A 115,343-nucleotide genomic window follows, 5' to 3' on the forward strand; every position below is an offset into this window, starting at 1 on the left:
GACGGGCAGCTTCTCGATGCCGCCCTTTCCGGTGGTGGTGCTGTACAGCGGGGACCACGCGGTGCCGTTGTTCGACACCTCGATGCGGTAGCCGGTGCCGTACGCCGCCTCCCAGTTGAGCTCGACACCGCTGATCGTTCCTACGCCGCCGAGGTCCACCTGAAGCCACTGGTTGTCGGTGGCCAGGCTGGACCAGCGCGTGTTGGTCCGGCCGTCGAGCGCGGCGGCCGGCGCGTTGCCGCCCTCGTAGGAGGAGGCCGACACCTGCTTGTAGGCGGAGATCACCGTGCCGGAGAAGTCGCCGCCGCCGGGGTTGCCGGTGCCGCCCGTGCTGCCGCCGTCACCTCCGCTGCTGCCGGTGGTGTAGATCCCGAACTCCCAGAGGGAGTAGCCGTATCCGGTGGCGCGGGCGGTGCCGTTCATCCGGACGTAGCGGCCGGTGCCGCCCACGGTGAGGGTCTGGGTGCCGCCGGTGCCGGTCGTGGTGGCGTATGCCTGCGTCCAGTCGGTGCCGTTGCCGGACACCTGGATCTGGAACGCGGTGGCGTAGGCGGCCTCCCAGGTCAGTACGACCTTGCAGACTGTCGCCGAGGCCCCGAGGTCGACCTGCAGCCACTGCGGATCGGTGGCGGCGCTCGACCAGCGGGTGCCCGCGTTGCCGTCGACGGCGGCCGAGGCGGGGGTGCCGGCGTTCTCGGTGGAGGAGGCGGTGGCGGTCTTGCCCACCGCGGCGTTGGCGGTGCCGCAGGTGCCGGGATCGCTGCTGGACCCGGTGGACCCGTAGACCTGGAACTCCCAGAGGGAGTAGCCGTATTGGGTGCCGCGGGCGGTGCCGTACATCCGGACATAGCGCCCGGAACCGTTTACGGCGACCGTCTGCTTGCCGCCGGTGCCGGTCGTGGTGGAGTAGACGTCGGTCCACGCGGTGGCGTTGTCGGAGACCTGGATCTTGAACGCCTTGCCGTACGCCGCCTCCCAGTTGAGGGTGACGGAGCTGACGGTCGAGCTCGCGCCGAGGTCGACCGTCAGCCACTGCGGGTCGGCCGCGGCGCTCGACCAGCGGGTACCGGCGTCACCGTCGACGGCGGCCGAGGCGGGGGTGCCGGCGTTCTCGGTGGAGGAGGCGGTGACGGCCTTGCCCTGCGAGAGCAGGGAGTCGGCCGCGTGCGCGGCGCCGATCGAGGTGCCGACGGCGCCGCCGGTGGCAAGCGCCATCGCTACCGCCACGGCGACCAGGGGTCTGCGCCGTCTGACGGATCGCAGAAAGAGGGACAGGCGGCTCATGTGCATCTCCAGGGGTGGGGGGTGTGATGCCGGAGAGCGCTCTCCGCGGATTTTGTGGCAACGACTGAAGCACTGTCAACCCGTCGGCGGGGGTGGGCAGTTGCTGCCGATGCGGCGGCGGGTCCGGCTGATCTTCGGTGCCGCCCGGCCGGCGTGGCGATCCGCGGTCCCGCAGTGGTGTATAGGCCGCTCGCGGGCTGCCCGCGGAGCCGCCGATGGCTCTCGTTCCTTGACGGAGGGACGGCGGAACTGCCTATTCCGGCTTCACGTCTTGGAGACAATGGGGTCAAATCCACCCGGTGGGTGCCGTGCCGTAGGCGGCGCCGTTCGGCGGGGCGAAAATCGTCCCTGCCCCCGCCCACCGAGAGGTTAACTCCACCATATCGTGCGCGAATTGTGATCTGACGCAAAGGTGCAGCTCATGCCCGGTTTCCGGGTTCGCCGGCCGGCGCCGGGGTCGAACAACACCCCATAGCGGCGCAATCGGCGCGTGAGTTGATTTCAGCCACTCCTGCCAGCGTTATCAATTCGTGTTCCATGCCAATCACACAACCTTGCGATCTCTTTCGGTGTTTACTTCTTGACGTACGGGGCCTCAGCCGAGTTGACTCACCTCCACCTCGGCCGTGGTGTGGGGCGGCCCTGTCAGGGAGGCACCTCGTAATGAACGCATTGACGCGTCGAATCGTCGTCGGCACCGCCGTCGTTTCGATCTCGTTCACCATGGCCGCGTGTGGCAAGGCCGGTGACGACAAGAAGAACGACGGCGGCGGCAGCAAGGACAAGTCCATCGGACTGCTGCTGCCCGACAGCGTGACGCCGCGGTATGAGAAGTTCGACCGGCCGCTGATCGAGAAGAAGATCAAGGAGCTGTGCCCGGACTGCTCGGTCCAGTACGCCAACGCCGCCGGTGACGCCGCCAAGCAGGCGCAGCAGGTGGCAACCATGATCACCAAGGGTGTCAAGGTCCTCATCCTCGACCCGCAGGACGCGGTCGGCATCCAGTCCTCCGTGCAGGCCGCGGTGGACAAGGGCATCAAGGTCGTCGCCTACGACCGCCTCGCCCAGGGCCCGGTCTCGGCCTACGTCTCGTACGACAACGAGAAGGTCGGCGAACTCCAGGGCGAGTCGCTGCTCAAGGCCCTCGGCCCGAAGGCCACCCCCACCGCGAAGATCGTGATGATCGACGGCGACCCGGCCGACCCGAACGCCGCCGCCTTCAAGGCCGGTGCCCACAAGGCGCTGGACACCAAGGTGAAGGTGGCCTACGAGCAGACCGGTCTGTGGAAGGCCGATGTCGCCGCGCAGAAGATGTCCGCGGCCATCACCCAGCTCGGCAAGAAGAACATCGTGGGCGTCTACTCGGCCAACGACACCATGGCCGGCGGTATCGCCACCTCGATGAAGGGCAACGGGATCAACCTCCCGCTGACCGGTCAGGACGCGGCGCTCGACGGTGTGCAGCGGATCATCGCGGGCACCCAGACCAGCACCATCTACAAGCCCGGTGGCCCGGAGACCGCGCCCGCCGCGGAGATCGCGGTGGACCTGCTGAACGGCAAGGACTTCAAGTCGCTGGCCACCGCGAGCTCCAAGAGCGGTTCCGGCGAGAACGTGCCGTCGGTGCTGCTGGCGCCGATCTCGGTGACGATCGACAACCTCAAGGACACGGTGCTGAAGGACCAGGCGTACACGGTGGCGCAGGTCTGCACCTCCGAGTTCGCCGATGCCTGCAAGGCCGCCGGCATCCAGTAGCCCCGCCGGGGTGACACCCCGCTGACGGGCCGCACTTCAGGCGGCCGGCGTCCCCGACCGGGGCGCCGGCCGCCTTCGCCGTTCCAGGGGAGGGCGGCGGGCACGCCTGACGGCAGGACGGCCTGACGGGAGGGCGGCCCTACGGGAGGGCGGGCACGTCGAGCTCGCCCTTGCGGAGCCGGTAGACCTGGAGGCGGAGGTCGTAATACTTCTCCGTTTCGCCGACCCATTCCATTCCGACCCGCCTTGCCGTGGCAATACCGCGCTTATTGCCCGGCCGGACGACGGCGAACACCTCGTCCACACCGGACTCGAAGGCGTAATGCGCGATGGCGTGCCCCGCCTCGGCGGCCAGGCCCTGCCCCCATACCGGCCGGGCCAGCTGCCAGCCGACCTCCAGATCGACCCCGTACGGCGGCAGCGGCAGCAGCGCCACCCCGCCGATCAGCTCACCGGTCTCGCGCAGCTCGACCGCCCAGCGGCCGGCCGGCTTCTCCAGCGAGTCGCCGTTCGCCCGCCAGCAGCTCAGCAGCTCGCGCATGGCCGGGCCGTCCGGCGCGGTGGTCATCGCCGGGGCCAGCCACCGGGTCACCTCGTCGGCCCCGTAGACGGCGAGCGCCGCGTCGGCGTCCTCGACCCGCCAGCGGCGCAGGACGAGGCGCGGAGTGAGGATCCGGTCCTCTTCGAGGATCACCCGGTGCTCGCTTTCGGACATAAGCCGTACCACCTGGATTCTGAGGGAATTTTGCCGGGCCCCGCGGCCTTGACTGCCACAGGGAATCCTAATTCACCACCGCACTCCGGCCGCGGCGGTGGACACACCGGAACCGTGGACCACCAGGCAGGTGGCCCACCGCGCAGGGAGGACTGAGATGGCGGAGCAGACACAGAAGGCCGTCCTGGCGGGCGGATGCTTCTGGGGCATGCAGGACCTGATCCGGCGGCAGCCGGGCGTGACCGCCACCCGGGTCGGCTACTCGGGCGGCGACGTGCCCAACGCCACGTACCGCAACCACGGCACGCACGCCGAGTCGATCGAGATCCTCTTCGACCCGGCCGTGACCGACTTCCGGACGATCCTGGAGTTCTTCTTCCAGATCCACGACCCGAGCACCGAGAACCGGCAGGGCAACGACATCGGCCTCAGCTACCGGTCGGCGATCTTCTACGTCGACGACGAGCAGAAGCGGATCGCCGAGGACACCATCGCCGACGTGGACGCGTCCGGGCTGTGGCCGGGCAAGGTCGTCACCGAGGTGGTGCCGGCCGGACCGTTCTGGGAGGCCGAGCCCGAGCACCAGGACTACCTGGAGCGGTACCCCGACGGCTACACCTGCCACTTCCCGCGGGCCGGCTGGCGGCTGCCGGCCCGCGAGGCGAAGTGACCGCGAGGAGACCGGGGTCGGCCTGACCGTACGCGGCGAACGCGGCACCGGGGCGTTCGCCGCCGCCCGGCGGCCGATCCAGTAGGGTCGCGGAATCGACGTGATCATCGCGCGGAGACGCGCGGAGAGGTCAGGAGAACGGATTGCCGTCCGCATCCCTTCCCGCGCCGCGGCCGGAACCCGATCCGGAGCCGCAGCAGGTGCTCAGCCCGCTGACCAGCGCCTCGATCTTCCTGGTCGTCACCATCGACGCCGGGGGCGAGGAGCGCGCCCGCGACCTGCTGGCCGACCTCGGCGGGCTGCAGCGCGCGATCGGCTTCGGCTCGCCCGAGGCCACCCTCAGCTGCGTCGCCGGGATCGGCTCCGACGCCTGGGACCGGCTCTTCGACTTCCCCCGGCCCGCCGGGCTGCACCCCTTCCAGGCTCTGGAAGGCGCCAGGCACCGGGCGGTGGCCACCCCCGGCGACCTGCTGTTCCACCTGCGGGCCCGGCGCTTCGACCTGTGCTTCGAGCTGGCCGGCGAGATCATGGCGCGGCTGCGCGGCGCGGTCACCCTGCAGGATGAGACGCAGGGCTTCAAGTACCACGACATGCGCGATCTGATGGGCTTCGTGGACGGCACCGAGAACCCGGTCGGCGCGGCGGCCGCGGCCGCCGTCCTGGTCGGCGAGGAGGACCCGGAGCACACCGGCGGCAGCTACGTGGTGGTGCAGAAGTACCTGCACGACCTCGACACCTGGAACGCGCTGCCGGTCGAGGCCCAGGAGCGGATCATCGGCCGCACCAAGGCGACCAACATCGAGCTCGACGAGGACGCCTCGCACGTCGCGCTCAACACCGTGACCGGGCCCGACGGCGAGGAGCAGGACATCCTGCGGGACAACATGCCGTTCGGCAGCCCCGGCCGCGGCGAGTTCGGCACCTACTTCATCGGCTACGCCCGCACCCCCGACGTCACCGAGCAGATGCTGCGCAACATGTTCCTCGGCACCCCGGACGCGGGCCACGACCGCATCCTGGACTTCTCCACCGCCGTCACCGGCACGCTGTTCTTCACCCCTTCCGCGGACTTCCTCGACGACCTGCCCCCGCTGCCCGGCACCGCCGCCCGCGCCGCCGAGCCCGCCGTCCCCGCGCCGGCCCGGCCGGCCGGCGGCGACCCGGGCGACGGCGCCGCGGGCCCCGGTGACCCGGGCTCCGGCGATCTGGGCATCGGCAACCTGAACAGGAGCACGACCCCGTGAACAACCTGCACCGTGAACTGGCTCCCGTCTCCGCCGCCGCATGGGCCGACCTGGAGGCCGAGGCCCGGCGTACGTTCAAGCGCCATGTCGCGGCCCGCCGCATCGTGGACGTACCGGAGGCGGCCGGCTCCGAGCTCGCCGCCGTCGCCACCGGGCACCTGGACGGACTGGCCGCGCCGGCCGACGGCGTGCTGGCCCGCAGCCGTCGCTCGCAGCCGGTGGTGGAGCTGCGGGTGCCCTTCACCGTGGACCGCGGCCAGGTGGACGACGTCGAGCGGGGCGCGAAGGACGCGGACTGGCAGCCGGTGAAGGACGCCGCCAGGCGGCTGGCCTTCGCCGAGGACCGGGCCGTCTTCGAGGGCTACCCGGCCGCCGGGATCACCGGCATCCGGGCCGCCTCGTCCAACCCCGAGCTGACGCTGCCGGCGGACGCCCGGGCGTACCCCGACGTGGTCAGCCAGGCCATCACCGCGCTGCGGCTGGCCGGTGTGGACGGCGCGTACAGCCTGGCGCTGAGTGCCGACGCGTACACCGCGGTCAGCGAGACCTCCGACCACGGCTATCCCATCCACGAGCACCTGGCCAGGCTGCTGGACGGCGAGATCATCTGGGCGCCGGCGATCGACGGCGCCTTCCTGCTGTCGTCCCGCGGCGGCGACTTCGAGCTCCGGCTCGGCCAGGACGTCTCGATCGGCTACCTCGGGCACGACGCCACCAGCGTCGAGCTGTACTTCCAGGAGACCCTCACCTTCCTGGTGCACACCTCCGAGGCGATCGTCGCCCTCAAGCCGGCCACCCCCTGATCCCTCCGCGCCCCGGTCTCCGTCCCGGCCGCCCACCGGCAATCCCCGGTGGGCGGCCGGACGCTTTTCCACGGCCCGGATCTCACGTTTCGGCCGCCGGTTGCGTTTACCAGGTGTGAGCAAGCCACCGTTCGAACAGATCGTGACCGAGCACGGGCCGCTGGTGCTGCGGGTGGTGCGGGCCGTCCTCGGGCCGCACGACGCGGAGGACGCCTGGTCCGAGACCTTCCTCGCGGCGCTCCGGGCCTATCCGGAGCTGCCGGACGACAGCAACGTCGAAGCCTGGCTGGTGACCGTCGCGCACCGCAAGGCGATCGATGTCACCCGGGGCAACACGCGCCGCCCGGCGCCGGCCGGCGAGCTGCCGGAACGGGCCGGGCGGACCGGCCGTCCCGAGGACTGGGACCCCGACCTGTGGCGGGCGCTGCGGGCGCTGCCGGAGCGGCAGCGGCACGCCGTGGCCTACCACTACCTGGCGGGCCTGCCCTACGCGGAGATCGCCGCACTCACCGGCGGCAGCACCGACGCGGCCCGCCGGGCCGCCGCCGACGGCATGAGGACGCTGCGCCGCACCTACCCCGCGGACCCCGCGGACCCCGAGGGCCGAACGCACCAGGAGCGCCGCCTCGGCCGGACGACCGCGCCGGCGACCGACACGACAGGAGTACCCACGCCATGACTTCCCGCACCGGATCCGGCGCCGCCGAGCTCTTCGCGGGCCTGCCGGAGAACGACCCCGAGACCATCGCCCGGCTGCGCGAGCGGCTGGCCGCCGACGCCGGCGCCGAGGGCATCCTCGACGTCGCCTACCGCACCCTGGACACCCCGGCGGGCTCGCTGCTGCTGGCCGGCACCGAAGCGGGCCTGGTGCGGATCGCCTTCGCGGTCCAGGACCACCAGGCGGTGCTGCGGCAGCTGTCGGACAAGGTCAGCCCGCGCGTCCTGCACGCCCCCGGCCGGCTGGACGACGCGGCCCGGCAGATCGACGAGTACTTCGCCCGCCGCCGCAGGCGGTTCGAACTGCCGCTCGACTGGCGGCTGTCCAAGGGATTCCGCCGTGACGTGCTGGCCCACCTGCCGGAGATCGGCTACGGCCGCACCGAGAGCTACACCCAGGTGGCCACCGCCTCCGGCAGCCCGCGCGCGGTCCGCGCGGTCGGCACGGCCTGCGCCACCAACCCGCTGCCGCTCGTGGTGCCCTGCCACCGGGTGGTGCGCTCCGACGGCTCGCCCGGCCAGTACGCGGGCGGCGCGGACGCCAAACTCCTGCTGCTCGACCTGGAGTCCGCCGCCTGAGCCGCCAACTGCCCCGACCCGGCAGGGAGTCCGCCGCATACGTGCCGAGCCGCACGGATGCGGCGGACCCGGTTGGCGACAACCCTTGTTGTCAAGGTGTGCTGGAGCATAGGGTTGGGGCACCGGGCGACTGCCCGCACGGCCGGCGGCCGGTGAGGAGCAGCATGACGAGCGCCCATCCCGTAGCAAGCCCCACCTACACGGTGCTGCTCGTCGAGGACGACGACGCCGATGTGGTGCTGATCACCGAGGCGCTGCTCGAACGGGGCGGTGCCCGCGACGTCCGGCAGGTGGCCGACGGTGTGGCCGCGCTCGAAGTGCTGCACGACCCGGGCCTGACCCGTCCCGACCTGATCGTCCTCGACCTCAACATGCCCCGGATGAACGGCCTCGAGCTGCTCACCCACCTCAAGGCGGACCCCGAACTGGCCGTGATCCCGGTGGTGGTGCTGAGCACCTCGGCCGCCCCCGAGGATGTCACCGGCGCCTACCGCCGGCACGCCAACGCCTATGTCACCAAGCCGGTCGGCCTGGACGACTTCATCCGCGCGGTGCGGAGCATCGACGTCTTCTTCCTCGACCTCGCCACCAAGGCCAACCCGTGACCGGCCCGGCCGGCGGCCGCTGAGGCCGCCGTCCTTGCGTCTCCCGTGGGGGGAGAGGCGAGAGTAGGGCCATGAGCGGCGACACGTCCTACACGATCGGCGAGCTGGCCCGGCGGACCGGGCTGACGGTCAAGACCGTCCGGTTCTACTCCGACCGCGGGATCGTGCCGCCCGCCGGCCGCAGCCCGGCCGGCCACCGCCGCTACGACACCGATGCCGTCGCCCGCCTCGACCTGGTCCGCACCCTGCGCGACCTGGGCCTTGACCTGGCCACCGTCGCCGAGGTGCTGGACCGGCGGGTCTCGCTGCCCGAGGCCGCCGCCGCGCACGCCGAGGCGCTGGAGGTGCGGATCCGCACGCTCCGGCTGCGGCAGGCGGTGCTGGCCGCCGTGGCCCGGCGCGGTTCGACCCTTGAGGAGACCGAACTGATGCACAGACTCGCCGCCCTGTCGGAAGCCGAGCGCCGCAGGCTGACCGCCGACTTCCTGGCCGCCGCCTTCGGCGGCCTGGCCGACGACCCCCGGTTCGCCGCTGCGGTCCGCTCGCTGACCCCGGAACTGCCGGAGGACCCGGAGCCCCGCCAGGTCGAGGCATGGGTGGAGCTGGCCGAGCTCGCCCAGGACCCCGGATTCCGCGCCGCGATGCGCAGGACCACGGAGGACTTCGCCGCCGACCTGCCGGCGGCCGGTCCCGGCCGCCCCGCCGGCGTACCGCGCCGCGGCCCGGTGGCGACCGTACGCGACCTGGCCGCCCCGGCGCTGGCGGCGGGGGTGGACCCCGGGTCGGCCGAGGCGGGCGAGATGGTCGCCGCGGTGGCCGGCCGCTACGCCCGCGACATCGGCACCCCGGACGGCGCCGCCCTGCGCGGGCGGCTGCTTCACCGGCTCGAATCCGCCGAGGAGCCGCGCCGCGATCGCTACCTCCAGCTGCTGGCGGTGGTCAACGGCTGGACACCGCCACCCGCCCAGTCCGCGCCCCTGGCCTGGTTCATCCAGGCCCTGCGCGCCCGCCGTTAGGCCGCGCCCGGCAGACCCATGTGTCCGCACCGGGTCGCCGGCGCGGCTCAGCCGGAGACCCGCACCGGGTTCTTGCCGCAGCCGTACCGGGGACCCTGCGCCGCGGCGTACCCGGCAAGGACGCGGGCCGCGTCGAAGCCGCCGATGTCGTCCCGGTCGCGGGCCACGAAGGTCACATACTGCTTGCCGCACTCCAGGTCGGCCGTCGCCAGGTTGGTGCCGGCGTATCCGGTCCGGCGCGGGACGAGCAGCCTTCCGGGCCCGTAGGTCTCCGCCACGCCGTCGAAGCTGCGCGACAGGCCGAGGTCTCCCGACAGGGTGACCAGATCGAGATCGCCGACGTCACTGATCAGCGTGCACACGCTCACCGAGCGGCCGGTCGCCCGGTACTCGCCGCGCAGGTCCACCTTCGCGGGCAGCGCCGAGGCGGGCAGGCCGCAGGCGTCACGGGCCGAGGTCTCGAAGGCGGCATGCTCGGCGGCCGGCAGCGTCGGCGCGGGCAGCGTGCCCGCGCAGTGGCGCGACGAGGCGGCACGGTTGGCCAGCCGGACCGCCGCCTTCGCCATCTTCAGCGCGCCGTCGCCGTTCGCCCCGTCGTCGTCCACCGGCAGGATCGAGGCCCTGGGCCGGTACGACAACCGCACGACGTAGGGCGCGCTGTCGTCGTAGCGATCCGTCGCGAAGCACGCGCGCGGCAGCTCCACCCAGGCGTCCCGGTCGTCGGCCATGCCGGTCAGCCCGGGGCCGAGCGGATACAGGCCGCCGGTCAGGCCGTCCTGCGACCAGCCGCCGTCGGCGCTGTTCCGGTCGAGCACGTCGAGGTCGGCGTAGAAGACGTCCGAGGTGTCGTCGACCTTGCGGTCCCGCTCGACCCCCACCATGATCCGGCACTCGGGAGTGGTGTCCCCGTACGGCCTGACGTCCTGGGTGGACGTGGCCCGGTGCGGGAAGAGGGACGACAGGTTCACGCCCCAGCACGAGGGCGCCGCCGAGGTGAAGGGCAGCCGCCCCCTCGCCCAGGTCGCCCCGCCGCCGAACGCCACCGCCAGCGCGACGACGGCCGCCACGGCCCACACCGTCCACGGGCGCCGCGCCGGTATGGAACCCGGGTCGCCATCGGCCTCAGTGCCGGCGGGGGGTTCGCCCTCGGCGTCGGCCTGAGCCTGGGGTTCGCCCTCCGCGTCCGCCCGTGCCTCGGCCTCAGTGCCGGCGGGGAGTTCGCCCTCGGCGGTGGCCGCAGCCCGGGGCCCGCCCTCGGCGTCGGCCTGGACGTCGGCCCCGGGTTCGCCCGCACCGCCGGCCCGCGCATCCGCCCCGGAACCGGCCTGCGTGTCATCGCTCATCCGGGCATCCTCGCAGACCGCCCGCCGCGCCCCGGCGCCCGGCTCCCGCAGCCGGCGAACCGTCAACCCGTAGGCCCGTCAAGCGTGTTGGGGCAGCCCGCGCAGCCGCGCCCTCACGCCTCCGCCGCGTCCCGGAACACCAGCCGGAACGGCACCTCCGACTTGGCCGACACCTCCTGCCGCGGTGTGCCCTTCACCAGCACCGGGGCCAGCGCCCGCCACACCGCCTCGACCCGCTCGGCCCGGTAGTCCTCGTAGTTCTCGGTGGCCAGCAGCCAGGTGCCGCCGCCGCGCAGCGGCTCGACCTGTGCGAAGGCGTTGGTCGCCCGCAGCGCGGCGGCGCCGCCCAGCCGCTCGGTCAGCTCCGCGGGGCAGATGGTCAGCCAGTCGTAGCCGCGCAGCACATCGCGTGACGCGCTGATCGCCTCGCTGGCGATCGTCCACGGCGGCCCGGCCAGCGTCTCGAGCGCGGTGGTGTCCTCGTCGCCGTACGCGTACGAGATCTGGCCGAACGACGGGTCGACGCCCGCCGCGAAGCCGTGCATGAAGCGCAGCCACCGGGTCCTGGACGCGGGGTCGAAGAGCACCGCCTCCGGGCCCTCGATCCAGGCCCGTGCCCAGCTGGGGGAGTCCGGCAGCATCTCCGCCTCGGCGCGGATCAGCAGCTCGTCGGGATAGCCCTCGGAATCCAGCGCGTACATCGCCATGGCCAGACCCTCGGCGCCGTCGTACACGCTCTTGGCGACCCATCCCGCCGACATCGCGTCGAGCACCCGCGCGGTGCGCCGCTCCCGCGCCCCGCCGATCCGGCGCACCCGGGACACGAAGCCCCACTCGGCGAAGGCGGGGCCGCATGGCGCCCCGCTGGTGAGCGGTCCCCGCGGCAGCCGGGAGTCGGCGATCACCCTGGCCAGCGGGTCGGGGGCCAGCGTGTCGGCCGCCCCCATGACCCAGTCCTCCGCCAGCCGGCCGAACTCCTGCGTTGACGCGATGCGAAAGTCCACCTCGCACCGAATGAAATGCTCCACGTCCTTCATTCCCCAGCTTTGTTCACGCCCTCGACAACTTTCGGGCGCCCGCACGAACGCCTCCAGCCGTGTCCCGGTGGGCTACGACAACGTTGTCATCCCCTGTCGTGGACCAGCCTGGTTGGTTCCGGCGTGACGTGTCAATACCGTTGCCGCCGCGCGTCCGCCCGGGTGTCGTCGCGCCTCCGCTCGGGGGAGCGGTCCGCGGGCACGGCGGCGGGCCGGCTCCCGGGGGCGGTGGCGCCCCGGGAGCCGGCCCGCGGGTGTGCGGTCGGCGGGTGTGCCGACCGTGCAGGTGCGGTCGGCCGGTGTGCGGTCAGCGGCCGCCCTGGATGCGGCGGCTGCGCTGGTCGACGCCGGGGACGCCGTACGGGTAGTCCGCCGCGCCCGGATCGCTGGCCTTGTCGAGCCTGGCCAGGTCGTCCGCGGACAGCTCCACGTCCAGCGCGCCCAGGTTGTCGTCCAGTTGGGCGACGGTACGCGCGCCCAGGATCACCGAGGTGACCATCGGCCGGCCGAGCAGCCAGGCCAGCGCGACCTGGGCCATCGAGGCGCCGTGCTCGTCGGCGACCGCCCGGACCTCGTCCACCACCGCCCAGGTGCGCTCCACGCGGCTGCGCCGGTCGTACGCCTCGACGCCGCGGTCGGGGTTCTCGCCGAGCCGGGTGGCGCCGGTGGGCCGCTCGTCACGGCGGTACTTGCCGGTCAGCCAGCCGCCGGCCAGCGGGCTCCACGGCAGCAGGCCGAGGCCCTCGGAGGCGCAGGCCTGGGTGATCTCCCACTCGATCTCCCTGGCCAGCAGGCTGTACTGGGGCTGGAGCGTCACCGGCCGGCTCAGGCCGCGGAAGTCGGCGATGTCCACCGCCTTCTGCAGCTGCCAGCCGGTGAAGTTGGACAGCCCCACGTAGTGGATCCGGCCCTGCCGGACGGCGTCGTCCAGGAAGCGCAGGGTCTCCTCGACCGGGGTCAGCGGGTCCCAGGAGTGCACCTGGTAGAGGTCGACGGAGTCGACGCCGAGCCGCCGCAGCGAGGCGTTCAGCGCGCGGTCCAGGTGCCGCCGGGACAGGCCGACGTCGTTGGGCCCGTCGCCGGTCGGGAAGCGGCCCTTGGTCGCGATGGTGACGCGGTCGCGCACCGAGGCCGGCCGGGCCGCCAGCCAGCGGCCGACGATCTCCTCGGAGACACCGGCGCTGTAGACGTCGGCGGTGTCGATGAACGTACCGCCGGCCTCCACGAAGCGGTCCAACTGGGCGTGCGAGCACGCCTCCTCGGACTCCGCGCCGAACGTCATGGTGCCGAGCGAGAGGGCCGAGACGCTGGCGCCGCTGCGGCCGAGGTTGCGATGCTCCACGGTGAGTGCTCCTTGAATGGCGCAGAGGGGGACGACAGGGTGACGCGGAGATCTCCGCGTGGTGCGGCCGGGCCCGGCAGCCGGTTTCCATGCTGTCCCCGAACCGGTGGGCGCGTCCAATAGAAGAAAGAGAACGGATTCATCGACTACCGTTCTCAATCATGGAACTGCGCCAGCTTGAGTTCTTCGTGGCGGTCGCCGAGGAGCGGCACTTCACCAGGGCCGCCCAGCGGATGCTGGTCTCCCAGTCCGGACTGTCGGCCTCGGTGCGGGCGCTGGAACGGGAGTTGGGCTCGCCGCTGTTCGTCCGCACCACCCGCAGTGTCGAACTCACCGGCGCCGGCGCGGCGTTCCTGGCCGAGGCGACCCGCACCCTGGCCGGCGCCCGGGCCGCCAGGGAGGCCGTCGCGGCGGTCCAGGGCCTGCTGCGCGGCAGCCTGTCGGTGGGCGTCGAGCAGTGCGTCACCGTCGATGTCGGCGCGCTGCTCGCCCGGCTGCGCGCCCAGCACTGCAACGTGGAGGTGCGGCTGCGGCAGGCGGGCTCCGCCGCACTGGTCGAGGACGTGGCGGGCGGCCGGCTCGACCTGGCGTTCGTGACGCTGCCCGGGCCGCCGCCCGAAGGGGTCAGGCTGCTGCCGCTGACCTGCGAGCCGATGGTCCTGCTGTGCGGGCCCGGGCACCGGCTGGCCGGCGCCGCCGGGGTGGAGTGGGCGCAGCTGGCGGACGAGACCTTCGTGGACTTCCACCCGGACTGGGGCTCGCGCCGGCTGGCCGACCGGGCGTTCGCCGCCGGGCACACCCCGCGCCGGGTGGCCCTTGAGGTGAACGACGTGCACACGCTGATCGACCTGGTGCGGCACGGGCTCGGGATCGCGGTGGTGCCGCGGCCGATCGCCCGCAAGGAGCAGGCGGCGGAGCTGTGCACGGTGCCGCTGACCGGGCCGCCCGAGGAGAGCTGGGAGGTCTCGGTGGCGCTGCCCGACGGTGACCGCCCGAGCCCGGCCGCCCGCGAACTGCTCTCCTATCTGGACCGCTGACAAGGCATACGATCTTCCCCATGGCCCGTTCCACCCCGATACCGCCGCCCGCCGCCCCGCTCACCGACGGCGTGGTGGTGCTGCGGATGCGGCGCGCGTCCGACCTGGACGCCATCGCGGCGGCCAGCCACGACCCGGAGGCCCTGCGCTGGCTGGACGACGAGCCGATGGACGCGGCGGCCCGGGCGACCAGCATCGCCCGCGCCGAGGAGGGCTGGCGGACCGGGGAGGCGGCCCGGCTGGTGATCGCGGACGCGGCAACGGACCTGCCGGTCGGGATCGTCAGCCTCCAGTTCCGCGCCGAGGACACCGCGACGATCGCCTACAGCGTCTTCCCGGCCGGCCGCGGCCACGGCCATGCGCCGCGCGCGGTACGGCTGCTCACCGGCTGGGCCTTCGGCGACCTGGGGCTGGCCCGGCTGGTGATCGAGGCCGACGAGGGGAACGCGGCCTCGATCAGGGTCGCGGAGAAGTGCGGCTTCCAGCGGGTCGGCAGCCGCACCTCGCCGGACGCCGAGGGGGAACGGCGCACCACCGTGGTCTTCGCCCGGCTGGGGGCGTGAACCCCTCCCTGGCCTGATCCGCCCGGGGCCTGACACCGACCCGGTGCGGGCGGCGCACCTGGTCGGCCATCCCGTTATCACCGTAATACCGGACGAACATGGCGATACGCTCCCGTCTGTGATGATCCCTCACCGGCGCCGCCGCTCCCGCACGCCCGGCAGCAGGCGCAGCACCCTCTCCCAGTGGTCGCCGCTGCTGCTGACCGCCGCGCTCTGCGTGCTCGCGGTCTTCACCCCGGAGGAGTTCGCGGTCAGCCGGCTGCTGCCCGCCGCGCCCGCGCTCGCCGCGTCGATGTGGTCGGTCGGCGCGATCGTGCTGCTCGGCGTGGGGACGATGGCGGCCGTGCTGATCGTCCAGTTCGTCTTCGACGAGCCGGCCACCGCCTTCACCGCGGGCGCGCTGGCCGCCGTCACGGCAGCCGCCGCCTACGCCGCCCACGTACGGCTGCAGCGCGAGCACACCCTGTCCCAGGTCCGCTCGGTCGCCGAGGCCGCGCAGGCCGTGGTGCTGCGGCCGGTGCCGCACCGGCTCGGCGGGGTCGGCATCGAGACCCTCTACCTGGCCGCGGCGGAGGAGGCCAGGATCGGCGGGGACTTCTTCGAGGCGGTGGACACCCCGCACGGGGTGCGGGTGCTGATCGGCGACGTCCGCGGCAAGGGCCTGTCGGCGGTCGGCGTGGCCAGCGCCATCACCAACGGATTCCGCGAGGCGGCCTACGACGAGCCGGAACTGACCCGGCTCGCCGGCCGCCTGGACACCAGCATCAGCCGCTACAGCGACCACCTCACCGCGCCCGACGCGGGCGAGGGCTTCGCCACCGCGATCCTCGTCGAGGTCAGACCGGGCCGGCGGGAGGCCGCCATCGTCAACTGCGGCCATCCGCCGCCGCTGCTCCTCGGCTCCGACGCGCGCGGGCGGGCGGACGGCACCGGCTCGGTGCTCCGGGTGCTCGACCCGTCGGCGGCCTCACCGCCCCTGAACATGGCCCGGCTGATCGGCGGCGACTACACGGTGGACACCGTCGCCCTCGCCCCCGGCGACCGGCTGCTGCTCTACACCGACGGCGTCAGCGAGACCCGCGACCGCGCCGGCCGGTTCTTCCCGCTGCCCGAGTGGGCCGCCCAGCAGTCCGCCGTCCCGGCCCCGAACCTGCTCGCGCTGCTCCACCAGCAGCTCGTCCGCTACAGCGCGGGCGCGCTCGACGACGACATCGCCGCCCTCGTCGTGCACTGCGACGCCGCCGCCGACCCGTCCCACCGAACCCCCGCCGGCGCCACCGAGGCACCCTGACCGCTTACTCCTGGTCCTCGGGTGAGGTCTCCTGCGTGGCGGGTTCGAGCAGGCCGACCAGGGCCGGGTGGTCGAAGTAGCGGGCCCAGCCGAGGGGGGTGGACGTGTACTGCTTGTCGCGGAGGTTCGGGTCGGCGCCCAGGTCGAGCAGGGTACGTGCCAGGGGCAGGTCGCCGTTCGCGGCGGCCGCGTGCAGGGCGGTGGTCCAGGGCATGTTGCTCAGGATGTCGCTGCGGCCGAGGGCGTTGACGTCGAAACCGGCGGCGATCAGCAGCTCGACCGCGCCGGGAGCGCCCTGCGCCGCGGCCCAGGTGACCAGACCGGGCCGCTTCTGCCGGACCCTCGCGACGACCTCGGCCGGCGTGCCCCGCACGGCAGGGGCGTCGCCCGCCAGGACGGCGGCGATGAAGGTGTCGGCGGCGTCGAGCCGGGGCGGCCGGGCGCCCAACGCCAGGAGTCGGTCGGCGAGTTCGCGGTTCCCGTTGAGCTGGGCCAGCTCGACGGGAGTGTGCCGGCGAGGGCTGCGGTGCTCGGTGAACCGGGTCGTGATGTCGACCCCGTGCTCGGCGAGCAGGACCACCCGCTCGCGCTGGTCGTGGGTGATCGCCCAGGCCAGCAGGCTGCGCAGCATCACGGCCGGGGATTCGAGGGACTCCCCGAGCAGCCGGTGCCACGGGCCGTTCGTGTCGCGGCCCAGACCGTACTCGAAGAGCAGCACCAGGTGGTCGTCCTCGGCGGCGAACATCCGGTTGTAGAGGGCCTGCCCGTCATTGGGGTCGGCGCCCGCGTCGAGCAGCAGCCGGGCGAACGGGATCGCGTGCGGGTGCCACGGCCGGCCCTGCTCGCCGTGGCCGAGCACTCCGGTCAGCACCGTGAACGGGGTCGGCAGCGCGTGCCAGAAGCGGCCGTCGTTCGGGTCTGCTCCGGCGTCGAGGAGCAAGCGGGCCGTCTCCAGGGTCGCGGCCTTCTCTATGCCGGGATCGTGCCGGGCGTAGGCCTGGTAGAGCAGCGGCGACCAGCCGTGCGGCCCGCCCGTCCCGGCCGCGGCGGCCGGCCGGACGGCAAGATGCCGGCGCACCGCGGGGACGTCCGCGCACGCCGCCGCCACCAGCAGGTTCTCGGACGGAAGGTGGGGTCGCGCGGCCAGCAGCCGCGTCGCCGCCACCCGGTCAGCGGCCTCGTCCTCGGTGGAGGCCAGGCAGGCCAGCCGCAGGAAGCGGTCCGCCGCAGGTTCGTCCGCCGGAGCGGGCCTGCCGGGGTTCCAGCTGCCCGCGGTCACGATCTGCACGTAGCGGCGCAGCCGCGCCCAACTGGCGAAGCCGTGCTCGCGGGCCACCACCAGCTGGGCCGCGGTCAGCCGGAATGCCTCCCACGCCGGCGCCTTCGGGTGCAGGAGGACCACCCGGGCCCGCGCCGCCGGGTCGCCGGCGCGCACCGCGCGCTGCAACTCGCGGGCCTGGTTGCGGAGCTGGTCGAGGTCGGGGTTCTGGGGAAGCGAGGCGGTCGCCATCGCCACTCCTTTCGCGTTGCCGGCCGGTCCGCGACGCCGGTCGAAAGGAGGGCAGGGCACCTGTCGTACTGCCGCACCGCACTGGGTGGGCTCAGCCCTTTCCGCGGACCCGGCGGCGTCCCATGCGCCGATCATATGGTAGCCGCGAGCCGCCGAGCCGGGCGGACGGCAGGGCGGACGGACGGCAGCCCGGAGACGGCAGCGGGGGCGCCCCGTTCCCAGGACGCCCCCACCGCGGGGCCGGTCAGCCGGCCTCGGTCAACTGCCGGCCTCGGTCAACCGCTCACTGGTCGTCCGGGCACAGGTGCAGTGCCAGGACGTTGTCGCCGGTCACGGAGACATGGACGCGGCCGATGGTGCCGGTGTCGCCGTTGTTGGCGAGGCGGAAGTCGGTACCCGCGTTCTCACCGTTGTGGAAGGCCGCGTCGTCCAGGGTGAACGTCGCCGTCTTCCAGGTGTCGGTACCGGTCTTGGCCACCGTCGCCGACTGCTGGTAGGCGCCGTTGGTGGAGTCGTACTGCATGCCCCAGGTGCCGGTGCCGTGGTCGTAGTAGTCGATGGTCACGGTCGCCGTGTAGTGGCCGCCGGGCACGATGGTGTTGTCCACGTCGAAGTACTCGAACGGCGAACCGTCCGTCGTGGAGCGCCCGGAGCGCCCGCCGAGTGTCACCACCACGGTGTGGCCGTCGCCGTTGTCCCGCAGCCGCATCCCGCACTCGGTGTCGGTCGCGCCCAGCGTGTCGCAGGCGGTGGCGGCGCCGTCGGCGGCCGGTACGGTCGCCACCAGCGCGCCACCCGGCAGCCGCGTGCCGTCGGAGGCGGTGAAGGAGACCTTCACCGGGTGGTAGCCGGACGGCGTGCCGTCCGCGACCTTGATGGTGACCGGCGCCGTGGCGGTGGCCTTGTGCGACAGGTCGAGCGTGCCGGACGACGGGGTGACCGTCACCCCGGCCACGTCGGAGCTCGCCGTCCAGCGCACCTTGCCGGCGTGTCCGGCCAGCACGGAGGCGCCGACGGTGCCCGGCAGGCTGCTGCCGCCCGGCAGCACCTGGGTGCCGGTCGGGGTCAGGTAGCCGACAGCGGACAGCTCGCCGGAGCGGTACGACGGCGGCGCCGCCTTGGAGCTGGTGGCCCAGTGCGTGTCGGGCCGGGTGGACAGGCTGACGTCCAGGTCCCCGCCACGGGTGGCGAAGGAGGCCGGCAGCGCGGTCGACTCGAACGAGCGGCCGTCCAGCCGCATCCCGGTGACGTACGGCGCGTCGTCCGCGGCCTTCGGGGCGTCGATGCTGATCGTCCGGCCGGTGCCCAGGCTGATCTGGGCGCGCTTGAACAGCGGGCTGTTCAGCGCCAGCGTCGGGGTGCCGGGGGTGGCCGGCATCATGCCGAGCGCCGCCCACACGTACTCCGACGACAGCGCGCCGTTGTCGTCGTTGCCGGGCAGCCCGTCCGGCGTGGTGGTGAACAGCTCGGTCTCGAAGCGGCGGGTGACCTCCTGTGTCTTCCACGGCTGGCCCACGTAGTCGTACGCCCACGGCGCGGTGGTGTCGATCTCGTTGCCGGCCCAGTCGTACGGGGCGTTGCCGCCCGCGTTGAGCTGGCTGAAGAAGTCGTCGAGCCGCGGTACGGCCTTGTCCTTGCCGCCCATCGCGGCGATCAGGCCGGCCATGTCCTGCTGCACCGACCAGTTGTACTGCGCCGCGTTGCCCTCGTCGTAGCCGTCCTGGCCGAACGCGCCGGCCGGCGGGGTCTGGAAGCCGGGCCCGGCCGGGAAGGAGCCGTTGTCGTCACGCGGGCGCAGGTAGCCGGTGGCGGGGTCGTAGATGTTCTGCCAGTTGTTGCCGCGCTTGGCGTACTCGGCCTGCGTCTTGCGGTCGCCGACCGACGCGGCCAGCTGGCTGATCGCGAAGTCGTCGGTGGACCACTCCAGCGTCTCCGAGGCACCCTGCAGGCCGTGGTCGCCCTGCGAGGTCGCGTTGTTGGGCGCGTAGCCCAGCTTCACGTAGTCCTCGATGCCCGGCCGCTCCACCCAGCCCCAGCCGACCTTCTGCGACTGGGTCGCCGCCTTCTTCATGATCGGCAGCGCGGAGCGCACGTCCACGCCCTTGGCGCCGAAGGCCACGTACTGGGCGAAGAGCGGCACGCCGTTGTCGCCGTTCATCACGTTGCCCGTCATGTTCTGTGACGGCCACTTCGGCCACCAGCCGCCCTGCTGCTGTGCGTCGCGCAGCAGCGAGTTGGCCATGTCGCCGGCCTTGTCGGGGAAGACCATGGTCTGCAGCGGCGCCAGCGACCGGTAGATGTCCCAGTCCGAGAACGTCGCGTACTGGGTGTGCCCGCGGGGCACCTGGTGGATCGCGTTGTCGAAGCCGATGTAGCGGCCGTCCACGTCGTTGAAGACGCTCGGCGACTGGAACGAGCGGTACAGCGAGGTGAAGTACGTGGTCAGCTCGTCCTTCGAGCCGCCGCCGACGTTCACCTTGCGCAGCACGTCACGCCAGTCGCCGCGGGTGGCGGCCTGCACCTTGCCGACGTTCCAGCCGGGGATCTCGGCGGCCATGTTCTTCGCCGCGCCGGCCGTGCTCACGTAGCTCATGCCGACCTTGGCCGTCACCGCGGTGTCGGAGCCGGTGTCGAAGGTCAGGTAGGCGCCGGAGCCCGAGCCGCTCGCGCTGGACGAGCCGGGGGTCACCTTGCCGCCGGCCCAGGTGCCGTGCGCGGTGAACGGCCGGTTGAAGGTGATGTCGAAGTACATCGTGTACTTGCTGTTGTTGCACAGCCCGTGCGGCGTGGTGGTGCCGGACAGCTCGTGGTCGTTGACCACGTTCACGTCCGCCGACAGGTCGCCGCCCAGGCTGGTGCCGGACTTCACCAGCACCTGCGCCTGGCTGCCCGCCGGGTACGTGAAGGAGGCGATGCCGGTCCTGGTGGTGGCGCCGAGGTCGGCCTGCACCCCGGAGTCGGTCAGCTTCACGTCGTAGGAGCCGGGCGCGGCCTGCTCGTCGTCGTGGCTGAAGTGCTCGGTGCGCGCCGCGGGGTTGTCACCGACCGCGCCGGTGACCGGCAGGATCGGGATGTCGCCGAACGAGGAGCAGCCACCGGAGAAGTGGTCCAGGCTGAAGCCCTTGATGGCGTCGTCGGCGTAGTCGTATCCGGTGGGTCCTGAGGTGGTGTCCGGGCTGAACTGCATCATGCCGAACGGGGCGGTCACGCCGGGGAAGGTGTTCTCCCAGTCCACCCCCTTCTTCGTACCGATCATCGGGTTGACGTAGCCGGTCGGGTCGGACACCAGCGAGGTGCCGCCCGAATGCCCCGAGTGGGCCGGCACGGCGGCGACGGCCGACGGCACGGCCGTCACGCCCGCCGCCAGTGCCACCGCCACGATCCCGAATCTGCTCCATCTGCCACGTAGTCGATGCACCAAGGCCTCCACTGTCGCCGCTGCGTGACGTGCACCCCGCACCGTACGCGCAACGTAAAATAAGTCGCTTGACATCGTTGTCATCTGCGCGACGGCAGTCTGGTCCGGCGCTGCGTAGTCGTCAAGAGCGGTTTCCGCGAACAGGGCTCGCGGGCGGATCCGGCACCTCGCGGGCGGCCCGGGCACCCGGGCTCGGGCCGCCGGCGGGCCGAGCCCGGGCTGTCGCCGGGCCGGGGTCAGGCCGTCGCCGGGAACATCCCGGTGCTGCCGTCGTCGGCCGGGCGGACCGCGAGGATCTGGTCCACGCCCATCCGCCGCTCCGCGAAGGCCAGCGCGCTGCCGACGGTGTACAGCCGCCACACCCGGGCGGTCTCCTCGCCGACCAGCGCGGTGAACTCGTCCCAGCGGTCCTCCAGGGTCTGCCGCCAGCCGTCGATCGTCCGCACGTAGTGCTCCCGCATCGCCCGCACCGACTGCACCTCAAGACCGGCCGACTCCAGCAGGCCGACGGTCTCGCCGACCGGCCGCATGTGCATGTCGGCGGCGATGTACGTCTCGATGAAGGCGCCGCCGCCCGGCGCGTTCGTCCCCCTGGACATCTGCTGCACCAGGACCCGGCCGCGCGGTCGCAGCCGCTCGTACAGCATCGCCGCGAACGCCGGGTACTCGGCCGCGCCGACGTGCTCGCCCATCTCGACGCTGGCCACCGCGTCGTAGTCGCCGCCGCTGATGTCCCGGTAGTCAGCGCAGCGCACCTGCACCAGGTCCGACAGCCCGCGGGCCCGTACCTGCGCGCGGACGTGATCGGCCTGCTCGGCGGCCAGCGTGACGGCGGTGACCCGGGCGCCGTGCTCGCCCGCCGCGTACAGGGTGAGCGAACCCCAGCCGCAGCCGATGTCCAGCAGGTGCGAGCCCGGGCCGAGCCCGAGGCCGGAGCAGATCAGCTCCAGCTTGTCGCGCTGCGCGTCAGCGGGTCCGTAGCCGGGATCGTCGCTGGTCCAGTAGCCGCAGGAGTAGGCCATCGTCTCGTCGAGCAACGCCGAGTAGAAGTCGTTCGACAGGTCGTAGTGATGGCTGATCGCGGCCTTGTCCCTGGCCCGGCTGTGCAGCCCGCCGCGCAGCCGGGCGGGCCTGCCCGGCGCGGGAGGACGCGGCCCCACCGCGCCCAGCCGCACCGCGGTGCCGGCCGCGCGCACCCGGTCGGCGACCGAGAACCGCCCCGGCCGCACCCCCTGTCCGCGGGCCGCGCCCCACACGGTCCGCAGACCCTCCGCGAGATCGCCCTCGATGTCGATCTCACCGGCGATGTACGCCTGGGCGAGCCCCAACTCGCCCGGCTCCCACAGCAGTCGGCGCAGCGCCCGGCGCCCCCGCACCACGACGGCGGGGCCGCCGGCGGGCCCCAGTTCGCTGCCGTCCCACAGCCGCACCCGCAGTGGCAGCTCTCCGCCGAGAGCCCGGTCCAGATGCGGGCGCAGCCGATCGGCCGCGCCGCGTGACACAACGGAAGACACGTGCGTTCCCCTTCTGACGTCCCACCCCTCATTCGGAGCGGACCGCCCACCGGATTGCCCGGCGAAGGGGTTGCGGGTGCTGGGCGCGGAGCGCGTCCCAGGGATCAGCGGGTGGCGCCGTCCTCACGGCCGCGGACCGGCGGCCTCCGGCTCGGCGGGCGCGGGCCGCCCGGGGTCGGTGGCCGGCGCGGCGGCGTGGAACGGGTCGACGGCCGGAGTCGGGGCGTGGCCGCCCGACAGTGCCTCGTCGGGCTCCGGGTCGGAGAAGAGCGATGCGGTCATGAGAATCCCCCTGAAGTGATGATGCCCGGCCGCTGCCCCGTGCTGATCAGGGGGCGGCCCACCGACGACGGTACGCCAGTGCGGCCCAGGACGGGGGAGGCCCGCCCGTCGATCGACGAGGGCGGGCCGTCCGCGTTCGGCTCAGGGCCCTACTCGGCGACCACACCGCTCTCGGCGATGGCGATCTCGCCCTTGGTCGCGCCGCTGCCGCTGCCCAGCGCCTCGATCTTGGAGACCAGCTCCTGACCGGAGACGACCTCGCCGAAGACGACGTGCTTGCCGTCCAGCCAGCTGGTCGCGGCGACCGTGATGAAGAACTGCGAACCGTTGGTGTTCTTGCCCGCGTTCGCCATCGACAGCAGGAACGGCTTGTCGTGCTTGATCGTGAAGTTCTCGTCGGCGAACTTCTCACCGAAGATGCTCTTGCCGCCGGTGCCGTCACCGCGGGTGAAGTCGCCGCCCTGCAGCATGAACTGCGGGATGACCCGGTGGAACTTCGACCCCGCGTAGCCGAAGCCGTGCTGGCCGGTGGCCAGTTCACGGAAGTTCTGCGCCGTCTTGGGGACCACGTCGTCGTAGAGCTTGAAGACGATCTGGCCCTCGTCCTGGCCGTTGATGGTGATACGGAAGAACACGTTAGAGCTTGAAGTCATGGGCCATATCGTGCCACGTCCGGGCGCCCGCCCCCCAGGCGGCACCCGGATCGCGCCCCCGGCAGGTCGCCGCGCCGCAGGTCAGGTACCGGTGGCGGTCGGACGGCCGCGGCGCAGCGCGGCGCGCCGCGGCGACCGGTTCAGCCGGCGCTGGAGGGTGGCCGCCGCCCTGGCCGGCTCCACGACCGGCGCCTGGAGCCGGCGGGCCACATCGAGGTGGTCGGCGGTCCAGATCATCCTGATCGCCGCCGCCGTGCCGCGGCCGTCCACGTCGGTCAGGTCCCGGCGCACGGCGTCGGTCAGCCGGCCGTCGGCGCCATCGTCGTGGTGCAGCCGGCCGGGCACCTCGCCGTCGCCGCCCAGCGCCCGCGCGGTGTCCTCGTACCAGGCGCACACCCGCTCGGCGGCTCCCAGCACCTCCGCCCTGGCCGCCGTACGGTCGCCCGACGGCGTGTCGCCGGCCTGGTCCCACAGGTCGAGCACGGCGTCGGCGGTCAGCCGCAGGACGGCCACCGCGCTGATCAGCGCCGCCACGTCCGCCAGCGGCACCCGCTTGGTGCCCCGCTCGGCCAGGAACTCGCGGAAGGCGTCGTCCAGCCGCCGGGCCGCGGCGGCGGCCTCCCGGCGCTCGTCCAGCGGGGTGCGGCCGGCCGGCAGCTGCGCGTCGCAGCGCGACACCGCGTAGCCGACCGCGCCGCTCAGGTAGCGCGCGCTGTGCGCGAAGGCGTCGGAGAAGGCCAGTCCGAGCGCGGCACCTGCGCCGCGCGGCCAGAACAGTGCCCCCACCCCGGCGCTGACCGCCACGCCGATCGCCACGTCCTCGATCCTGACCAGGCCGATCGACCAGCCGGCCGGCTGGATGATGTTGAAGAGGATCAGTAGCGCCGCGGTGAAGCCCGCCTGGCCCGCCGCGAAGGAGAAGGCGGACGGTGCCAGGCCGGTGAACAGGATGGCCGGCGGCAGCAGGAACCACAGCACCGTGGTGTGGTCGCCCACGCCGTAGATCACCGCGCCGCCGATCGCGATGCCGACCACCGTCCCGAGCACCGCGCGCAGCGCGTTCTGGCCGGTCAGCAGCGCGCTGGAGCGCAGCACCGCCATCGTGCCGAACACCACCCAGAACGAGTGCTGCACACCGGTCAGTTCGGCGACCAGCACGGCGAGACCGAGCCCGACCGCGCCGCGGACGCTGTTGTGCAGCCACACCGAGTGCCGCTCGACGTGCGCGCCGGCCCGTTCCTGGACCGAGGACAGCGAGGACGACAGCGAGGACGACAGGGACGAGGCCAGCGAAGGCGCGGGCACGGACGTCAGCGGCGTCGGGACACCGCGCGGCGGCCGGCCGAGCAGCCGCTCCCACCAGCGGCGGTTGCGGGCCGCGACCCCGAGCTGCACGTTCGCCGCGATGGCCGAGATCGCGAAGCTCAACTCCATGGCGCGGAAGCCCGGTTCGAGCGACCCGACGAAGCCTTCGAGCGCCGCCCGCGGCGACGCCGCCTGCGCGGCGGCCGACTTCGGGGAGCGCCCGCCGGCCGTCGGGTCGGGGCTCGGCAGCGCGGTGGTGACCGCGTTCTCCATGGCGGCCCTGGCCTCCCGCAGCCGTTCCAGGCCGCTGCGCAGACCGCCGGGGTCGTCCGGGCCGCCGGGGCCGTCAGGGCCCGCCGCGCTGCCGTCCGCGCCCTGTTCGAGCAGGTCGGCGCTGCGCTCCAGCAGATCGGCCGCCGCGAGCTTGACCTCGCACACCACGGCGTCCGACGGCCCGGGGGAGGCGTCCAGCGGCATCCGGACCAGGATCTGCTCCAGCCACACCACCTCGTCGACCAGCCGGACCAGGGCGCGGGCCGCGGTGGAGAGGCCGGTGGGGCGGTACGGGGTGCCGAAGAAGGACGTGCGAAGTCCGGCCACCGCCGTCGCCGCCTCGGCCGCCACCTCGTCCCGCGCCTTGAGCCGGCCGGACTCGAAGTCGATCACGATGCAGTCGACCTCGGCGCGCAGCCGCCTGGCCAGCAGCGCGCAGGCCCGGGCGGTCGCGATCCGCAGCGGCTCGCGGGTCGGGGCCGGCCAGAGCACGCCGACGGCGATCACCGAGGCCGCCCCGGCCATCAGGTAGCCGGCCAGCCGGTCGGGGATCGAGGAGACCGGACCGGGCAGCGTCACCGGCACGATGAAGCCGGCCAGCAGCGCCGCCGAGGAGCCGGCCAGCGTCGAGCTGACCACCCCCGAGAACAGCACCCCGAACGACACGACCACCACCGCCAGCGTCGCCGACCACACATGCTGCGAGGCCAGCGTCCCGACGCACACCAGCACCCCCGCGGTGACCACCAACGCCGTCTGCGCGGTGATCCGTTCGCGGATCGGGCCGCCGAAGTCCACGAAGAGCAGCAGGGTGATCGAGCCGAAGGTCGCGAAGACCGCGGTCGTGGAGTTGCCGATCACCTCGAAGGACAGGGCGAACAGTCCGGGAGCGATGATCGCGGCGCGGCAGGCCCGGCGCAGCGCGCCCAGGCCGGGGTCGCGGGAGAGCAGCCACTGCGGGAGGGCCACGCGGAGTCCCTTCGGCGGTCGGGGTCCGTCGGACCCGCGGGTCGGACGGTGGGTGGGTCGGTCGAACCGTAGGACGTCCGGGGTCGGCCGGTCTACGGTCGGCCATCCGCGGCAGACGGGTGGTCCGCGGGTGGTGCGGTGCCGGCGGCCGGGGGTGGCGCGGTACCGGGCAGCGACAGCATGCCATCCGGCGGCCCGTTCGAGGCCCGTTCGCGGCCCGCCACCGGGCCGGTGTCAGTGCCTGGTGGAAGGCTTGGCGGCATGACCGCTCCCGCTCCCAACCGTGTGACGCCGATGGGTGACATCGTCGCGATCCCGCTGCGCGGCGCCTACACCGGCAACCGCGGCATCCTGCACTCCGGCCGGCGGATCGTCCGCTTCCACGCGAGCGACCTGTGGATCACCTGCGAGCTGCGCTTCCGCGGCCGGTGGCGCGAGCAGTGGCGGCCCGGCCACTACACGCACCTGTACTTCCACGACGAGGCGGTCTCCTTCGCGGCCGGCCACCGCCCCTGCGCGGAGTGCCGCCGCGCCGACTACCGCGCCTACCGGGCGGCCTGGTCGGCCGCGCTCGGCGGGCCCGAGCCGTCGGCCCGCGAGATGAACCGCCGGCTGCACGCGGAGCGGCTGGTACGGGGCACGCACCGCAGGCGGCTGCACCAACTGCCCTGGACCGGGCTGCCGGACGGCGCCTTCGTACGCTACGAGGACGGCGCCGCCCTGGTGCTTGCCGACGAGCTGGTCGCGTGGACGACGGAGGGCTACGGCGCCCGGCTGCGCCGGCCGGTCGGGGGAGCGGCCGAGGTGGTCACCCCGCCGGCGACGCTGGCGGCGCTCGCCGCCGGATACCCGGTGCGCATCGACCCGTCGGCCCGGCGCCGGTAAATCCGGGCCGCCGGATCGGCCCCGGGTGTAACGTGCCCGTCGCCGCCGAGTGATCGACTCGCAGAGGAGAAGGGGGTGTTGTCGATGGCTGCCCACCGCACTTCCCGCATGCGCGCATGCGGGGAACGAGCCGTCCACGCCACCCCGCCCACCGGTTGATCCGACACCGCACGCGCCGGTGGGCTCTCTCCTCAGGAGACCACCGTGCACTCGTATGTGCGCTTCACCGCGGCCGGAAGTCCGACCGCGCAGTCCTTGAAGAAACTCCGGCCCTATCTGCGGCCGCGCCGCCGGCAGCTGCTGGCCGTGTCCGCGCTGGCCGCCCTCGCCTCCCTGCTGGCACTCGCGATGCCCCAGGTCCTGAAGTGGATCGTGGACGGGCCGGTGGCGGCGCGCGACCCGCGTGGCGTCGCCCTCGGGGGCCTGGCACTGCTGCTGCTGGGCGCCGCCGAGGCGTCGGTCTTCGGCATCCGGCGCCGGCTGGCGGCCGCCCCGCTGGCCGGTATCGAGGCGGAGATGCGGGCCGACCTCCACCGGCACGTACAGCGGCTGCCGGTCGCCGCCCACGACGGCTGGACCAGCGGACAGCTGCTGTCCCGGGGCACCTCCGACCCGCAGGCCGTCCGCGCGTTCGTCGCCGGACCGCTGACGTTCCTGCCGGTGCACGCCGCCACCCTCGCGGTCGGAGCCGCGATCCTGCTCACCCAGCAGTGGCTGCTCGCCCTCATCGCGCTGGCACCCGTCCCGCTGCTGATCGCCGAGTCCTACCGGTTCGAGGCCGGCTACGCGAAGGCCACCCGCCGGGCCCAGGACCTGTCGGGCGATCTGACGACGGCGGTCCTGGAGTCGGTGGCGGGCATCCGCGTGACGAAGGGCTTCCGGCGCGGCGAGCACCAGACCGCCCGGTTCCGCGACCGGGCCCTGCTCCTGCGGGAGGCCGAACTGCACAAGGCCCGGCTGCTCGGCGCCATGTCGGCGCTCACCGGCGTGCTGCCGGGACTCGCGACGGCCGCCGCTCTGGCGGCGGGCGCGGTCCAGGTGGCACACGGGCACCTCTCGGTCGGATCGCTGCTGGCGTTCCTGGCGACGGTGGCCGCGCTGCGGCCGGCCATCGAGGGGGCGGGGGCGTCGCTGGCCGTGTGCCATGACGCGGCGGCGGCCACCGACCGCTATGTCGAGGTGCTCGGCCAACCGGTGATGGACGACGCGGTGATGGACGACGCGGTGATGGACGACACGGTGACGGACGACACGGTGACGGACGTCGGCCGACCGTCCGCGGGGGTCGGCGAGGACGGACCCGGTACCGGCCCGGCGCCCGGCGCGCCTCGTCCGCCGTGCCCCGCCGAACTCGTCTTCTCCGGGGTCGCCTTCCGCCATCCGGACGCCCCAGAAGGCGATCCGGCCGCGCTGCGGGAGGTCACCTTGCGTGTCGCACCCGGCGAGACACTGGCCGTGGTCGGCGCCACCGGAAGCGGCAAGACGACGCTCGCCGCCCTGGCCGCAGGCCTCTACGACCCCGTGGCGGGCCGGATCACCCTGGACGGCGCCGACCTCACCCGCATCCCGCGCGCCGAGCTGCGCGCCGCGGTGGCCGTGGCCTTCGACGAGCCGGTCCTGTTCTCCGGGACCGTCATGGACAACATCCTCATGGGCGCGCGGCCCGACACTGACGAGCTGGAGAAAGCCCTGCGGTCAGCGGGCGTCCACGAGTTCATGCACCGGCTTGCGGACGGCGGTCGCACGCGCGTCGGGGAAGGCGGCATGTCGCTGTCCGGCGGGCAGCGGCAGCGGATCGCCCTCGCACGGATCCTGGTCCGCCGGCCCCGGGTCGCGGTGCTCGACGATCCGCTGTCGGCCCTGGACACGCACACCGAGGCCCAGGTCCAAGGCGCGCTGCGCGAGGTATTGGCCTCCACCACCGCGCTGGTGGTCGCCCACCGGCTCTCCACCGTGCTGATGGCCGACCGGGTCGCCCTGCTGGCCGGCGGCCGGGTCGCCGCCGTCGGCACACACGAAGAGCTGCTGGACACCAGCCCGGCCTACGCGGCGCTCATGACGCCGGTCGAGACGGGGGTCTGATGCGCCCGACTTCGACGTCCGTCGTGCCGGCGGCACGAACCGGCGAGACCGGCGGCGAGCCTGCGGACCCGCTGGAGGCGGCGCCGCCGAAGGGCGCGGCCGGGCGCCTGCTGCGTTCCGTCCTGCGGCCCCACACCCGGCGCCTGTGGCTGGCCGCGGTGGCCGTCCTGCTGCAACAGGCCGCCGCGCTGGCCGGGCCGGTCGCCGTAGCCCTCACGATCGACCGGGCGGTCCCGGCGCTGCGGGCCGACGACGTACGGCCCCTCATCGCCGTCAGCGCCGGCTACGCGGGCTGCGTCGTGGCGGCCGGCCTGCTGCAGAGCGTGTTCATCCGGCTCTCCGTCCGCGTCGGGCAGGACGCGGTGACCGAACTCCGGGTGCGGCTGTTCTCCCACCTCCAGGGGCAGAGCCTGCGGTTCCACGACGAGCACGCCTCCGGCACGCTGGCCTCCCGGGCGTCGAGCGACGTCGAGGCGGTCCGCTCGCTCTTCGACAGCGGGATCGACCAGATCGTCACCGCCGCGGTGTCCCTGGTCTCCATCTCCGCGGTCCTGCTGGTGCTCGACTGGCGGCTCGGCTGCGCCGCGCTGGCCGCGATGGCACCGATCCAGCTGACCATGCGGTCCTTCCGCGGTCGCTCGCTCCAGGTCTACCGACGGCGGTCGGCCGCCGCCGCGGCGGCCTCGGCCGACATGAGCGAGACCTTCGCCGGCATCCGCACCGTCCAGGCGTTCCGCCTCGAACGCGCCAACGAGCGCCGCTTCGCCGGCCTCAACCAGCGGCTCAGGAAGGAGAACCGGCAGGCCGAGCGGGAGATGGCGCGCTATGTGACCTTCTCGCGGCTGGTCGCCAACACCGCCGTGGCGGGGCTCGTGCTGTGGGGCGGGTACCGAGTCGCGTCCGGCGCGCTGGAGTTGGGCAGCTACGCCGGTGTCGTGCTGTATCTGCGGGACCTCTACGACAAGCCGCTCAGGCTCGGCGGCGTCCTGGACGCCTACCAGTCGGCCACGGCCTCGCTCGGCAAGATCGCGGTGCTGCTGGCGATCGAGCCGACCGTCCTCGAACCCGCCCGCCCCGCCGCGCTGCCGGCGTCTGCCCGCCACCTCCCGGGGCGCCGGGTGAGATACGACGATGTCTCGTTCGCCTATGACGCGTGCCGTGACGTCCTGCGCGGCTTCGACCTCGACATCCCCGCCGGGCAGACGGTCGCCCTGATCGGCCCCTCCGGCGGCGGGAAGTCCACGCTGGCCAAGCTGCTGGCCCGGTTGCACGACTCGACCGGCGGCCGGGTGCTCCTGGACGGGGTCGACCTCCGCTCCCTCTCGGCGGGCGATCTGCGCGACAACCTGGTCATGGTCCCGCAGGAGGGCTTCCTCTTCTCCGGGACCGTCGCCGAGAACATCGCGTTCGCCCGTCCCGACGCGGGGCGCGACGAGATCCGGCGCGCCGCCGAGGCGGTCGGGGCCCATCGGTTCATCACCGCGCTGCGCGACGGCTACCAGACCGAAGTCGGCGGACGGGGCAGCCGTCTGTCGTCCGGGCAGCGGCAACTGATCGCCCTGGCACGGGTGTTCCTGGTGGACCCGGCCGTGATCGTGCTGGACGAGGCCACCTCCGTGATCGACATCCCGAGCGAGCGGGCGGTGCGGACCGCCATGCGCGCGGTGTTCGAAGGGCGCACGGTGCTCGTCATCGCCCACCGGATGTCGACCATCCAGATCGCCGACCGGGTGGTGGTGCTGTCCGACGGCCGCATCGTCGACGACCGCACGCCGGCCTCTCCGGGCGGCGAGGGCGATCCGCGAGCCGGCCGCATCCGTCTGGAGGGCGACGACCGCCACACGTAAGGGAGTTGATCGACCGGCAGCATCCCGGCCCGGTCAGGTCAGTCCGCCGCCGCGCCCGGCCGGGACAGCCGGCGCAGCACGCTGCCGTACCGCCGGGCGGCGGCCCGCTGCGCCAGTCGTCCCGCCGGACCGGCCGCCCGCACGTACCAGGCCGCCGGCCGGCTCAGCGCGAAGACCGTGAAGTCCACCGAGCCGTCAGGACGCCGCTGGACGAGGAACGACTCCTCGCCGCACTCGGGGTGCCCGGGAAGCGTCCCGTAGCCGTACCCGGCCCGGTCGTCCTCGCGTACCGTCCACACCACCTCGCACGGCGCCCGCAGCGGGCCGGCCCGCAGCACCACCCGCACACCGGGCGCGGCCGTCGGCGCGGTGGCCGTGACGCCGAGCGGCGTGGCCCGGTGCATCCGCCAGCCGAACAGCGCCTCGGTCGCGGCCTCGAAGCTGCCAGGGTCCAGCGGGGTGCGCACCCGCATCGAGTGGAATCCGGGCGGCACGGCGGCGCCGTCGGCGGTCATGCCCGCGGCGGCGTAGGTGAGTTCGGACATCCAGGCAACGTACCCGACGCACCCCCGGCCGCCGCGCCCGCGCCGGCAAGGCCGTCATCGAACTCTAAGATGCGTGCCGGGGCGGCGCGTTCGCGCACATCCGCGCCCGCGCGGTCCGGACGGCCCGGTGGGGGCACACGGAAGAAACAGGAGAACGACGTTGACCGACCAGGGATTCTCGGTGGACGAGATAGACACCAGCAGGCCACATCCGGCCCGCATGTACGACTACTACCTCGGCGGCAAGGACAACTACGAGATCGACCGCGAGGCCGCGCAGCATGTGATCGACCTGTTCCCGGACATCGTGCCCATGGCCCGCGGCAACCGGGAGTTCATGCACCGGGCGGTGCGGTACCTGGCGGAGAGCGGCATCAGGCAGGTCATCGACATCGGCACCGGCATTCCCACCTCGCCCAACACCCACCAGGTGGCGCACGAGGTGTCGCCCGAGGTCCGTGTCGCCTACGTCGACAACGACCCGATCGTGGCGACGTATGCCGGGGCGCACCTGCTGGGTTCCGGCAACACCGGCTTTCTCCTCGGTGATCTGCGCGACCCGGAGAGCATCCTGAACCATCCGACGGTGCGCGGCCTGATCGACTTCGGCCGGCCGGTCGGGCTGATGCTGATGGCCATCCTGCACTTCATCGGGGACGAGGAGGACCCGGCGGGGCTGGTCGCCGCCTACCACGACGCGCTCCCCGCCGGCAGCCACCTCGTCCTCAGCCACACGACCGGCGACTTCCACCAGCTTGACGGCGACGCGGGGGAGGCCCGGGACGTCTACCGGGACAAGGGCGCCACCGCCACCCTCACCCTGCGCTCCCACGAACAGGTGCTGGGCTTCTTCGACGGCTTCGAGCTGGTCGAACCCGGACTCGTCCAGCCGCCGCTGTGGCGTCCTGACGGCCCGGCGCCGACGGAGCAGGAACTGGCGCGCGTCGGTTTCTACGGCGGCGTCGGAGTCAAGCGCTGAGACAGAGCGGGGGGAGGTAAATGCGTCGACAGCGTCCCCCGGCACCCGGCAGAGTGGCCGCCCGTGACAAGTAGTGAACTGTGGACCCGTGCATCAGCCGAGCGTTACGACGCCGAGGACACCGAGATGTTCTCGGCCGCCGTTCTCGAACCGACGCTCGCTTTCCTCGCCGAGCTGGCCGGAGACGGCCGGGCGCTGGAGTTCGCCATCGGGACCGGTCGCGTGGGCATCCCGCTGCGGGAACGCGGCGTGCCGGTGGTGGGCATCGAACTGTCCGAGCACATGGCGGCGGTGCTGCGGCGCAGGATCGACGAGGACACGCTGCCGGTGGTCATCGGGGACATGGCCACGGCCGTCGTACCCGGCGAGTTCACCCTGGTGTACCTCGTCTACAACACCATCTCGAACCTGCTCACCCAGGACGAGCAGGTCGAGTGCTTCCGCAACGCCGCCCGCCATCTGGCGCCCGGCGGCCGATTCGTCATCGAGCTGGGCGTGCCGCCGCTACGGTTCCTGCCGCCCGGCCAGGTCGCGGTACCGTTCGACGTCTCCGAGCGGCACCTCGGCTTCGACACCTTCGACCTGGTCGAGCAGATCCTCGTCTCGCACCACTTCACCCGCGACGCCGAGGACGGCCGCTACCGCCGCGACAACTCCCGGCACCGCTACGCCTGGCCGGCAGAGCTCGACCTGATGGCGCGGATCGCCGGGCTCGAGCGGGAACGCCGGGTCGCGGACTGGGACGGGACGCCGTTCACCCAGGAGTCCGCGAAGCACATCTCCGTGTGGCGCAAGCCGACCTGAGGCCGGTGACCGGCCCGGCAACCCGCCGGACGAAGGCCGGTCCGGCCACACTGCGGCTGCCGGACTCCACCGGGGCGGCCCGCCGCGTGTCCGGCACGGGCGGGCGGCTTCTCAGAGCTGCCGGAGGTCTTCCAGGGGGATGCCGGTGATCTCGGCGACCTGCTTCTCGGCGGTACCGTGCGCCAGCGCTGCCGCGCTTTCGGCGCGCAGATCCTCCGCAGCGGCCTCCCGGGCCTCTTCGGCGTCCTCGTAGCGCTGGGCGGCAAGAATCAACTTCGGTTCGTTCACCCCCCATATGATGCCAGGCCGATGGGCCTCCCCCTCAGCAGGAACACGCTTCAACGCCCAGGTCCGGCGCCGGCTGCCGGAGCCGGCCGTGGCGGCGTGGGCGGCACGGGCGGACAATGGGAGCGCGGCCGGTCCAGGCGCGGCCGGCGCGGAAGAGCCGCCCCCGTCGCCCTTCGCGGGACGGCCGGTCCGCTCCGGATGCCTCACATGTGGAGCTCTCATGAGCACAGCGCGGGACCTGTTGACCATCACCACGACCCTCCCTTCCGACCGCCCGGTCGAGCAGGGCGACCTGTCACTGGCCCTCGCGGGGGCAGAGCTGTTCGACCTGCTCGACGCCGGGGCCGTCACCCTGGACGGGGACGACCTGATCGTGCCCGGCCCGCCGCAGGTCCCTGCCGATGACCGGCTGCTGGGCGAGGCGGCGGCGGCACTCGTCCGGGAGCCGCCGTACGAGTCGGTCGAGGACTGGCTGTGGCGCCGTGGCCGCGGCCTGGCCGCCGCCTACCGCGCCGGGGCGGCGCGGGCAGCACCGGCCGCCCGCCGTCGCCTCCTTCCGGGCCGCACCGAACCGGCGGAACCCGCCGCCTCGCCGGCCGCGCAGGAGGCGGCCGGCCGCTGGACCGCGGGCGATCCCGTCCTCACCGGTCTCGCCGCCGCCCTCGGCATCCGCGACGTGCCGGCCGCCGAGGAGGCGGAAGGTGCGGCGGCCGAGGTGGCCGGCCAGACCGCGGCAGCCGAGGACGACGTGCTGGCGGCCGTCCTTTCCGCCGTCAACGGGGCCGTGACGGAACTGGAGGGCGTCCGCCAGCGCCGGAGCGTCGAGACTGCCGCCTTCGACAACATCTGGCGGGCCCTGTGACCCGGGACGGCCTCTCCCAGAAGGAGTCGGGGTAGGGAGATCTCTCCTCTGTGCAGCGCATTCGCAGTCCGCCATCCGCCACCACTGCCCAGGCCACCACCCCGCCCGCGCCGTACATGTGTCCGTGGATGCTGCCCGACGGGGCGCACGGCGGTGGGGCGCCCGTTCGGCGCACCCCACCGCGCCCCCGTCACCCGCCCGCGCGAGAGGCGAGCGCCAGCACCCGCTGCGCGCCCGCCACCACCGCGGGATCGATGAACCGGCCGTCGGGCAGCGCCATGGCGCCCGGCGACTCGGCCGCCGCCCGCACGGTCTCCCGGGCAGCGGCGATCTCCGGCGGCGAGGGCAGGTAGGCCCGTTCGATGACCGGCAGTTGGCGCGGGTGTATCGCGGCCCGGCCGAGAAAGCCGAGCGCCCGGCCGCGGCGGCAGGAGGCGTCGAGCCCTTCCAGGTCGCGGACGTCCGGGTAGACGGACTGGGCCGGCGGGGCCAGCCCCGCCGCCCGGGCCGCCACCACGATCCGCGCCCGGGGCCAGCCGAGCGCCTCCTCGTCCGTCAGACCGAGGTCGGCCCGCAGGTCCGCCTCGCCGAGCGCGATGCCGTGCACGGCGGGGTCGGCGCCGGCGATGGCGAAGGCGTTCTCCACGCCCAGTGCCGACTCCAGCAGCGGATACAGCCCGGGTACGGCCGCACCCGGGGCGAGTTCGCGGCAGCGGCGCACCACGGCGGTCACCTGGTCGGCGGCGCCGACCTTCGGCAGCCGCAGCCCGCCGAGGCCGGGCAGCCCGGCCAGCGTGGCGAGGTCGTCGGCGAAGAGAGGACCGCCCAGCGCGTTGACCCGGACGTGGATCCGGGCCGGCCCGGGCGCCGGCTCCGACAGCAACTCCGCCGTGGCCGCCCTCGCATACGCCTTCCGGTCGGCCCGGACGGCGTCCTCCAGGTCCACCAGCACCACGTCCGCGCCGGAGCGCAGCGCCTTGGCCACCACGTCGGGGCGGTCACCGGGTGCGTAGAGCCAGGTCAGGGCGATGCCCGGCCGGTCCGGTGCGGCGGTGACGGTGATCTTCCCGTCGACTCCGGTACTCACAGCGCCCCCTCCTCCCGCAGTGCGTCGATCTGCGGCCCGCTGAGGCCGAGTTCGGTCAGTACGGCCGTGGTGTCCGCGCCGTGCGGACGGCCGCCCCAGCGGATCGCGCCGGGGGTCGCGGACAGCCGGAAGAGCACGTTCTGCATCCTGATCGGCCCCAACTCCTCGTCCTCGACGCTCGCCACCGTGCCGAGCGCCTGGAACTGCGGATCGGCCAGCACGTCCCGCACGTCGTATATCGGGGCGACGGCCGCCTGCGCCTTCTCGAACGCGGCCACCACCTCCTCCCGGTCGTGCCGGGCTATCCAGCCGCCCACCGCCGCGTCGATCTCGTCGGCGTGCGCGGCCCGCCCGGTGCCGCTGGCGAACCACGGCTCGTCGATGAACCCCGGGTGGCCGACCAGCCGCATCACCCGCTCGGCCACCGACTGCGCCGAGGACGACACCGCCAGCCAGCTGCCGTCGGCCGTCCGATACGTGTTGCGCGGCGCGTTGTTGGTGGAGCGATTGCCCAACCTCGGCTGGACATAGCCCAGTTGGTCGTACCAGAGCAGCTGCGGGCCGAGCACGGCGAGCATCGGCTCGATGATCGCCATGTCCACCACCTGCCCGCCGCCGGTGCGGTCGCGGCCGGCCAGCGCCGTCATCACCGCGTATCCGGTGGCCAGCGCGGCGACGGAGTCGGCCAGGCCGAACGGCGGCAGCGTCGGCGGGCCGTCCGGCTCGCCGGTGGTGGCCGCGAAGCCGCTCATCGCCTCGGCCAGGGTGCCGAAGCCGGGCCGGGACGCGTACGGGCCGAACTGGCCGAAGCCCGTCACCCGGGCGAGCACCAGACGCGGGTTGACCGCTGACAGCTCCTCCCAGCCCAGGTCCCACTTCTCCAGCGTGCCCGGCCGGAAGTTCTCGATGATCACATCCGCCGACGCGGCAAGCTTGAGCAGCACGTCACGGCCGCCGGGCGTGGACAGGTCGAGGGTGAGGTTGCGCTTGTTGCGGCCGAGGTGCTTCCACCACAGGCCGACGCCGTCCTTGCTCGGGCCGTGGCCGCGCGACGGGTCCGGCTTGCGCGGGTGCTCGACCTTGATCACCTCGGCGCCGAAGTCACCGAGCAGGGTCGCGGCGATCGGTCCGGCGAAGAGGGTGGCCAGGTCGATCACCCTGAGCCCGGCGAGCGGGCCGGGGCCGCCGCCGGGTGGAGGAGTGGAGGTGCCGGCGGGGCGGGAGGAGGTCGGTCGGACGGGGGTGGAAGGCCGTTGCTCCGGAATCGGGTCGGGCATGGGAACTCCCTCGGACGGTGCGGACTTCACTGCGTGCGGTATCGCGGGGCGCGGCTTCACTTGGTGCCGGCCTGTTCGCCGTCAGGCACAGCGGCGGCGGGTGCGGTGCCGGCGGTCGCCGCGCGGGCGTCGATGGCCGGGCGGTCCGGCATCGACGAGGAGGCGCCCGGCCGTTCGACGGAGAGCGCCGAGGCGGCCGTCGCCCACGCCAGCGCGTCGGGCATCGCCCGGCCCTCGCCGAGCGCGACGGCAAGGGCCCCGGCGAAGGTGTCGCCGGCCGCCGTGGTGTCCACCGCGTCGGCCCGCTGCGCCGGCACCAGCAGCGGTTCCCGGCCGCGCGCGGCGTAGAGGCAGCCCGCCGCGCCCAGCGTGATGACGATCTCCGGTACCGCGTCGAGCAGTTCGCGGGCGGCGGCACGCGGATCGCGGTGGCCGCTCAGCGCGGCGGCCTCGTGCTCGTTGGGCACCAGCAGGTCGGTGGCCGACAGCAGCCCGTCCGGCAGCGGCTGCGCCGGAGCCGGGGTCAGCACGGTCCGCACCCCCTGCCTGCGGGCCGACCGGGCGCCGGCCAGCACCCCGTCGAGCGGCAGTTCGAGCTGGAGCAGCAGCGTGCCGGCCGCGCCGATCGCCTGCTCGTCCTGTGCGGTGAGCGAGGTGACGGTGCCGTTGGCGGCCGGCATCACGACGATGGCGTTGTCCCCGGCGCCGTCCACCACGATGTGCGCGGTGCCGCTGGCGCCCGGCACGGTGCGCAGCAGGCAGGTGTCCACGCCCGCGCCGTCCAGCGCGGCGCGCAGCCGCGGGCCGAAGTCGTCGTCGCCGACCGCGCCGATCATGCGGACCGCGCCGCCCGCGCGAGCCGCCGCGATGGCCTGGTTGGCGCCCTTGCCGCCGGCGACGGTACGGAACGACTCCCCGGTGACGGTCTCGCCGCGGGCGGGCGCCACCCGCGTGTACGCCACCAGGTCCATGTTGGCGCTGCCGAGTACGACGATCCGGGCCCGGCGCGGTGCGGCGAGTTGGCTGCTCATCAGGGGCCTTCCTGCGGGTAGGCGTGGACGCTGTCCCGCGCCGGCGCGCGGTCGGCGGCGGAGTCGGCTTCCGGTTCCGTCCCCGTCTCCGTTTCCGGAGAGGTGACGGCGACGGCGGCGGTGCGCCGGGCCAGGACGTCGAAGCCGACGCCGTCGAGACCGCCGACGGTGGTGGACAGCCGGTTCTTCAGCGGACCGGTCCAGCGGTCGGGCAGCGCGCCGGGCGAGCCGGCCAGCAGCCCGGCCACCGAGCCGGCCGTGGCGCCGTTGGAGTCGGTGTCCCAACCGCCGGAGACCACCCGGCAGATGGAGCCGGTGAAGTCGCCGTCGGCGTGGGTGAGCGCGGCCGCCAGCAGCGCGGAGTTGGGCAGCACGTGCACCCAGTGGTGGTCGCCGTACTCGGCGTGCAGCGCGTCCACGACGGTCGCGAAGCCCTCGGCGGTACCGGACGGCTCGGCCCGCGCCGCCTCGATGCCGAAGCGCACGGCGCGGGCCAGCCGCGACCGGGCCGGAACCACCTGGAGGCCGGCCGCCAGGCAGGCGTGCACGTCGGTGCCGCCGCCGGCCGCGCGGGCGACGACGGCCGCGGCGAACATCGCCCCGTACACGCCGTTGGCGGTGTGCGTCAGCACCGCGTCCCGCCACGCCTCGTCGGCGGCGGCGCGCGGGTCGCCGGGGTGGGTCCAGCCGAAGACGTCGGCGCGGATCAGGGCGCCGATCCACTCGCGGAACGGATTGCGCCGGGTCGCGGTCCGCGGCGGCTCCACCCCGTCCAGCAGGTTGCGGTACGCGACCCGCTCGGCGGTGAACGTACGGCCGGCCGGCAGCTCGTCCAGCCACAGCTTCGCGACGTCGGCGGTGCCGAAGCCGTGGCCGTGGGACTCGAGCAACAGCAGCGCCAGCAGCGGGTAGTTGAGGTCGTCGTCCTCCGGCATCCCGTCGATGTTCTCGGCGAGCGAGGTGGGGCGGCTGCGCCGGTTCCACGGATACCGGGCGGCGATCCGCGGGTCGAGCCCGGCCTCGGTGAACCAGCTGCGCAGCGGCCAGTTGCCGGTGCCGGCGGCGATGGCCCTGATGCCGTCGAGCGGCAGCTTCTCCACGGGCTTGCCCAGCAGGCAGCCCGCCGCCCGGCCCAGCCAGCCGGCCTCCAGCCGCTCGGCGAGCGTCCCGGACCCGGCCACCGGCACGGCGGCCGGTGGCTGCGGCGCCGCGGCGTGCAGCGCGTCCAGTGCGGTCGGCTCGTCGGCGGCCAACGGGCTTGCGATGCCGTCGAGTTCGTCGAGCAGCGACTCGGCGAACGCCCGCAGCCGCGGCTCGACCGGCCCCGGCGAGGCCCCGGCCCGCTCCGGAGCGAGGTGCCCCCCGGCCACGAGCCACCGCCGCCGAATCTCGGCGGCGCCCTCCTCCCGCCCGTCCTCCACGGCCTGCCGCAGCTCGTGCCCGACCAGGTCCTCCGGCTGCACCCAGGTCAGCCGCAGTTCGGGGTACGGGCCTGGCGGCCGGGCCGAACTCCCGCCGTCGGCGGGCGGGGTGGTCATCGGACCTCCGCGAGGGCGGTGAACGCCGCCTCGTGGGCGCGGCGCCTCGCCGTGTCGCGGGCGAAGACCTCCCGGGTGACCTCGGCCAGTTCGGCCGCCGGCCCGTGCAGGTCGAGGCGGCTGGCCCGGATCACCTCGTCGCTCCAGCCGGCGGGCACCGCCCCCGTGCCGCCGAGCGCGCCGGCGATCGCGCCGCTCATGGTGGCGATCGAGTCGCAGTCCCTGCCGTAGTTCACCGAGCCGAGCACCGCCGGTTCGAAAGCGCCGTCGGCCACCAGCAACAGGCCGAGCGCCACCGGGAGTTCCTCGATGGAGTGCAGCCGGGACGGCCGCCGGGCGCCGAGCGACGGCTCCCGGTAGCGCGGGCCCACCGTGTCGAAGGGGGCGACGGCCTCGCGCAGCGGGGCCAGTGCCTCCTCCCAGTCGTCGTACCCGGCGGCCCGCTCGCAGACCGCCTCGACGGCCGCGCGGGTGCCGTCCTTGGCGAGCGCCAGCGCCTGGTCCACCACCGACCTGGCGGTGGCGCCCGGGGCGAACGCCGCCGCGACGGCCGCGGCGAAGACCCCCGCCGCCTCCCGCCCGTAGGACGACTGGTGCGGCGCGGCCACCTCCAGCGCCTCGGCGTAAGCGGCGGCCGGATTGCCCGCGTTGACCACGCCGACCGGTGCCATGTACATCGCGGCCCCGCAGTTGACGATGTTGCCGACGCCGGCCTCCCGCGGGTCCACGTGCCCGTAGTGCAGCCGGGCGACGATCCACTTCTCGGCCAGGAAGATCCGCTGCAGCGGCAGCGCCTCCGCCTCCAGCTCCGGAATCCAGCGGGGCGTGCCGATCAGGTCGGGCACCAGGTGGTCGGCGACGCTGTACGCGTCGAGGTGGTCGCGGACCTTGGTGTAGACCCGCACCAGCGCCTGCGTCATCAGGGTGTCGTCGGTGACGTGCCCGTCACCCTTGTGGTAGGGCGCGATCGGGCGGGCGGTGCGCCACTCCTCGTGGAACGGGCCGACGATGCCGCGCACCCGTCCGCCGTGCCGTTCCACTATCTGCTCGGGCGTCCAGCCCTCGACCGGGCCGCCGAGGGCGTCGCCGACGGCGGCACCGACCAGGCAGCCGGTGATCCGGTCCTCAAGCGTCGTTTTCATGGGTTGCGAGTCCTTCCTTGAGGTTGACGGCGGGTTCGACGCCGGCCAGCCGGGCGGCCAGCTCCACGAGGTCGAGGCCGGCCAGCCGCGGCAGCGCGCAGCCGGCCAGGGTCCGGCAGGCGTTCCGCCAGGAGTCGGGCAGCTCGCCGATGCCGCCGAGCGCGCCGGCCAGCGCGCCCGCCAGCGCCGGGGCGGAGTCCGCGACGCGGGACAGGCAGGCGGCGGCCGGCACCGCCTCGTCCACCGCGCCGCCCGAGGCGAGCACCAGGGCCAGCGCCACCGGTACGGTCTCCGCGGCGGCGATGCCGTAGCTGTAGACGTGGTCGACGATCTGGTGCTCCAGCAGCGGGATCAGACCGAACGCCAGGCCGTGCGCCCGGGAGGATTCCGCGCGGGCGGCCTGGGCGAGGGCCACGGCGTGCCCGGCGTTGCGGGCGATCTCGGTGCCGGCCGGGAGCTGGCCGAGCGCGGCCTGCACGCAGTCGGCCACCGGGGCGCCGGCCAGTGCCAGGCTGACGGCCGCGGCCATCGCGCGGGCGCCGTGCACCCCGTCCTCGTCCTGGGTGTACCGGGCGTCGTACTCGGCCAGGTCGGCCGCGGCGGCCGGATCGCCCGGGTGGACGACGGCCAGCACGCAGGCCCGCCCGCAGGCGGCGTCGTCGAAGAAGTGCGGGTTGTCGTGGCCGGTGGCCGGCGGGCGCAGCCCGGTGGCGAGGTTGCCGAGCCCGGCGCGTACCGAGATACGGGCGCGCAGCGGCATCACGGCGGACTCGACCTCGGGGGCGCGGGCCGCGGCCGAGGAGATCTCGGCGGCCAGCGACATCCAGGCCAGGTCCACGGAGGACCGCACCCGGCGGTCCCGGCTGAGGTCGCTGAGCTGCGCCGCCCGCGCGGCGAGCACGGCCTCCGCGGTGAACGCGGCCCACTCGGCGTCGTCGGACGGGCCGAGCCGCAGCGGCTCCGGCGGCTGGTTGAGGGCGATCGGCACGGGCAGCGTGGTGGTGGCGTTCTGCTCGGCGAAGGTGTCGAGCTCCCGGGTCAGCCGCCGCGTCCACTCGGGCATCCGCGCGGCCCGGTGCCGGGCCGCCGGCCACCCCGCGGCGTCGCCGGCGGCGAGCCCGAGCAACAGCCCCTCGATCCGCCCGGCCGCGTCCGCCCCCGGGTCCCCGTCGCCGCCGCCACCGCACACGGTCCCGGGCAAGGCGCCGTCCTGACGCCCCGCCCGTTCCGCGCTGCCGGTCGTCACCGAGCCGGACGCGCGCCCGCCGTCGGCGGGTCGCCGGGCCCCCGGTGTGCGCGCGGTCAGCGTGCCGCTACGGGTGGCCGGTTCGGCCGTCGGGCCGTGGCGGTGGGTCGCCGTGGACGGTCCCTCGGCGCGATGCGCCTCGCCCGTGCGGGTGGTCGGTGCGGCATCGGCGCCGTCCTCCGGCTCGGAGGTGCGCACCGCGGGTCCGGCGCGGCGGGCGTCCGGCCGGTCGGTCGCGCCGACGCGGAGGGACGGCGCCGGCGGCCCTTCGTGGCGTTCCGCCTCGCCCGTGCGGGCGGCCCGGGCGGCGTCGGGGCTCCGGGCGCCGGGTGCGCGCGTCGCGTGGCCGCCGCCGAGGGCGCCCGGCCGGTCGGGCGCGCCGAGGCGGAGGGTCGGCGCCGCCGGCTCGCCCGTAGTGGTGGCGGGTGTGGAGTCGGGTGCGCCTGCCTCGCCGGGCGCCGGGTCGGCCCGGTCGGCCTCCGGACGGTCGACCCCGCTGCCGGGAACGGCCGTCAGCGGTGTGGCTGTCGGCTCCACTCTGGACCGGGTCGTCATGATGCCGCCCGTTCGCCGTGGCCGGGGGAGAGCCGGCCCTCGTCGGGGGCCAGCAGGTCCGCGATGTCGCGGACGTGGTAGCCGGCCATCGAGGGCAGGCAGCTGCCGCGGACCGGGCGGACCGCGGCCGACCAGCGTTCCGGGATGGACGCGTAGCCGCCGAGCGTTCCGGCGAGCGCGCCGGCGACGGCGGCCGTGGTGTCGGCGTCCCGGCCCATGTTCACCGCGCCGAGCACCGAGCCGGCGAAGTCGCCGTCGGCCAGCGCGAAAGCACCGAACGCGAGGCCGACGGCCTCTGGTGCCAGGTCCGTCCACGGGTAGCCGCCGATGACGACGGCGGAGCGCAGCGCGCGCTCCCGGTCGAGCACGCTCAGCGACGCGTCCCGCCTGACCCGGGTCGCGACGGTCACCGCGCGCCGCAGCGACCGTGCCGTCCAGGAGTCCTCCGGGACCACGGACAGCGCGGCCGTGACGACCGCGGCCGGGCTGCCGCCGGTCATCGCCGCGGCCACTCCGGCCGCGACGGCCTGGCCGCCGTAGATCCCCTCGCCCTCGTGGCTGACGGTGCCGTCGATCGCCACCAGCCTGGCCGCCTCGGCGGGCCGGCCGGCCGCGTAGACCCCGCAGGGCGCGGCCCGCATGGCGAGGCCGTCGCTCCAGGCGTGCCGGTGCTGCGCGGTGATCGGCGAGGCCAGGCCGCGGCGCAGGTTCTCCAGGGTGCCGCGCTCGCTGAACCCCGCGCCGCGGAACGCCCCCTCGTCCCGGTCGGCGATCCACAGGTGCCAGGCCGCCTCCACGTCACCGGTGGTGAGCGCGGAGCCGAACCGGGCGAGCAGCAGGCCGGACAGGATCGCGTACTCGGTGTCGTCGGTCCCCGCCGGGTCGTCGCTGACGAAGTCCTCGATCCGGCCCCAGCGCTCTCTGATCTGGGACGGTTTCATGTTCTCCGCGGGCGCCCCGAGCGCGTCCCCGACCGCGAGGCCGGTGAGCGCGCCGCGCGCGTGGTCGCGGCGGCTTCCCGCTGCGGGACGGGGGCGGACCGCGCCGCCCGGTGGCGGGATCAGGGAGGGAACCGAGGGGACCGATGGAGGGGGTGGGGCGGGGGTTGAGCTCATGCCGTGCCGTTCCTGGTGAGTGCTGCTGGGTGGGGCGTTCGGTGCGCCGTGCCGGGCAGGCGTGCGGGCGGCGGACGCGGCGGCCGGCCGGGTGAACGGGTCATGGTGTCGGGCTCCTTCTCCAACTGCTTCGGCTGCTCGGTTCCCTCTCGGGTGCTCGGACCGTCGGAATCTGGAACTCGCGGCGGCCGGGACGGTTACGGGTGCGGGCCGTGCGGGAGGTGGCGGGCACGGCCGTGCCGGGGGCGGCCGGTCAGCTCCGGTACCGCTCGAAGACCCGGTTGCCGTCCCGGACCAGCTTTCCGCGCAGCGAGTCGAGGCTGATCGCGCCGCTGTAGTACTGCTGGAGCGCCGGGGTGGCGATCTTGTCCGACCACTCGGGGTAGCCGCGCATGCCCAGCGCCGGCGAGGCGGTCAGATAGCGGGCGATCGACATGCCGGTACTCCAGCCGAGCTTTTCGGTGGTCAGCGCCGGATCGCGCAGCGCGGCCGTGCCGGTCGGCGGCATCCAGTCGCCCTGGGCGAGCTGCACCAGGTGCGGGGTCTGCGTCATGAAGTCGATGAACTCCACCGCCGCCTCCTGGTGGGCGCAGGACTTGGACACCGACAGGGTCTGCGGGCTGACCCCCTGGGCGCGCCCGCCGTCCGCGCCGCCGGCGCCGACCGGCAGCGGCAGCGTGACCCAGTCGAAGTGGTCGGGGGCCTGCTGCTGGACCTGCTGCCGGTAGGAGAAGTCCAGCGGCAGCATCGCGTACCGGCCGCCGAAGAACCCGGGCAGCACGTCGCCGCCGCCCAGCGACAGGGCGCTGGAGGGCGCCGAGCGGTCGGTGCGCACCTGCCGGCTGACCATCTCGGCGAACGCGGAGTCCGCGCTGTCGAAGCGCACCTCGGTACGGCCGCTGTCCTTGTCCTTGTACAGCACCCGGCCGCCGTTGGTGAGCGCCAGGTTCAGCGTCACGCTCACCGGTGAGCTCATCGGCCAGGCGGTCCCGTACCGCTCGGCCTTGCCGCCGCCGTGGTGGGACAGCTCACGGGTGATGTCCTCGAACTCCGCCCAGGTCCACGGGTGGTCGGAGTCGGGCAGCGGGATGCCCGCGTCCACCAGCAGCTTCCTGTTGGCGATCAGCACCCGCGGCTCCTGCAGGAACGGCACGCCGTACAGCGCCCCGTTGAACGCCGCGGTGTCCCAGGTGCTCTGCGGTATCCGGGCGCGCAGCCCGGCCGGCAGCAGCTTCGTCAGGTCCGCGAGGTAGCCGCCGGAGCCGAAGTCGGTCAGGTCGATGCCCTCGTCATGGATGATGTCGGGCGCCTCACCGCCCTCGAACGAGGTCAGCAACTGGTCGTGGACGTCGTCCCAACTGCCCTGCACGTAGCGGACGTGGGTCTCCGGGTGCTGCTGGTTCCACTGCTTCACCAGCGCCTTGTTGGCCTTGACCGACTCCTCCTGCCAGGCCAGCGACAGGAAGTCCAGGCTGGGCACGCCCGAGCCGCTGGAGGAGCCGCAGGCCGACAGCAGCGACCCGGAGCCGGCCGCCGCGGCGGTGGCGGCCGTACCGGCCAGGAGCGTACGGCGGCGCATCAGCCCTTCACCGACCCGGTCATCATGCCGCCGACCAGCCGCTTCTGCAGCAGCGCGAAGAACAGCAGGCTGGGCAGGGTGGCGAGGACGGACGCTGCGGCCAGCGGGCCGAGGTCCGCGGCGCCCTCGGCGCCGAGGAAGTGGGTCAGGATCACGGACATCGTCTGCTTCTCCGGGGACTTGAGCAGGACCAGAGCGAAGAAGAACTCGTTCCAGGCGGTGACGAAGGAGAACATCAAGGTCGCCACCAGGCCGGGCACCAGCAGCGGCAGCACCACACTGCGCAGCGTGCGCAGCCGGCTGCATCCGTCGATGGCGGCGGCCTCCTCCAGCGACGCCGGCACCGCCTTGACGTAGCCCTGGAGCATCCACAGCGCGAAGGGCAGCGTCCACACCACGTAGACGACCGTCAGGCCGATCCGCGAGTCGATCAGGTGCAGGTTCTTCAGCACCATGAACAGCGGGATGATGATCAGCACCAGCGGGAACATCTGGCTGACCAGGATCCAGCCGGTGCCGGCCCGGCTGACCCTGGACTTGAACCGCACCATCACATAGGCCGCGGGCACCGCCACGCCGACCGAGAGCACCGCCGCGGCGCCGGCCACCATCAGGCTGTTGAGCGCCGAGTGCAGCAGCGGCTGCTGGTCGAACGCGGAGCGGAAGTTGTCCAGCGTCGGGTGCTTGGGCAGCCAGGTCGGATGCAGCGAGCCCAGTTCCTGCGGGGACTTGAACGCGGTGGACACCAGCCACAGCAGCGGGAAGGCCAGGAAGACCAGGTAGCAGAGCAGGGCCACGTACTGCCCGGCCCGGCCCGCCCTGCGGCGCGCCCGCCGTCGGCCGGCCGACGGCGGCGCCTGTGCGGGGGCGGCGGCGGGGGTGGCTTGCGAGGGAACGGCGGCGCTCACTGGTCGGCCTCCTTGAGACGGTTGCGCAGGAACACGGCCAGCAGCACGGAGATCACCGCGACCATCACCAGGCCCATGGCCGCCGCGTAGCCGAACTGCCCGTAGCGGAAGGCCTCGTCGTAGGCGAAGAGCATCGGCAGCTCGGTCTTGCCGCCGGGACCGCCGCTGGTCAGCACGTAGACCAGGCCGAAGGAGTTGAAGTTCCAGATGAAGTTCAGCGCGGTGATGGACAGCACCACCGGCTTGAGGGTCGGCCAGGTGACGGTGCTGAACCGGCGCCACAGCCCGGCCCCGTCGAGGCTGGCGGCCTCGTGCAGCTCCACCGGTACGTTCTGCAGGCCGGCCAGCAGCACCACGGTGGTCTGCGGCATCCCGGCCCACACGCCCACCACGATCACCGCGGGCAGCGCCAGCGACAGGCTGGACAGCCAGTCCGTGCTGCCCGAGGCCAGGTGCAGGTCGTGCAGGGTGTTGTTGAGGATGCCGGAGTCCGGGTTGTAGACCAGCCGCCACATGATGCCGACCACCACCTCGGGCATCGCCCACGGCACCAGCGCCAAAGTGCGGGCCAGCCAGCGCAGCCGCAGGTTCTGGTTCAGCAGCAGCGCCAGGCCGAGCGACATCAGGAACTGCAGCACGGTGACGCATACCGCCCACACCAGCCCGATCCGGAAGGACTGCCAGAACAGCGAGTCGAGCCGCAGCTCCTTGAAGTTGTCGACGCCGGCGAAGGAGGTGCTGTGGGTGACCCCGGACTGCGCGTCGGTGAACGCCAGGCCGATCCCGTAGAGCAGCGGTCCCACGCTCAGCACCAGCACCGGGATCAGTGCGGGGAGCAGCAGGAACCAGGCGTCCTTGTCCAGGCCGAGCACCCGGCGGCGGGCGGCGGTGCTGCGCGGCGGCGGGGTGCCGGCGCCGCGGCGGGGCGCGGTGGCCGCGGTGGCGCTCATGAGGCGCTCGCCGCGCCGACGCGGGGCGTCCGGCCGGTGCCCGCCATGGTCGACTCGCGCACCACCAGCCGGGGCGCGACGGTCTCGCAGCGCACCTCGTGGCTGTCGCCCTCCAACCGGGACACCAGCATCCCCGCGGCCAGCCGGCCGCGCTCCGCCGATCCCAGGTCCACGCTGGTCAGCGCCGGGTGGCCGGCCCTGGCCAGCTCGCTGTCGTCCATCCCGGCGACCGCGAGGTCCTCCGGTATTCGCAGGCCCCGGTCGTGCGCCGCGTGCACGGCGCCCAGCGCGAGCTGGTCGTTGGCGCAGAAGACGCTGTCGATGCCGAGGCCGGAGTCCAGCAGCCGGTGCGCGGCCGCGGCCCCGGCCTCGATGCCGAACTCGGTGGTGACGGTCAGCGCGGGGTCGAAGTCGAGTCCGGCCTGCTGGAGCGCCGTACGGTAGCCGAGCCGGCGGTTGCGGCCGGGGACGGTGTCGGCGGGCCCGTTGATGAACGCGATCCGTCGCCGTCCACTCTCCACCAGGTGCCGCACCGCGAGCACCGTGCCCGACACCGAGTCGGCCCGCACGCTGTCCACCGCCGCCTCGCCGGGCAGCGAGCCGATCACCACCACCGGCCGGGAGACGGCGGCCAGCACCGCCAGATGCTCGTCGGTCACCCGGATCGGGCACAGGATCAGCCCGTCGCTGGTGCGGTCAGCCAGGCTGCGCACCACGTCCAGCTCGTCCTCGGCGACGGCGTCGGTGGAGTGCAGCAGCAGCCGGTAGCCGAGCGGCTTGGTCACCGCCTGTATCTGCCGGACCATCGACACATAGGTGGGGTTGCCGACGTCGGGCATCGCGAAGGTGAGCTGGCGGGTCCGGCCGCCCTTGAGGGACCTGGCCACGCCGTTGGGTACGTAGCCCAGTTCGGCGGCGGCCTGCTCGACCCGCCGGACGGTGTTGGGGCGGGCCCCGTGGCCGTTGAGGACCCGGGACACCGAGGCGATCGAGACACCCGCCCTGGCGGCGATGGTCTCCACGGTCGGCGGTCCGGCCGAGGTCGTCATGATCGGTCCCTTCGCTGGTCCGGCAACTGAACTGTAAACGTTTACAGTTCGGTCCTGGCGAGCCACTCGTGAAAGAGGCGGTTTCCGCAATGTTGCGCGGGTGTTTCGGTGATCGTCAATGAGTTGTGGTCTGAATCACACTCATGAGCGACGCGAGAACCGCGGCGGGCCCGACCGCCGAGACGATCGGGCCCGCCGCGGCAGCGGTCAACTGCCCTTGACCGGCGCCATCTTCTGCTCGACGTCCGGATTCTTCTTCATCCAGTTCCGCACGCCCTTGGCCGGGGTGTCGGGACCGCCGTCCTGGATCGCCGCCTCCAGCGAGCCGAGCTGGGCCTCGGTCAGCCGGAAGTTCCGCATCCAGGTGCTCACCTGCGACAGCTTCGTACCGCTGCCCTTGTTGGCCAGGTCGTGGATGGAGTCACCGGGGCCCCACAGGCCCTTGGGGTCGGCCAGCTTGGTCAGGTCGTACTTGCTGTAGGCCCAGTGCGGCGACCACAGCACCACGGCGACCGGCTTCTTCTGCGCGTAGTCGCGCTTGAGTTCGGCCAGCATGCTCGCGGTGGAGCTGTTGACGACCTTGTACTCCTTGTCCAGGCCGTAGCCGGGCAGCACCTTGGTCTGGAGCAGCTTCGTCTCGCCGGCGCCGGGCTCGATGCCGATGATCCGGCCGCCGAACTCCTGGCTCTTGCCCTTGAGGTCGGCCATCGTCTTGACGCCCTTGACGTAGGACGGCACCGAGACCTCCAGCGAGGTCTCGTCGTACCACTTGCCCAGGTCGGTGTAGTCCTTGCCGTACTGCTTCATGTACGAGGCGTGGGTGGTCGGCAGCCACGCGTCCGTCAGGTAGTCCAGCGAGCCGCTGGCCAGGCCGGTGAAGGCCGCGCCCGGGTCGTACGTGGTGACCTTCGGCTGGTAGCCGCGGTCGGCGAGCACCTGCTGCCACAGGTTCGCCGAGGCGACCGACTCGTCCCAGTTGAAGGCGCCGATCTTCACCGACTGCCCCTTGCCGACGTTCTGCGCGGCGGTGACGGGACCGCCCGAGGAGGAGTCGTCGTCGCCGAAGACCCCGACCCCGCAGGCGGCCAGCGCCAGGACGACCACGCAGGACAGGCCCACCGCGGGACGCGGCCGGTAGCGCAGCACGCTGAAGCCGTGCGCGGGCTCGCGCAGTCTGGCCAGCGCGCGGCGGCCGAGCGGCGAGACCTGGTCGCCCAGCGCGCCGGTGATCCGGTCCAGGTAGATGGCCAGGACGACCACCGCGACGCCGCCCTCGAAGCCGAGGCCGATGTTCACCTGGCTGATCGCGCCGAACACGGTGGAGCCCAGGCCCTCGGCGCCGACCATGCCGCCGATGACGACCATCGAGAGCGCCAGCATGATGACCTGGTTGACGCCCGCCATGATCGTCGGCAGCGCCAGCGGCAGCTGGACCCGCAGCAGCGTCTTGCCGGGCGGGGTGCCGAACGCGTCGGCGGCCTCCACCAGTTCGGGATCGACCTGCCGGATGCCCAGCTCCGTCATCCGCACGCCGACCGGCATCGAGAACACGATGGTGGCGATGACGGCGGGCACGGTGCCCAGGCTGAAGAAGATGATCGCCGGGATCAGGTAGACGAAGGCCGGCAGCGTCTGCATGACGTCGAGCACGGGGCGTACCACTCTGCTCGCCGCACTGCTGCGGGCCGCCCACACCCCCAGTGGCACCGCGAGCAGCAGCGCCACCACGCCGGAGACCACGACGAGCGACAGCGACTCCATCGCCTCGTCCCACTGCGCGATCGAGTCGATCAGCGCGAAGCCGGCGAAGGCCAGCACGCCGGCCGTCAGGCCGCGCATCCAGAACGCGAGCACCGCGAGGATGCCCGCCATGAGCAGCGGCGACGGGCCGCCGAGCACCCATTCCACGCCGTCGTAGGCGTGGTTGATGATCCGGCTGATGAAGTCGAAGAGCCACGAGAAGTGGTCGGTGAGCCAGTTGACGACGTCTTCGGCCCAGTTGCCGAGATGGATCCTAGGCATCGCCGGCCTCCTTCGTCAGTGCGCTGGTATCGCCCTTGGTCAGCAGGCCGGTGTCACCGGAGCCGGCCGCGGTGCCGTGGCCGTCCGGGCCGTCCGGGCTGTCCGGGCCCGCGGGTTCCGCCACCAGGGCGTGGTGCAGGCCGACCACCGTCTCCGGCTGGTCGCCGAGCGCGGCCAGCAGCGTGACCCGCGGGATGACACCGCTGAGCCTGCCGTCGCCGTCCACCACCGCCAGCGGCAGCTTGGTCTGCGAGGCGGGGGTGAGCAGTTCGGCCAGCGGCGCGTCCGCGTGCGTGGTGACGCACTCGGTCTCCATCAGGTCGCGGACCCGCGACTCGCCGCCGCGCAGCGCCTCGGTGACCTTCTCCTCGGTGACGGTGCCGACCAGCTTGCGGCCGGGCGCGACGACGAAGGCGGCGGACGCCTGGTCGGTGCGCAGGGCGCGCATCGCGGCCCGCGGTCCGTCACCGGGATGCACCATGACCCGCGGCTCCTGCATGATCGAGCCGGCGGTGAGCACCCGGGAGCGGTCCACGTCCTGGACGAAGCTGGCCACGTAGTCGTTGGCCGGGTCGACGAGGATGTCCTCGGCGCTGCCGATCTGGACGATCCGGCCGTCGCGCATCACCGCGATCCGGTCGCCCAGCCGCATGGCCTCGTTGAGGTCGTGGGTGATGAAGACGATCGTCTTGTGCAGCCGCTGCTGGAGTTCCAGCAGCTGGTCCTGCATGTCACGGCGGATCAGCGGGTCCAGCGCGGAGAACGACTCGTCCATCAGCAGCACGTCGGCGTCGGTGGCCAGCGCGCGGGCAAGTCCCACCCGCTGCTGCATGCCGCCGGACAGCTCGTCGGGCCAGTGGACGCCCCAGCCGGCCAGGCCGACCAGGTCGAGGGCGTGCGCCGCCTTCTCCTCGCGCTCCTTGCGCGGTACGCCCTGCACTTCGAGGCCGTATCCGGCGTTCTCCAGCACGCTGCGGTGCGGGAAGAGCGCGAAGTGCTGGAACACCATGCTGATCCGTTGGGAGCGCAGGTCGCGCAGGGCCTTCGGCGACAGGGCCGTGAGGTCCTGACCGTCGAACAGCACCCTGCCCGAGGTGGGCTCCGCAAGGCCGTTCAGCATGCGCAGCAGCGTGGACTTGCCCGAACCGGACAGGCCCATGACAACGAAGATCTCGCCCTGCTGCACCTCGAACGAGGCGTCCACCACGGCGGCGGTGGTGCCTTCCTCGCGCAGTTCCGCGCGATCAGTTCCTTCCTGGATGCGGCGGACGGCCGCCTTCGGCCTTCTTCCGAAGACCTTGAACACGTGCTCGGCTACGAGCTTCGACACAGTTGCCTTTCGGGCCGGGGACGGGTCGGAACCGGCCGCCGGGCGTGGTGCCGGGCGGGGCATCGCGCGACGCGTCGAGCGATGCCGTACAAACCCGCTGCAACCGGTTCACTCCCGAACCTAACGGCCCGCCGGGCCCGAGTCACAGCCCCCGCCCCGGTGCGTTCCGCGGCCCGGGTGCCCCGCCGAAACCCCCTTACCCGCCGATCCGGTCGTGGAAAACCAGGCGCCGCCGCGATCGTGCGACATGTCACAACCGGGGTGCCGGCGGTCGCATGAGATGCCCAATTTCAGTGGGCTTTACAACCTTTCCCTGAGTGATCACCAAGGCGCGCAGAGTGACCGGCGGCGCGAGGGCTCGCGGACGCCCTTCGTTTGTAAGGGGGGTACGAGAGCGGCTTAATGTCGCTTCTGTCAGGTTGTATTCGGCAGGTCATCGTAGCTGAAACGTTATTCGCCCGAGGTCGCCCCGTAGCCCGGCGGAACGAGGCCGAGGTCGCGTGCCAGAGACCGGTAGGACGGGATGAGCTGCGTCCACCGGGTGTGCCAGTCGACGGGTTCCCGCCCGGCGAGGTGCGCGGCCAGATCCTCGACGTGTGCCTGCCATCCGGCGCCGTGGTTGACGAACTCCGGCACCGGCAGTCCGCGCTCCTCGATCACCAGCCGGGTCCGGTCCTCGCCCTCGGGGGTGAGTACGGCCTCGATGACCGTCGAGTCCGGCGCGCCCGGTTCCATCGTCAGCAGCAGCCGGCGCGGCGGATCGCAGACCTCCACCCGGCCGGGCCCCTCCCAGCTGCTGGTGAAGCTCGCCCGGAACTCGCCGCCCAGACGCAGGTCGCCCTCCACCCGCGCCACCCAGCGCGCCAGCCGTTCGGGGTCGGTCAGCGCCGACCACAGGTCGTCGGCGCCCGTCTCGTACACGTCCTCCATCCGGACGCCCCCCTTGCCGCCGGTGACCTGCAGGCTGCCGATCAGGCGCGGTCCGGTCCTCGTGTCGTCGGTCATGCGGTGTTCCCCCTGCTCTCTGTGCTGTCTCTGCTGTCTTGTGCGGCGTTGCCCCGCGCACGGCTTGCTTGTCCGCGTTTTCCACGGGCGACCTCGGTGTGCAGCGCGTCCATCCGCTGCTCCCACAGCGCCCGGTAGCGGTCGAGCCACTCGTGGACCTCGGCGAGCGGCTCGGGGCGCAGCCGGTAGACGCGGAACTGCGCCTCCTGGTGCACCTCGACCAACCCCGCCTCGCGCAGCACCCGCAGGTGCCGGGAGACCCCCGGGCGGGCGATCGGCAGCAGCGCCGCCAGCTCGGTGACGGTGGCCGGTCCGGCCCGCAGGGCCTCCAGTACGGTGCGCCGGCTCTCGTCCGACATCGCTTGCAGTACGGCATCCACCCGGTGAGCGTAACCAGTCGGGTACGTACCTGTCCAGGTACATAAGCTGGTGGATTCGTCGCGCGCGCCGGGAGTTCGCCGCCGCCGGGAGCCGGTGCCGGTTCGCGGGCGGCAAGCCCTAAGCTGGCGGGTGCAGCTGGTTCGCCCCCGTCCGCCAGGCGGGAGCGTCGCAAGAGGGAACCCGGTGGGAATCCGGGACTGCCCCGCAGCGGTGAGTGGGAACGACCGCCGTCATACGCACTGGGTCCGGAAACGGGTCTGGGAAGCGACGGCCAGTAGGTGTCCGCCTCAGGCGGACGCGCCCGCGAGTCCGAAGACCTGCCCGCTGCCCGTACACACCCCGTGTGTACGGAGATCCGGTGACCTCGTGGGCGGGTCGGCGTACGGATGGCGGGCAGCACCTCCGGGTGTGGCATCTCTTGTCGAGGTGACCCGTCCGCTCCGCTTCGTGCTCCTCGCCTCCCGCAAGCGGTCTCCGGAACCTCGGGACACACGCTCGCGAAGGAGAGCCCCCATGACAGACCAGCCCACCGCCGGCCGCGCGGCCGCAGCGCCGCGCGCCACCGTGTACGGCTACCCCAGGCAGGGACAGCACCGGGAACTGAAGAAGGCGATCGAGGGGTACTGGAAGGGCAGGGTCAGCGCCGAGGGCTTGCGGGAGGCCGCTGCCGGGTTGCGCCGTTCGAACTGGCGGCAGCTCGCGGAGGCCGGGCTCGGTGAGGTGCCGACCGGCGACTTCTCGTACTACGACCACATGCTCGACACCAGCGTGATGGTCGGCGCGATCCCGGCCCGGCACCGTGAGGCCGTGCAGAACGACCCGCTCGACGGGTACTTCGCGATGGCCCGCGGCACGCAGGATGTGGCGCCGCTGGAGATGACCAAGTGGTTCGACACCAACTACCACTATCTCGTGCCGGAGTTGGGCCCCGACACCGTCTTCGCCGCCGACTCGGCCAAGCAGGTCGCCGAGCTGGGAGAGGCCCTCGCGCTCGGCCTGGACGCCCGGCCGGTCCTCGTCGGCCCGGTCACCTACCTGCTGCTGGCCAAGCCGGCGCCGGGAGTCGACCCCGGGTTCGAGCCGCTGACGCTGCTGGACCGGCTGCTGCCGGTCTACGCCGAGGTGCTCGCCGACCTGCGGGCGGCCGGCGCCGGATGGGTGCAGCTGGACGAACCCGCGCTGGTACAGGACCGCACCCCGGCCGAGCTGAACGCCGCCGCCCGCGCCTACCGCGAACTCGGCGCCCTGGCCGACCGGCCCAGGCTGCTGGCGGCGTCCTACTTCGACCGGCTCGGCGAGGCACTGCCGGTGCTGGCCAAGGCACCCATCGACGGCCTCGGGCTGGACTTCACCGGTCCCGGCGCCGCCAACCTCGCCGACCTCGCCGCCGTCGGCGGCCTGCCCGGCAAGCGGCTCATCGCCGGGGTGGTGGACGGCCGCAACATCTGGATCAACGACTTCGAGAAGTCGCTGTCCACCCTCGGCACCCTGCTGGGCCTGGCCGACCGGGTGGACGTGGCCGCGTCCTGCTCGCTGCTGCACGTCCCGCTCGACGCGACAGCCGAGCCCGACATCGACCCGCGGATCGCCCGCTGGCTGGCCTTCGCCCGGCAGAAGACCGCCGAGATCACGGTTCTCGCCCGCGGCCTGGCCCGCGGAACCGCGTCGATCGCGGCCGAACTGGCCGCCAACCGCGCCGACCTCGCCTCCCGCGCGAACTCACCCATCACCCGGGACCCGGCGGTGCGGGAGAGGGCCGCGGCAGTCACCGACGCCGACGGCGCCCGCTCCCAGCCCTACCCGCAGCGCACCGCCGCCCAGCGCGAACGCCTCGACCTGCCGCCGCTGCCGACCACCACCATCGGCTCGTTCCCGCAGACCGACGACCTGCGCGCGGCCCGCGCCGCGCTGCGCGCCGGGCGGATCGACGCCGCCGGCTACGAGCAGCGCATGGAAGCCGCCGTCGCCGAGATCATCGCCTTCCAGGAAGAGGCGGGCCTGGACGTCCTGGTGCACGGCGAACCCGAACGCAACGACATGGTCCAGTACTTCGCCGAGCAGCTCACCGGCTACCTCGCCACCCGGCAGGGCTGGGTCCAGTCCTACGGCACCCGCTACGTCCGCCCGCCGATCCTGGCCGGCGACATCTCCCGCCCGGCACCCATGACGGTCCGCTGGACCAGCTACGCCCAGTCGCTGACCTCACGCCCCGTCAAGGGCATGCTCACCGGCCCCGTCACCATGCTCGCCTGGTCCTTCGTCCGCGACGACCAGCCGCCGGCCGACACCGCACGGCAGGTCGCCCTCGCCCTGCGCGACGAGGTCACCGACCTGGAGGCGGCGGGCACCGCCGTCATCCAGGTCGACGAACCCGCGCTGCGCGAGACGCTGCCGCTGCGCGCCGCCGACCGGCCCGCCTACCTCCACTGGGCCACCCAGGCGTTCCGCCTGACCACCGCCGCCGTCCGCCCGGACACCCAGATCCACACCCACATGTGCTACGCCGAGTTCGGCGACATCGTCCAGGCCATCGACGACCTCGACGCCGACGTCATCAGCCTGGAGGCCGCCCGCTCGCACATGCAGGTCGCCGGCGAACTCGCCGACCACGGCTACCCCCGCGAGGCCGGACCCGGCGTCTACGACATCCACTCACCGCGCGTCCCCGACACCACCGAGGTCACCGCCCTGCTCCGCAAGGGCCTGGCCGCGATCCCCGCCGACCGGCTCTGGGTCAACCCCGACTGCGGCCTGAAGACCCGAGGCTGGCCCGAGACCAAGGAATCCCTCGACCACCTGGTCGCCGCCGCACGGCAGTTGCGCGCCGAACTGGCCTGACCGGCCCCGCCGGGGGAGGGGCGCGGCCTCTCCTCCGGCGCCCGGGCGGGGGCCCTGCGGCCGTCCGTTCCGGACCGCGATCACCCCGGCGGCCACCGGGCCCCGAAGGGGCGCGGGGAACTGCGCGACCAGCCACCGCCTGGCTGCGGTGAGGCACCGGCCGAGAGGGCTGCTGCTGTCGAATCCCGGCCCGGAGGGCCCGCCTCACGCCTCCGCGCCGCCGAGGACGTCTTCGCCGAAGGCGGCGACGAGCGCCCTCGCGATCAGTTCCGACAGCTCGGATTGCCCGCCGTCCTCCGTCCACCGCACCAGCGCCGTGTGCATGGCGGCCAGGCAGGCGCTGGCCGCCGCCTGGGCCTGGAAGGCCGCCTCGGGATCGCCGGCGCCGTCCCCGAGCGCGCCCACGATCGCCTGCTGGAGCGCGTAGTTGTTGTCCAGGTGCTTGGCCCGCAGGGCCGGCGTGGAGATCATCAGCCGCAGCCTGGCCAGCAGGAACCGGCCCTCCGCCGTCAGCCCGCCGCCCTCGGCGTCCCCGGTCAGCGCGGCGGCAGAGTCGACCAGCGCCCTGCCGATCCGGCCCACCAGCGGCTGCCCCGCCGGCCCCGCGAGGATCTGCTCGGCGACCAGCCTGCCGTGCTGGTCGATCAGGACGAGGTCCTCCTTCGTCGGGAAGTGCCGGTAGACGGTCATGGGCGACACGCCCGCCGCCGCCGCGATGTCGGTGACGGTCGTGGCGTCGTATCCGCGCTCGCTGAACAGCCGTACCGCGTGCGCCTGGATCACACGCTGCGTCTCGGACCGCCGCTGAGCTCGCAACGTTGAGTGCTGGTCGGGCATGTGATAGACCCTACCGGAGTGGTAGTGACTACCAGATAGGTAGTCGCTCACAGACAGGGGTGGCGGGCATGGGCGATCTGACGGGCAGGACGGCTCTGGTGACCGGGGCGGCGCGCGGCATCGGGCAGGCGACGGCGATCCGGCTGGCGGCGGACGGGGCGCTGGTCGTCGTGCACTACGGCACGGACAAGGACGGCGCGGCGGCGACGGTCGACCGGATCGAACGGGACGGCGGGACCGCGTTCGCCGTCCAGGCCCAGTTGGGCGTGGACGGCGACGTCGAGACGCTCTTCGCGGGAGTCGAGTCCGGCCTCGGCGGCCGCCGGCTGGACATCCTGGTGAACAACGCGGCGGCGCGGCCCGCGGGCCCGATGGGCGTCACGACGCGCACCGAGTTCGACCATCTCTTCGCGGTGAACGTGCGGGCGCCGTACTTCGTCATCGAGCGCGCGCTGCCGCTGCTCCGCGACGGCGGCCGGATCATCACCGTCTCGTCCGTGGCGACCCGGATGGCGAACACCGCGCAGACGTCCTTCGCCATGACGAAGGGCGCGGTCGAGACGATGACCATGACGCTGGCCAACGAACTGGGCGTCCAGGGGATCACGGTGAACGCGGTCGCGCCCGGCGCCACCAGGACGGCCACCAACGGAGCGGTGTTCGAGGCACCGGGCCTTGCCGGGTTCATCACCGGATCGACCGCCCTCGACCGGCTGGGCGGCGCGGACGACGTCGCCGATGTGATCGCGTTCCTCGCCTCCGACGCGGCCCGCTGGATCACCGGCCAGGTCATCGACGCGAGCGGCGGCCTGTTCCTCGGCCCGCGGGTCTGATCGCCGGTCGCCGTCGGCCGCCGGCCGGGGCGGCGACCGTCCGGCGCCTCACGGCACGAACGTCACCTCGGGGAAGGCCGCGCTCGGGCCGTCGAGCAGGTGCCCGCCGTGCCGCGGCCGCCGCAGGTGCCGGTCGAAGAAGGCCCGCGGGTACGCCGGCTGTGCTGCGTCCGCCCCGCAGGCGCATGTTGCTGGGGCGTCAGCTGAGCTGCGGCATCACCTCGGCCGCGATCCACTCCATGGCCGCGTCCATGTGCCCGGCCGCGATGGGCAGCCACAAGGTGGCGGCGGAGAGCCCCGCCTCGGCGAGCTGACCGAGGTCGTCGGCGACGCTCGCCGCGGTGGGCGCCGTGCCGCCGAGCGGACGTCCCGGAAGCTCCGTCTCCGCGGGGATGCCGGGCGGGGTGAGGAACTGGGCCGAGGCCAGGGTCAGTCGGCCGCCTTCTGCGGTCGCACTCGATTCCCCCGCTTCCGCGGCGAGTTCACCCAGCCGCCGGCGCACGTCGGTCACCTCGGCGGCGTCCGCGCCCATGCCGTACCAGCCGTCGCCGAGCCGCAGCGCCCGGCGCAGGGCCGGGTCGCTGCTGCCGCCGACCCAGACCGGCGGCCCGCCGGGGGTGACCGGCGGCACCCCCAGGTTCGCTCCGCGCAGCGTCGTGAACCGGCCCTCGAAATCGGCGGGCCGCCGCGCCCAGAGCGCCCTGGCGGCACCGAGGTGGTCGTCGGTGCGCGCTCCGCGCTCGCGCACGGGCACCCCGGCGGCGGCGAACTCATCCGGGTTCCAGCCGGTGCCGACGCCGAGGATCAGCCGCCCTCCTGACAGCACGTCCAAGGTGGCGGCCTGGTTGGCGAGCAGCAGCGCCGGATAGTGCGGCGCCACGAGCACCGACGTCAGCAGCCGCACGCGGGTCGTCGCGCCCGCGACGGCCGACAGCAGCACCAGCGGGTCGGTGTCGAGGCCGAAGCCGCTGTCCAGCAGGCGGTTGCCGACCGCCACATGGTCGAATCCGAGATCTTCCGCATGGCGGGCGGCACGCAGTGCGGCGGCGCCGTCGTCGAGCGGCCAGCGCGACTGGAGGGACACGCCGAGGGGCAGCAGGGGCATGGGAGCGCCTTTCGGTGATGGCGGGTGCGGGCAGGGACCCACCCCGCCGGGCATCCTGTCACCGGCCCAACACCGTTACGGGCACGGTTCATCCGCCGCTCGGCGCCACCGGTTCACCCGGCCAGGACGATGCTGGTGGCCTCGCCCGGCAGCCGGTCGAGCGGCGGGCCGGCCGGACCGCCGTGACCTGCGCGGGGGTCGGAGTCGGCGGGATCGGGCCGCTCCGGTTCGCGGTGCTCGACGAACTCGGTCGGCGCGAGGTCCGTCATCGCCTTGAACTCCCGGCACAGATGGGCCTGGTCGAAGAAACCGCAGTCGGCCGCCACGGCGCCCGGCGGCCGTCCCGCGGCCAACTGCCTGCGAGCCCGCTGGAGTCGCAGCACCCGGGCCGGGGCCTTCGGAGTCTGCCCGATCTGCTGCCCGAACCGCCGCTCCAACTGCCGTACGCTCCAGCCGACTTCCTCCACCAGTCGGCGCATCGGAATCCTTCCGCCCGACCGGCTGAGCAGTTCCCAGGCCCGCACCACCTGCGGAGCCGGCCGCGGACCGGCCGCCGCCCTGGCCGCCAGCGCCGTGTCGAGCAGCGCGAACCGGCGCTCCCAACCGGGAGTGCCGGCCGGCTCGTCGGTCAGGGCGCGGATCCAACTGCTGGGAAGCGAGAGCGGATCCACCGATTCGGTGGCCAGTTCGCTCTGGTCGGTGCCGGACAGCGCGAACGCCATCCACGGGGTCAGGCTGACCTCCACCCCGTGCAGCCGGCCGTCGTGCGACGCGAGCGTGGCGCAGGTCCGCAGCCCCGACATGGCCGACACCCGGCTGACCGGGTGGTGCCGACGGTCGGAGCGGACGATCGTGATCGGCTGGTCGTCGAACGCGAGCAGCAGCGTCGCGGCGGCGATCGGTGCCTCAAGCCGCACCCGCGGCCGGTCGAGCGCGAGCCGGAAGCCGTGGTGGACGAGGACCCCGGATCATAACGAGGCGTGCGGGAGCGCCTTCGCGGACTCGCAGCCACCGCCGGGACCGGCACGCAGACGTACGTCGGCCGCTTTCCCACCGACATTCATACCGACGTGCACGCGGGTCGCGGCGGCGGCGGTTCCCTACCTGCCGTGAAACCTGCCGTGGATGTCCGGGTCCGCGCCGAGCCTGGCGAAAAGCAGCACGTCCATCCCCGGGGTGAGCCGCCAGTCGGACACCTGCCGGTAGCCGTCCTGCCGCAGCTCCTGGAAGGTCGCGTCGCGGTGCCACTTCCACCGGCTCCACACCACCCAGACCCGGTCGTGGCCGGCCAGCCGGGCCGTCAGGTCCCGCACCGGGTACTGCACGCCGTACAGGCTCGCGGATTCCGCGACCGGCCCGGTGAGCATCACGTCGGCGGTGTGCGTGAAGTCGGAGGGGTACGCGAGCGCGGCATACCTGCGGTCGGCGCCCAGGAACAGCACGGCGTCGCCGGGGCGCGAGCTGTCGCCCACCACCCGGGCGATGCGCTCCAGCGGGTCGCCGTGGCCGTCGACGGTCCGGATCAGGTTCTGCTCCGGCCAGCCGATCCGGCAGACCAGCGCGACCGCCAGCAAACCGACGGCCAGGCTCGAAGCCCCGGCCGGCAGCGGCCCGAGACGGCGCAGCGCGCGATCCACGTACCGCAGCAGCCCGTCGAGCCCGAGACCGACCAGCCAGGCCAGCCCGGCGAACGTGTAGAACACGTACCGCATCACATAGCTCGGGGTGCCCACGAGCGAGTAGCCGACCAGCAGCGCGGTCGGCAGCACCAGCAGGGGCACCGCGAGCGACACGAGCCGCCGCCCGTCGCCGAGAACGGCGCGGCAGCAGCCGAAGGCGGCGACGGCCAGCACCGGGACCACCAGCCGGTGGCCGCCGCACATCGCACCGCTGAGTTCGTGCCAGGTCTGCCGGCCCGGCCCGGGTATCCAGCCGAGCACACCGCGCTGGCCCCGGCCGCGCAGCCCGGCCGGCACCGCACCGGCCAGAAACCCCGCCGCGCCCGCCAGCCCTGCCCGCACCAGCGCACGGCCGCCGATCGCGCCCTGCCACCGCCACAGCAGCGCCGTCACCGCGAACGCGGCCAGGACGAGCGAGGACAGGACGTTCAGCGCGCCGGCCAGCGCCACCGCGACCGCCGTCCAGACCCACATCTCCCGCACCAGGAAGTAGGCCGCGGCCAGCACGCACAGCATCACCAGCGAGGTGGAGCGCCCCTCCTGCATCTGGCGACTCGTCTGCGGCAGCACCGCCCAGAACAGGCCGGCCAGCAGCCCCGCCCTCGGACCGGCCAGCCGGCTGCCGACAGCGGCAAGCAGCGCCGCGTTCCCGGCTCCGGCCAGCACGGACGGGGCCCGCAGGGTGACCGTGTTCGCGCCGAAGAGCGCGAAGTCCAGGTGGATCAGGAAGTAGTACAGGAAGTGCACGGCGTCCACCTGCGAGGTCAGGTGCCAGATCTGCGGGACGCCGCGCCGGGCGGTGGAGTAGGTGGCCGCCTCGTCGCGCCACATGCCGGGGCCGGTGAGCCGCCAGAGCCCGAAGCCGAACGCCACGAGCGCGGGCAGTACCGGCACCAGCCGGCCCGGCGCCGCCCGGACGTCCTGGACCGCTGCCCCGGCCCCGGCGGACCGGCCCGTGCCGGGGCGGTACGAAAGCTGATTGTTGGTCACACCCTCTCTTGCGCGATTACTCCAACGCGTTCACGCGGGGACTCCCGCCCCCTCCGGTGACCGCAAGACTCTTTTCACACCCTGATCACAGCGCCGGACAGCCGTCTCTCGGCGATGTCACGACTGTCCCAAATCTCGGCTCCCACCTGGGAATAGGCCACCGGGAAGGCTATCCGACGGGTTGACCTGACCGCCGCACGTAGTGAACACTGCCGAACATTGCATCAGCACTGGATGTTAGATCCACAGTGTGAATTGTTATCACCGGCCCGACGGATCGGAACAGGACCGAGGAATGTCACAGGACAAGGACCGCCGGGGACCGTCCGATCGCCGCCGCGAGCTCTCGGACCACGTGCTGGCCGAGGGCTCGGTCTCCGCGTCCGATCTGGCCGAGCGGTTCGGGGTCAGCCTGATGACCATCTACCGGGACATCGACGAGCTGGAGCGCGAGGGCATCCTGCGCAGGTTCCGCGGCGGTGTGACCGTCCAGCCGTCCGGCGTGTTCGAGAGCAATGTCGCCTTCCGCAAGAAGACGATGCTGGCCGAGAAGGAGGCCGTCGCCGCGAAGGCGGCGACGCTGATCGAGCCCGGCATGTCGGTCATGATCGACGACTCCACCACCGCGCTCGAACTGGCCAGGCTGCTGCCGGGCATCGACCCGCTGACCGTCGTCACCAACTTCCTCGAAGCCCTCAACCTGCTCGCCGACGAGCGTGGGCTGCACCTCATGGCGCTCGGCGGCGACTACGACCGGCTGCACGACTCCTTCCTCGGCGTCCCCTGCGTGGAGGCGGTCGAGGCGCTGCGGGTGGACCTGTGCTTCGTCTCCACCTCGTCGGTGTTCGGCAGATACGCCTTCCACCAGGAGCAGCGGATCGTCGCCGTCAAAAGGGCGATGCTGAAGGCGGCCGACCGCAGCGTGCTGATGATCGACCACTCCAAGCTGGGCCGCACCGCGCTGCACCGGCTGGCCCCGCTGAGCACCTTCGACCTCGTCCTGGTCGACGACCGCACCCCGCCGGAGGCCCTGCGCTCCCTCGAGGAGAGCGGTGTCCCCTACGAGATCGCTCCGACCCGAGCATGAAGGAGTCCTCGCCCATGAGAATCCTCGCAGCGGGCGACCATTTCGTCGCCCCCGACCTGCTCAGCCGGGAGCTGGCCGCCGAGATCGGCGCCGGCCACTCCGTCGACGAGCTCCGGCTGCCGTGGCCGCTCACCCCCTTCGGCCCGGTCGCCGAGGTCGACGAGGCGTCCGGGGACGAGGAGACCATGCTCGGCGCGCTGCACGGGGTGCGGGTGTGCGTCACGCAGATGGCCCCGGTGACCCGGCGGATCCTCGACGGCGCGCCCGACCTGCGGCTGGTGGTGATCGGCAGGGGCGGCCCCGTCAACGTCAACCTCGAAGCGGCGAAGGAGCACGGCGTCCAGGTCTGCAACACCCCCGGGCGCAACGCGGCCGCCACCGCCGAGTACACGATCGGGCTGATGCTCGCGGCGATGCGCCGCATCCCCGAGACGTCCACCGCGCTGGCCGCCGGACGCTGGGCCGGCGAGTTCTACACCTACGACAACTGCGGTCCCGGCCTTGACGGTACGGCGGTCGGGCTGATCGGCTGCGGCGCGGTCGGCAGCCGGGTGGCCCGCGCGCTGACCGCGCTCGGCGCCCGGGTGCGGCTCTACGACCCGCACGCCGACCAGCGGGGCTTGCGCGAGTACGGCGAACCGGTCGCCGACCTGGACGACCTGCTGCGCGGCTCCGCCATCGTCTCGCTGCACGCCCGGCTGACCCCGGAGACCCGGGGGCTGCTCGGCGCCCGCGAACTCGCGCTGCTGCCCGACGGGGCGGTGGTCGTCAACTGCGCGCGGGGCGCGCTGCTCGACGAGGAGGCGCTGTGCGACGCCCTGGAGTCGGGCCGGCTCGCCGCCGCCGGGCTCGACGTCTTCGCGGTCGAGCCGCCGCCGCCCGGCTCGCGGCTGCGCACCGCGCCCCGGCTGGTCATGACGCCGCATCTGGCCGGCGCCAACACCTCCGTCGCGCACAACGCGGCGCGGATCGCGGCGGCGGAGGTGGGCCGGTTCCTGCGCGGTGAGCCGCTCGCCCACCGCGTGGTCTGACGCGGCCGGCCATCATCGGGACGTCTGGGAGCCGAGGGAAGGAACGTACGGTGTTCGTCGGACTGGACATGGGAACCTCCGTCGCCAAGGCGGCGGCCTTCGCCGAGGACGGTACGACCCTGCGGGTCGAGTCGACGCCCGTCTCGCTCGGCGGGCAGGGCGAGCGCGTCGAGCAGGACGTCGAGGAGGTGGTGCGGGCCGCCGCCGGCGTCATCGCCGCGGTCACCGAGGGCCGGACCCCCGCGCTCGTCGCCGTCACCGGCCAGGGCGACGGGCTGTGGCTGGTGGACGCGGAAGGGCGGGCCGTGCGGCCCGCCATGTCGTGGATGGACGGCAGGGCCGGCGGACTGGTGGCCGGCTGGATGGCGGACGGCACGGCGACGCGGCTCTACCGGCGCACCGGCAACGTGCTCTTCCCCGGTTCGGCCGGACCGCTGCTCGCATGGCTCGACCGCAACGAACCGGCGTCCCTGGACGCGGCAGCGACGGCCGCCTGCTGCAAGGACGTCATCCACCTGCGGCTGACCGGCGAGCGCGGCACCGACCTGTCCGACGCGTCGGTGCCCTTCCTCGACCCGCGCACCCGCGACTACGCCCCCGACGCGCTCACCGCACTCGGCCTGGAACACCGCGCGGGCCTGCTGCCGCCCATCGCGGCGACCCTGCCGTACGGGGAGGCGCACGGCCGCACCGACGGCCTGTCCCGCGGCACGCCCGTCACCTGCGGCCCCTACGACCTGCCGGCCTGCGCGATCGGAGCGGGGGTGACCGAGCCGGGGGACGGGCTGCTCACCGTCGGCACGACGCTGGCGTGCCAGGTGGTCGTGGATACGGTCGGCCTCGACGCGGAACCGGTCGGCTTCCACCTCGGCACGGCCAGGCCGGACCGCCACATGCGGGCGCTGCCCGCGATGACCGGCACGGTCGCGCTCGACTGGGTGCTCGGCCTCACCGGCACCACGCACGGCCAGCTCTCCGACCTGCTGGACGCGTCCCCGCGCGGCGCCCGGGGCGTGGCGGCGCTGCCGTACCTGTCGCCCTCGGGCGAACGCGCCCCGTTCGTCGATCCCGCCGCCCGCGCCGAGTTCACCGGCCTCGACCTGCGCGCCGACCGCGCCGACCTGGTCCGCGCGATGTGCGAGTCCATCGCCTTCGCCGCCCGCCACTGCCTGGAGGCCGCCGGCCTGACCGGCCGGCTCGCCGTCTGCGGCGGCGGCACCCGCACCCCCGCCTGGCTCCGCCTGTTCGCCGACGTCCTGGGCCGCCCCCTGCGCGTGGCCCGCGGCCCTGAGCCGGGCGCCCGAGGAGCAGTCATGGCGGGCGTGGCCGCCCACGGCGACACCCTGGGCCACCACCTGGACCCGGTGCGGTGGACGATCCCGGAGGCGGTGATCGACCCGTCCCCGGCGGCCGTCGCCTTCTACGACGAGGCATACGCCGACTACCTGTTCCGCGTGACAACGGCCCGCGAACGCTGGCGGGGCCCGACGGGGTCGTGACGGTGGCCCGGTGGGCCGGACGGTCCACCGGGATCAGCCGGCGCCCTGGGCGCCGGTGGATGCCGACGCGCTCTGTGCGGGACGGCCGTTCGTACGCCGTGCCGAGGTCGTCAGGAGGCGGACCGGGCCCATGAGGCCCGTGACGCGTTGGCCCGGGAAGACGAAATGGGTCGGGCTTGCCGCGTCCAAGTAGGGGGCCAGCGTGCCGAAGACCGTGATCTCGATCGTGTGCGGGCCCGGCGTCGTCAGGCCGGTCAGATCGAACACGTACGGGGAGCACACCCTCGTTCCGGCGGGGGCGCCGTCGACCGACACCTCCGCCGTGCCCCGCACCCGGCCGAGGTCCAGCCTGACCTGGCCCGCCGCAGCGGCCTCCGGTACGTGCACGAGGCGGCGGTAGCGGACGCCACCGCTGTATTCGGCGAGGCCCGCCGACTCCCAGTCGCCGGTTCTGATGAGCCCGGCGCCCACCGCGCAGCGGACCGGGCCGGCCAGGGCCGCGCCGCCCCGGTGGCCCGGGTCGGGCTCCAGTCGCAGGGCGGCCCGGCGGACGCCCGAGGGGGCTCCGTCACCGGTCAGATCGACGGTCAGGGTGTGCGGCCCGGGGGAGTCCGGTGTCGCGCCGTGCGGCACGCCGTCCACGAACGCCGTCGCTCTGCCGTGCACCTCCGCCGTCAACCGGGTTGCCCCCGGCGGCAGTTCGCACCACAGCCACTCCACCGACCGCCGGGCGTCCGGCACGGCGAAGCCGACCGGCAGCACCGTCCCGTCGTCCGCCTCCGGGTCCAGCCAGGCGGCGCCCGGCAGCGGGTGCGGTCTGCGCCGCAGGTACAGGGCCGCCGGGTCGCCCACCGGGCGGCGGCGGACGGCCACCGGCACCCGTTCGCCGTCCCGCTCCGCCCACCAGGCGGCATCGCTGTGCAGGGTCGCGACCGGAGCGGGGCCGTCGCCGTGGACGACCGCGTCCACCAGGACGGCCGGATCGTCGCCGCCCGCGCTCTCCACCGAGATCTCGTTGTCGCCGGCCCGCAGCGCCGCCGCGACGTCGTGCCGCCGCACGCGCGGCACCGCGTGCTCGGTGTACGGATCGAAACCGCCCTGCCTGCCCACCACTTCACCGTTGACCCGCAGCACGCACCGGCCACGGGCGACGACCTGGACCACGGCCCGCGCGGGCGGCGCGGCCAGCGCCAGCGTCGTACCGACCCGCGCGGCGCCCGTACCCGCAGGACCGGGACCCGGAGCGGCGGAGATCCACTCCGGACGCCGGTAGCGCTCCGCGTCCCGCACGAGCGCCACATGGGCCCGCAGATCGACGTCCTCATCGGGCGTCAGGTCGAGCTCCAGCAGCACGCGCCCGGCCGCCAACCGCACCTGCCCGAAGGCGAGATGACCGCCGTCCGCCAGCTCGACCGGCCGCCCCGCGAGCCGTACGGACTTGGCGGCAGCGGCGCCGATCGCGAGCTGCCCGTCGAAGTCCGCCGCCAGCAGCAGTTCGACGGCGACCCGCCTGGTCTCGCCGGCCGCCGTCGGGCCGACGTGGAGGAACTCCTCCGGCACATGGCCCTTGGGGCCCAGCACCTCGCGGTGCACGGGATCCTTGCGGACGCCGCGGGAGTCGGACCACTCCAGCGTCCTGACGGTCGCCCCGTCCGCCCCGCGCAGGACTGCATGCGGCCCGAACGTGGCGTGCACGACGGCCCCCGCCGGGGCCCCCGACACCGCCCACCCGTCGCGAACGCCGTCCTCACCGGGCCCCTCCACCCGGTGGCGGAACGCCCGCAGTTCGGTCCGCACCGCTCCGCCCGTCCCCGCAGCGGGACGGTCGAAGTCCCCCCACGCGTTGTCGGCCGTCGGCACCAGCGACATCTCCCAGTCCGCGTCGGCCGGGATCATCACGGCCCCGTCCGCCTCGGCGGGCGCGAACGCCTCCACCGGCTGGCCGGCGGACCCCGGGAAGACCAGGATCGCGGCCGGCCCGGCGTCGAAAGGCACCTCGACCTCGCAGCACCCCGGCTCCTCGGGAACCGCCCGCACCGCCAGCGCCCGGGGCACACCGCCGAACGGGTCGACCAGCACCGCCGGTCCCGCCACCTCCCGCACCCGGACCCGCGCGCTCCGCGCGTAACGTCCCGGGTCGAAGTCGTAGCGCACGTCGAGCCAGCCGAGTGCCGCCCCGCGCTCGTCGGGTGCGGCGACCTCCGCCCGGGTCGCGCGCGGAGCGGCGGCCGTCAGGAACACCACCGTGGCGTCCGCCATCCGGCGGGCCAGCGCCGGGACCGTCGCCTCGACGGCCGGCCGCGAACCGGCCAGTGCACCGGGCAGCTCGTCCACCGTCGGCGCGAACACGGCCCGGCCGTCCGCGAAGCACCTGCGCAGCGCGGCCAGCGCGGCGTCGCCGCCAGCGCCGACGACGTCATCGGGGACGGCGCCGACCGCGACCAGCCGCCCGCCGGCCGACGCGAACTCCACCAGCCGCCACGCGGTGGCCGCTTCGAGGACCGTGCAGGCCGGCAGCAGGACGGTGGCGTAGCTCTCCTCGGCCACGCACAGCCGGGCCGTCCCGTCAGGGCCGGCCGCGCGCACCGACGCCCGCGCGAGGGAGGCGTCGTCGATCACGTCGGTGTCGCGGCCGAGCCGGTCCAGTGCCCCCGGCCTGGTGTGGAACCAGGTCATGTCGCCGATGACGTCGAGGTAGACGGCCTGCGCGCGGGCCGCGTCGGCCGAGACTCCGTCCAGCGCCGTACCGGCCTGCGCGGTCGTGGTGGGCAGCAGCACCGCCAGGTCGCACAGATGGTGCCCGAGGCTCAGGATCGCGCAGAGCCGGGTGACGGCGTCGGCGAAGACCCGGTGGTGCCGCCAGTAGGGCTGCCGCCAGTCGGTGCCGGGCGGCGCCCACTCCCACCAGCCGCCCTTGGTCGTGTAGTACACCGCGTGCGGGTTGTAGAGGGTCGCCCCGGCCCGCAGCCACGGCAGCAGCCAGTCGTACGTCTCCTCCAGCGTGCCGCCCCAGCCGGTGGAGTGGAACGCCTCGATCCAGGTGCGCCGGCCGCCGTAGAGGTGCGCGAGCGAGGAGTGGATGCGGGCGTCGCCGTGGTGATCGGAACCGGGCGCGGAGAACCAGCGGTGGGTCCTGGCGTAGTCGGCGTACAACTCGACGCCGCCGACCGGGTGTCCGGCCCGCGCGGGATCCTGCTGGTCGCAGCCGACGAGCAGCCCGTGCCGCTGGTGCCAGCCGGCCAGCGGCCGGAAGAACGCCTCCTCGGCCAGCTCGGCCCGGGTCAGCTGGTAGTCGTGCCGCACCCGCCCGGCACCGGGGGACCGGCGGTCGGCGCTCTCCGTGCCGTCCTCGTAGAGCGCGTCGAGATACGGCACCAGGTCGTAGCCGCGCAGCCGCAGGAAGTCCTGGGCGAACGCGGCCGACCAGGTGGGCAGCGACGGCAGTTCGTCCTGGAACGAGCCGACGACCACCGTTCCGAGCCGGTCGCCGAGATGCCGCTCGAAGGCGCCGTGCACCCGGTCCAGAAGCGCCGCGCACGCCTCCGCGCCGAGGTAGTCGAAGCCGCGCGCCACATGGTGGTGGAGCGTGAGCCGCCAGCGCCCGGGACCGGGCGGCCGTACCGCGCGCCCGGCCGCGATGAGCGGCACGGCGGCGCCGGTCACCCGCCCCTCCTTGTCCAGCGGCTCCGCGTGGCCGCCGACCGGCTCCCCGTCGGCCGGGCAGCGCAGCTCACCGCCGCCGTCCACCACCGCGCGCACCCGCTCCAGCCGGCGTCCCGCGAACTGCGGCCGCTCGTCGACCAGTCGCGCCTGGAGGTCGGCCCCGGAGAAGCCCAACTGGTCGTAGAACCACAGGAAGACGCCGAGTTCGGCCGCGTCCTCGCAGACGCCGTCGAGCAGCGCCCACCACGCCTCGCTCATGAACGGCGGATCGTCGGCGTCGGACCCGAACAGCGGTCCCGAGGGCGCCAGGTTGAGGATGACGAGGTTGAACACCCCGCCCTCGGCAAACCGGTAGAGCTGCGCGCGCAACCGCGCCCGGTCCAGCCGCTCACCGCTCCACCACCAGATCGCGGTGGGTGAGAAGGCCCTCGGCGGCTGGTCGAGTATCGCGGCGATGTCCGCCGGGAGGAGGCCGCCCGCGCGGCCGTTCACAACATCGCCCTTGGCGTGCGGTCAGCCCTTGATACCACCGGCGAACCCCTTGATCACATAGCGCTGGAGCAGCAGGAAGATGATGAGGATCGGCAGCGCGGCGAGCACCAGTCCGGCGAAGACCAGGCCGTAGTCGGAGACGTACTGCCCGACGAAGGAGAAGACCGCCACCGGCACCGTCTCCTTGCCGGACCCGCCCATGTACAGCAGCGGGGTGAAGAAGTCGTTCCAGATGAAGACCGCGTTCAGGATGATCACGGTGCCGGTGATCGGCCGCAGCAGCGGGAAGACGATCCGGGTGAACGCCTGCCGGTGGTTGCAGCCGTCGATCAGCGCGGCCTGCGCGTAGTCCGGTGGCAGCGCGCGGATGAAGCCGGTGTAGAGGAAGATCGTGAACGGCATCTGGATGCCGGTGTAGAACAGGATCATCCCCTGGTAGGTGCCGAGCCAGCCGAGGCTGTCCACCAGCTTGTACAGCGGGATCATGCCGAGCTGGAACGGCAGGATGATCCCCAGCAGGAACAGCACGTACAGGCCGTAGCCGAGGCCGCTGACGCACCGCGCGAGGTAGTACGCGCCGGTGGACCCGATCACGATCAGCAGCAGCAGGCTCAGCGCGGTGATGATCGCGCTGTTCACCAGCGCGGAGCCGAGCGAGGCCTCCGACCAGGCGTTGCCGAAGTTGTCGAAGGTCGGCGAGGTCGGCGGCGACAGCGGCGAGTCGGCGATCTGCGACGGGGTCTTGAACGCCAGCGTGACCAGCGCGTACACCGGGAACAGGAAGACGACGGCGACCGCGATCAGGACCAGTTCGAGCAGGTAGCGGCCGTAGCCCGGCCGCCGCCCGGCGGGCGCGGAGGCGGGCCGCGGGATACGCCGGCCGGCCGTGGCGGTACTCACGAGGTGACCTCCCGGGCGCGCAGGTAGCGGAGTTGGACCAGCGAGACGGCGGCCACGAAGAGGGCGAGCACCAGCGCCACCGCCGTGCTGTAGCCGAACTTCCCGTACACGAACGCTTCCTTGTAGAGCACCGTGGACAGCGTCTCGCTCGACGTGCCGGGTCCGCCGTTGGTCGCGGCGTACACCTGGTCGAACAGCTTCAGGCCGCCGATGGTCGAGAGCATCAGGTTGATGGTCAGCGCGGGCGCCAGCAGCGGCCAGGTGACATAGCGGAACCGCTGCCAGGTGCCGGCGCCGTCGATCCTGGCCGCCTCGTGCAACTCCGGGGGTACGTCCTGGAGGCCGGCCAGGAAGATCACCATCGAGTAGCCGGCGTACTGCCAGACGACCATCGCCGCCACCGACCACAGCGTGATCGACGGGTCGCCCAGCCAGTCCTGGCGCAGGCTGCCCAGGCCCACGGCGCCGAGTATGCCGTTCAGCCCGGCGCCGTTGTCCGGGTTGTAGACGTACTTCCAGAGGAACGCCACCATCACCGGGCTGACCACGGCCGGCGCGAAGAAGATCACCCGCAGCAGGTCCCTGGACTTGATGTTGGCGTTCACCCCGAGCGCCAGCAGCAGCCCGATGGCGTTCTGCACGACGACGATGGCGACGGTCAGCAGCAGCGTGTTGGTGATCGACTGCAGGGCGCGGTGGTCGTTGACCAGCGTGTGGAAGTTGTCGAAGCCCACGAACGAGAACGAGCCGATGCCGGACCAGTCGGTGAACGCGTAGACCACGCCCGAGACGCTCGGGTAGAGCACGACGAGCGCGTACACCACCAGCGCCGGCACCACGAACACCCAGGGCGGTGTGGTGGGGTCGCGGCGGCCGAACCGGGGCCTTGCGATGTGCGGTGCTTTCACGACTTCTTCCCGTAGGCCTTGTCCATCTGGCCCAGAGCGCCCTTCACATCGGTCTTGCCGGCCAGCAGGTCCTGGACGGCGGCGAAGTGGGCGGGCTGCACCTCGGCGTTGGGCCAGCGCTGGTCCATGAACGGCACGGCCCGGTTGTCGTCGATGATCGGCAGGAACGCCGAGAGCACCGGGTCGAGCTTGGTGCTGGCGTCCCGCTTGAACGGGATGGCGGCCACATCCGCCGCCCAGGCGTTGAGGTTCTCCTGCTTGCCCAGGAACTCGATGAACTCCCGCCCCTTGGCGGCGTTCTTGGCCCGCGCCGACAGGCCGAGGCCCACCACGACACCCGCCGGGATCCACAGCCCGGCCGGGTCGTCCCCACCGGGGAACGGGAACATGCCGAGGTCGTCGGGGGACTTCGCGGCGTCCCGGAAGTTGGACAGCACCGAGGTCACCTGGACGGCCATCGCGGCCTTGCCGGTGGCGACCATCGAGGTCTGCTGCTCGTAGGTGGTGCCGTCGGGGTGGTCGTTGAAGAAGCCGCGCTTCTGCAGGTCCAGGTACTTGCCCATGGCGTCGGCCCAGCCCGAGCCGGCGAACGTCGTACGCCCGGCCGCCATGTCGTCGTCGAAGGTGGGGTCCTTGGCGTAGACCGCGTTGGGCACCAGGGCGTAGGTGATCAGCTGGGTGACCCAGGGCGTCTGCGCGCCGAGCGCGATCGGCACCACCCCCTTGGCCTTCAACGTGCCGCAGACGTCCAGCAGTTCGGCCCAGGTGGTGGGCGGCTTCACCCCGGCGTCGGCGAACACCTGCTTGTTGTAGATGGCGCCGATGACGCTGCTGCCCGCCGAGTACAGATAGGTCTTGCCGTCCCTGCGGTAGGCCGCGTCGAAGCCCTTGGGTATGGACTTCGTCCACGCCTGGTCGTCGAGGTCGGCCAGCAGGCCCGCCTTGGCCAGCTCGACCATCGACATCGCGCTGCCGCTCCCGGGGTAGAGCACGTGCACGTCGGGGGCGTTGCCGCCGGCGAGCTGCGTGCGCACCACCGTCTGCACCTGGTCGGTGGGCGCGAAGGAGGTACTGAAGTCGGCGTCGGGGTGGCTCTTGCGGTAGACGGCGAGCAGATCGGTGATCGGCTTCTGCTCGTCGGCCACTCCGACGATCCGCACCTTGCCGCCCTTGCCGCTGCTGGAACACGCCGAAAGGACCGAGGAGAGCCCGGTCGCGGCCACGACGCCACCGCCGACGCGGAGGAATCCTCGGCGGCTCACCGTGCCCCGGCCGGGCAGACTGCGGGAACCCGTGCTCATGGTGTGTCCTCCTCAAGGGGACCGGCGAGCGGTCGCTCCGCCGGAGAGAATGCCGCGGTGAAGTGGTAGGAGCCCGAGGCCACCCGGTAGTGGGCGTGGCCGGTGCCGGTACCGATCAGGGCGGCGTGGCCGCCGTCCCCGGGCGCCGCGTCGGGTCCGCGGACCGAACGGGGATCGGTGGTGGGTACGAAGACGTCCGCGGTGGCACCGGGCGGCACCTGGACGTGCAGGCTGAGGCTGGCGCCTTGGCGCCGCCAGCCGGCCTCGACGGTGCCGCGGGCCGACTCGTAGCGGGCGCTGGCGTGGGTGAGCGCGCCCGGCCGCGGCCTGATCAGCAGCCGCCGGTAGGCGACGGAGTCCGCGCTCTGGTCCAGGCCGGCGACGCCTCGGTGCAGCCACTCGCCGATCGAGCCGAGCGCGTAGTGGTTGAAGGAGTTCATAGCCGGGGCCCGGAAGCCGTCGCCGGGCGTCCAGCCGTCCCAGCGCTCCCAGATGGTGGTGGCGCCGTGCCGCAGCGGGAACAGCCAGGACGGCACCTCGGTGCGGCGCAGCAGCGCGTGCGCCAGATCCGCGCGCCCGTACGCGTCGAGCACGGGCGCGGCGAGTGCCACGCCGAGGAAGCCGGTCCGCAGGGCCGGACCGGCCTCCTCGACGAGTTCGGCGAGCCGGCCGGCCGCGCCCTCTTCGCACTCCTCGGGCAGCAGGCCGAAGGCGAGCGCGAGCAGATAGCCGGTCTGGGTGTCGCCCGCGACGCGCACCTGTCCCTCGGTGTCGTCGGCGGTGACGAAGCGGTGGACGAAGGCGGCCCTGATCCGGGCCGCCAGCTCGTGGTGTTCGGCGGCCGTCTTGTGCCGACCCAGCGCCTCGGCGGCCAGCGCGGTGAGCCGGGTGCTGTGCGCGAAGTACGCGGTGGCGACGACCTCGCGCGGGGTGGGGGAGGGGGCGAGCCAGTCGGCGAAGTGCGGGCCGACCCGGTGCCGCCAGACCAGGTCGGGGTTGTGCCGGTGGATCAGGGCGACCCAGGCGCGCATCCCGTCCAGCGCGCGGGACAGGAACCGCGGGTCGCCGTAGGTCCGGTAGAGGTGCCACGGCACGATCACCCCGGCGTCGGCCCAGCCGGGCGCCCCCTCGTCGGCGACACCGGCCAACCGCGGGGCCACGTTCGGGAAGCCCCCGTCGGGCGTGCGGGCGTCCTCGACGTCGCGCAGCCACTTGGTGAAGAACGCCGCCACATCGGCGTTCAGCGCCGCCGTGGGGAGGAAGACCTGCGCGTCGGCCAGCCAGCCGAGCCGCTCGTCACGCTGCGGGCAGTCGGTCGGCACGCTCACGAAGTTGGAGCGCTGGCCCCACTCCACGCACTCGTGCAGCCGGCGGAGGTCGGCGTCCGAGCAGTCGAAGGAGCCCGCCCAGGGCGTGTCGCTGTGCAGCGCGACGGCCAGCACGTCGCCCGGGTCCAGCGCGGGCAGGCCGCTGATCTCCGCGTAGCGGAAGCCGTGGTAGGTGAACCGCGGTTCGAACTCGATGCACGGCCGGCCGTCTGCTATCAGGACGTCCGTCGCCGCGGCGGTGCGCAGATTCGCCGTGTACAGGCGCTGCTTGTCGTCCAGCGCCTCGCCGTGCCGGACCACCACCCGGGCGCCCGGTTCCAGTGAGTCGGCGGTGAGCCTGACCCGTCCGGCGAGGTTCTGGCCGAAGTCCACGAGGTGCGTACCGGGGGAGACGAGGGTGACGGACACCGGCCGCACCTCGGCCATCGCCCGTACCGGCTCGTCCACCGAGGCCACCAGCAGCCGGTGTTCGGCGTCGACCACCCGGGCCGGCCGCCAGCCGGCCGCGTCGAAGCCGGGCAGCTCCCAGCCGTCCACGGCCCGCCGCAGATCGTGGCACTCGCCCATCAGGAGGTCGGCGTGCCGGATCGCCCCGGTGCCGGTCACCCAGCTGCCGTCGGTGACGACCGTGCTGACGCCGCCGTCGGCATGGGTGAGGTGCAACTCGGCCAGGAACTGCGGGAACGTGCCGTAGTGCGCGCCCGCCCGGCGCGGTTCGAAGCCGACGAAGCCGCTCCACCAGCCGTCGGCGACGGTCGCCGCGAGGACGTTCTCGCCGCCACCGACCAGGTCGGTCACGTCGTAGGTCTGATACTGGATCCGGCGGGTGTAGTCGGTCCAGCCCGGGGCGAGTTCGGCGTCGCCGACGCGGGCGCCGTTGAGCCGCACCTCGTACAGGCCGCGCGCGCTCACATAGAGCCTGGCCGCGACCAGCGGCGAGCCGGACCGTACGGGGAAGGCGCGGCGCAGCAGTGGACACGGCGCCAGGCCGTGGTCGTCCAGGGCGTGTTCGCCCTCGGTCGGGGCGTCCAGTACGTCGATCGGGTCCGGGTCGTGGGTGATCCAGGCGGCCCGCCAACCGGACCCGCCCGCGCTCCGCGCTGCCCCCGCGCCCCCCGGCGACATGGCCATCCCGGTCTCGAACCACGACACGGCGTCGGCGGGGGCGCCGCCGGCCGCCGGCCAGACCTCGACCCGCCAGTGGTAGCGGGTCCTGGCCCGCAGGGCGGGCCCGGGGTAGACGGCGCCGATCGCCGCGGGATCCTCGATCCGGCCGCTGTCCCAGTGCGGCCGGCCGCCGTCGGCCAGCTCCTCGGGCCGCTCGGCGAGCCGGATCCGGTACCCGGCGGGGTCGTCGCCGTGCCGGTCGGAGGCCAGCCGCCAGGACAGCAGCGGAGCGGAATCGTCGATTCCGAGGGGAGTGGTGCGGTGATCGCACCGCAGGGCGTAGGGCCGCAGTGCGGACACGGGCACCTCCTCCTTGCACACCGGGACGACGTGAAGATGATCAGCTGTGGATGTGAAAACTAACGTCGATTCTGTGGCGTGGACACTATGAGTCCCTCATGAGGGGTGTCAAGAGTCTGGTAAGAACGTCGGAGCGAGGCCCACTTGACGAGACCACGCTCCAGGTGGGCGCGGCTTCGACCGGCGGCTCAGCTGGGTGGTGCGAAAGGTGTGGCGATCGAACCATCGGTGATATTCACTGCGTGATTACCACACGCATCTACGTGAAAAAGCCTCGCGACGGTCTCAGGAACCTTCAGCACGCCCGAGGCGTCAGAGCCTGGCCACCAGGAGGGAGATGTCGTCCTGCTGGCCGGCCGGGTCGGCCATCGTGGTGAGCAGGCTGTCGGCGATCTCGTCGGGCGGCAGCGCGTGCAGCCCGCGCGCGGCGCGGACCAGGCGGTCGAGGCCGACGTCGATGTCCTCGCTGCGCCGCTCGATCAGGCCGTCGGTGTATATCACCAGCGTGTCGCCGCTCCGGTAGTCGGCGGTGGCCTGGGGGCGCGGCACATGTTCGAGCCGGACCCCGAGCGGCGGGTCGGTGGCCTGGTCGAGCAGTTCGTGGGTGCCGTCGGCGTGCAGCAGCACCGGGGGCGGGTGGCCGGCGCTGCTGTAGGTCAGCAGCCGGCTGACCGGGAAGAGCTGGCAGGCGAAGGTCGTGGTGGCCGTCGCGCCGTCCTGGGAGCGCGCGTACAGCCCCAGCGTCTCCAGCGCGCCGCTCGGGCCGTCCGCGACGCGGATCGCCGCGCTCAGCGCGCTGCGCAGCATGCCCATGACGCTGGCGGCGTCCACACCGTGGCCCACCACGTCGCCGACGGTCAGCGCCAGCCGCCCGTCGGGCAGGTCCACCACGTCGTACCAGTCGCCGCAGGCGTTCATCCCCTTCAGCGCCGGGCGGTAGCGCACCGCGATCTCCGGGTGCGCGGTCAGGTCGGGGGTGGCGAGCATGGTCTGCTGGAGCGTCAGCGCCATGTCCCGGGTGCGCACGGTGGACTCCTGCAGCCGGGCGTTGGCCTGCTGGAGTTCCTGGGCCCGGGTGAACAGCTCCGCGCGCGGCGCCTGGTCGCCGTGGTCCTGCGGCGTCCTGGTGCCGTCCCCGTCCTGGGAGCGGACGAACGCGGTGACGTCCTCCACCCGGTGGATGATCAGCTCGACCTGCCCGTCGGGTCCGGTCAGCGGCTGGTTGATCACGTTCCACCAGCGCGGCTCGAACCGGCCGTTCTCGTCGGGACGCGGGATCGCGAAGCGGTGCAGCATCAGCAGGTTGGTCTGCCCCGAGGCGAGCACCGCCTCCAGCGAGAGGCGCTGGGTCTCGGCGCCGCGCGAGGTCGGCCGGTCCGGTTCCGGCGGGAAGGCGTCGAAGAACTCCCGGCCGACCAGCTCGTCCGCGCCGCGCCCGGTGATGTGGCTGTAGGCGTCGTTGAGGGCGACGATCGTGAAGTCCCGGTCGAGCACCAGGCAGGCCGCGGGCACCGCCGCGAACAGCGCGGCGAAGTCCAGCCCCGTGCCGTCGCGTCCCACCACCGAGCCTCCTGCCTCACGCGTCTCCCGGGCCGCCGCGCCAGGTCCGACTCCCGCCGAGCGGGCGTATCGGCCAGTCAACCGGCTCCCGGCCCGCGGCCGGAGGTAGCCACGCCCGCGCCTCGCCCGGCTGGCGGTAGACCCGGCGGCCGAAAGGCCGTCGGCGACCGAGGGCGGGTCAGCCGAGCCTGAGGACGTCGTATCCGACGAAGGTGAACATGCGCGCGCCGTCCCCGAGCGGTTCCGGTACGCCGCCGAAGCGGTGCACGCAGACCCCGAACCCGGCGTCGGGCTCCGACAGCCAGCGGCGCTCGAAGCCGCGCTCCTCGAACCAGCCGCAGATCCGCGGCACCACGTCGGGCTCCTTGCGGGTCCTGGTCCAGATCACGGTGCCGCCGCTCGCGCACAGCCGCGTGCACGTGTCGACCGTGCGCTCGATGTCCTCGTCGGTGATGTTGCCGAACAGCCCGCACACCAGCACCAGATCGGCCGGGGCCATGCCCCGGTAGTGGTCGGTGAGCGACGCGTCGGCCGTCACGACCTCCACCTGGTCGAGCCCGGCGGCCCGGGCCGCCGCCTCGGCCGGCGCGGTGTTGCGCGGGTCCAACTCCACCAGCCGGGCCCGGACGTCGTTCCCGCGCGGGTGGTCGGCGAGCACGCCGAGCAGGTCCCGGCCCTGCCCGGCGCACAGGCTGATCACCCGCAGCGGTCCGGGCGGAGCGCTGTCCAGCACATCCCGGATCCGGGCCTGAACGGTGGCCAGCCGCCGCGCCTGCCACGTGCCGGGGTTGTCGTAGTCGTCGTGCCAGCGTTCCCAGTCCATGGCCGGACCCTACGGTCGCCCCGCGCGGACCGGCGACCCGTTTTAGCCCGCCCCGGGAGCCCGGCGAGCCCCGGGAGCGACGCCGATCGGGCGGGCCCCCGAAGGGACCCGCCCGTCAGCGAACGTGAGCCGGGATCAGACCGTGGCCACACCGTTCGTGTACTTCTTCATGTTGTAGACGGCGAACCCGTTCTGCACCGGATCACCGCTGTCGTTGATGCAGTGCAGCATGCCGCCGCCGCCCGCGCCGTTCAGGCAGACGGTCATCAGGTCGGTGAAGACGACACCGGGGGTGTCGGGGACCTCGTAGGTGCGGTCGGTGTAGATGTCCGCGTTGAGGTTGAAGAAGCAGTAGCTGCCCAGGCCCCACGCCAGGTGGTCGCGCACGTGGTCGCCGACCTTGTAGGACGCGTAGCCCTTGGTCGAGCCGTTCATCCAGGCGGACTGGGTGGGGACGTCGTACGGGTTCTCGTTCTGGAAGAAGTACGTACGGCCGTGGTCGCCGTTCCAGAGCACCTCGTACTTCTGGTAGTGCTCCACGAACAGCCCGTAGGTGGTGACGTGGTCGCCGTTGATCAGGATGCCGGTGTCGGCGGGGTTCACCGTCCAGCCGACCGTGTTGTCCAGGCCGTGGTCGGCGCGCCACAGCCACAGGTGGTCGCAGATGACGTCGTTGCTGTCGATCTGCAGGCTGATGCCCGCGCCGCCCGCGACGGCGCCGCCGATCCGGGCGAAGACGTCGAACAGGACGGTCGGGTCGTCGTCGTGCCGGCGCCGGCTGCGGCCGTGGCCGACCCGGACCAGCACGGGGGTGTGCGCCGAGGCCGCCTCGACCAGCACGCCTGCGACGGTGACGCCGCTGACGTCGGCGACGTCGATCAGGGTGTTGCCGTGCGTGGAGCGCAGGGTGGTGTACCCCAGGCCGAGGATGACGGTGCCGGGCCGGCTGACCCGGATCGTCGAGGACAGGTTGTAGATGCCGGGGGTGAAGAGCAGGTGCTGCCCGCGGTCCAGCGCCCGGTTGATGTCGGAGACGGAGTCGCCCGGCTTGGCCACGAAGAAGCGGGACAGCGCGATGTTCTCGCCCCTGGCCCGCCCGTGCGCCCAGGTGGTGCCGGTGCTGTCGCGGCGGACCGCGGGCACGAAGACCTGGTAGTCGCCGTGCCGGTCCACCGTCAGGAACGGCTTCTCGCGGACGATCGGCGTGCGGTCGACCGTCGTCATGGGAGGCGTCGGGAAGGTCTGGGCGGGGGCGCCCTGGACGCCCACGAAGACCATGTTCCAGTTGGAGCCGACCCAGCTGCCGATGGTGTCGTTGCGCGACAGCCACTGCTGCTGCGAGCCGGACTGCACCTCGCCGTCCACCACGCTGTCGGCCAGGTACCCGCCGCTGGACCAGCCGTTGCCGGGAGGGCTCGGCATCAGGTTCATGTCGCCCTTGACGTGCACCCGGCGCATCGGGCCGGCCTGCGCGACGGCCCAGCGGTTGAGGCCGTCCGGCGGAACGATGCAAACGTTTTCGGCCGCCCGCCAGAAGTCCTGGGTGCCGTTGCCGTCGAACCACTGGGCGTCGACCGTGACATGACCGTTGATCACCACGTCGTCGGGGCTGTCGCCGAGCCCGAGGACGTGGGTGTAGAAGCCGACGTTGATGTCGATGTGGTACGTGCCGGGCATGAAGGCCAGCGCGTACCGCTCGTCGCCGAACTGGTTGGACTCCTGGATGGCGAAGACGGCGTCGACCTTGGCCTGGATCGCCGCGTCGCCCATGGACGGCGAGAAGATGAGGACGTTCGGCCCGAGACCGGCGGAGCCGTGGCCGTGGCCGTGGTCGTCACCGTGGCCATGGTCGTGATCGTGGTCGCCGCCGTGGGAGGACGACGACGCGAAAGCGGATCCTGCGGAGATGCCGCCGACCAGCGGCACCGCGGCGGCAACGGCCGCACCTCGGAGCATGGCACGACGAGTGGGAATCACGGACACGGCTCTCCCTGCAAGTGGTGGATGGCGGACCGCGGCTGGTCCTCAACCGCGAGAGAGCGCTCTCAGGGACGAAGTGAATCACCACGGCCATACAGGGTCAATAAGCGTGCAGCGGCAAAGCGGAGCCGGATCGGCGGGCCTCTGCGGAGACGGCGAAGGGCCGCGGGGGAGAGGGCGAGGCGCCGCGGGGAGGACGGAGAAGGCCCGCGGCGGAGACGGCGAAGGCCCGGAAGCGATGGCTTCCGGGCCTTGCCTTCGAGTAGCGGGGACAGGATTTGAACCTGCGACCTCTGGGTTATGAGCCCAGCGAGCTACCGAGCTGCTCCACCCCGCGTCGTTGTGCCTTGATACTAGCCGGTCCCGGGCGCCCCGATGACCACACCTGCCGGAGCGCCCGGGACCGGCGGGTGTCACCGGGCGGTGGACGACGGCTCGGTGGGCCGGCCCTGCGGCGGCACGGGTTGCGGCGCGGCCGTCTCCGCCGGACTGGACCGCGCCAGCCACAGGCCGGTGAACACCGCGCAGGCCAGGGTGACGGCGCCGGCCGCCCGGAACGCGTTGTCGAGGCCGGCCTCCATGGACGCGCCGCCGGACTGCCGGGAGCGGACGATCGCGCCGAGCACCGCCACGCCGAGCACCGCGCCGATCTGCCGGGTGGTGCTGCTGATCCCGGAGGCGAGGCCGCCCTCCCGCGGGCTGACCGCCTGGATGGCGGCGCCGGTCAGCGGCGACATCGTCAGACCGAAACCGATCCCGACCACGGCCAGCCGCCACCACACGTTCCCGTAGCCGGTGTCCGCGTGCGCGAACCCCAGCGCCAGCAGCCCGAGTCCGGCCAGCGCCATGCCGGTGGTGACCACGATCCGGAAGCCGTACCTGGCCGCAAGCCGGCCCGCGTACGGGCTGACCACCACCATCGCGGCGGAGGTGGGCAGGGTCTGCAAACCGGCTCGCAGGATCGAGCTGCCTTGGACGTACACGAAGAACTGGGAGAAGAAGAACGCCGAACCCATGAGCGCGAAGCCGACCACGACCATCGCCGTGTTGGACACGGTGAACAGCCGCTCCCTGAACAGCCGCAGCGGGAGCATCGGCGTGCGTCCGCGCCCTTCGACGGCGACGAACGCGGCGAGCAGCGCGGCGCCGGCGGCGAAGCTCGCCAGGATCACCGGCGAGGCCCAGCCGCGCGAGCCGCCCTCGATCAGCCCGTAGGTCACCGCCCCCACCCCCAGGACGGAGAGGACCGTCCCCGGCACGTCGATCGAAGGCGCGCCCGGATTGCGGGACTCGCCCAGCACGCGCAGGCCGGCCACCAGCAGAAAGGCGCCGATCGGCGCGTTGACCAGGAAGATGGCGGGCCAGCTGAAGGCGTCCACCAGGATGCCGCCGGCCACCGGCCCCGCGGCCAGGCCGATGCCGCTGAACCCGGCCCACAGGCCGATCGCCCTGACCCGTTCCTGCGGCACCGGATACGCGGCGGCCAGCAGCGCCAGCGAGGCCGGCCCCAGCGCCGCCGCGCCGACGCCCTGCGCCACCCGTCCGGCGATCAGCCAGCCGATCGAGGGCGCGAAGGAGCACAGCACGGAGGCGGCGGTGAAGACCGCGACGCCGGCCAGGAACAGCCGCTTGCGGCCGAAGCGGTCGGCGAAGACCCCGCCGGTCAGCAGCAGCATGGCGACCAGCAGGACGTAGGCGTCCACGATCCACTGCAGGCCGGTCAGCCCGGTGTCCAGCCGCCGCTGCATGTCGGGCAGCGCGGCCCCGACGATCGTGCTGTCGAGCAGCACCATGAACTGTCCGAGGCAGGTCAGGGTGAGCAGCGCCGTACGGCTCGGTGGGCCGCCGCTGCCTGCCGGCGGTGCCGCTGTCGTGGTGTCCCGGTCTGCGGTCAAGGCGGTGCCCCCTCGTGCGGCGGATGTTCCCGGCAGCATAGTTCGATAATCCCGAACTATCGAACCGATGAGGTACCGTGCGGGTATGCGACCGCTGCCCCAGCCCGCCCGTGAATCGCTGGCCCTCGCCCCCGTGCTGCACGCACTCGGCGACCCGGTGCGCCTGGAGTTGGTACGGCGCGCCTCGACCAGCCCGGAGGCGACCTGCGCGGTGCTCGCCGACGGCATGGACGTACCGCTGTCGACGCTGACCAACCACTGGCGGATCATGCGCGAGGCCGGGCTGATCAGCATGACCGCCGACGGCCGGCACCGGCGGATCCGGCTGCGCGCCGACGATCTGCGGGACCGCTTCCCTGGCCTGCTCGACCCGATCCTGCGGCTCGCGGAGCCGGAGAAGGACGCCTGAGCGTCAGTTCTCGTCCAGTGTCTCCAGGTGCGCGGTCACGTCGTCCGTCAGCCGGCCGAGCAGCCGCACCAGGTCGAGCCGGTCCTGCTCCGGCCAGTCGGCCAGGACCTCGGCGAACCAGGTGAAGACGCTGCGGGTGTACGCCTCGGCCGCCGCCGTACCGCTGTCGGTGAGCTCGATGAGCCGGGCGCGCTGGTCGTCCGGATCGGTGACCCGGCGGACCAGCCCGCGCTTCTCCAGGGTGCCCACATGGCGGGTGACATGGGGGCCGACGACCTGCATCTGGGCGGCGATCTCGCCGACCCGCAGCGGCCCGCTCGCGCGGTTGAGCGTGACCAGGATGGTGATGGCCGGCTTGTCCAGCGGCAGGCCGGTGGCCTCGATGGCGCGTTCGAGCAGCCGTCCGCGGGAGGTCGACGCGCTCAGCCGGGTGAGCCGCGGCAGCAGGCTGCTCAGTATCTCCTCGGTGCGCTCGGCCTTGGCCGCGTCCTCGGACGACTGGTCCACCATCTCAACAAACTACCTAACTTAGGTATACACTTGCTCGTGTCATGCGTCCGGCACGACCGTTCGCATGCCCGAGAAAAGGATACCTGAGTTACGTATCGAATGGAGGCCGACATGCCGACCACCAGCCGCGGCCGATGGTTCGCCCTGGCAGCGCTCGCGCTCGCCATGCTGACCATCGGTCTCGACACCACGATCCTGAACGTGGCGCTGCCCGAGATCGCCACCGACCTGCACATGACCTCGGGGCAGCTCCAGTGGACCGGCAGCTCCTACACCCTGGTACTGGCCGCCCTCATGATCCCGGCCGGCGGCCTCGGCGACCGCTACGGCCGCAAGAAGCTGCTGATCGGCGCGCTGGTGCTGTTCGGTGTGGCCTCCGCGCTGTGCGCCTTCGCCACCACACCCGCCCTGCTGATCGCCGGCCGGTGCCTGCTCGGCTCGGCGGCGGCCTTCATGATGCCGCTGTCCCTCGCGGTGCTGCCGGTGCTCTTCCCGGACCCCGAGGAGCGCAACCGGGCCAGGGCGCTGTGGATCACCTCCTCCGCGCTCGGCCTGCCGCTCGGCCCGATACTCGGCGGCCTGCTGCTCGACTCCTTCTGGTGGGGCTCGGTCTTCCTGATCAACCTCCCGCTGGTCGCGCTCGGGGCCGTCGCGCTGGCGCGGTTCGTGCCCGAGTCCCGCAGCAGCGTGCCGCGGCCGATCGACCTGGGCGGGGTGGTGCTGTCCGCCATCGGCCTGACAGCCGTCACCTACGGCTTCATCCAGGCCGGCTCGCACGGCTGGACATCGGCGGACCTGTGGCTGCCCGTCGCGGCCGGCGCGGTGGCCCTCGTGCTGTTCGTGCTCTGGCAGCACCGCAGCGCCCACCCGCTGATCGACCTCGACCTGTTCCGCAGCCGCACCTTCAACCTCGGCACCGTCATGGCGACCCTTTCGAGCTTCGCCATCTTCGGGCTGCTGTTCGCCCTGCCGCAGTACTTCCAGGCCGTCCAGGGCAGCGACGCACTGACCACCGGCCTCAAGCTGCTGCCCATGCTGATCGGCATGACCATCGGCACCCGGGTGGCCGGCACGGGCACCCGGCGGTTCGGCGGGCGTGTCCTCATCGCGGTCGGGTTCCTGCTGGCCGCCGCCTCGCTGGCGGTCGGCGCCACCACGGGGGTGCACACCGGCTATGCCGTCACCGCGGCGTGGACCGCGGTGCTGGGCGCCGGTGTCGGCATCGCCCTGCCCGTCTCGATGAACTCCGCCCTCGGCGTGCTGACCGCAGAACGCGCGGGCGCCGGATCCGGCCTGCTGCAGGCGCTGCGCCAGGCCGGCGGCACCATCGGCATCGCGGTGCTGAGCACCGTGCTCACCTCCGGCTACCGCGGCCACGTCGAGGTGGGCGGGCTGCCCGCCGCCTCCGCCGGCGCGGTCCGCGACAGCGCGGCCGGCGGCGTCGAGATCGCGCACCGCACCGGCGGTACGGCGCTGCTCGACTCCGTCCGGCACGCCTTCGTGCACGGCATGGACCACATGCTGCTGACCGCCGCCGGGATCGCCGCCGCCTCCGCGGTGCTCGCCCTGGTCCTGCTTCCCCGGCACGGCGAGCCGGACCCCGCCGGAACGCCGGTCCGGGGAGAGGACGGCGGAGCCGGGCAGCACCCCTCCGGCAAGGAGGTGGATGCCGCCCGGCCCGATCCCGCGGGCAGCCGCAGGCCGTGAGGCGGCCGGCGGCCGCACCGTCACCGGCTGGTGAAGGTGTGGCTGCCGGAGCCCACCGCGTACGCGCTGCCGCTGCCGTCGCGGCGCAGCAGCCGCGCGCCGGACGGAGCGCGCACGCCGTGATCGGCCGGCACCACGACGGTGGCCGTGGTGTGCGGCGGCACCTTCACCGAGAGCGTCAGCCCTCCGTCCCGCCGGCTCCAGGAGGCGGCGATCGTGCCGTACGGGCTCTTCAGCGAGCCGGCGGCGTGGGTGAGCCCGCCGCCGGGCTGCGGGCGGATGCTGAAGTGCCGGTATCCGGGCCGGCCGGGGTCCGGGACGATGCCGAGGATCGTCCGGTACATCCAGGTGCCGACCGTGCCGCCCACCGGCAGGTTGAACCCGTTGCCGTTCTCGTTGGGGTTGAAGCTCCCGTCGGCCCCGATCGCGTCCCACCGCTCCCAGGTGGTCGTCGCGCCCTTCGCGATCTCGTACCCCCAGGACGGGTAGTCGGTCTGCTCGATCAACCGGTAGGCGACATCGGTGTGCCCGGTGTCGGACAGCACCGGCAGCAGCCACTGCGTCCCGACGAACCCGGTGGTCAGATGGTCGCCGGCCGCCTGGATCAGGCTGACCAGCCGGCTCGCCGCGGCCGCCCGCCGGGACTCGGGCAGCAGCCCGACCTTCAGGGCCACCACGTACGCGGTCTGGCTGTCGCCCGCGATCGTGCCGTCCGCCGCCAGGTACTTCGCCTGCCACGCGGCGCTGATCCGCCCGAAGAGGTCGCGGTAGGCGGCGGCGTCGGCGGTGTTGCCGATCGTGTCGGCCATGTCGGCCAGCAGCGAGGTGTCGTAGGCGAAGTAGGCGGTGGCGATGAGGTCGGCGGGCGTGCCCTGGCCGACGTTCATCCAGTCGCCGGCCGGCGCGAAGGACGCGGGCAGGATCAGTCCCGGACTCATGGACGTCATCGCCGTGACGTACTTGCGCATCGCCGGATAGCTGTCCCGCACGATGGCCGTGTCGCCGTAGTTCTGCCAGGCCGTGTAGGGGATGACGATGCCCGCGTCGCCCCAGCCGCCGCCGTAGCCGGCGTTCGCCACCGGCGGCCAGGTCGGCGCCACGTTGTCGAAGACGCCCGAGGCGGTCTGGCTGTCGATCAGGTCCCGCTCCCACTTGCGGTAGAAGCCGTCCAGGTCGCGGTTGAACACGGCGGTGGGCGCGAAGAACTCGGCGTCGCCGGTCCAGCCGAGCCGCTCGGAGCGCGCGTCGTCGCTCAGCGGGATCGAGAAGAGGTTGTCCCGCTCGCTCCAGGTGATGTTCGACTGCAGCTTGTTCAGCATCGGGTCGGAGGTGGCGAACGACCCGATGACCGGCGCGTCCGACCCCTCGACCACCCCGGTCACGTCGGCCGCCGTCAACGGGCCCGGATAGCCGGTGACTTCGACGTACCGGAAGCCGTGCTCGGTGAACTGCGGCTGGAAGACCTCGGTGCCCCTGCCGCTCAGCGTGTAGGTGTCTGTCTGCCGGGCGTAGACGTACGGCTGCGGTCCGGCGGCCAGGTTCTTCGTGTACAGGGTGCCGTCCGGGTTGAGCGCCTGCGCGTGCCGCAGGGTCACCGTGGAGCCGGTCGCCCCGCGCACCCGCAGCCGGGTGACGCCGGTGATCTCCTGGCCGAGGTCGACGATGTACGTGCCCGCCGCCGGCCGGGTGATCCGCACCGGCCTGACCGTGCCGGTGACCCGCACCGGCGGTCCCAGCGTGGTGACCAGCTTGTCCGTCTGACCGGGCAGCACATCGACGGCCTGCCACCCGGCGCCGTGGAACCCGGGCCGGTCCCAGCCCGGCTGCTCGGCGCGGGCGTCATAGGACTCGCCCATGTAGTTGTCTGCGCCGGTCACCGGCCCTGTGGTGCTGGCCGACCACGAGGGGTCGGTGACGACCTGCTGGACGGTGCCGTCGGTGTAGGTGATCTCCAGCCGGGCCCACAGGGCCGGGCTCGACCCGTACTGGCCGGTGCCGAACCAGCCGACGGTGCCCGCGTACCAGCCCGGCGCGAGCTGCGCGGCGATCGCGTTGCCGCCGCGCGCGACGAGATGGGTGACGTCGTAGGTCTGGTACTGGATCTGGTTGCTGTAGTCGGTCCAGCCGGGGGCGAAGAGCTGGTCGCCGACCTGCTTGCCGTCGATGTCGAGCTGGTAGATCCCGAGCGCCGACGCCGAGAGCCTGGCGCTGCGCACCTTCTTGCCGACGGCGAACTCGTGCCGCAGCCGGGTGGTGCCGTTGCCCGGGGTGAGCAGCGCGTCGGCGCCGGAGACCTCGAGTCCGGTCGCGGTCGGCGTCCCGGCGGTGAACTGGTTCGGGCCGCCGGTGGTGAGCGGGTCGGCGAAGAGCGTCGATCCGTCCGGCGCCGTGACCGTCATGTCGCTGTAGAACGCGTCCTCGGTGTTCGAGGCGCGGAATCCCACGGTGCCCGAGGCGCGGGTCGGGTCGGTCATGGTGTCCACCTGCACGCCGTCCACCGACGTCACGACGGTCGGGCCCCGCGCGCTGATCCGGAGGTGGTGGACCGAGTGCAGGGCGTCCGGCGCGATCACGTCGCCGATCGGCACCTCCTTGAGCACCCGGTAACCGCCGCCGACCCGTACATGCGGCTTGAAGACCGGCACGCTCCCGGAGATGTTCACCTCCCACATGTAGGAGTTGCCCGCGCCGTCGGCGCGGAAGTAGACGTCGGCCGCCTCGTTCACGATCCGGAAGTCGGTGTCGACGGTGTAGTCCGTCCAGCCGGCGCCGCGCGGATCGACCCCGACCCACTGCGGGTCGGAGGCGGAGGCCGGTGCCGGGGCCGGTGTCGCGGAGGCCGGTAGGCCCGATCCGGTGAGGGCGGCGGTGAGGGACAGCAGGACGACCGCGAGATGCGCGATCCAGCGCCTGCGACGCCGTCGTGGTGCCGTGCGGGGCATGGTGCTCCTCCAAGTCCGCTGTGGGCGCGGTCAGTTGACGGCGATGTCGAAGACGTGCAGCCGGGTGCCCGCCTGGTCACCGGTGACGGTGGCCGGCAGCGTGACGTAGGAGAGGGTCCTGCCCGCGGCCAGCGGTACCTTCGTGGCGTAGACGCTGACCGCGGTGGCGGCCGGATAGTCGCTGCCCGCGGGCCTGTTCCAGGTCGGCGCGGTGGCGACGAGCTGGTCCTGCGGCAGCGCCGTGCTCGGCGTCCAGTTGGTCAGGGCGAGGGTGAACGGTGCCGTGCTGCCGTCGGTGTACGTGAGCGTCCCCTCGCCCGAGCCGCTGCCGTTGTTGGCCGAGCCGAGGAACCACAGCTGCGATCCGGCGCCGCTCACCGCGATGCGCTGCCCGGCGGCGACCACGTTGTCGGGGCTGCCCGCGGCGGCCGACGGCCACGTCAGCCCGGCCGGGCCGGCCGGCTTCCCGGGTACCAGGCCGACACCGGCCAGCGACTGGGCGGAGTAGCTGTAGCCGGAGCCGTCGAAGTTCGCGCCCTGCGGCGACGAGTCGTCGCTGACACCGGTGTTGTCGTAGGCCGCGGCGACCGAGCCGAACAGCAGCGGCAGGTCCAGCGCGCCGCCCTGGAGCGGGTAGTCGTGCCCGGCGGCGCTCACCGTGCCGGTGAGGTCGATCGCCGCGGACTTCGCGCCGTCACCGACGGCGACGGTCAGCTTCTTCGACACCGACGACCGCGGCGCCAGCACCACCGAGGTCTGCGCGGGGCTGACGGTCACCCCGGCGGGCGGCGCGGTGGCCGCGCTGACCTTGACGGGGGAGTCGGTGGTGTTGCGCAGGGTCAGCGTGGCGGGGTAGTCGGCCCCGGTACGCGCGAGCTTCGCCGTCGAGGTGAGCGCCGCCGACACCAGCGGGCCGACGGTGACCTGGAGTCCGCTCACCACCCGGTAGCCGCCGTCCGCGCCCGCCGACGCGGTGAGCCGCCACAGCCGGTCCTGCGCGCCGGCCGGCGGGGTCACCCGCCATGAGGTGGTCAGCCGGGTGCCGGGCCGTACGGTGCGGAAGTCCGCCGTGGTGCGGGCCGTGGCCGTCCAGCCGGCCGGCACGTCGAGGCGGAGTCTGACGTGGTCGAGGGTCTGGCTGCCGCCCGCGGTGAGCGCCGTCGTCACGGTGTTGCCGTGCGCCGGGTCGAGTGTCGCGGGAGCCTGCGCGGTGACCGTACGGCTGCCCGTCGAGTGCCGCAGCGTGTAGCTGCCGGTCAGCGGCAGGTTCCGGGAGGAGTCGCCGACGAACAGCCGGTACGTGCCCTCGTCGGTCTGCCAGGCGTGCGTGGCGTCGTCCCAGGTCCGCAAGGCCGACGCGGCGACAGTGAACGTGACCCGCCGCGAGCCGCCCGGCGCCAGCGTCACCCGCTGGAAGCCCTTGAGCTGCTTGGGTGGTTCACCTGAGCGCGCCGGGTCGCCGACGTAGAGCTGCGCCACCTCCGACGCGGTACGGCTGCCGGTGTTGCGCACCGTCGCCGAGACCTTGACCGGCCCCGCCGAGTCGGCCGCGCCCGGCGAGACGCTGAGCCCGCTGAAGGAGAACGACGAGTACGTCAGGCCGTAGCCGAACGGGAACAGCGGCGTCAGGCGGTGCGCGTCGTACCAGCGGTAGCCGACGTCGAGCCCCTCGCTGTAGTGGTAGTTCGTGGTGTTCGTCGAGACGTCCACGCTGCCCGGGTAGCGGGACGGGTCGACGGTCGGCAGCTGGCCCATGCTTGCGGGCCAGGTCTGCGGCAGCTTCCCCGACGGGCTGACGTCGCCGAACAGGACGGAGGCCAGCGCGGCCCCGTTCTGCTGGCCGCCGTACCAGGACTCCAGCACGCCGCCGACCGAGCCGAGCCAGGGCATCAGGACCGGGGCGCCGGTGTTCAGCACCACCACGGTGTGCGGATTGGCCGCGGCCACCGCCTCGATGAGGTCGTCCTGCGCGCCGGGCAGGGTGAGGTTCTGCCGGTCGCCGTCCTCGCTCTCGTCGTCGTTGACCACCACGACCGCGACGCTGTCCTGCTTGGCGACGGCCGCGGCGGCGGCGATGGCGGCGGTGTCCGGGGCCTGCCAGCCCAGCGTGACGGAGCCGCCTGCGGGCGGGCTGCTCGGCGTGCCGGCCACCGGGCCGTCGGGGCCGTTCACCGGCTGGTAGTTCTCCACCGTGATCGGCGTCCGCACCCCGCCCTTGAGGTGGATCGCGGAGACACCGGGACCGTACTGCGCCCAGTCCTGGAAGACCGGCTGCCCGTCGAGCGTCATCCGGACGCCGCCGGTGTTCGCCATCGAGAACGTGTAGGTGCCGGTGACCGGCGCGGTCAGGAAGCCCTTCCAACGCACCGAGAAACCGGCCGGGTTGACGCCGGGGCCGGGCGCGGCGGTGTAGTGGGCGTCGACGTTCGGCTCGACCCGGGTGAGCACGGGCTTACCCGACAGGTCGAGGTTGTTGTAGTAGCTGGCGGTCAGTCCCTGCTGTCCGCCGGCGGTGCTGAAGCGCGCGGCCGGGACGGTCGGCAGCTTGTCCGTCACGCCCGGCACGCGGATGCCGGAGCGGCCGACGGCGGTCTGCCCGCCGCTGCCGTCCGCGGTGTACGCGTTCAGCTCGGCGACCGACCACCAGCTGCTCGCGGAGCCGGTCTGCACGATCTTGAGGTAACGCGCCTGCCGGGCCCCGAAGTCCGCGGTGGTCACCCGTCCGGTTCCGGTGCCCTCGGCGACCGGGTCGCCCCAGGTGGTGCCGTCGTCGGACAGGTAGACCTGGTAACCGCGGGCGTAGTCCGTGTCGTTGCCGGCGTCCATGGTGATCCGGTCGATCATGCGGGCGCCGCCCATGTCGGCGGTGATCCACTGGCCGCCGGCCATCGGGGTGCCGCTCGACCAGCGGGTGGCCGTGTCGCCGTCGAACATGTTGCCCGGCTGGTCGGAGCCGCTCGCCGAGGACGACGCCGTCGCCGTCCAGGAGCCGACGTCGTCCACCCGGACCGAGCCGCCGGCCCGCTGGGCGATGCCGTCGGCGACGGTGACGACCGAGGACGGATCGGCGGGCACGTGCGAACTGCCGCCGCCCCCGGTGACGGGCGCCTCCTTCGCCGCCGCACCGATCACCGCGATCGACGGCGTGGCGGAGCTGTCGAGCGGCAGCAGGCCGCCGTCGTTCTTCATCAGCACGGTGCCCTCCGCCGCGATGTCCCGCGCGGTGGCGACGTGTTCCGGGGTGGTCGCGGTGGCGCCGGGGGAGCCGGCGGCGGAGTCGAAGAGGCCGTAGGCGAACTCCTCGGTGAGCAGCCGGGCCACCTTGTCGTTCAGTACGGCCATGCTGACCTCGCCCGAGCGCACGGCGGCGGACAGCGGCTCGCCGAAGTTGCCGGGGGCGGGCATGTTCAGGTCCAGCTCGGCGTTCGCGGCCCGCACGGTGCTGCGGGCACCGTCCCAGTCGGTGACGACGAAGCCGTCGAAGCCCCAGTCCTGCTTGGCCTCGTCCTTGAGCAGGGTGGCGTTCTCGTTCGCGTGCACCCCGTTGACCAGGCTGGTCGCCGCCATGATCGAGGCCGCGCCGCCCTCCTGCACGGCCTGCTTGAACGCCGGGTAGTAGATCTCGTTGAGGGTGCGCTCGTCGACGATCGCGTTGCCGTTGTTGCGGTTCTGCTCGGTGTCGTTGGCCACCAGGTGCTTCAGGTCGGCCATCACCCCCTTGGACTGCACGCCCTTGACGTAGCCGGTGGTCATCTCGCCCGCCAGATAGGGGTCTTCACCCGCCATCTCGAAGACCCGGCCGCCGCGCGGGTCGCGCACCAGGTTGGCGTCGGGGCCGAGGTCGACGCCGACGCCCTTGGTCTTCGCCTCGGCCCCGACGACCTGCCCGTACGACTGCTCGGCCGCCGGGTCCCAGCTCGCCGCCGCGGCGATCGGCGCGGGCATGGCGGTGGTGCCGCCCATCACCACTCCGGCGCCGCCGTCGTTGAGGTTCAGCGCGGGCACGCACAGCCGCGGGATGGGCGCCACCACGCCCGCGTAGCCGGGGAGTTGGCTGCCGTGGGTCATCGACAGCTTCTCGTCCGTCGTCATCCGGGCGAGCACGTCGGCGGCGCGCTGCCCGGGCGAGGCGTCAGAACCCACCCACGGGCAGTCGGCGGAGGCCCCGCCACCCGACGGGCCGGCCACCGCCGGGACCTGGCCGGTCGCCACGGTGAGCAGCAGCGCCGCCGCCAGGCCGCCGGCCGCGGCGGCCGCCCGCCGCCGTACCCGCCTGCGGGGCGATCCCCTGTCCGGCCTGAGCTGTTCGGAACGAGCGGGCATGGCGGGGGTCCCCTCTGGCGTTCGGTGCGCGCGTGGGGGCGCGCCTTCGAATAGAACGTTTCAATCGGACTGCGCAGAACTTAGGGCCGGATCGGGACCGGGTCAAGGGAGTGGGAGCGGCGACTTCCGGTAGCCAGGTGCGGCGCGATACGGCGCCAAGGATCGCCGAGTGGTGAAACATTTCAAGCAGGCGTCAGCCCCCGAACGGCCCTTGCCGCCCGGGAGTTGACGCCGGTGCACCGCCTGCTACCTCTTCGGGGCGCTCACGCTGAACACGTAGTGGCCGGAGCCGACCCGGTAGACCGAGTCGCCGAGCTGCCGTACTCCGCGTGCCTTGCCCGCGGGCCGGCCGCTCTCCAGGACCGCGGCCCCGGCGGGGGCCGGCACGTGAACGTCGGCGGCGGCGTTGCCCGGCACGTCGACGCTCAGCTCCAGGCCGCCGCCCGGCCGCTTCTGCCAGCGCACCTCGACCCGGCCGCGCGCGGTGTCGTGCCACGCCGCCGCCCAGCTGAGCGGCCCGTCCACGTACGGCTGGACGGTGATCCGCTCGTAGCCGGGCGTCGCCGGGGTGATGCCGCCGACCTGCTCGTAGAACCACTGGTCGATCGAACCGAACAGGTAGTGGTCGTGGCCGGGCGGGCGGCCCTGGCCGTCCTGCTGGAGCTCCCAGGTCTCCCACAGCGTGTCGGCCCCGTTCCGCAGCCAGAAGCCCCAGCTGGGGAAGTCCCGTTGACCGGCGACGGCGTGCGCGACATCGGCGTGGCCGGCCTCGGTCAGCACCGGCAGCAGCACGGCGGTGCCGAGCGCGCCGGTGTTCAGGTGGTCGCCGTGCGCGTGCACGTCGGCCACCAGGCCGTCCGCGACCCGGGTGCGGAGCTCGGCCGGGACCAGGCCGAAGGCCAGCGGGATCGCGTTCGAGCACTGCCGGTAGCCGGGGTCGCTGCCGGTCCGGTAGACGGCGCGGTCGCGGTCCAGGAACGTGCTGTTGAAGATCTCGGCCAGTGCGGCGGCCCGCTGCCCGAGCCGGTCCACGTCGGCGGTCCGGCCGAGCGCGGCGGCGGCGTCCGCCAGGATCCGCAGGCCCCGGTAGAGGTAGGCGGTCGCGGTCAGCCGGGTGTCCTCGGGCGGCTGGGTGTAGCCGCCGGGCGCGAGCCAGTCACCGAGGCTGCTGGTCGCCAGGCCCGAGGCGTCGCGGTTGCCGAACTCCCAGTCGACATAGCGCAGTACGCCGTCGTAGTGGTCGGCCAGCGCCCGGTGGTCGCCGAACCGGCGGTACAGCTCCCACAGCACGATCGGATAGGCGGCCTTCCACTCCGGTGCCTGCCAGTCGTCGCCCCAGCCGCCGGTCGGCGCGATCACCGGGATGTTGCCGGTGTCCATCTGGCAGTCGGAGATGTCGTCCAGCCACTTGGCGAGGAACCGCCCGGTGGCGTAGTTGAACGTCATCTGGGGCACGTTGAGCTGCGCGTCCGCGGTCCAGCCGATCTTCTCGTACATCACGTCGACCGCGGGGATGCCCAGCAGGTGGTGGCCGGTGCTGCGGTCGACCATCGAGTGGATCTGCCCGTAGAGCTCGCTGGAGGACGCGAAGCCGCCGGCGGACGGCACGGCCGTGCGCACCTCCTGGCCGCGCAGGGTGTCCCGCCTCGGGGTGCCGGGCAGGCCGGTCACCTGGACGTAGCGGAAGCTCTTGTGGCTGAACCGGGCGTGCCAGGTCTCGACGCCCTTCCCGCTGAGCACGTACTCGTCCTGCTGGAAGCGGCCGCCCTGCACGTAGCCCTGTTCGAGGTCGGCGGTGCCGTCGGCGGTGAGCTGCTGGGCGTACTCCAGGACGATCCGGGTGCCGCGCGGCCCGGAGACGCGCAGCGCCGCCCAGCCGCCCAGCGTCCGGCCCAGGTCGAAGACCCGTACCCCTGGCTTGGGTTGGGTGATCGCGACCGTGTCCAACGTCTCCATGACGCGGATCGGATCGAGCGGCTGCGCCACCAGCCGACCCTTGGGCGCGGTCAGCTCCGCCGCCGCGGACCAGGCTGAGTCCTTGAAGCCCGGCTTGGACCAGCCGGGTCGCGCCTCCCGCGCGTCGTAGGTCTCGCCCGCGTAGATCGAGTCGGAACGGGTCGGGCCGTCGGTGACCCGCCAGTCGCCGTCGGTCGCGACCACGTCGCGGGTGCCGTCGGCGTAGCTGATCTCCAGCTGCAACCGCATCCGGGGGTCGCCGTTCCAGGGCGCGTTGGTCCAGTCCCAGGCCGTCACGGTGCGCAACCCGAAGAAGCCGCGGCCGAGTTCGGCGCCGATCGCGTTGCGCCCGCGCTTCAGCTGGCCGGTGACGTCGTGCGTCACGTACAGCACGCGCTTGTCGTAGTCGGTGGACGCGGGGTCCATCACGTTGCCGCCGACCCGCCGCCCGTTGATCTCCAGCTCGTGGTAGCCGACGCCGGCCACGTACACCCGTGCCTGCCGGACCGCTTTGGCCACGGTGAACTCCCGGCGCAGCAGCGGCGCGGGCGCCGGCGGCAGGCTGACGCCGCGTCCCCAGGGGCCCTCGCCGTACAGGGCGGTCTCGCGGGCCGCGACCCAGTCGCTGTCGTCGAAGTCCCGGTCCTGCCAGCCCTGTTGCTCGTCGTTCGCCGCCCGCCAGGCGTCGCCGGTCGTGATGGTCAGCGGGTCGCCGGAGTCGAACTCGACGACCAGCGCGCCGAGCAGTCCGGCGGGGGAGGGGTTGCCGTTGGTGTCCAGCGCGTTGGTGGCGGCGACCGCGAGCGCGTTGCCGCCGGCGCCGAGCGCCGACGTCACGTCGATCACCTGGCCGTCGTACCAGAGGCCGCCGGCCGGGGTTCCGCCGGCCGGCGTGCCGTTCGCGTACAGCACGAAGCTGTCGTCGGCCGTCATCACCACCTGCGCGCGGGTGACCTGGCGGCCGGCGGGGAGGTCGAAGGGCAGCCGGAAGTAGCGCACCATCGGCGGCAGGCTCGCGGTGGGATCGCCCTCCGGATACCACATCCAGTGCGCGCCCTCGAAGGTGAGCAGCGTCGAGGTGCTGTGGCCGATCCACCGCCCCGACCAGTCGTCGGGCGAGAGCAGCCCCATCTCCCACCAGCTCGGCTCGCTCCACACCGAGGCCCGGTCGTCCTGGTCCCAGACCCTGACCTTCCAGTAGCAGCGCTGCCTGGCCCGCATCGGCGGCCCGGCGTATTCGACCCCCACCGAGTCGGCGGACCGCACCTGCCCGCTGTCCCACACATCCGCCCGGTCCCGCGCCAGCAGCGCGGGCGAGGAGGCGACCAGGACCCGGTAGCCGCGCTGGCTGACGCCGCGGCCCGGCGCGGTCAACTGCCAGCCGAGCCGCGGCACCGGTATGTCGATGCCCAGCGGGTTGTCCGCGGATTCCACGGTGAGCGCGGTGGGGCGCACCTGGCCGGGCGCCGCCGCGTCGGCCGTCCCTGACATGGCCGGAACTGCGGCGACGGCGGCGCCGGTACCGGCGGCGGCGATGCTGAGGAACCGCCTTCGCGAGACGCGGGACCAGGGCCGATCGGGGGTACCCATGACTGCTCCTTGGGCCGGGTGGGGCGGGGATTGTCTGGAATGGATTCCAGCCCCTTGGTAGTCCCGGCGCCCAGACGTGTCAAGGGTTTGCTCCGGCTGAGGGCGCGAAAAGACAGTAGTCCAGCCGGTATTCGGCGCTTTTGCGGTAGTGGTGTCACCGTGGTTGACGCCGAGTTTCCGGCGTGCCAGCCTGGCATCGATTCCAGCAGGAGATCGCCGGGCAGAGGGCTCCGTGCTCGGCGAGCGGGAGACTGCGGGCCGGCTGACGATTGACGGTTGCGCCGCGGGGGACGCTGAGAACATGATCGCCAGTACACCGCACGACTCGGAGTCGCTCGCCGCGGCGGCCCTCACCTGGCTGACGGGGGCGGCCCGGGAGGCCGCCGGCGGCCTGACCTGGCCGGGGACGCTCGCCGACAACGAGTTCAACCCGACGCTGTACAGCGGCACCTCGGGCGTGCTGCCGGCCCTTCTCGACGCGTGGCGGCACTTCGGTGACGACCGGTACGCGGACGCGGCGCTGCGCGGCGCCCGCAGCGTCGCCGCCGCGGTGGACGGCTGGGAGCAGAGCGGGCTCTACACCGGCGTGGCCGGAATGGCCGTCGCGCTGCGCGGGGTCGAGCGGGTGCTCGGCGACCCGGCGGCGGGCGCGTCCGCCGACCGCGCCCTGGACGTGCTGCGCTCCCGCTTCGACGGCACCGGGTGGAACGATCGCTGCGAACTCATCGTCGGCAACGCGGGTATCGCGCTCGCTGCGCTGGAGTGCGGCGACGTGGAGCTGGCGCGACGGGCCGTCGAGCGCTACCCGCACACCGCGGAGCCCACCGCGGCCGGCGTCCACTGGGAGACCAGGGCCGGGACCGTCCCGCGGCTGCACCACCTCTCGCACGGCACTCTCGGCATCGTCTACGCGCTGGCCGCCGTGGGCCGGGCCGCCGACCGCCCCGACCTGGTCGAACTGGCCCTGGCCGGCGCCGCCGACGTCGTCTCCCGCGACGAGTCCGGGACGGACGGCTTCCTCGTCCCGTACTCCGAGCCGATGCAGCAGCACGAGAAGATCTCCCGCCACAGCTACGGCTGGTGCCACGGCCCGGCCGGCGACGCGCAGGTGTTCCGCCTGCTGGGCCGGCTGCTGCCCGACGATCCCGACTGGCCGGCCCTCGCCGACCGCTGCTGGCACACCGTCGTCAACTCCGGTGTCCCGCAGCGGATCCGCCCCCGGTTCTGGGACAACAACGGCCGCTGCTGCGGCACCGCGGGCGTCCTGGCCCTCGCCTGCGACCGCGAGGTCGAGCGCGGCGACGGCCGCGGCTTCGCCGACGTCCTGGTCGCCGACCTCGCGGCCCGCGCGACAGTCGACGCCGACGGCGCCCGCTGGTCCAACGTCGAACACCGCCGGACGCCCAGCGACCTGCCCCCGGCCACCGGCTGGGCGATGGGCAACGCGGGCATCATCCGCGAACTCCTGCGGCACGCCCGGGTATCCACCGACCGCGACCCGCGGTACGCCGTCCCCTTCCCCGACCACCAGCCGACCGCCTGAGCCCCCGCCCGGCCGGAAAAGTGCCATGCGCGCCGGCCACCGATCCGGCAGACTCCCGCACATGACGGCGAAGATCTCCCGCATCAACCCGCTCCGGCTGCACGAGACCCCCGGCTACCACCACATCACCGTGGTCGAGACCGGCCGGACGGCATACCTGGCGGGCCAGTGCCCGCTGGACGGCAGCGGCACCCTGGTGGGCCCCGGCGCCCTCGACGCCCAGATCGACCAGGTCGCGGCCAACGCCCTGACCGCCCTGGCCGCGGTCGGCGCCCGCCCCGAGCACGTCGTGCGCTCGGTGATCTACGTATGCACCGCCGACACCCCGGTCCTCGGCGCCGCCTGGAAACGCTTCACCGCCTCCCCCCTCGCCCCCGCCTTCACGACGGCGAGCACCCTGCTGGGCGTGTCCCAACTGGGCTTCACGGGCCAGCTGGTCGAGCTGGACCTCACCGCGGCACTCCCCGACTGAGCCCCGGGTTCGCTTACCGCGGGCGGTCGTTGGCACTCTGGCTCTCATGGATCCCGCGGAAGTACTGCTCATAGGAGGACGCTCCGGCGTCGGCAAGACGACGGTGGGCTGGGAGGTCGCGGCCCGGTTGCGGGTCGCTGAGGTCTCGCACGCCATCATCGAGGGCGACTTCCTGGGGCAGGTGTATCCGGCGCCGGAGGGCGATCCGCACGGATCGGAGCTGGTGGAGCGCAACCTGACGGACATGTGGGCGAACTACGCCCGGCTCGGCTACCGCCGGTTGATCTATACGAACACCGTGAGCGTGCTGCCTGTAGCGGCGGGCATGTTCGAGCGCGCGATGGGCCCGACTGTGCGGATCGTACGAGTCCTGCTCACCGCGTCCGACGCGACGGTCGGGCAGCGCCTGGCGCGGCGGGAACTCGGCTCGGAACTGGAGCAGGGGCTGCGGGCCAGCGCGGAGAAGGGACGGCTCCTGGACAAGCGCGCCTCGGCGGACGTGCTGCGGGTCGCGACGGACGGACGGCAGGTCGTGGACATCGCGCGTGAAGTGGTGGCCGCCACAGGATGGGCCGGACGGCGCCCTCCCGGCCGCTGAGAGGGCCGACGGCGAGCCGCCGGTCTGGTCCGGGTTCGCGTTAGAGTTCCCGGATGCCGACGACGACCTACCACGTACGCAAGTTCTCGATCGGCCCCAAGCGCAAGTACCGGATCTTCGACGACGACGGCAAGGGCAAGCCGGGCCCGTTGATCGGATATGCCGAGAAGCAGCTCAAGATGTCCGACGAGCTGGCTGTCTACCGGGACGAGGAGCGGGTCGAGAAGCTGGTCACCGTGCGGGAGAGCAGTAAGGGCTGGCTCGCCTCGCTGACCGGGTATGAGGCGTTCGGTTCCGGGGAGCGGCTGCTCGGCTCGTTCGGCGTGCTGGTGAAGAAGTCGATCGACCGCACCACGTGGGAGTTCGAGCAGCCGGGACTGGGGCGGTTCACCGGGACCGAGCGCAGCGTCAGGACGGCGCGGGGGCGCAGGCTGCTGGGGCTCGGCGGGGCGGTCGGGGAGATCGCCGGCGCGCTGGTGAAGTACCACTTCGACTTCGAACGGGACGGGGAGCCGGCCTTCAGCATCGAGAAGGCCAAGGTGCTCGACGACCTGTACCGGCTGACCGTGCACGAGGACGCCGTCGACCGGCCGCTGCTGTTCGCGCTCGCGGTCACCATGGAGGCCAGGCAGCGCTCCTCCTGACGCTCTCCGCCGCGGCGGCCCCGCTCACGGCAGCGAGGCCGCCTTGCGCAGCAGCACCGACCGTTCGCGTGCGTTGTGGCACAGCCGGGCGGCCAGCTCCAGTTCGGCCCGGGCCTCCGCCGTGCGGCCGAGCCGGGACAGCAGCTCGCCGCGCACGCCGGGGAGCAGATGCGAGCCGGGCAGCCGGTCGGCGGCGACCAGCTCGTCCACCATCTCCAGCGCCTGCTGGGGTCCGTGCGCCATGGCGACGGCCACCGCCCGGTTGAGTTCGACCACGGGGGAGGGCGCCACCCGCCCCAGCGCCTCGTACAGCAGCACGATCTGCTCCCAGTCGGTCTCCCGCACCGAGGGCGCCGAGGCGTGGCACGCCGCGATGGCCGCCTGCAGCCCGTACGGTCCGAGGCCGCGTCCGAGCGCGGTGGCCCGCTTGAGCGCCGCCAGCCCGCGGCGGACCGCAGACCGGTCCCACAGCCGCCGGTCCTGGTCCTCCAGCAGCACCGCCTCCCCGTCCGGCCCGGTGCGGGCGGGAAAACGCGCGGACGTCAGCTCGAACAGGGCCAGCAGCCCGTGCGCCTCCGGCTCCTCCGGCAGTAGCGCGGCCAGCATCCGGGCCAGCCGGATCGCCTCGTACGCCAGGTCGGTGCGCAGCAGGCTGTCACCGGCCGTCGCCGTCGAACCCTCGGTGAAGATCACGTAGAGCACGCTCAGCACACCGCCGAGCCGCTCCCGCCGCTCCCCGACCGGCGGCAGCTCGAACGGCACCCCGGCCGCCGCGATCGTCTTCTTCGCCCGGGTGATCCGGGCCTGCACCGTCGGCACCGGCACCAGGAACGCCCGGGCGATCTCCTCGCTCGCCAGCCCGCCGACCGCGCGCAGCGTCAGAGCCACCCGCGCCTCGGGCGACAGCACCGGGTGGCAGGCCACGAACATCAGCGCCAGGACGTCGTCATCGACCCGGTCGGGATCCCACGGCAGATCGCCGGACCGGTCGGGCGGCGGCGCCGCGCCCGAGGTCGCCTGGCCCTCGGCCAGCGGGCCGGCCAGCGTGGCGTACCGCTCCTTGAGCGCCGACCGGCGGCGGAAGCCGTCGATGGCCCGCCGCCGGGCGGTGGCCAGCAGCCAGCCCACCGGATTTGTCGGCACACCCTCCCGCGACCAGGTGACCAGTGCCTCCGCCACCGCCTCCTGGGCGACGTCCTCGGCGAGTTCGAAGTCACCGGTGTAGCGGGCGAGCGCGCCGACGATCCGGGCGGACTCGATCCGCCAGACGGCCTCGACCGCCCGCCGGGCCGACTCGGGGTCCGGCGGGCCGCCGGTGGCCGCCGGCATCAGAGCTGGCCGGTCCGCTCACGCCAGGCGCGCTCCTTGACGATCCACTCGTTGTCCTGCGGGAAGTCCTCGATGCTGGACACCCGGCGGACCTCGCACTTCGCACCGCCCATGGGCGGCAGCCGCCTGGCCCACTCGACCGCCTCGTCCCTGGAGGCCACGTCGATCAGGTAGAAGCCGCCGAACAGCTCCTTCGTCTCGCCGTAGGGGCCGTCGGTGACCACCGGCGCCTCGCCGCTGAAGTCGACCACCACGCCCTGCCGCGGGTCGTCCAGTCCCTCGGCGGCGACGAGCACGCCCGCCTTGATCAGCTCCTCGTTGTAGCGGCCGACCACCTCCAGCATCTGTTCCATGGGCGTGTCCATCATCTTGGCCATGGTCTCGTCCGTGCCGCGCATGATCAGCATGTACTTCGCCATTGCGGGTCTCCTCAGCCTTCCGTGGTCGTCTTTCGACCTTCTCACCCACAGGTCGAACGGCGCAGCCGCGGATCGACACGGCGGACCGGCGACTTTCACATTCTCTGCGTACGGCCGCCGGCCAGGCGTTCTCCCGGTCAGCCGAGGCGCCTCCTGGCGCGGGCGACGCCCGCGAGACCCAGCCCGGCCAGCACGGCGGAGGCCGGCCACACCAGGCCGGCGTGCCGGGAGAGCCACGCCTGCGCCGACCGCGGGTGGGAGCGCGCGTCGAACTCCCCGTGCGCGCCGAAGTCCGGCGCGTCCTCCCGCGGTCCGTCGAGCGGCTTCCACAGGTTGTCGGGGCGGTCGGGCGAGATGCGGTCCGCGGTCTGCTGCGAGTCGTAGCCGGTACGGGCCAGGTAGCGGTCGAGCAGGCCCGCGGCGAACTTGTTGCCGATGATCGTGCCGACGGTGGAGGCGCCGACGTAGTACTGCTTGCGCCCCGGATGCTCCGCCGCGTACACGACACTGCGGGCGGCCACCTCCGGCTGGTAGATCGGCGGCACCGGCTGCGGGTGCCTGGGCAGCCGGGACAGCACCCAGGAGAACTGCGGTGTGTTGACCGCGGGCATCTGCACGACGGTGACGCGTACGTTGCTCTTGTCGTGCATCAGCTCGGTCCGCACCGACGAGGTGAACCCGTTCACGGCGTGCTTCGCCCCGCAGTAGGCCGACTGGAGCGGGATCGACCGGTCGCCGAGCGCCGAGCCGACCTGCACGATCGTGCCGTGGTCGCGCGGCACCATCCGGGCCAGCGCCTCGCGGGTGCCGTTCACGTAGCCCAGATACGCCACTTCGGTGACCCGCCGGAACTCCTCGGGGCGGATCTCGGTGAAGGGCGCGAAGACCGAGGTGAACGCCACGTTGACCCAGACGTCGATCGGCCCGAAGCGCCGTTCGACCGCTGTGGCGGCGGCGTGCACCGCCTCGTGGTCGGCCACGTCGGCCGGCACGGCCAGCGCCTCGCCGCCCAGCTCGCGCACCTCGCCGGCAGCGGCGTCCAGGCCGGCCCTGCCGCGTGCGAGCAGGCCGATCCGGTCGCCCCTGCGGGCGAACTCGCGGGCCGCCGCGCGGCCGATACCGCCGCTTGCTCCGGTGATGACGATCGTCTGGGACATCTGTCGCGGCCTTTCGTGAGGTTGCTCGGGGCCCGTTCGGCGGCCCTCTTCGGGTGGATCAGCGGACCGGCCAGGGTTCGGCGAGCCGGGCGGCGCTCTCCAGCAGCAGCGCGTGGACGAACGCCTGCGGCAGGTTGCCGCGCATCTCGCGCTGCGCGATGTCGTACTCCTCGGAGAGCAGGCCGGCCGGCCCGCAGGCGGCCCGGTTGCGCTCGAACCACCGGTAGGCCGACCCGGTGCGCCCCTGCTGGTGCTCGGCCATGGCCACCGCGAAGCCGCACATGACGAACGCGCCCTCGGCCTGTTCCAGCGGCCGTTCGTCGTGTCGGAAGCGGTACGCGAAGTGGTCGTCGGTCAGCTCAGCGAGGTACCCGTCGAGCGTGGCGACCGTGCGCGGGTCGTCGGCGGGCAGCGCCCCGCGCAGCGCGGGGAACAGCAGCGCCGCGTCCAGGCCGTCGTCGTCGGCGGCGCGCCGCCAGCGCCCGGTGGTGTGCAGGCCGCTCCGCCCGGTGTCGGCCATGACGGCGTCGGCCAGGGCGTTCCAGCGCGCCGCCCGGTCCGCCGGGGCGCCCGCTCCCGCTGCGGCGCGCAGGCCGGCGGCGCAGATCAGCCTGCTGTGGGTCCAGGCCCGCGGGCCCAGCTCCCACACCCCGGCGTCCGGTTCCTGCCAGCGCTTCTCCACCGCGTCCGCGGCGATCAGCACCGCCTTCCAGCCCTCGGGGTCCAGCCGGTCGTGGCGGGCCGCCGCGGCCAGCAGGAGCAGGCTCTCGCCCAGTGCGTCCAGCTGGAACTGGCCGCTGACATGGTTGCCGACCAGGTCGAACCCGCCCGGGTAGCCCGGCAGGTCGATCCGCCGCTGGTCGGGGATCGGGCTGCCGTCCACGGTGTAGGCGGGCACCAGGCCGGGCCCGTCCTGGCCCAGCCGCGCGGCGACGAACCGCACGGCGTCGTCGAGCAGCGGGTAGGGACCTGCGGCGGCGACGGCCTGGCCGGCATAGCACTGGTCGCGGATCCACACGTACCGGTAGTCGTAGTTGCGGCCCTCCTCGGCGCGCTCGGGCAGGCTCGTCGTGGCGGCGGCGACCATGCCGCCGGCCGAGCCCGTCAGTCCGCGCATGACCGCGTAGGAATGCCGGGCGTCGCGGGGCGCCAGGACGTGGGAGAGGTCCGGTACGGCGTCCCGCCAGGCCGCCTCGGTGGCCCGCCAGGCGCGCTCCGGGTCGGGCGGCGGCTCGTCGAGCGGGCGGTCGGAGATCTCCAGCACCAGGTCGCGGGGGGTGCCGGGCCGGGCCCGGAGGTCCAGTTCGAGCCGGCCGTCGCGCAGCCGCGCGTCCGGCGCGCCCGACCAGCGCAGCCGCAGCTCGCCGACCCGCCCGTGCCAGACGCCGTCCTGGTCCCGGCGCAGTTCGCCGACCGCCTGCTGCCCGAACTCGCCGGCCGGCTCCAGGACGGCGCGCAGGTCCACCGGCCCGTCCTGTGCCAGGACGCGGCGCAGCACGACGGCGCGGTGCCGGTCGCCGGGGAACGCCAGCGCCTCGCGGCACTCCACCACGCCGTTCTCGCGGGTGATCCAGCGGCTGCGCCAGATCAGCGAGCCCTCCTCGTAGTAGCCGCTGCGCACGCAGGTCCCGGCCGGCGCCAGCGCGTAGACGCCGGGCCCGCCGATCAGCGCGGAGAAGACCGCGCCGGAGTCCCAGCGCGGCGCGCACATCCAGGCGAACTCGCCGTGCGGGCCGACCAGCGCGCCGCGCTCGCCGTCGGCGACCAGCGCGTAGTCGCGCAGCGCGTGGGGCCGGTACGAGAGGTGGTGCTGCTCGTCGTCGTTCATCGGCTCCTGCTCGCTGTCGTCCGCCCCGGCGGTGTGGTCGTTCGTGCGGTCGTTCATGGTCGCCGCCTCATCCGCTGCGGTACGGCTCGGCGGCCTCGGCGCGCAGCGCCAGCCCGTGCCCGGGGGAGCCGTCGGCGCCGGGCCTGATGGTGCCGCCGGCCGGATCCAGCGCCCCGGTGAAGAGCCGGTTCTCGATCGCCACGTGGTCGTGGAACCACTCCAGGTGCCGCAGGTTCGGCACCGAGGCGGCGGCGTGGGCGTGCAGATGGGGCGCGCAATGGCCGGAGATCTGCATCCCGTGCGCCTCGGCGAGGGCGGCGGCGCGCAGCCAGACGGTGATGCCGCCGCACCGCGTGACGTCCGCCTGGAGGCAGTCCACCGCGCCCGCGGCGAGCATCTGGCGGAAGTACGGCAGCGTGTAGCCGTACTCGCCGGCCGTCACCTCCACCGGCACAGCGGCCCTGACCTCGGCCAGCCCGGTCAGGTCGTCGGAGGAGACCGGCTCCTCGAACCAGGTGGCGCCCTCGGCGTCCAGATGCCGCGCGATCCGGACGGCCTGCTTGCGGGTGTAGCCGCCGTTGGCGTCCACATAGAGCTCGACGCCGCCGCCGACGGCGCGCCGGGCGCGGCTGATCCGCTCCCGGTCGCGGGCCTCGGCCGCGCCCCACGACTCGCCCACCTTGATCTTGACCCGGGGGATGCCCTGCTCCTGCGTCCAGCCGCGCAACTGGCGCTCCAGTCGGGCGTCGTCGTAGCTGGTGAAGCCGCCGCTGCCGTAGACGGGCACCTCGCGGCGGGCGGCGCCGAGCAGCCGGACCAGCGGCAGCCCGAGCAACCGGGCCTTGAGGTCCCACAGGGCGATGTCCACCGCGGAGATGGCGTGGCCGGCGATGCCGGGCCTGGCGGAGTTCCGCACCGCCCGGGTCATCGCCTCGTTGGCCGCGGGCACGTCCAGGACCGGTCGCCCGGTGACGACGCCGGCCAGCTGGTCGCGGACGACCGCGGCGGCGGCCGGGGATCCGTAGGTCCAGCCGAGACCGGTCCGTCCGGCGGCCTGGACGCGGACGGCGACCAGGGTGGTGGCGTCCCAGGTGAGGGTGCCGTCCGCCTCGGGCGAGTCGGTGGGGACGGTGTAGACGGCGGTGTGCACCGCGTCCACGACCGCGTCCAAGGAAGCGTCCGCCTCCCTGGACGCCGCCGCCGAGCCGTCGGCCGGCCAGCCGGCGGCCGTCTCCGGTCCGCCGGCCGGCTCGCCGACAGCGCTGTCCCGCCCGTCCGCCACCGGGCGGCTGCCCGTGCCGCGCCCGCCCATGGTCAGTCCTCAGCCCCCGGCCGGTCCTCGCGGTGCCGGTGGCCGGGCAGCATCTCCTGCACCTTGGCCTTGAGGCCCTGCTTGGCCATGCCGGTCCGGTCGCTGTCACCGTGCAGCATGGCCGCGGCGACCGCCTCGATCTGGTCGAGGTCGGCGTGCGGCGGGACCGGCGGCACGGCGGGGTCGGTGCGGAAGTCGATGACGAACGGGCGGTCGGCGGCCAGCGCGAGCTGCCAGGCGTCCACCACGCCGTCCGGCTTCTCCACCCGGACGCCGTCGAGGCCGATCGAGCGGGCGAAGTCCGCATACGGCACGTCGGGCAGCGACTGCGAGGGCAGGAACTGCGGCGCACCCTCCATCGCCCGCATCTCCCAGGTGACCTGGTTGAGGTCCTGGTTGTTCAGCACGGCCACGACCAGCCGCGGATCCTGCCACTGGCGCCAGAACTTGGCCACCGTCACCAGCTCGCCCATGCCGTTCATCTGCATGGCGCCGTCACCGACGATCGCGATGGCCGGACGGCCGGGGTGGGCGAACTTGGCGCCGATGACGTACGGCACACCCGGGCCCATGGTGGCCAGCGTCCCGGACAGCGAGCCGCGCATGTTCCCGCGCATCCGCAGGTGCCTGGCGTACCAGTTGGCGGACGACCCGGAGTCCGCGGCCAGCATGGCGTCGTCGGGCAGCAGGGCGTCCAGGGAGTGCACGACGTATTCCGGGTTGATCGGGTCGGCGTCCACCTCCGCCCGGCGCTGCATGACCTCCCACCAGCGCGCGGTGTTCTTCTCGACGGTCTTGCGCCACGAGCCGTGCTTCTTGCGCTCCAGCAGCGGCAGCAGCCGCTCCAGGGTGAGGTCCGCGTCGCCGACGAGGTTGACCTCGAAGGGGTAGCGCAGGCCGACCATGAACGGGTCGATGTCGATCTGCACCGCGCGGGCCTGCCCGAAGTCCGGTAGGAACTGGGTGTAGGGGAAGCTGGATCCGATCACCAGCAGGGTGTCGCAGTCCTGCATCAGCTCGTAGGACGGGCGGGTGCCGAGCAGGCCGATCGAGCCGGTGACGTACGGCAGGTCGTCGGACAGCACGTCCTTGCCGAGCAGCGCCTTGGCGACGCCCGCGCCCAGCAGGTCGGCGAGCTGCTCGACCTTGGCCCGGGCGCCGCGGGCGCCCTGGCCGACCAGGACGGCGACCTTCTCGCCCGCGTTGACCACCTCGGCGGCGCGGGCGAGGTCGGCGTCGGCCGGCACGGGCGCGTACTCGGCCATGCCGAGGCTGGAGGGCACCATCTTGAAGGCGTGCGTGGGCGGGGAGTAGTCGAGTTCCTGCACGTCGGCGGGGATGATGACCGCGGTCACCGTCCGCCGGGCGTAGGCCGTGCGGAACGCCCGGTCGATGACGTTGGGCAGCTGCTCGGGGACGGTGACCATCTCGCAGAAGTCCGAGGCAACGTCCTTGTACAGGCTCAGCAGGTCCACCTCCTGCTGGTAACTGCCGCCCATCGCGCTGCGGTTGGTCTGCCCGACGATGGCCACCACCGGCACGTGGTCGAGCTTGGCGTCGTACAGCCCGTTGAGCAGGTGGATCGCCCCGGGCCCCGAAGTGGCCGCGCAGACCCCGACCTTGCCGGAGAACTTGGCGTAGCCGACCGCCTCGAACGCGGACATCTCCTCGTGCCGGGACTGGATGAACCGCGGCTTGTCCTCGGCGCGCCCCCACGCGGCGAGGAGCCCGTTGATGCCGTCGCCCGCGTAGGCGAAGACCTGCTCGACGTCCCACTCCCGCAGGCGTTGCAGTACGTAGTCGGACACCTTGATCGACACGGCGGATCTCCCTCTCGTTGCGGCAGTGGTGGTGGGTCTCGCGCGGCGCCCGGGGCGGCCTTCTCACCGGCGGCGGCGCCCGTCAGCGTCTGCGGTGCCGGGCCACGGCGAACGCGGCGGCGGTGGCGGCGGCTCCCGCCGCGGCCGTGGCGCCGGCGGCCAGCCGGGTCGCCGCCGTACCGGGCGGCGCGGGCCGGGCGGCGGCCTTCTCCGGATGGTCGGCGGGCGCCGGGCCGTCCAGCGCGAGGGCCAGTGCCTCGGCGAGGTGCAGCGCGCCGCGGCCGGTGCCGCCCTGCTCGATCTGGGTACGGCAGCTGAAGCCGTCGGCGAGGACCAGGGCGTCGGGGGCGGTCCGCCGGACCGCCGGCAGTACGCCCAACTCGCCGATCTGCATGGACAGTTCGTGGTGGCCTGCTTCGAAGCCGAAGTTGCCGGCCAGCCCGCAGCAGCCCTCGTCGAGCACGTCGGCGTCGATGCCGGCCCGGCGCATCAGCTCCCGGTCGGCGTCGAACTTGGTGACGGCGTGCTGGTGGCAGTGGGTCTGCACGGTGGCCGCCCGGGTGAGCACCGGCGGTCGCCAGTCCTCCGGCGCCCGTTGCAGCAGCAGCTCGGAGAAGGTCAGGAACTGCCCGGCCAGCCGTTTGACGTCCTCGTCGTCCGGCATCAACTCCGGTGCGTCGGCCCGGAAGACGGCGGTGCAGGACGGTTCGAGGCCGACGACCGGCGTACCGGCCGCGATCCACGGCCGCAGCACCGCGAGGGTCCGTCGCAACACCCGCTGGGCGACGTCGAGTTGGCCGGTGGAGATCCAGGTCAGCCCGCAGCAGACCGCCTCGGTCGGCACCGCGACCCGGAACCCGGCGTCCTCCAGCACCCGCACCGCGGACCGGGCGACCGACGGATGGAAGTACGTACTGAACGTGTCCGGCCACAGCACCACCGCGCGCGGGTCGCCGGGCGCCGGCTCGGGCGTGCCGCGGGCCCGCCACCACTGGACGAACGACTCGCGGGCGAACAGCGGCGCGTCCCGGTCGGCGACCCCGGCGAGCTTCTTGCCCAGCTTCGAGACGCCGGGCGCCCGCAGCGCGGTGTTCACCAGACCGGGGGCGATCCGCGAGGCCCGCGCCCACAGCGGCAGCCAGCCCAGCGCGTAGTGCGCGGCCGGACGCAGCCGCCCCTGGTAGTGGTGGGACAGGAACTCCGCCTTGTAGGTGGCCATGTCCACCCCCACCGGGCAGTCCGACTTGCAGCCCTTGCAGGCCAGGCACAGGTCGAGGGCGTCCTTGACCTCGGTGGAGCGCCAGCCGTCGGTGACCGGCGAGTCGCGGTGGCCGCCGATCATCTCGAACAGCAGCCGGGCCCGGCCGCGGGTGGAGTGCTCCTCCTCGCCGGTCGCCCGGTACGACGGGCACATCACGCCGCCCTCGTGGCTGCGGCAGTTGCCGATGCCGACGCAGCGCAGCACCGCCTGGTTGAACGAGCCGTCGTCGTCGGGGTAGCCGAACCGGGCGTCGGAGTCGTCCCGCGGACGCCAGAGCGGGCCGAGCCGCAACTGCCCGTCCACCGGCTGCGGGGCGACCACCTTGCCGGGGTTCATCCGGTCACCGGGGTCGAACAGCGCCTTCAACTCCCCGAAGGCGCCGACCAGTCGCTCGCCGAACATCCTCGGCAGCAGCTCGCCGCGGGCCTGCCCGTCACCGTGCTCGCCGGACAGCGAACCCCCGTACGACGCCACCAGGTCGGCGGCCCGCTCCAGGAAGGCCCGGAAGGCGGCAACTCCCTCGGCGGTGCGCAGTCCGAACGGGATCCGGGTGTGCACGCAGCCCTGCCCGAAGTGGCCGTAGAGCGTGGGGTGGTCGTAGTCGAACTCGGCGAAGAGCTTCTTCAGGTCGCGCAGGTAGTCGCCGAGCCGCTCCGGCGGCACGGCCGAGTCCTCCCAGCCCTCCCAGGTCTCCCGGCCGTCCGGCGGGCGGGCGGTCACGCCGAGCCCGGCCTCCCTGGCCTTGAGCATCCGCTGCTCGCGCTCCGGGTCGTCGGAGAACGTGACGCTGTCGTCGTCCTCGCTCCGTCCCAGCGCCGCCAACAGCTCGCGGGCCTGGGCGTCGACGTCGTCCGGGTCGGGGCCGGCGAACTGCAGGAACAGCCAGCCGCCGCCGGCCGGGAAGGACCGCAGCGACTCCAGGTGCACCTGCTCCTCGTGCATGAGCTGGACCATCCGGTCGTCCAGCGCCTCCAGCTGCGCCGGGTCGCAGTGCTCCAGGACCCGGGGCACATCGTCGGCCGCCGCGCAGATGTCGGGGTAGCCGAGCACCAGGATGGCCTGCGCGGCCGGCACGGGGACCAGGTCGAGTTCGGCGTGCAGGACGGTGACCAGGGTGCCCTCGCTGCCGGTCAGCGCGCGGGCGACGTGGAAGCCGTTCTCCGGCAGCAGGTCGTCCAGGTTGTAGCCGGACACCCGGCGCGGGATCTTGGGGTAGCCCTGCCGGATGTCGGCCAGGTGGCTGTCGGCCAGCGCCCGCATCCCGGCGTACAGCTCGGCGCGCCGGCCGCCCGCCGCGGCGATCTCCTCGTACTCCTGCGGCGAGGTGCGGCCGGTCCACATCCGGGTGCCGTCGTAGGTCAGCACCTCCAGGCGGCGGACGTTGTCCACGGTCTTGCCGTAGGCCTGGGCGGAGGCCCCGCAGGAGTTGTTGCCGATCATCCCGCCGAGCGTGCAGTGGCTGTGGGTGGCCGGCTTCGGCCCGAACATCAGCTTGTGCGGGGCCAGTTGCCGGTTCAGCTCGTCCAGGACGATGCCCGGCTCGACCACGCAGGTGGCCGCCTCGGGGTCGACCGAGACCAGCGCGCCGCAGTATTTCGTCCAGTCGATGACCACGGCGGTGTTGGTGCACTGGCCGCCCAGACTGGTGCCGCCGCCCCGGGACAGCACCGGGGCGCCGAACCGGGCGCACACCGCCACCGCGGCGGCCCCGTCCTCGATCGAGCGCGGCACCACCACGCCGATCGGCACCTGCCGGTAGTTCGAGCCGTCGGTGGCGTAGCCGCCGCGGCTGCCGGCGTCGAAGCGCACCTCGCCGTCGACCGCGGCACGCAGCGCGCTCTCCAGGGTTTCCTCAGTGGCGGTACCGGTCTGCTGTCGGGAGTCCATCGCGCGATCAGTGCCCGAGCGCCCGGCTGAGCTGCCCCTTGGTCATGCCGGAGCGGCCCTTGATGTTGCGCTGCCGGGCCTCGTTGTACAGCTGCTCCTTGGTCGGGCCGCCGGAGCCGGAGTGCGACCGCTGCCCGCCCCGCTTCGCCGAGGACATGTCCTTCGTCGAGCTGCGGCTCGCGGTGCGCGACTCTCCTGAACGGGCTCGCTCCTTGTTCACCGTGCGGGCCGCGATCTCCTTCGCGCGCTTGTTCGACTCGCCGCGCTCCTTGGCGCTGTCCTTGATGTGCTCGTACTGGCGTTCACGCTTGGCGCTCGAACCGCTGGGCATCGCTGCCGCCTTTCTGAACTGGCTCGACGGTGGACGCGGGCCCGGAAGCCGGAACCCCGTCTGGCATGGACCACGACCATGCCCCGCCGTCGATGCGCCTGCCCGCAGCGACACCGCGTATGCACACAGGAACCTGCTCGCCGGGCGGCACCGCCGTCCGGCGGCGGGCGTCAGCGGTCGTCGCGGTTGGCGCGGTGCCTGGCCCACAGCGGCAGCGCGAACCAGCACAGCGCGAACCACACCACCAGGGCGCCCACCAGCCACGCGGCCCCGTTGTCCCGCATCGCGATCCGCAGCACCAGCAGCAGGGACGAGGCCATCGTGCACAGCAGCAGGAACAGCCCGAGCACCGTCAGCCGGGAGGCCAGGACGACCGTCTCCGGCTTGAGCCGGCGGCCGGTGAGCAGCCGGTGCATCGACACCGGCCCGACCAGCGCGCCGGTGGTCGCCGCTCCCAGCAGCACGGTGACGATGTAGATGTGCCGGTTGGTCCCGTCCAGCGTGGTGAACCGCTGCTGGAAGACCACCGTCAGCAGGAAGCCGAAGAGGATCTGCACCCCGGTCTGCGCCACCCGCAGCTCCTGCAGCAGATCCCCCCACCGGCGGTCAGCCCGCTCCTCGGCGCTCTCCCGCCGCCCCCCGCCCCCGGAGCCCCGCGATTCGTCCTCACTGGTCATGCAGGGAGTCCTACCCCCGATCCGCCCGGGCCCCGCAAAGCGGCCCGCTGCCAGGTCAGTGCCTGATCAGGCCCCCCACCGGAACGGGATCGACATGCCCGGTCGCCGGCACCGTGCGGGCCAGCGCGAGCCCGACGTCCACGAGCGAGGACCGGCACAGCCCCGCGACCTCGGCGAGCGGCGTCCAGACGGACTCGGCGGTGTCGCCGTTCGGCTCGGGGCGCAGCTCGCCGCCCGTGATGCGGCATCCGTAGAAGACCCCGACGTTCTGGTGCTCCGCGCCGGAGTGGCTGTCGGCCGCGGAGATCACCCGTGAGTCCACGCCCAGCAGCCGTTCGACCACCGCGTCGCAGCCGGTCTCCTCGGCGATCTCCCGGGTCACCGCGTCGAACGGATCCTCCCCCTGCTCGACCCGGCCGCCCGGCAGCGTCCAGACCCGGCCGTGCACCGCCGAGACGGAGAGTGCGAGCAGCACCCGGTCGTCCTCCAGGCACACGGCGTACGCCGCCAGCCGAAAACTCATACTCTTGCCTCTCTCGATAGCCCGGTATTGGTGAGGTGAAAGCCGCCGAATGCGTGGTGCTTGCCAAAGCGGCGATGTGAAGCTATGGGTGCCGTACGACTGGCAAAGCCTCAACCTGCCCAGTGTGACATCGACTCGACGTCCAGGTAGCGGAATCACGCGTACCGCATTCGCCGCTGGTACTACGGGTGTCAAACGTAAGTGACCGGCAGTAGTGCAGGCGAGGAAGATCTCGAAGATTTCCCTCACATCCTCTAGGTATTCGGCCTCGGGAATGTGAGGATTGCCCTGCCCCGGCCCCCGGTCCCGTGAAGGCATTTCCACTGAAGCACCCTGACTTACCACTTGGAGAGAACCGTATGCCGCACACGTCCATACGCAATGCCTGGCTCGGCGGCGGTGCCGTCGCCGCCGCGCTGGCCGGGCTCCTCGCCGGCTCGCCCGCACAGGCCGTGGAGGGCTCCGATGCCGCCGCCTCGTACGGCTTCACGGCCAAGATCGTCATCGGTGACTCCGACCGCGGCTGCACCGGCACCCTGGTCGCACCGCAGTGGGTGCTGACGTCCGCGAGCTGCTTCGCCGACGCCACGGGCAGCGTGCCGGCCGGAAAGCCGCCGACCACGACCACGGTCACGGTCGGCCGCACCGATCTGACCACGACGACGGTGGGCGCCACCAGGACCGCGATCCAGCTCGTCCCGCACCCCGACCGGGACCTGGTCCTGGTGAAGCTGAACGCCGGAGTCGCGGGCGTGAAGCCGGTCGCCCTGGCCACCACCCCGGTGGCGGCCGGCGACACCGTGCAGGCGGCCGGTTTCGGCCGTACGAAGACCGCCTGGGCGCCCGACAACCTGCACACGGGCTCGTTCACCGCGGCCGCCGACGGCACCGCGGACGTCGACCTGACGGCCACCGGCGGCTCGGTCATCTGCGCGGGGGACGCGGGCGGCCCCGTCCTGCGCACGGTGGGCGCGGTCCAGCAGCTCGTCGCCATCACCAGCCGCTCGTGGCAGGGCGGATGCTTCGGCATGCCGGCCACCGAGACCCGTACCGGAGCGATCGCGACCCGGACCGACGACGTGCGCGCCTGGATCACCAGCACGTCGGCGTCGATCCCCGGCGACATGAACGGCGACCAGAAGCCCGACCTCGTCGCGGTCAACAGCGCGGGCAAGCTGCTCCTCTACCCCGGCACCGGAACCGGCGCCCTCGGCTCGCCCACCGTCATCGGCAGCGGCGGATGGTCGGGTACCTCCGTGACGCACCGCGGCGACTGGACCGGTGACGGCATGGAGGACATCGTCGCCCGCGTCGGCAGCGAGCTGCGGGTCTACCCCAACCTCGGCAACGGCACGCTCGCCAACCCGATCGTCATCGCCTCCGGCCTGCCCACCACCGCCCAGGTCGTCGGCGTCGGCGACGTCAACCAGGACGGGCAGCCCGACCTCGTCATCTCCTACAACGACAAGCTGTACCTGTACACGGGCGTCAGCGGGATCAACCCGTCCGTCCACGCGCCCGTCGTGATCGGCACCGGCGGCTGGGGCGTCATGACCATGACGGCCCCCGGCGATGCCGACAAGGACGGCCGGGTCGACCTGCTCGCCCGGGACACCCGCGACGGCACGCTCTACCTCTACCGCGGGCAGGCCGGCGGATTGTTCGGCGGCCGGACCACGTACGGCACCAAGTACACCGTCGCCAACCGGCCGCTGATCGCCGGTGCCGCCGACGCCAACCAGGACGGCGTCTCCGACATGTGGGCCAGCGCGGGCGACGGCACCCTGAAGTTCTACAAGGGCGCGAGCTCGACCAACGGGCCGGTCGACGGCCCGAGCACCGAGGTCGGCAACGGCGGCTGGGACGGCATCAAGTCCCTCAGCTGACCGGCTCCGGCACCGCTTGGCACCCGAGGCCAGGGATCCCGATCCGGGATCCCTGGCCTCGCTGTGTGCCGGCGGCGATCCGCCGAGATCCGTCAGATCTCAGCCGCCAGCCCGGCGCGAATCCCCTTCTTCTGGTGAGTTTGCACCTAACAGATGAGTGAATCTCGTTCACATGCTTGTAATGCGCGCACTGGCGGAGTATCTCTGATGGCTGTCGAGCCGGGCCGCGGCCCGGCGGACGCTCGACCGCTGTTGCCTTCTGACGTTCGATCACGCTGTCGTTCGAGGCTGCCGTCATCTGATCAAGCCGCCGATCGGCCAAGCACACCGACAACGTTGTCAAGGAGTTGGGACGTTGAAACTCATACCCGGGAAACCCGTTGGAGCCATCCGAAGGCTCGCCGTGTCGTTACTCGGCGCGGGCCTGCTGTTCGGGGCCGGCCCCGCCGTTTCCGTGGCGCGCGCGGCGGACGGGCCGGCGCCGGTCACCGAGCCGGCGGCGCATGTCGATCCGATGATCGGGACCGGCGTCGGCGGCTCGTTCGTCGGGCCGGTGGACACCTTCCCCGGCCCTGACGCGCCGTTCGGGATGATCCAGTGGGGGCCGGACACCGGACCCGGCGGCCCGTCCAAGACCGCCGCCGGCTACTACCACGACGACACGACGATCAACGGGTTCAGCCTGGCGCGGCTGTCCGGCGTCGGCTGCAACATCTTCCAGGACTTCGAGTTCCTGCCGACGAACAAGCAGGTCACCGGCTCGCCCGGGACCGACTGGGCGTCCTACACCTCGGCGTTCTCCCATGACACCGAGACTGCCAAGCCCGGCTACTACGGCGTGACGCTCGCCGACAGCGGCATCCGCACCGAGCTGACCGCATCGGCCCGTACGGCGCAGGGCCGGTTCACCTACCCGGCCGGCGGCCCGGCGACGCTGCTGCTCAACACCAGCCACGGCTACGGCAACTCCACCTCCTCCTTGCAGGTCGCCGGGCCGCGGACGCTGGTCGGCACCGCCGACGGCGGCCACTTCTGCGGCCACCCGACGCAGCTGTACACCGTGCACTTCGCGGTGACCTTCGACCACCCGTTCACCTCCTACGGCACCTGGCAGGGCGGCACCGCCACCCCCGGCGCCGCGTCGGTCAGCGGGGCGCACTCCGGCGGCTGGGTGAGCTTCGACCCGGCCGGCTCGCCGGTCGTGAACGCCAAGGTCGCCATCTCCTACGTCAGCGTGGACGGCGCGAAGAAGAACCTGGCCGCCGACCACGCCGGCTTCGACGCGACCCGCGCGAGCACCTACCAGGCGTGGAACAGCCTGCTGGGCAAGGTCGAGGTGGGCGGCGGGACCGGCGACCAGCAGACGACCTTCTACACCGCGCTCTACCACTCGCTGCTCGACCCGAGCCTGTTCAACGACGTGGACGGCCGCTACGAGGGCTTCGACGGCAAGGTGCACCGGGTGGCCCCCGGCCGCTCCCAGTACACGAACTTCTCCGGCTGGGACACCTACCGGTCGCAGGTGCCGCTGACCGCGCTCATCGCGCCGCAGCAGACGAGCGACATGATGCAGTCGCTCGTCAACGACGCCGAGCAGGGCGGCTGGCTGCCCAAGTGGCCCACCGCCAACGTCTACACGGCCATGATGGGCGGCGACTCCGCCGATCCGATCATCGCCACCGCGTACGCCTACGGGGCGCGGGACTTCGACGTGAAGTCCGCGCTGCGCTACATGGTCAAGGGCGCCGACGACACCACCAGCGCGCCGGGCCAGGGCTGGTTCAACCCGCGGACCAGCACCTACGTACAGCCCGGCGCGGCGGACACGTATGTGAAGAAGGGCTATGTGCCCACCTCGGCCGACAGCAGCGCGGTCGGCACGTCGCTGACCCAGGAGTACGCCCTCGACGACTTCTCCATCGCCCGGTTCGCCGCCGCGATCGATGACTCCCGCACCAGCGAGCGGTTCACGCCCCGCGCGCAGAACTGGCAGAACGTCTTCGACCCCGCCACCGGCTACACACAGCCGCGCGGCGGCTTCTCCTCCGGCGACGCCGCCGTCAAGCAGACCGGGTTCGAGGAGGGCAACGCCGCCCAGTACACCTGGATGGTGCCGCAGAACATCGCCGGGCTGTCCGCCGCGATGGGCGGCGACTCGGCGACGGCCGCCAAGCTCGACGCGTTCTTCAGCCAGCTGAACGCCGGCCCCGACGCGCCGGACGAGTGGGCGGGCAACGAGGTCACCTTCGGCGCGCCGTGGACGTACGACTACCTCGGACAGCCGTGGAAGACGCAGAAGGTCGTCCGGGACATCGCCACCCAGCTCTACAGCACCGCACCGGGCGGCGAACCGGGCAACGACGACCTCGGCGCGCAGTCGTCGTGGTACGTGTGGGCCGCGCTCGGGCTGTATCCGCAGACCTCCGGCGTTCCCCAACTGGTCACCGCCAGCCCGCTGTTCCCGAAGGCGACCCTCGCGCTGCCCAGGGGACGGGAGTTGACGGTCAAGGCGCCGAACGCCGCCGCGGACGCCCCGTATGTGCACGCGCTCAGCCTCAACGGCCGCTCGTGGAACAACACATGGCTGCCGGCCTCCGTCATCTCCGGTGGCGGCTCACTGGACTTCACCCTGTCCGGCAGCCCCGACACCTCCTGGGGCACCGGCCGCGGCGCGGCGCCGCAGTCGTTCACCGCGGGGGAGGCCCCGGCCATCGGCTTCGCCGCACCGTCGGGCGGGCTGGTCGCCAACCGCGGGCAGAGTAGGACCCTGACCGTCGGCGCGCGCAGCGAGACGGCGCGGCCGGCCACGGTGAAGTGGTCGGCTACGGCGCCCGACGGCATCACGGTCACACCGTCATCCGGCGTACTGAAGCTCGGGCCGGGCGGCCAGGCCACCCAGCCGGTGACCGTCACCGTCGGGTCCGGCACCACCGACGGCGACCACCTGATCCACTACGAGTTCACCGACCCGCGCGGGCACCGCGTCTCGTCGGCCGACCAGGACGTGTCGCTGGCGCCGCCGCTGGCCGCGTCGTTCGACAACTCCGGCACCACCGACGACGCCGACCCCACCGCGGGCGCCTTCGGCGACAGCGGCAAGACCTACTCCGCCCAGGCGCTGGCCTCCGTCGGCATCACCCCCGGCGGCACCGTCGCCTACGACGGCACCACCTTCACCTGGCCGAAGTCCGCGCCCGGCACCCCGGACAACGTGGAGGCCGACGGCCAGGTCGTCTCGGTCAGCGGCCCGAGTACGGGCGCCGCCACCAGACTCGCCTTCCTGGGCTCGTCGTTCAGCGGCACCCACGGCGGCACCGGCACGATCTTCTACACCGACGGCAGCACCCAGGACTTCCCGCTGTCGTTCTCGGACTGGTGGACCGCGGCGGCCGGCGACCACGTCGTCGCCACGGCGCCGTACATCAACGCGCCCACCGGCCGCTACGACCATCCGGCGAACCTCTACTACGCCTCGGTGCCGCTGGCGGCGGGCAGGACCGTGGCCGCTGTGACGCTGCCGCCGACCGGCGACTCGTCACCCGCGCCGGGCATGCACATCTTCGCGGTGGCC

The 115,343-nt window shown here is 73.2% G+C and carries 85 protein-coding genes, 1 tRNA gene and 1 riboswitch (2 of these 87 only partly in view); of the genes, 30 read left to right on the top strand and 56 right to left on the bottom strand.

Going from position 1 to position 115,343, the window contains the following annotated elements:
* Positions 1-1,215 carry the start of a discoidin domain-containing protein gene (locus ACQPW6_RS37865; RefSeq protein ID WP_433894254.1) on the bottom strand. 2,265 nt of this gene lie to the left of the window's left edge, so 1,215 of the gene's 3,480 nt are visible here — the first part of the coding sequence; its start codon is at positions 1,213-1,215; the stop codon falls past the left edge of the window.
* Positions 1,216-1,947: 732 nt separating this feature from the next.
* Between ACQPW6_RS37865 and ACQPW6_RS37870 the strand changes: the two genes are divergently transcribed.
* Complete coding sequence (locus ACQPW6_RS37870) at positions 1,948-3,039, top strand: substrate-binding domain-containing protein (RefSeq protein ID WP_433894255.1); 1,092 nt, start codon at positions 1,948-1,950, stop codon at positions 3,037-3,039.
* Between the two features lie 139 nt (positions 3,040-3,178).
* On the opposite strand, the gene ACQPW6_RS37875 is transcribed toward ACQPW6_RS37870, so the two are convergent.
* Positions 3,179-3,754: a GNAT family N-acetyltransferase gene (locus ACQPW6_RS37875; protein WP_433894256.1), complete on the bottom strand. Its 576-nt coding sequence runs from the start codon at positions 3,752-3,754 to the stop codon at positions 3,179-3,181.
* Between the two features lie 157 nt (positions 3,755-3,911).
* Here ACQPW6_RS37875 and msrA point away from each other — a divergent pair, with 157 nt between their 5' ends.
* The 7 genes from msrA (at position 3,912) to ACQPW6_RS37910 (ending at position 9,388) form a co-directional block, all read left to right on the top strand.
* Positions 3,912-4,424, top strand: coding sequence for a peptide-methionine (S)-S-oxide reductase MsrA (msrA, locus tag ACQPW6_RS37880; protein WP_433894257.1), 513 nt, complete (start codon positions 3,912-3,914; stop codon positions 4,422-4,424).
* A 143-nt stretch (positions 4,425-4,567) separates the two neighbouring features.
* The gene (locus tag ACQPW6_RS37885) at positions 4,568-5,668 is read left to right on the top strand and encodes a Dyp-type peroxidase (protein WP_433894258.1); all 1,101 of its coding nucleotides are present in this window, start codon (positions 4,568-4,570) and stop codon (positions 5,666-5,668) included.
* On the top strand, positions 5,665-6,471 hold the full coding sequence (locus ACQPW6_RS37890; RefSeq protein ID WP_433894259.1) for a family 1 encapsulin nanocompartment shell protein: 807 nt from the start codon (positions 5,665-5,667) through the stop codon (positions 6,469-6,471). Before ACQPW6_RS37885 ends, ACQPW6_RS37890 begins: the two co-directional genes overlap by 4 nt.
* 115 nt (positions 6,472-6,586) lie before the next feature.
* Positions 6,587-7,150, top strand: coding sequence for an RNA polymerase sigma factor (locus ACQPW6_RS37895; protein ID WP_433894260.1), 564 nt, complete (start codon positions 6,587-6,589; stop codon positions 7,148-7,150).
* A complete protein-coding gene (locus tag ACQPW6_RS37900; RefSeq protein WP_433894261.1) occupies positions 7,147-7,767 on the top strand; it encodes a methylated-DNA--[protein]-cysteine S-methyltransferase in 621 nt (206 codons plus the stop codon). Before ACQPW6_RS37895 ends, ACQPW6_RS37900 begins: the two co-directional genes overlap by 4 nt.
* A gap of 164 nt (positions 7,768-7,931) precedes the next feature.
* The gene (locus ACQPW6_RS37905) at positions 7,932-8,372 is read left to right on the top strand and encodes a response regulator (RefSeq protein ID WP_433894262.1); all 441 of its coding nucleotides are present in this window, start codon (positions 7,932-7,934) and stop codon (positions 8,370-8,372) included.
* Between the two features lie 71 nt (positions 8,373-8,443).
* Entirely contained in the window at positions 8,444-9,388 is a 945-nt protein-coding gene (locus tag ACQPW6_RS37910) for a MerR family transcriptional regulator (RefSeq protein WP_433894263.1), read from the top strand.
* A gap of 47 nt (positions 9,389-9,435) precedes the next feature.
* Here ACQPW6_RS37910 and ACQPW6_RS37915 read toward each other — a convergent pair whose 3' ends face one another.
* From ACQPW6_RS37915 to ACQPW6_RS37925, 3 genes are all read right to left on the bottom strand, one after another.
* Positions 9,436-10,731, bottom strand: coding sequence for a hypothetical protein (locus tag ACQPW6_RS37915; protein WP_433894264.1), 1,296 nt, complete (start codon positions 10,729-10,731; stop codon positions 9,436-9,438).
* 113 nt (positions 10,732-10,844) lie between these two features.
* Complete coding sequence (locus tag ACQPW6_RS37920) at positions 10,845-11,735, bottom strand: hypothetical protein (protein ID WP_433894265.1); 891 nt, start codon at positions 11,733-11,735, stop codon at positions 10,845-10,847.
* 340 nt (positions 11,736-12,075) lie between these two features.
* Positions 12,076-13,110 (bottom strand): aldo/keto reductase, encoded by a 1,035-nt coding sequence (locus tag ACQPW6_RS37925; protein ID WP_433894266.1) that lies wholly within the window; start codon positions 13,108-13,110, stop codon positions 12,076-12,078.
* A gap of 161 nt (positions 13,111-13,271) precedes the next feature.
* Here ACQPW6_RS37925 and ACQPW6_RS37930 point away from each other — a divergent pair, with 161 nt between their 5' ends.
* From ACQPW6_RS37930 to ACQPW6_RS37940, 3 genes are all read left to right on the top strand, one after another.
* On the top strand, positions 13,272-14,147 hold the full coding sequence (locus ACQPW6_RS37930; RefSeq protein WP_433894267.1) for a LysR family transcriptional regulator: 876 nt from the start codon (positions 13,272-13,274) through the stop codon (positions 14,145-14,147).
* Positions 14,148-14,167: 20 nt separating this feature from the next.
* Positions 14,168-14,710, top strand: coding sequence for a GNAT family N-acetyltransferase (locus ACQPW6_RS37935; protein ID WP_433894268.1), 543 nt, complete (start codon positions 14,168-14,170; stop codon positions 14,708-14,710).
* Between the two features lie 121 nt (positions 14,711-14,831).
* Positions 14,832-16,001 carry a PP2C family protein-serine/threonine phosphatase gene (locus tag ACQPW6_RS37940; protein WP_433894791.1) on the top strand — a complete coding sequence of 390 codons (1,170 nt, stop codon included), beginning with the start codon at positions 14,832-14,834 and terminating at the stop codon, positions 15,999-16,001.
* A 4-nt stretch (positions 16,002-16,005) separates the two neighbouring features.
* Here the strand turns inward: ACQPW6_RS37940 and ACQPW6_RS37945 are convergent, their stop codons facing one another.
* The 6 genes from ACQPW6_RS37945 to ACQPW6_RS37970 form a co-directional block, all read right to left on the bottom strand.
* Positions 16,006-17,511 carry an ankyrin repeat domain-containing protein gene (locus tag ACQPW6_RS37945; protein ID WP_433894269.1) on the bottom strand — a complete coding sequence of 502 codons (1,506 nt, stop codon included), beginning with the start codon at positions 17,509-17,511 and terminating at the stop codon, positions 16,006-16,008.
* A gap of 283 nt (positions 17,512-17,794) precedes the next feature.
* A complete protein-coding gene (locus ACQPW6_RS37950) occupies positions 17,795-20,890 on the bottom strand; it encodes a GH92 family glycosyl hydrolase (RefSeq protein ID WP_433894270.1) in 3,096 nt (1,031 codons plus the stop codon).
* A gap of 275 nt (positions 20,891-21,165) precedes the next feature.
* Positions 21,166-22,443, bottom strand: coding sequence for a class I SAM-dependent methyltransferase (locus tag ACQPW6_RS37955; RefSeq protein WP_433894271.1), 1,278 nt, complete (start codon positions 22,441-22,443; stop codon positions 21,166-21,168).
* Positions 22,444-22,566: 123 nt separating this feature from the next.
* A complete protein-coding gene (locus ACQPW6_RS37960) occupies positions 22,567-22,725 on the bottom strand; it encodes a hypothetical protein (protein ID WP_433894272.1) in 159 nt (52 codons plus the stop codon).
* A gap of 149 nt (positions 22,726-22,874) precedes the next feature.
* Positions 22,875-23,378, bottom strand: coding sequence for a peptidylprolyl isomerase (locus tag ACQPW6_RS37965; protein WP_433894273.1), 504 nt, complete (start codon positions 23,376-23,378; stop codon positions 22,875-22,877).
* An 81-nt stretch (positions 23,379-23,459) separates the two neighbouring features.
* Positions 23,460-25,925: an FUSC family protein gene (locus tag ACQPW6_RS37970; RefSeq protein ID WP_433894274.1), complete on the bottom strand. Its 2,466-nt coding sequence runs from the start codon at positions 25,923-25,925 to the stop codon at positions 23,460-23,462.
* Between the two features lie 261 nt (positions 25,926-26,186).
* Here ACQPW6_RS37970 and ACQPW6_RS37975 point away from each other — a divergent pair, with 261 nt between their 5' ends.
* The 3 genes from ACQPW6_RS37975 to ACQPW6_RS37985 all read left to right on the top strand — a co-directional run bounded on the left by ACQPW6_RS37975 (position 26,187) and on the right by ACQPW6_RS37985 (position 30,739).
* Positions 26,187-26,810, top strand: coding sequence for a hypothetical protein (locus tag ACQPW6_RS37975; protein WP_433894275.1), 624 nt, complete (start codon positions 26,187-26,189; stop codon positions 26,808-26,810).
* A gap of 204 nt (positions 26,811-27,014) precedes the next feature.
* Complete coding sequence (locus ACQPW6_RS37980) at positions 27,015-28,892, top strand: ABC transporter ATP-binding protein (protein WP_433894276.1); 1,878 nt, start codon at positions 27,015-27,017, stop codon at positions 28,890-28,892.
* Complete coding sequence (locus ACQPW6_RS37985) at positions 28,892-30,739, top strand: ABC transporter ATP-binding protein (RefSeq protein ID WP_433894277.1); 1,848 nt, start codon at positions 28,892-28,894, stop codon at positions 30,737-30,739. The genes ACQPW6_RS37980 and ACQPW6_RS37985 overlap by 1 nt, the downstream gene beginning before the upstream one ends.
* 38 nt (positions 30,740-30,777) lie before the next feature.
* On the opposite strand, the gene ACQPW6_RS37990 is transcribed toward ACQPW6_RS37985, so the two are convergent.
* Complete coding sequence (locus ACQPW6_RS37990; protein ID WP_433894278.1) at positions 30,778-31,284, bottom strand: DUF1990 family protein; 507 nt, start codon at positions 31,282-31,284, stop codon at positions 30,778-30,780.
* Between the two features lie 160 nt (positions 31,285-31,444).
* Between ACQPW6_RS37990 and ACQPW6_RS37995 the strand changes: the two genes are divergently transcribed.
* Together ACQPW6_RS37995 and ACQPW6_RS38000 are read left to right on the top strand one after the other, a co-directional pair.
* A complete protein-coding gene (locus ACQPW6_RS37995) occupies positions 31,445-32,263 on the top strand; it encodes an SAM-dependent methyltransferase (RefSeq protein WP_433894279.1) in 819 nt (272 codons plus the stop codon).
* A gap of 63 nt (positions 32,264-32,326) precedes the next feature.
* Positions 32,327-33,067 (top strand): class I SAM-dependent DNA methyltransferase, encoded by a 741-nt coding sequence (locus tag ACQPW6_RS38000; RefSeq protein WP_433894280.1) that lies wholly within the window; start codon positions 32,327-32,329, stop codon positions 33,065-33,067.
* Positions 33,068-33,178: 111 nt separating this feature from the next.
* On the opposite strand, the gene ACQPW6_RS38005 is transcribed toward ACQPW6_RS38000, so the two are convergent.
* Entirely contained in the window at positions 33,179-33,355 is a 177-nt protein-coding gene (locus ACQPW6_RS38005) for a hypothetical protein (protein WP_433894281.1), read from the bottom strand.
* 220 nt (positions 33,356-33,575) lie between these two features.
* Here ACQPW6_RS38005 and ACQPW6_RS38010 point away from each other — a divergent pair, with 220 nt between their 5' ends.
* A complete protein-coding gene (locus ACQPW6_RS38010; RefSeq protein ID WP_433894282.1) occupies positions 33,576-34,217 on the top strand; it encodes a GPP34 family phosphoprotein in 642 nt (213 codons plus the stop codon).
* A 190-nt stretch (positions 34,218-34,407) separates the two neighbouring features.
* On the opposite strand, the gene ACQPW6_RS38015 is transcribed toward ACQPW6_RS38010, so the two are convergent.
* The 15 genes from ACQPW6_RS38015 to ACQPW6_RS38085 all read right to left on the bottom strand — a co-directional run bounded on the left by ACQPW6_RS38015 (position 34,408) and on the right by ACQPW6_RS38085 (position 52,431).
* Positions 34,408-35,280, bottom strand: a complete 873-nt coding sequence (locus ACQPW6_RS38015) for an HpcH/HpaI aldolase/citrate lyase family protein (protein WP_433894792.1) — start codon at positions 35,278-35,280, stop codon at positions 34,408-34,410.
* A 20-nt stretch (positions 35,281-35,300) separates the two neighbouring features.
* On the bottom strand, positions 35,301-36,581 hold the full coding sequence (locus tag ACQPW6_RS38020) for a CaiB/BaiF CoA transferase family protein (protein ID WP_433894283.1): 1,281 nt from the start codon (positions 36,579-36,581) through the stop codon (positions 35,301-35,303).
* Positions 36,582-36,637: 56 nt separating this feature from the next.
* Positions 36,638-37,612: a ribokinase gene (locus ACQPW6_RS38025; RefSeq protein ID WP_433894284.1), complete on the bottom strand. Its 975-nt coding sequence runs from the start codon at positions 37,610-37,612 to the stop codon at positions 36,638-36,640.
* Positions 37,612-39,150, bottom strand: a complete 1,539-nt coding sequence (locus tag ACQPW6_RS38030) for an ADP-ribosylglycohydrolase family protein (RefSeq protein WP_433894285.1) — start codon at positions 39,148-39,150, stop codon at positions 37,612-37,614. Before ACQPW6_RS38030 ends, ACQPW6_RS38025 begins: the two co-directional genes overlap by 1 nt.
* On the bottom strand, positions 39,147-40,292 hold the full coding sequence (locus ACQPW6_RS38035; protein ID WP_433894286.1) for an ADP-ribosylglycohydrolase family protein: 1,146 nt from the start codon (positions 40,290-40,292) through the stop codon (positions 39,147-39,149). Before ACQPW6_RS38035 ends, ACQPW6_RS38030 begins: the two co-directional genes overlap by 4 nt.
* The gene (locus ACQPW6_RS38040) at positions 40,276-41,736 is read right to left on the bottom strand and encodes an ADP-ribosylglycohydrolase family protein (protein ID WP_433894793.1); all 1,461 of its coding nucleotides are present in this window, start codon (positions 41,734-41,736) and stop codon (positions 40,276-40,278) included. Before ACQPW6_RS38040 ends, ACQPW6_RS38035 begins: the two co-directional genes overlap by 17 nt.
* Positions 41,737-42,089: 353 nt before the next feature.
* Positions 42,090-43,208: an ADP-ribosylglycohydrolase family protein gene (locus ACQPW6_RS38045; RefSeq protein WP_433894287.1), complete on the bottom strand. Its 1,119-nt coding sequence runs from the start codon at positions 43,206-43,208 to the stop codon at positions 42,090-42,092.
* A 253-nt stretch (positions 43,209-43,461) separates the two neighbouring features.
* Positions 43,462-44,787 (bottom strand): ABC transporter substrate-binding protein, encoded by a 1,326-nt coding sequence (locus tag ACQPW6_RS38050; RefSeq protein WP_433894288.1) that lies wholly within the window; start codon positions 44,785-44,787, stop codon positions 43,462-43,464.
* Positions 44,787-45,584, bottom strand: a complete 798-nt coding sequence (locus ACQPW6_RS38055) for a carbohydrate ABC transporter permease (protein ID WP_433894794.1) — start codon at positions 45,582-45,584, stop codon at positions 44,787-44,789. The genes ACQPW6_RS38050 and ACQPW6_RS38055 overlap by 1 nt, the downstream gene beginning before the upstream one ends.
* 107 nt (positions 45,585-45,691) lie before the next feature.
* Positions 45,692-46,645 (bottom strand): carbohydrate ABC transporter permease, encoded by a 954-nt coding sequence (locus tag ACQPW6_RS38060; protein ID WP_433894289.1) that lies wholly within the window; start codon positions 46,643-46,645, stop codon positions 45,692-45,694.
* Positions 46,642-47,694 (bottom strand): LacI family DNA-binding transcriptional regulator, encoded by a 1,053-nt coding sequence (locus tag ACQPW6_RS38065; RefSeq protein WP_433894290.1) that lies wholly within the window; start codon positions 47,692-47,694, stop codon positions 46,642-46,644. The genes ACQPW6_RS38060 and ACQPW6_RS38065 overlap by 4 nt, the downstream gene beginning before the upstream one ends.
* A 207-nt stretch (positions 47,695-47,901) precedes the next feature.
* Positions 47,902-49,716 (bottom strand): ABC transporter permease/substrate binding protein, encoded by a 1,815-nt coding sequence (locus tag ACQPW6_RS38070; RefSeq protein ID WP_433894291.1) that lies wholly within the window; start codon positions 49,714-49,716, stop codon positions 47,902-47,904.
* Positions 49,709-51,046 (bottom strand): quaternary amine ABC transporter ATP-binding protein, encoded by a 1,338-nt coding sequence (locus tag ACQPW6_RS38075; RefSeq protein WP_433894292.1) that lies wholly within the window; start codon positions 51,044-51,046, stop codon positions 49,709-49,711. The genes ACQPW6_RS38070 and ACQPW6_RS38075 overlap by 8 nt, the downstream gene beginning before the upstream one ends.
* A gap of 450 nt (positions 51,047-51,496) precedes the next feature.
* Positions 51,497-52,051: an SRPBCC family protein gene (locus ACQPW6_RS38080; protein ID WP_433894293.1), complete on the bottom strand. Its 555-nt coding sequence runs from the start codon at positions 52,049-52,051 to the stop codon at positions 51,497-51,499.
* Positions 52,048-52,431 (bottom strand): ArsR/SmtB family transcription factor, encoded by a 384-nt coding sequence (locus ACQPW6_RS38085; RefSeq protein WP_433894294.1) that lies wholly within the window; start codon positions 52,429-52,431, stop codon positions 52,048-52,050. Before ACQPW6_RS38085 ends, ACQPW6_RS38080 begins: the two co-directional genes overlap by 4 nt.
* A 120-nt stretch (positions 52,432-52,551) precedes the next feature.
* Positions 52,552-52,771: riboswitch (cobalamin riboswitch) on the top strand.
* Between the two features lie 174 nt (positions 52,772-52,945).
* On the opposite strand from ACQPW6_RS38085, the gene metE reads away from it, so the two are divergent.
* The gene (gene metE, locus ACQPW6_RS38090) at positions 52,946-55,270 is read left to right on the top strand and encodes a 5-methyltetrahydropteroyltriglutamate--homocysteine S-methyltransferase (RefSeq protein WP_433894295.1); all 2,325 of its coding nucleotides are present in this window, start codon (positions 52,946-52,948) and stop codon (positions 55,268-55,270) included.
* Between the two features lie 204 nt (positions 55,271-55,474).
* Here metE and ACQPW6_RS38095 read toward each other — a convergent pair whose 3' ends face one another.
* Entirely contained in the window at positions 55,475-56,107 is a 633-nt protein-coding gene (locus ACQPW6_RS38095) for a TetR/AcrR family transcriptional regulator (RefSeq protein ID WP_433894296.1), read from the bottom strand.
* 68 nt (positions 56,108-56,175) lie between these two features.
* Here ACQPW6_RS38095 and ACQPW6_RS38100 point away from each other — a divergent pair, with 68 nt between their 5' ends.
* Entirely contained in the window at positions 56,176-56,940 is a 765-nt protein-coding gene (locus tag ACQPW6_RS38100; RefSeq protein ID WP_433894297.1) for an SDR family oxidoreductase, read from the top strand.
* Positions 56,941-57,139: 199 nt separating this feature from the next.
* On the opposite strand, the gene ACQPW6_RS38105 is transcribed toward ACQPW6_RS38100, so the two are convergent.
* From ACQPW6_RS38105 to ACQPW6_RS38115, 3 genes are all read right to left on the bottom strand, one after another.
* Complete coding sequence (locus tag ACQPW6_RS38105) at positions 57,140-58,045, bottom strand: TIGR03619 family F420-dependent LLM class oxidoreductase (RefSeq protein ID WP_433894298.1); 906 nt, start codon at positions 58,043-58,045, stop codon at positions 57,140-57,142.
* Positions 58,046-58,158: 113 nt separating this feature from the next.
* The gene (locus ACQPW6_RS38110; RefSeq protein WP_433894299.1) at positions 58,159-58,962 is read right to left on the bottom strand and encodes a helix-turn-helix transcriptional regulator; all 804 of its coding nucleotides are present in this window, start codon (positions 58,960-58,962) and stop codon (positions 58,159-58,161) included.
* A gap of 183 nt (positions 58,963-59,145) precedes the next feature.
* Entirely contained in the window at positions 59,146-60,714 is a 1,569-nt protein-coding gene (locus tag ACQPW6_RS38115; protein WP_433894300.1) for a hypothetical protein, read from the bottom strand.
* 295 nt (positions 60,715-61,009) lie between these two features.
* Between ACQPW6_RS38115 and ACQPW6_RS38120 the strand changes: the two genes are divergently transcribed.
* The 3 genes from ACQPW6_RS38120 to ACQPW6_RS38130 are packed head-to-tail and all read left to right on the top strand — an operon-like array spanning position 61,010 to position 64,331.
* Positions 61,010-61,801, top strand: a complete 792-nt coding sequence (locus ACQPW6_RS38120; protein WP_433894301.1) for a DeoR/GlpR family DNA-binding transcription regulator — start codon at positions 61,010-61,012, stop codon at positions 61,799-61,801.
* 14 nt (positions 61,802-61,815) lie between these two features.
* Positions 61,816-62,832 (top strand): 2-hydroxyacid dehydrogenase, encoded by a 1,017-nt coding sequence (locus ACQPW6_RS38125; RefSeq protein ID WP_433894302.1) that lies wholly within the window; start codon positions 61,816-61,818, stop codon positions 62,830-62,832.
* Between the two features lie 50 nt (positions 62,833-62,882).
* The gene (locus ACQPW6_RS38130; RefSeq protein WP_433894303.1) at positions 62,883-64,331 is read left to right on the top strand and encodes an FGGY family carbohydrate kinase; all 1,449 of its coding nucleotides are present in this window, start codon (positions 62,883-62,885) and stop codon (positions 64,329-64,331) included.
* A gap of 33 nt (positions 64,332-64,364) precedes the next feature.
* Here the strand turns inward: ACQPW6_RS38130 and ACQPW6_RS38135 are convergent, their stop codons facing one another.
* The 10 genes from ACQPW6_RS38135 to ACQPW6_RS38180 all read right to left on the bottom strand — a co-directional run bounded on the left by ACQPW6_RS38135 (position 64,365) and on the right by ACQPW6_RS38180 (position 80,546).
* A complete protein-coding gene (locus tag ACQPW6_RS38135) occupies positions 64,365-68,486 on the bottom strand; it encodes a glycosyl hydrolase (RefSeq protein ID WP_433894304.1) in 4,122 nt (1,373 codons plus the stop codon).
* 21 nt (positions 68,487-68,507) lie between these two features.
* Complete coding sequence (locus ACQPW6_RS38140; protein ID WP_433894305.1) at positions 68,508-69,386, bottom strand: carbohydrate ABC transporter permease; 879 nt, start codon at positions 69,384-69,386, stop codon at positions 68,508-68,510.
* On the bottom strand, positions 69,383-70,294 hold the full coding sequence (locus ACQPW6_RS38145) for a carbohydrate ABC transporter permease (protein ID WP_433894306.1): 912 nt from the start codon (positions 70,292-70,294) through the stop codon (positions 69,383-69,385). The genes ACQPW6_RS38140 and ACQPW6_RS38145 overlap by 4 nt, the downstream gene beginning before the upstream one ends.
* Positions 70,291-71,595, bottom strand: a complete 1,305-nt coding sequence (locus tag ACQPW6_RS38150; protein WP_433894307.1) for an extracellular solute-binding protein — start codon at positions 71,593-71,595, stop codon at positions 70,291-70,293. Before ACQPW6_RS38150 ends, ACQPW6_RS38145 begins: the two co-directional genes overlap by 4 nt.
* Positions 71,592-74,390, bottom strand: a complete 2,799-nt coding sequence (locus ACQPW6_RS38155; protein ID WP_433894308.1) for a family 78 glycoside hydrolase catalytic domain — start codon at positions 74,388-74,390, stop codon at positions 71,592-71,594. Before ACQPW6_RS38155 ends, ACQPW6_RS38150 begins: the two co-directional genes overlap by 4 nt.
* A gap of 312 nt (positions 74,391-74,702) precedes the next feature.
* On the bottom strand, positions 74,703-75,953 hold the full coding sequence (locus ACQPW6_RS38160; RefSeq protein WP_433894309.1) for a PP2C family protein-serine/threonine phosphatase: 1,251 nt from the start codon (positions 75,951-75,953) through the stop codon (positions 74,703-74,705).
* A 175-nt stretch (positions 75,954-76,128) separates the two neighbouring features.
* Entirely contained in the window at positions 76,129-76,773 is a 645-nt protein-coding gene (locus tag ACQPW6_RS38165) for a class I SAM-dependent methyltransferase (RefSeq protein WP_433894310.1), read from the bottom strand.
* A gap of 135 nt (positions 76,774-76,908) precedes the next feature.
* Complete coding sequence (locus tag ACQPW6_RS38170) at positions 76,909-78,750, bottom strand: adenylyl cyclase (protein WP_433894311.1); 1,842 nt, start codon at positions 78,748-78,750, stop codon at positions 76,909-76,911.
* A 266-nt stretch (positions 78,751-79,016) separates the two neighbouring features.
* Positions 79,017-79,090, bottom strand: a tRNA-Met gene (locus ACQPW6_RS38175).
* Between the two features lie 76 nt (positions 79,091-79,166).
* Positions 79,167-80,546 (bottom strand): MFS transporter, encoded by a 1,380-nt coding sequence (locus ACQPW6_RS38180; protein ID WP_433894795.1) that lies wholly within the window; start codon positions 80,544-80,546, stop codon positions 79,167-79,169.
* Between the two features lie 187 nt (positions 80,547-80,733).
* On the opposite strand from ACQPW6_RS38180, the gene ACQPW6_RS38185 reads away from it, so the two are divergent.
* Positions 80,734-81,057, top strand: a complete 324-nt coding sequence (locus tag ACQPW6_RS38185) for an ArsR/SmtB family transcription factor (RefSeq protein ID WP_433894312.1) — start codon at positions 80,734-80,736, stop codon at positions 81,055-81,057.
* Positions 81,058-81,060: 3 nt separating this feature from the next.
* Here the strand turns inward: ACQPW6_RS38185 and ACQPW6_RS38190 are convergent, their stop codons facing one another.
* Positions 81,061-81,567 (bottom strand): MarR family winged helix-turn-helix transcriptional regulator, encoded by a 507-nt coding sequence (locus ACQPW6_RS38190; protein ID WP_433894313.1) that lies wholly within the window; start codon positions 81,565-81,567, stop codon positions 81,061-81,063.
* 111 nt (positions 81,568-81,678) lie between these two features.
* On the opposite strand from ACQPW6_RS38190, the gene ACQPW6_RS38195 reads away from it, so the two are divergent.
* Positions 81,679-83,274: an MFS transporter gene (locus ACQPW6_RS38195; RefSeq protein WP_433894314.1), complete on the top strand. Its 1,596-nt coding sequence runs from the start codon at positions 81,679-81,681 to the stop codon at positions 83,272-83,274.
* A 20-nt stretch (positions 83,275-83,294) separates the two neighbouring features.
* Here ACQPW6_RS38195 and ACQPW6_RS38200 read toward each other — a convergent pair whose 3' ends face one another.
* The 3 genes from ACQPW6_RS38200 to ACQPW6_RS38210 all read right to left on the bottom strand — a co-directional run bounded on the left by ACQPW6_RS38200 (position 83,295) and on the right by ACQPW6_RS38210 (position 94,085).
* Complete coding sequence (locus ACQPW6_RS38200; RefSeq protein ID WP_433894315.1) at positions 83,295-86,216, bottom strand: family 78 glycoside hydrolase catalytic domain; 2,922 nt, start codon at positions 86,214-86,216, stop codon at positions 83,295-83,297.
* Positions 86,217-86,246: 30 nt separating this feature from the next.
* On the bottom strand, positions 86,247-90,539 hold the full coding sequence (locus tag ACQPW6_RS38205) for a glycoside hydrolase family 3 C-terminal domain-containing protein (RefSeq protein ID WP_433894316.1): 4,293 nt from the start codon (positions 90,537-90,539) through the stop codon (positions 86,247-86,249).
* A gap of 246 nt (positions 90,540-90,785) precedes the next feature.
* Positions 90,786-94,085 carry a family 78 glycoside hydrolase catalytic domain gene (locus ACQPW6_RS38210; protein WP_433894317.1) on the bottom strand — a complete coding sequence of 1,100 codons (3,300 nt, stop codon included), beginning with the start codon at positions 94,083-94,085 and terminating at the stop codon, positions 90,786-90,788.
* Positions 94,086-94,386: 301 nt separating this feature from the next.
* Between ACQPW6_RS38210 and ACQPW6_RS38215 the strand changes: the two genes are divergently transcribed.
* From ACQPW6_RS38215 to ACQPW6_RS38230, 4 genes are all read left to right on the top strand, one after another.
* A complete protein-coding gene (locus tag ACQPW6_RS38215) occupies positions 94,387-95,628 on the top strand; it encodes a lanthionine synthetase LanC family protein (RefSeq protein WP_433894318.1) in 1,242 nt (413 codons plus the stop codon).
* A gap of 61 nt (positions 95,629-95,689) precedes the next feature.
* On the top strand, positions 95,690-96,100 hold the full coding sequence (locus ACQPW6_RS38220) for a RidA family protein (RefSeq protein WP_433894319.1): 411 nt from the start codon (positions 95,690-95,692) through the stop codon (positions 96,098-96,100).
* A gap of 46 nt (positions 96,101-96,146) precedes the next feature.
* Positions 96,147-96,698, top strand: coding sequence for a hypothetical protein (locus ACQPW6_RS38225; RefSeq protein WP_433894320.1), 552 nt, complete (start codon positions 96,147-96,149; stop codon positions 96,696-96,698).
* A gap of 53 nt (positions 96,699-96,751) precedes the next feature.
* Positions 96,752-97,342 (top strand): hypothetical protein, encoded by a 591-nt coding sequence (locus tag ACQPW6_RS38230; protein ID WP_433894321.1) that lies wholly within the window; start codon positions 96,752-96,754, stop codon positions 97,340-97,342.
* 24 nt (positions 97,343-97,366) lie between these two features.
* On the opposite strand, the gene ACQPW6_RS38235 is transcribed toward ACQPW6_RS38230, so the two are convergent.
* The 10 genes from ACQPW6_RS38235 to ACQPW6_RS38280 form a co-directional block, all read right to left on the bottom strand.
* Positions 97,367-98,671 (bottom strand): RNA polymerase sigma factor, encoded by a 1,305-nt coding sequence (locus ACQPW6_RS38235; protein WP_433894322.1) that lies wholly within the window; start codon positions 98,669-98,671, stop codon positions 97,367-97,369.
* Positions 98,671-99,090: a YciI family protein gene (locus ACQPW6_RS38240; protein WP_433894323.1), complete on the bottom strand. Its 420-nt coding sequence runs from the start codon at positions 99,088-99,090 to the stop codon at positions 98,671-98,673. The genes ACQPW6_RS38235 and ACQPW6_RS38240 overlap by 1 nt, the downstream gene beginning before the upstream one ends.
* Positions 99,091-99,227: 137 nt before the next feature.
* Positions 99,228-100,247: an SDR family oxidoreductase gene (locus ACQPW6_RS38245; RefSeq protein ID WP_433894324.1), complete on the bottom strand. Its 1,020-nt coding sequence runs from the start codon at positions 100,245-100,247 to the stop codon at positions 99,228-99,230.
* Between the two features lie 58 nt (positions 100,248-100,305).
* On the bottom strand, positions 100,306-102,075 hold the full coding sequence (locus ACQPW6_RS38250) for a glycoside hydrolase family 15 protein (RefSeq protein ID WP_433894796.1): 1,770 nt from the start codon (positions 102,073-102,075) through the stop codon (positions 100,306-100,308).
* A 67-nt stretch (positions 102,076-102,142) separates the two neighbouring features.
* Positions 102,143-103,387 carry an enolase C-terminal domain-like protein gene (locus tag ACQPW6_RS38255; protein WP_433894325.1) on the bottom strand — a complete coding sequence of 415 codons (1,245 nt, stop codon included), beginning with the start codon at positions 103,385-103,387 and terminating at the stop codon, positions 102,143-102,145.
* A gap of 2 nt (positions 103,388-103,389) precedes the next feature.
* Positions 103,390-105,207 (bottom strand): thiamine pyrophosphate-requiring protein, encoded by a 1,818-nt coding sequence (locus tag ACQPW6_RS38260; RefSeq protein ID WP_433894326.1) that lies wholly within the window; start codon positions 105,205-105,207, stop codon positions 103,390-103,392.
* Between the two features lie 82 nt (positions 105,208-105,289).
* Positions 105,290-108,355, bottom strand: a complete 3,066-nt coding sequence (locus ACQPW6_RS38265) for an FAD-binding and (Fe-S)-binding domain-containing protein (protein WP_433894327.1) — start codon at positions 108,353-108,355, stop codon at positions 105,290-105,292.
* Between the two features lie 7 nt (positions 108,356-108,362).
* Positions 108,363-108,686: a plasmid stabilization protein gene (locus ACQPW6_RS38270; RefSeq protein ID WP_433894328.1), complete on the bottom strand. Its 324-nt coding sequence runs from the start codon at positions 108,684-108,686 to the stop codon at positions 108,363-108,365.
* 170 nt (positions 108,687-108,856) lie between these two features.
* A complete protein-coding gene (locus ACQPW6_RS38275) occupies positions 108,857-109,363 on the bottom strand; it encodes a DUF6328 family protein (protein WP_433894329.1) in 507 nt (168 codons plus the stop codon).
* A 55-nt stretch (positions 109,364-109,418) separates the two neighbouring features.
* Positions 109,419-109,886 (bottom strand): NUDIX hydrolase, encoded by a 468-nt coding sequence (locus ACQPW6_RS38280; protein WP_433894330.1) that lies wholly within the window; start codon positions 109,884-109,886, stop codon positions 109,419-109,421.
* Between the two features lie 359 nt (positions 109,887-110,245).
* On the opposite strand from ACQPW6_RS38280, the gene ACQPW6_RS38285 reads away from it, so the two are divergent.
* Together ACQPW6_RS38285 and ACQPW6_RS38290 are read left to right on the top strand one after the other, a co-directional pair.
* A complete protein-coding gene (locus ACQPW6_RS38285) occupies positions 110,246-111,772 on the top strand; it encodes an FG-GAP-like repeat-containing protein (protein WP_433894331.1) in 1,527 nt (508 codons plus the stop codon).
* Positions 111,773-112,175: 403 nt separating this feature from the next.
* Positions 112,176-115,343 carry the 5' portion of a GH92 family glycosyl hydrolase gene (locus ACQPW6_RS38290; protein WP_433894332.1) on the top strand. It continues 9 nt past the right edge of the window, so only the first 3,168 of its 3,177 coding nucleotides appear in the window; its start codon is at positions 112,176-112,178; its stop codon lies off the right edge, out of view.

The sequence above is a fragment of the Streptomyces sp. CA-111067 genome, from assembly GCF_050956065.1.
Taxonomy (GTDB): Bacteria; Actinomycetota; Actinomycetes; order Streptomycetales; family Streptomycetaceae; genus Actinacidiphila.

Excerpts from the sequence above, each read along its gene's own strand:
- ACQPW6_RS37870 (WP_433894255.1), top strand. The coding sequence starts at position 1,948 with ATGAACGCATTGACGCGTCGAATCGTCGTCGGCACCGCCGTCGTTTCG.
- ACQPW6_RS37875 (WP_433894256.1), bottom strand. The coding sequence starts at position 3,754 with ATGTCCGAAAGCGAGCACCGGGTGATCCTCGAAGAGGACCGGATCCTC.
- msrA (WP_433894257.1), top strand. The coding sequence starts at position 3,912 with ATGGCGGAGCAGACACAGAAGGCCGTCCTGGCGGGCGGATGCTTCTGG.
- ACQPW6_RS37900 (WP_433894261.1), top strand. The coding sequence starts at position 7,147 with ATGACTTCCCGCACCGGATCCGGCGCCGCCGAGCTCTTCGCGGGCCTG.
- ACQPW6_RS37905 (WP_433894262.1), top strand. The coding sequence starts at position 7,932 with ATGACGAGCGCCCATCCCGTAGCAAGCCCCACCTACACGGTGCTGCTC.
- ACQPW6_RS37910 (WP_433894263.1), top strand. The coding sequence starts at position 8,444 with ATGAGCGGCGACACGTCCTACACGATCGGCGAGCTGGCCCGGCGGACC.
- ACQPW6_RS37915 (WP_433894264.1), bottom strand. The coding sequence starts at position 10,731 with ATGAGCGATGACACGCAGGCCGGTTCCGGGGCGGATGCGCGGGCCGGC.
- ACQPW6_RS37930 (WP_433894267.1), top strand. The coding sequence starts at position 13,272 with ATGGAACTGCGCCAGCTTGAGTTCTTCGTGGCGGTCGCCGAGGAGCGG.
- ACQPW6_RS37935 (WP_433894268.1), top strand. The coding sequence starts at position 14,168 with ATGGCCCGTTCCACCCCGATACCGCCGCCCGCCGCCCCGCTCACCGAC.
- ACQPW6_RS37940 (WP_433894791.1), top strand. The coding sequence starts at position 14,832 with ATGATCCCTCACCGGCGCCGCCGCTCCCGCACGCCCGGCAGCAGGCGC.
- ACQPW6_RS37945 (WP_433894269.1), bottom strand. The coding sequence starts at position 17,511 with ATGGCGACCGCCTCGCTTCCCCAGAACCCCGACCTCGACCAGCTCCGC.
- ACQPW6_RS37960 (WP_433894272.1), bottom strand. The coding sequence starts at position 22,725 with ATGACCGCATCGCTCTTCTCCGACCCGGAGCCCGACGAGGCACTGTCG.
- ACQPW6_RS37965 (WP_433894273.1), bottom strand. The coding sequence starts at position 23,378 with ATGACTTCAAGCTCTAACGTGTTCTTCCGTATCACCATCAACGGCCAG.
- ACQPW6_RS37975 (WP_433894275.1), top strand. The coding sequence starts at position 26,187 with ATGACCGCTCCCGCTCCCAACCGTGTGACGCCGATGGGTGACATCGTC.
- ACQPW6_RS37985 (WP_433894277.1), top strand. The coding sequence starts at position 28,892 with ATGCGCCCGACTTCGACGTCCGTCGTGCCGGCGGCACGAACCGGCGAG.
- ACQPW6_RS37990 (WP_433894278.1), bottom strand. The coding sequence starts at position 31,284 with ATGTCCGAACTCACCTACGCCGCCGCGGGCATGACCGCCGACGGCGCC.
- ACQPW6_RS38010 (WP_433894282.1), top strand. The coding sequence starts at position 33,576 with ATGAGCACAGCGCGGGACCTGTTGACCATCACCACGACCCTCCCTTCC.
- ACQPW6_RS38020 (WP_433894283.1), bottom strand. The coding sequence starts at position 36,581 with ATGCCCGACCCGATTCCGGAGCAACGGCCTTCCACCCCCGTCCGACCG.
- ACQPW6_RS38025 (WP_433894284.1), bottom strand. The coding sequence starts at position 37,612 with ATGAGCAGCCAACTCGCCGCACCGCGCCGGGCCCGGATCGTCGTACTC.
- ACQPW6_RS38030 (WP_433894285.1), bottom strand. The coding sequence starts at position 39,150 with ATGACCACCCCGCCCGCCGACGGCGGGAGTTCGGCCCGGCCGCCAGGC.
- ACQPW6_RS38035 (WP_433894286.1), bottom strand. The coding sequence starts at position 40,292 with ATGAAAACGACGCTTGAGGACCGGATCACCGGCTGCCTGGTCGGTGCC.
- ACQPW6_RS38045 (WP_433894287.1), bottom strand. The coding sequence starts at position 43,208 with ATGAGCTCAACCCCCGCCCCACCCCCTCCATCGGTCCCCTCGGTTCCC.
- ACQPW6_RS38050 (WP_433894288.1), bottom strand. The coding sequence starts at position 44,787 with ATGCGCCGCCGTACGCTCCTGGCCGGTACGGCCGCCACCGCCGCGGCG.
- ACQPW6_RS38060 (WP_433894289.1), bottom strand. The coding sequence starts at position 46,645 with ATGAGCGCCACCGCGGCCACCGCGCCCCGCCGCGGCGCCGGCACCCCG.
- ACQPW6_RS38065 (WP_433894290.1), bottom strand. The coding sequence starts at position 47,694 with ATGACGACCTCGGCCGGACCGCCGACCGTGGAGACCATCGCCGCCAGG.
- ACQPW6_RS38070 (WP_433894291.1), bottom strand. The coding sequence starts at position 49,716 with ATGCCTAGGATCCATCTCGGCAACTGGGCCGAAGACGTCGTCAACTGG.
- ACQPW6_RS38080 (WP_433894293.1), bottom strand. The coding sequence starts at position 52,051 with ATGACCGACGACACGAGGACCGGACCGCGCCTGATCGGCAGCCTGCAG.
- metE (WP_433894295.1), top strand. The coding sequence starts at position 52,946 with ATGACAGACCAGCCCACCGCCGGCCGCGCGGCCGCAGCGCCGCGCGCC.
- ACQPW6_RS38095 (WP_433894296.1), bottom strand. The coding sequence starts at position 56,107 with ATGCCCGACCAGCACTCAACGTTGCGAGCTCAGCGGCGGTCCGAGACG.
- ACQPW6_RS38100 (WP_433894297.1), top strand. The coding sequence starts at position 56,176 with ATGGGCGATCTGACGGGCAGGACGGCTCTGGTGACCGGGGCGGCGCGC.
- ACQPW6_RS38105 (WP_433894298.1), bottom strand. The coding sequence starts at position 58,045 with ATGCCCCTGCTGCCCCTCGGCGTGTCCCTCCAGTCGCGCTGGCCGCTC.
- ACQPW6_RS38120 (WP_433894301.1), top strand. The coding sequence starts at position 61,010 with ATGTCACAGGACAAGGACCGCCGGGGACCGTCCGATCGCCGCCGCGAG.
- ACQPW6_RS38125 (WP_433894302.1), top strand. The coding sequence starts at position 61,816 with ATGAGAATCCTCGCAGCGGGCGACCATTTCGTCGCCCCCGACCTGCTC.
- ACQPW6_RS38150 (WP_433894307.1), bottom strand. The coding sequence starts at position 71,595 with ATGAGCACGGGTTCCCGCAGTCTGCCCGGCCGGGGCACGGTGAGCCGC.
- ACQPW6_RS38165 (WP_433894310.1), bottom strand. The coding sequence starts at position 76,773 with ATGGACTGGGAACGCTGGCACGACGACTACGACAACCCCGGCACGTGG.
- ACQPW6_RS38180 (WP_433894795.1), bottom strand. The coding sequence starts at position 80,546 with ATGGTGCTGCTCGACAGCACGATCGTCGGGGCCGCGCTGCCCGACATG.
- ACQPW6_RS38185 (WP_433894312.1), top strand. The coding sequence starts at position 80,734 with ATGCGACCGCTGCCCCAGCCCGCCCGTGAATCGCTGGCCCTCGCCCCC.
- ACQPW6_RS38190 (WP_433894313.1), bottom strand. The coding sequence starts at position 81,567 with ATGGTGGACCAGTCGTCCGAGGACGCGGCCAAGGCCGAGCGCACCGAG.
- ACQPW6_RS38195 (WP_433894314.1), top strand. The coding sequence starts at position 81,679 with ATGCCGACCACCAGCCGCGGCCGATGGTTCGCCCTGGCAGCGCTCGCG.
- ACQPW6_RS38200 (WP_433894315.1), bottom strand. The coding sequence starts at position 86,216 with ATGCCCCGCACGGCACCACGACGGCGTCGCAGGCGCTGGATCGCGCAT.
- ACQPW6_RS38205 (WP_433894316.1), bottom strand. The coding sequence starts at position 90,539 with ATGCCCGCTCGTTCCGAACAGCTCAGGCCGGACAGGGGATCGCCCCGC.
- ACQPW6_RS38210 (WP_433894317.1), bottom strand. The coding sequence starts at position 94,085 with ATGGGTACCCCCGATCGGCCCTGGTCCCGCGTCTCGCGAAGGCGGTTC.
- ACQPW6_RS38215 (WP_433894318.1), top strand. The coding sequence starts at position 94,387 with ATGATCGCCAGTACACCGCACGACTCGGAGTCGCTCGCCGCGGCGGCC.
- ACQPW6_RS38220 (WP_433894319.1), top strand. The coding sequence starts at position 95,690 with ATGACGGCGAAGATCTCCCGCATCAACCCGCTCCGGCTGCACGAGACC.
- ACQPW6_RS38225 (WP_433894320.1), top strand. The coding sequence starts at position 96,147 with ATGGATCCCGCGGAAGTACTGCTCATAGGAGGACGCTCCGGCGTCGGC.
- ACQPW6_RS38230 (WP_433894321.1), top strand. The coding sequence starts at position 96,752 with ATGCCGACGACGACCTACCACGTACGCAAGTTCTCGATCGGCCCCAAG.
- ACQPW6_RS38235 (WP_433894322.1), bottom strand. The coding sequence starts at position 98,671 with ATGCCGGCGGCCACCGGCGGCCCGCCGGACCCCGAGTCGGCCCGGCGG.
- ACQPW6_RS38240 (WP_433894323.1), bottom strand. The coding sequence starts at position 99,090 with ATGGCGAAGTACATGCTGATCATGCGCGGCACGGACGAGACCATGGCC.
- ACQPW6_RS38245 (WP_433894324.1), bottom strand. The coding sequence starts at position 100,247 with ATGTCCCAGACGATCGTCATCACCGGAGCAAGCGGCGGTATCGGCCGC.
- ACQPW6_RS38250 (WP_433894796.1), bottom strand. The coding sequence starts at position 102,075 with ATGAACGACGACGAGCAGCACCACCTCTCGTACCGGCCCCACGCGCTG.
- ACQPW6_RS38255 (WP_433894325.1), bottom strand. The coding sequence starts at position 103,387 with ATGGGCGGGCGCGGCACGGGCAGCCGCCCGGTGGCGGACGGGCGGGAC.
- ACQPW6_RS38265 (WP_433894327.1), bottom strand. The coding sequence starts at position 108,355 with ATGGACTCCCGACAGCAGACCGGTACCGCCACTGAGGAAACCCTGGAG.
- ACQPW6_RS38270 (WP_433894328.1), bottom strand. The coding sequence starts at position 108,686 with ATGCCCAGCGGTTCGAGCGCCAAGCGTGAACGCCAGTACGAGCACATC.
- ACQPW6_RS38275 (WP_433894329.1), bottom strand. The coding sequence starts at position 109,363 with ATGACCAGTGAGGACGAATCGCGGGGCTCCGGGGGCGGGGGGCGGCGG.
- ACQPW6_RS38280 (WP_433894330.1), bottom strand. The coding sequence starts at position 109,886 with ATGAGTTTTCGGCTGGCGGCGTACGCCGTGTGCCTGGAGGACGACCGG.
- ACQPW6_RS38285 (WP_433894331.1), top strand. The coding sequence starts at position 110,246 with ATGCCGCACACGTCCATACGCAATGCCTGGCTCGGCGGCGGTGCCGTC.